Source organism: Terribacillus sp. 7520-G (assembly GCF_002271665.1).
Taxonomy (GTDB): domain Bacteria; phylum Bacillota; class Bacilli; order Bacillales; family Amphibacillaceae; genus Terribacillus.
Window position 1 is genome coordinate 1 of record NZ_NQFP01000007.1, and the last position, 113,954, is coordinate 113,954.

The 113,954-nt window shown below is 46.4% G+C and carries 120 protein-coding genes, 3 pseudogenes and 3 riboswitches (1 of these 126 running past the window's edge); of the genes and pseudogenes, 78 read left to right on the forward strand and 45 right to left on the reverse strand.

The genetic code is table 11. From position 1 onward, the window contains the following. Window positions 1-151: 151 nt before the first annotated feature. The 3 genes and pseudogenes from CHH53_RS02195 to CHH53_RS17850 form a co-directional block, all read right to left on the reverse strand. On the reverse strand, window positions 152-1,195 hold the full coding sequence (locus tag CHH53_RS02195; RefSeq protein WP_095214497.1) for a nitronate monooxygenase: 1,044 nt from the start codon (window positions 1,193-1,195) through the stop codon (window positions 152-154). Window positions 1,196-1,426: 231 nt separating this feature from the next. Further along, window positions 1,427-2,200: an arylamine N-acetyltransferase family protein gene (locus tag CHH53_RS02200; RefSeq protein WP_158221453.1), complete on the reverse strand. Its 774-nt coding sequence runs from the start codon at window positions 2,198-2,200 to the stop codon at window positions 1,427-1,429. Window positions 2,201-2,216: 16 nt separating this feature from the next. Continuing rightward, window positions 2,217-2,318: pseudogene (locus tag CHH53_RS17850) on the reverse strand (hypothetical protein); the annotation flags it as partial. Then, window positions 2,298-2,394: riboswitch (guanidine-I (ykkC/yxkD leader) on the forward strand. (Overlaps the previous pseudogene by 21 nt.) A 37-nt stretch (window positions 2,395-2,431) precedes the next feature. Here CHH53_RS17850 and CHH53_RS02205 point away from each other — a divergent pair. The 20 genes from CHH53_RS02205 to CHH53_RS02300 all read left to right on the forward strand — a co-directional run bounded on the left by CHH53_RS02205 (window position 2,432) and on the right by CHH53_RS02300 (window position 22,387). After that, window positions 2,432-2,767, forward strand: a complete 336-nt coding sequence (locus CHH53_RS02205) for a DMT family transporter (protein WP_095214499.1) — start codon at window positions 2,432-2,434, stop codon at window positions 2,765-2,767. After that, complete coding sequence (locus tag CHH53_RS02210; RefSeq protein WP_095214500.1) at window positions 2,767-3,081, forward strand: DMT family transporter; 315 nt, start codon at window positions 2,767-2,769, stop codon at window positions 3,079-3,081. The genes CHH53_RS02205 and CHH53_RS02210 overlap by 1 nt, the downstream gene beginning before the upstream one ends. A gap of 348 nt (window positions 3,082-3,429) precedes the next feature. Then, on the forward strand, window positions 3,430-3,723 hold the full coding sequence (locus CHH53_RS02215) for a WXG100 family type VII secretion target (RefSeq protein ID WP_095214501.1): 294 nt from the start codon (window positions 3,430-3,432) through the stop codon (window positions 3,721-3,723). A 158-nt stretch (window positions 3,724-3,881) separates the two neighbouring features. Then, window positions 3,882-7,418: a type VII secretion protein EsaA gene (gene esaA / locus CHH53_RS02220; RefSeq protein WP_095214502.1), complete on the forward strand. Its 3,537-nt coding sequence runs from the start codon at window positions 3,882-3,884 to the stop codon at window positions 7,416-7,418. Further along, on the forward strand, window positions 7,393-7,893 hold the full coding sequence (gene essA / locus CHH53_RS02225) for a type VII secretion protein EssA (RefSeq protein WP_158221454.1): 501 nt from the start codon (window positions 7,393-7,395) through the stop codon (window positions 7,891-7,893). Before esaA ends, essA begins: the two co-directional genes overlap by 26 nt. 10 nt (window positions 7,894-7,903) lie before the next feature. Then, window positions 7,904-8,158, forward strand: a complete 255-nt coding sequence (locus CHH53_RS02230; protein WP_095214504.1) for an EsaB/YukD family protein — start codon at window positions 7,904-7,906, stop codon at window positions 8,156-8,158. A 43-nt stretch (window positions 8,159-8,201) separates the two neighbouring features. After that, the gene (gene essB, locus CHH53_RS02235; protein WP_095214505.1) at window positions 8,202-9,446 is read left to right on the forward strand and encodes a type VII secretion protein EssB; all 1,245 of its coding nucleotides are present in this window, start codon (window positions 8,202-8,204) and stop codon (window positions 9,444-9,446) included. 45 nt (window positions 9,447-9,491) lie between these two features. Beyond that, window positions 9,492-13,925, forward strand: a complete 4,434-nt coding sequence (gene essC, locus CHH53_RS02240; protein WP_095214506.1) for a type VII secretion protein EssC — start codon at window positions 9,492-9,494, stop codon at window positions 13,923-13,925. 13 nt (window positions 13,926-13,938) lie between these two features. Continuing rightward, the gene (locus CHH53_RS02245) at window positions 13,939-14,358 is read left to right on the forward strand and encodes a YwqH-like family protein (RefSeq protein WP_095214507.1); all 420 of its coding nucleotides are present in this window, start codon (window positions 13,939-13,941) and stop codon (window positions 14,356-14,358) included. 4 nt (window positions 14,359-14,362) lie between these two features. Further along, window positions 14,363-14,632, forward strand: coding sequence for a TIGR04197 family type VII secretion effector (locus CHH53_RS02250; protein WP_095214508.1), 270 nt, complete (start codon window positions 14,363-14,365; stop codon window positions 14,630-14,632). Between the two features lie 42 nt (window positions 14,633-14,674). After that, on the forward strand, window positions 14,675-16,165 hold the full coding sequence (locus tag CHH53_RS02255) for a T7SS effector LXG polymorphic toxin (RefSeq protein WP_095214509.1): 1,491 nt from the start codon (window positions 14,675-14,677) through the stop codon (window positions 16,163-16,165). Between the two features lie 16 nt (window positions 16,166-16,181). Next, window positions 16,182-16,988: a hypothetical protein gene (locus CHH53_RS02260; RefSeq protein WP_095214510.1), complete on the forward strand. Its 807-nt coding sequence runs from the start codon at window positions 16,182-16,184 to the stop codon at window positions 16,986-16,988. Between the two features lie 21 nt (window positions 16,989-17,009). Further along, window positions 17,010-17,465 carry a DUF5085 family protein gene (locus CHH53_RS02265; RefSeq protein WP_095214511.1) on the forward strand — a complete coding sequence of 152 codons (456 nt, stop codon included), beginning with the start codon at window positions 17,010-17,012 and terminating at the stop codon, window positions 17,463-17,465. Then, the gene (locus CHH53_RS02270) at window positions 17,462-17,932 is read left to right on the forward strand and encodes a DUF5085 family protein (RefSeq protein WP_095214512.1); all 471 of its coding nucleotides are present in this window, start codon (window positions 17,462-17,464) and stop codon (window positions 17,930-17,932) included. Before CHH53_RS02265 ends, CHH53_RS02270 begins: the two co-directional genes overlap by 4 nt. Before the next feature lie 270 nt (window positions 17,933-18,202). Beyond that, the gene (locus tag CHH53_RS02275; RefSeq protein ID WP_095214513.1) at window positions 18,203-18,541 is read left to right on the forward strand and encodes a chorismate synthase; all 339 of its coding nucleotides are present in this window, start codon (window positions 18,203-18,205) and stop codon (window positions 18,539-18,541) included. Between the two features lie 3 nt (window positions 18,542-18,544). After that, complete coding sequence (locus tag CHH53_RS02280; RefSeq protein ID WP_095214514.1) at window positions 18,545-18,847, forward strand: hypothetical protein; 303 nt, start codon at window positions 18,545-18,547, stop codon at window positions 18,845-18,847. After that, window positions 18,844-19,551 (forward strand): DUF5081 family protein, encoded by a 708-nt coding sequence (locus CHH53_RS02285; RefSeq protein WP_095214515.1) that lies wholly within the window; start codon window positions 18,844-18,846, stop codon window positions 19,549-19,551. Before CHH53_RS02280 ends, CHH53_RS02285 begins: the two co-directional genes overlap by 4 nt. Next, entirely contained in the window at window positions 19,552-19,875 is a 324-nt protein-coding gene (locus tag CHH53_RS02290) for a hypothetical protein (RefSeq protein ID WP_095214516.1), read from the forward strand. A gap of 3 nt (window positions 19,876-19,878) precedes the next feature. Beyond that, window positions 19,879-21,822: a polymorphic toxin type 15 domain-containing protein gene (locus CHH53_RS17565; RefSeq protein WP_233134788.1), complete on the forward strand. Its 1,944-nt coding sequence runs from the start codon at window positions 19,879-19,881 to the stop codon at window positions 21,820-21,822. 19 nt (window positions 21,823-21,841) lie between these two features. Beyond that, window positions 21,842-22,387, forward strand: coding sequence for a T6SS immunity protein Tdi1 domain-containing protein (locus CHH53_RS02300; RefSeq protein WP_095214517.1), 546 nt, complete (start codon window positions 21,842-21,844; stop codon window positions 22,385-22,387). Between the two features lie 1,136 nt (window positions 22,388-23,523). Here CHH53_RS02300 and CHH53_RS02310 read toward each other — a convergent pair. The 7 genes from CHH53_RS02310 to CHH53_RS02340 form a co-directional block, all read right to left on the reverse strand. After that, on the reverse strand, window positions 23,524-24,186 hold the full coding sequence (locus tag CHH53_RS02310; RefSeq protein ID WP_095214518.1) for an SOS response-associated peptidase: 663 nt from the start codon (window positions 24,184-24,186) through the stop codon (window positions 23,524-23,526). A gap of 43 nt (window positions 24,187-24,229) precedes the next feature. After that, on the reverse strand, window positions 24,230-24,967 hold the full coding sequence (locus CHH53_RS02315) for an energy-coupling factor transporter transmembrane component T family protein (RefSeq protein WP_095214519.1): 738 nt from the start codon (window positions 24,965-24,967) through the stop codon (window positions 24,230-24,232). Further along, the gene (locus tag CHH53_RS02320) at window positions 24,960-26,567 is read right to left on the reverse strand and encodes an ABC transporter ATP-binding protein (protein ID WP_095214520.1); all 1,608 of its coding nucleotides are present in this window, start codon (window positions 26,565-26,567) and stop codon (window positions 24,960-24,962) included. The genes CHH53_RS02315 and CHH53_RS02320 overlap by 8 nt, the downstream gene beginning before the upstream one ends. Beyond that, on the reverse strand, window positions 26,564-27,142 hold the full coding sequence (locus CHH53_RS02325) for an ECF transporter S component (RefSeq protein WP_095214521.1): 579 nt from the start codon (window positions 27,140-27,142) through the stop codon (window positions 26,564-26,566). The genes CHH53_RS02320 and CHH53_RS02325 overlap by 4 nt, the downstream gene beginning before the upstream one ends. Further along, window positions 27,139-27,747 (reverse strand): YkoF family thiamine/hydroxymethylpyrimidine-binding protein, encoded by a 609-nt coding sequence (locus tag CHH53_RS02330; protein ID WP_369819852.1) that lies wholly within the window; start codon window positions 27,745-27,747, stop codon window positions 27,139-27,141. Before CHH53_RS02330 ends, CHH53_RS02325 begins: the two co-directional genes overlap by 4 nt. Window positions 27,748-27,828: 81 nt before the next feature. Beyond that, a riboswitch (TPP riboswitch) is annotated at window positions 27,829-27,933 on the reverse strand. Between the two features lie 115 nt (window positions 27,934-28,048). Then, window positions 28,049-28,273 (reverse strand): sulfurtransferase TusA family protein, encoded by a 225-nt coding sequence (locus CHH53_RS02335; RefSeq protein WP_095214522.1) that lies wholly within the window; start codon window positions 28,271-28,273, stop codon window positions 28,049-28,051. Window positions 28,274-28,287: 14 nt separating this feature from the next. Next, on the reverse strand, window positions 28,288-29,349 hold the full coding sequence (locus tag CHH53_RS02340; RefSeq protein ID WP_158221455.1) for a YeeE/YedE family protein: 1,062 nt from the start codon (window positions 29,347-29,349) through the stop codon (window positions 28,288-28,290). A 163-nt stretch (window positions 29,350-29,512) separates the two neighbouring features. Here CHH53_RS02340 and CHH53_RS02345 point away from each other — a divergent pair, with 163 nt between their 5' ends. The 4 genes and pseudogenes from CHH53_RS02345 (at window position 29,513) to CHH53_RS02360 (ending at window position 31,689) form a co-directional block, all read left to right on the forward strand. Beyond that, a complete protein-coding gene (locus CHH53_RS02345) occupies window positions 29,513-29,953 on the forward strand; it encodes an immunoglobulin-like domain-containing protein (protein WP_095214523.1) in 441 nt (146 codons plus the stop codon). Between the two features lie 79 nt (window positions 29,954-30,032). Then, a pseudogene (locus CHH53_RS02350) lies at window positions 30,033-30,140 on the forward strand (DUF2087 domain-containing protein); the annotation flags it as partial. Window positions 30,141-30,301: 161 nt separating this feature from the next. Further along, a complete protein-coding gene (locus tag CHH53_RS02355; protein ID WP_095214524.1) occupies window positions 30,302-30,835 on the forward strand; it encodes a GNAT family N-acetyltransferase in 534 nt (177 codons plus the stop codon). Between the two features lie 92 nt (window positions 30,836-30,927). Further along, the gene (locus CHH53_RS02360) at window positions 30,928-31,689 is read left to right on the forward strand and encodes an SDR family oxidoreductase (RefSeq protein ID WP_095214525.1); all 762 of its coding nucleotides are present in this window, start codon (window positions 30,928-30,930) and stop codon (window positions 31,687-31,689) included. 64 nt (window positions 31,690-31,753) lie between these two features. On the opposite strand, the gene CHH53_RS02365 is transcribed toward CHH53_RS02360, so the two are convergent. Both CHH53_RS02365 and CHH53_RS02370 read right to left on the reverse strand, forming a co-directional pair. Next, entirely contained in the window at window positions 31,754-33,097 is a 1,344-nt protein-coding gene (locus tag CHH53_RS02365) for a serine hydroxymethyltransferase (protein WP_095214526.1), read from the reverse strand. A gap of 146 nt (window positions 33,098-33,243) precedes the next feature. Beyond that, window positions 33,244-33,897, reverse strand: a complete 654-nt coding sequence (locus CHH53_RS02370) for a GntR family transcriptional regulator (protein ID WP_095214527.1) — start codon at window positions 33,895-33,897, stop codon at window positions 33,244-33,246. Window positions 33,898-34,111: 214 nt separating this feature from the next. On the opposite strand from CHH53_RS02370, the gene CHH53_RS02375 reads away from it, so the two are divergent. Next, window positions 34,112-35,815, forward strand: a complete 1,704-nt coding sequence (locus CHH53_RS02375) for a DNA-binding protein (protein ID WP_095214528.1) — start codon at window positions 34,112-34,114, stop codon at window positions 35,813-35,815. A 60-nt stretch (window positions 35,816-35,875) separates the two neighbouring features. Continuing rightward, the gene (locus CHH53_RS02380) at window positions 35,876-36,091 is read left to right on the forward strand and encodes a DUF6366 family protein (RefSeq protein WP_095214804.1); all 216 of its coding nucleotides are present in this window, start codon (window positions 35,876-35,878) and stop codon (window positions 36,089-36,091) included. Between the two features lie 112 nt (window positions 36,092-36,203). On the opposite strand, the gene CHH53_RS17855 is transcribed toward CHH53_RS02380, so the two are convergent. After that, window positions 36,204-36,305 carry a DUF2087 domain-containing protein gene (locus CHH53_RS17855; RefSeq protein ID WP_340082909.1) on the reverse strand — a complete coding sequence of 34 codons (102 nt, stop codon included), beginning with the start codon at window positions 36,303-36,305 and terminating at the stop codon, window positions 36,204-36,206. 29 nt (window positions 36,306-36,334) lie between these two features. Then, complete coding sequence (locus CHH53_RS02385) at window positions 36,335-36,703, reverse strand: ArsR/SmtB family transcription factor (RefSeq protein WP_340082199.1); 369 nt, start codon at window positions 36,701-36,703, stop codon at window positions 36,335-36,337. A 125-nt stretch (window positions 36,704-36,828) separates the two neighbouring features. On the opposite strand from CHH53_RS02385, the gene CHH53_RS02390 reads away from it, so the two are divergent. Then, window positions 36,829-37,710 carry a diacylglycerol/lipid kinase family protein gene (locus tag CHH53_RS02390; RefSeq protein ID WP_095214805.1) on the forward strand — a complete coding sequence of 294 codons (882 nt, stop codon included), beginning with the start codon at window positions 36,829-36,831 and terminating at the stop codon, window positions 37,708-37,710. Between the two features lie 15 nt (window positions 37,711-37,725). On the opposite strand, the gene CHH53_RS02395 is transcribed toward CHH53_RS02390, so the two are convergent. Beyond that, window positions 37,726-38,766: an LCP family protein gene (locus tag CHH53_RS02395; RefSeq protein WP_095214529.1), complete on the reverse strand. Its 1,041-nt coding sequence runs from the start codon at window positions 38,764-38,766 to the stop codon at window positions 37,726-37,728. Window positions 38,767-38,874: 108 nt separating this feature from the next. Here CHH53_RS02395 and CHH53_RS02400 point away from each other — a divergent pair, with 108 nt between their 5' ends. Both CHH53_RS02400 and CHH53_RS02405 read left to right on the forward strand, forming a co-directional pair. Beyond that, entirely contained in the window at window positions 38,875-39,231 is a 357-nt protein-coding gene (locus CHH53_RS02400) for a thioredoxin family protein (RefSeq protein ID WP_095214530.1), read from the forward strand. A gap of 94 nt (window positions 39,232-39,325) precedes the next feature. Continuing rightward, a complete protein-coding gene (locus CHH53_RS02405) occupies window positions 39,326-39,547 on the forward strand; it encodes a hypothetical protein (protein ID WP_095214531.1) in 222 nt (73 codons plus the stop codon). Here CHH53_RS02405 and CHH53_RS02410 read toward each other — a convergent pair. Further along, window positions 39,544-40,332 carry a serine/threonine protein kinase gene (locus tag CHH53_RS02410; protein WP_095214532.1) on the reverse strand — a complete coding sequence of 263 codons (789 nt, stop codon included), beginning with the start codon at window positions 40,330-40,332 and terminating at the stop codon, window positions 39,544-39,546. The genes CHH53_RS02405 and CHH53_RS02410 overlap by 4 nt on opposite strands. 126 nt (window positions 40,333-40,458) lie before the next feature. Between CHH53_RS02410 and CHH53_RS02415 the strand changes: the two genes are divergently transcribed. Beyond that, window positions 40,459-41,298, forward strand: a complete 840-nt coding sequence (locus CHH53_RS02415; RefSeq protein ID WP_095214533.1) for an SPFH domain-containing protein — start codon at window positions 40,459-40,461, stop codon at window positions 41,296-41,298. Between the two features lie 12 nt (window positions 41,299-41,310). After that, complete coding sequence (locus CHH53_RS02420; RefSeq protein WP_093726782.1) at window positions 41,311-41,475, forward strand: type II toxin-antitoxin system antitoxin; 165 nt, start codon at window positions 41,311-41,313, stop codon at window positions 41,473-41,475. Window positions 41,476-41,510: 35 nt separating this feature from the next. Here the strand turns inward: CHH53_RS02420 and ilvA are convergent, their stop codons facing one another. From ilvA to ilvD, 9 genes are all read right to left on the reverse strand, one after another. Next, the gene (gene ilvA / locus CHH53_RS02425; protein WP_233134791.1) at window positions 41,511-42,518 is read right to left on the reverse strand and encodes a threonine ammonia-lyase; all 1,008 of its coding nucleotides are present in this window, start codon (window positions 42,516-42,518) and stop codon (window positions 41,511-41,513) included. After that, on the reverse strand, window positions 42,515-43,099 hold the full coding sequence (gene leuD / locus CHH53_RS02430) for a 3-isopropylmalate dehydratase small subunit (protein ID WP_095214534.1): 585 nt from the start codon (window positions 43,097-43,099) through the stop codon (window positions 42,515-42,517). The genes ilvA and leuD overlap by 4 nt, the downstream gene beginning before the upstream one ends. Before the next feature lie 13 nt (window positions 43,100-43,112). Beyond that, window positions 43,113-44,528, reverse strand: coding sequence for a 3-isopropylmalate dehydratase large subunit (gene leuC / locus CHH53_RS02435; RefSeq protein ID WP_095214535.1), 1,416 nt, complete (start codon window positions 44,526-44,528; stop codon window positions 43,113-43,115). Window positions 44,529-44,546: 18 nt separating this feature from the next. After that, window positions 44,547-45,632: a 3-isopropylmalate dehydrogenase gene (leuB, locus tag CHH53_RS02440; protein WP_095214536.1), complete on the reverse strand. Its 1,086-nt coding sequence runs from the start codon at window positions 45,630-45,632 to the stop codon at window positions 44,547-44,549. 22 nt (window positions 45,633-45,654) lie between these two features. Beyond that, a complete protein-coding gene (locus CHH53_RS02445) occupies window positions 45,655-47,196 on the reverse strand; it encodes a 2-isopropylmalate synthase (protein WP_095214537.1) in 1,542 nt (513 codons plus the stop codon). Continuing rightward, a complete protein-coding gene (gene ilvC / locus CHH53_RS02450) occupies window positions 47,174-48,220 on the reverse strand; it encodes a ketol-acid reductoisomerase (RefSeq protein ID WP_095214538.1) in 1,047 nt (348 codons plus the stop codon). Before ilvC ends, CHH53_RS02445 begins: the two co-directional genes overlap by 23 nt. 23 nt (window positions 48,221-48,243) lie before the next feature. After that, window positions 48,244-48,768 carry an acetolactate synthase small subunit gene (gene ilvN, locus CHH53_RS02455; RefSeq protein WP_095214539.1) on the reverse strand — a complete coding sequence of 175 codons (525 nt, stop codon included), beginning with the start codon at window positions 48,766-48,768 and terminating at the stop codon, window positions 48,244-48,246. After that, window positions 48,765-50,498, reverse strand: a complete 1,734-nt coding sequence (gene ilvB, locus CHH53_RS02460) for a biosynthetic-type acetolactate synthase large subunit (protein ID WP_095214540.1) — start codon at window positions 50,496-50,498, stop codon at window positions 48,765-48,767. The genes ilvN and ilvB overlap by 4 nt, the downstream gene beginning before the upstream one ends. 327 nt (window positions 50,499-50,825) lie before the next feature. Further along, complete coding sequence (ilvD, locus tag CHH53_RS02465) at window positions 50,826-52,493, reverse strand: dihydroxy-acid dehydratase (protein ID WP_095214541.1); 1,668 nt, start codon at window positions 52,491-52,493, stop codon at window positions 50,826-50,828. Between the two features lie 534 nt (window positions 52,494-53,027). Between ilvD and CHH53_RS02470 the strand changes: the two genes are divergently transcribed. Next, window positions 53,028-54,821: a M3 family oligoendopeptidase gene (locus CHH53_RS02470; RefSeq protein WP_095214542.1), complete on the forward strand. Its 1,794-nt coding sequence runs from the start codon at window positions 53,028-53,030 to the stop codon at window positions 54,819-54,821. A 256-nt stretch (window positions 54,822-55,077) separates the two neighbouring features. Here the strand turns inward: CHH53_RS02470 and CHH53_RS17860 are convergent, their stop codons facing one another. Both CHH53_RS17860 and CHH53_RS02480 read right to left on the reverse strand, forming a co-directional pair. Further along, entirely contained in the window at window positions 55,078-55,359 is a 282-nt protein-coding gene (locus tag CHH53_RS17860; RefSeq protein WP_095214543.1) for a DUF2812 domain-containing protein, read from the reverse strand. A gap of 36 nt (window positions 55,360-55,395) precedes the next feature. After that, on the reverse strand, window positions 55,396-55,737 hold the full coding sequence (locus tag CHH53_RS02480) for a PadR family transcriptional regulator (protein WP_095214544.1): 342 nt from the start codon (window positions 55,735-55,737) through the stop codon (window positions 55,396-55,398). A 244-nt stretch (window positions 55,738-55,981) separates the two neighbouring features. On the opposite strand from CHH53_RS02480, the gene CHH53_RS02485 reads away from it, so the two are divergent. From CHH53_RS02485 to CHH53_RS17095, 5 genes are all read left to right on the forward strand, one after another. After that, window positions 55,982-56,731 (forward strand): DUF1385 domain-containing protein, encoded by a 750-nt coding sequence (locus tag CHH53_RS02485; RefSeq protein ID WP_095214545.1) that lies wholly within the window; start codon window positions 55,982-55,984, stop codon window positions 56,729-56,731. Window positions 56,732-56,906: 175 nt separating this feature from the next. Then, a complete protein-coding gene (locus tag CHH53_RS02490; RefSeq protein WP_095214546.1) occupies window positions 56,907-57,752 on the forward strand; it encodes an ABC transporter ATP-binding protein in 846 nt (281 codons plus the stop codon). Beyond that, the gene (locus CHH53_RS02495) at window positions 57,749-58,483 is read left to right on the forward strand and encodes an ABC transporter permease (RefSeq protein WP_095214547.1); all 735 of its coding nucleotides are present in this window, start codon (window positions 57,749-57,751) and stop codon (window positions 58,481-58,483) included. Before CHH53_RS02490 ends, CHH53_RS02495 begins: the two co-directional genes overlap by 4 nt. Before the next feature lie 8 nt (window positions 58,484-58,491). Then, entirely contained in the window at window positions 58,492-59,637 is a 1,146-nt protein-coding gene (locus tag CHH53_RS02500) for a sensor histidine kinase (RefSeq protein WP_095214548.1), read from the forward strand. Beyond that, entirely contained in the window at window positions 59,612-60,220 is a 609-nt protein-coding gene (locus tag CHH53_RS17095) for a response regulator transcription factor (RefSeq protein ID WP_158221457.1), read from the forward strand. The genes CHH53_RS02500 and CHH53_RS17095 overlap by 26 nt, the downstream gene beginning before the upstream one ends. A gap of 38 nt (window positions 60,221-60,258) precedes the next feature. On the opposite strand, the gene CHH53_RS02510 is transcribed toward CHH53_RS17095, so the two are convergent. After that, the gene (locus tag CHH53_RS02510) at window positions 60,259-61,635 is read right to left on the reverse strand and encodes a peptide MFS transporter (RefSeq protein WP_095214549.1); all 1,377 of its coding nucleotides are present in this window, start codon (window positions 61,633-61,635) and stop codon (window positions 60,259-60,261) included. Window positions 61,636-61,844: 209 nt separating this feature from the next. Then, window positions 61,845-61,944, forward strand: a riboswitch (TPP riboswitch). An 83-nt stretch (window positions 61,945-62,027) separates the two neighbouring features. Between CHH53_RS02510 and thiT the strand changes: the two genes are divergently transcribed. Then, window positions 62,028-62,594, forward strand: a complete 567-nt coding sequence (gene thiT / locus CHH53_RS02515; protein WP_095214550.1) for an energy-coupled thiamine transporter ThiT — start codon at window positions 62,028-62,030, stop codon at window positions 62,592-62,594. 37 nt (window positions 62,595-62,631) lie between these two features. On the opposite strand, the gene CHH53_RS02520 is transcribed toward thiT, so the two are convergent. Then, the gene (locus CHH53_RS02520; protein WP_095214551.1) at window positions 62,632-62,982 is read right to left on the reverse strand and encodes a YflT domain-containing protein; all 351 of its coding nucleotides are present in this window, start codon (window positions 62,980-62,982) and stop codon (window positions 62,632-62,634) included. 236 nt (window positions 62,983-63,218) lie between these two features. Between CHH53_RS02520 and CHH53_RS02525 the strand changes: the two genes are divergently transcribed. The 3 genes from CHH53_RS02525 to CHH53_RS02535 all read left to right on the forward strand — a co-directional run bounded on the left by CHH53_RS02525 (window position 63,219) and on the right by CHH53_RS02535 (window position 65,703). Then, entirely contained in the window at window positions 63,219-63,710 is a 492-nt protein-coding gene (locus CHH53_RS02525; RefSeq protein ID WP_095214552.1) for a class I SAM-dependent methyltransferase, read from the forward strand. A 133-nt stretch (window positions 63,711-63,843) separates the two neighbouring features. Continuing rightward, window positions 63,844-64,254, forward strand: a complete 411-nt coding sequence (locus CHH53_RS02530; protein WP_095214553.1) for a YwpF family protein — start codon at window positions 63,844-63,846, stop codon at window positions 64,252-64,254. An 84-nt stretch (window positions 64,255-64,338) separates the two neighbouring features. Next, window positions 64,339-65,703, forward strand: coding sequence for a TrkH family potassium uptake protein (locus CHH53_RS02535; protein ID WP_095214554.1), 1,365 nt, complete (start codon window positions 64,339-64,341; stop codon window positions 65,701-65,703). Window positions 65,704-65,751: 48 nt separating this feature from the next. Here CHH53_RS02535 and CHH53_RS17570 read toward each other — a convergent pair. Next, a pseudogene (locus CHH53_RS17570) lies at window positions 65,752-65,838 on the reverse strand (YjcZ family sporulation protein); the annotation flags it as partial. 372 nt (window positions 65,839-66,210) lie between these two features. On the opposite strand from CHH53_RS17570, the gene CHH53_RS02545 reads away from it, so the two are divergent. After that, window positions 66,211-66,429 carry a Spo0E family sporulation regulatory protein-aspartic acid phosphatase gene (locus tag CHH53_RS02545; protein ID WP_143594456.1) on the forward strand — a complete coding sequence of 73 codons (219 nt, stop codon included), beginning with the start codon at window positions 66,211-66,213 and terminating at the stop codon, window positions 66,427-66,429. 34 nt (window positions 66,430-66,463) lie between these two features. On the opposite strand, the gene CHH53_RS02550 is transcribed toward CHH53_RS02545, so the two are convergent. Further along, entirely contained in the window at window positions 66,464-67,624 is a 1,161-nt protein-coding gene (locus CHH53_RS02550; RefSeq protein ID WP_095214556.1) for an aminotransferase A, read from the reverse strand. Between the two features lie 110 nt (window positions 67,625-67,734). Here CHH53_RS02550 and CHH53_RS02555 point away from each other — a divergent pair, with 110 nt between their 5' ends. Next, window positions 67,735-67,872 (forward strand): FbpB family small basic protein, encoded by a 138-nt coding sequence (locus CHH53_RS02555; RefSeq protein WP_158221458.1) that lies wholly within the window; start codon window positions 67,735-67,737, stop codon window positions 67,870-67,872. Window positions 67,873-67,984: 112 nt separating this feature from the next. Then, window positions 67,985-68,260 carry a hypothetical protein gene (locus tag CHH53_RS02560; protein ID WP_095214558.1) on the forward strand — a complete coding sequence of 92 codons (276 nt, stop codon included), beginning with the start codon at window positions 67,985-67,987 and terminating at the stop codon, window positions 68,258-68,260. A 10-nt stretch (window positions 68,261-68,270) separates the two neighbouring features. Here CHH53_RS02560 and CHH53_RS02565 read toward each other — a convergent pair whose 3' ends face one another. From CHH53_RS02565 to trhA, 3 genes are all read right to left on the reverse strand, one after another. Then, window positions 68,271-68,744 (reverse strand): YkyB family protein, encoded by a 474-nt coding sequence (locus tag CHH53_RS02565; RefSeq protein WP_095214559.1) that lies wholly within the window; start codon window positions 68,742-68,744, stop codon window positions 68,271-68,273. A gap of 85 nt (window positions 68,745-68,829) precedes the next feature. Continuing rightward, window positions 68,830-69,690, reverse strand: coding sequence for a metallophosphoesterase (locus CHH53_RS02570; protein ID WP_158221459.1), 861 nt, complete (start codon window positions 69,688-69,690; stop codon window positions 68,830-68,832). A gap of 68 nt (window positions 69,691-69,758) precedes the next feature. Continuing rightward, window positions 69,759-70,379 carry a PAQR family membrane homeostasis protein TrhA gene (gene trhA, locus CHH53_RS02575; protein WP_095214807.1) on the reverse strand — a complete coding sequence of 207 codons (621 nt, stop codon included), beginning with the start codon at window positions 70,377-70,379 and terminating at the stop codon, window positions 69,759-69,761. 224 nt (window positions 70,380-70,603) lie between these two features. On the opposite strand from trhA, the gene cbpB reads away from it, so the two are divergent. From cbpB to CHH53_RS02590, 3 genes are all read left to right on the forward strand, one after another. Further along, the gene (gene cbpB, locus CHH53_RS02580; RefSeq protein WP_095214561.1) at window positions 70,604-71,077 is read left to right on the forward strand and encodes a cyclic-di-AMP-binding protein CbpB; all 474 of its coding nucleotides are present in this window, start codon (window positions 70,604-70,606) and stop codon (window positions 71,075-71,077) included. Window positions 71,078-71,181: 104 nt separating this feature from the next. Further along, window positions 71,182-71,895, forward strand: a complete 714-nt coding sequence (dapD, locus tag CHH53_RS02585; protein WP_198946016.1) for a 2,3,4,5-tetrahydropyridine-2,6-dicarboxylate N-acetyltransferase — start codon at window positions 71,182-71,184, stop codon at window positions 71,893-71,895. Window positions 71,896-71,953: 58 nt separating this feature from the next. Then, window positions 71,954-73,066: an N-acetyldiaminopimelate deacetylase gene (locus CHH53_RS02590; protein ID WP_095214562.1), complete on the forward strand. Its 1,113-nt coding sequence runs from the start codon at window positions 71,954-71,956 to the stop codon at window positions 73,064-73,066. A gap of 15 nt (window positions 73,067-73,081) precedes the next feature. Here the strand turns inward: CHH53_RS02590 and CHH53_RS02595 are convergent, their stop codons facing one another. Beyond that, window positions 73,082-73,936 (reverse strand): mechanosensitive ion channel family protein, encoded by an 855-nt coding sequence (locus CHH53_RS02595; protein ID WP_095214563.1) that lies wholly within the window; start codon window positions 73,934-73,936, stop codon window positions 73,082-73,084. Between the two features lie 125 nt (window positions 73,937-74,061). On the opposite strand from CHH53_RS02595, the gene CHH53_RS02600 reads away from it, so the two are divergent. From CHH53_RS02600 to CHH53_RS02640, 9 genes are all read left to right on the forward strand, one after another. Further along, on the forward strand, window positions 74,062-74,613 hold the full coding sequence (locus tag CHH53_RS02600; RefSeq protein WP_158221460.1) for a peroxiredoxin: 552 nt from the start codon (window positions 74,062-74,064) through the stop codon (window positions 74,611-74,613). Next, complete coding sequence (locus CHH53_RS02605) at window positions 74,610-75,041, forward strand: TlpA disulfide reductase family protein (protein WP_095214565.1); 432 nt, start codon at window positions 74,610-74,612, stop codon at window positions 75,039-75,041. Before CHH53_RS02600 ends, CHH53_RS02605 begins: the two co-directional genes overlap by 4 nt. A 65-nt stretch (window positions 75,042-75,106) precedes the next feature. Further along, window positions 75,107-76,276, forward strand: coding sequence for an alanyl-tRNA editing protein (locus tag CHH53_RS02610; protein ID WP_158221461.1), 1,170 nt, complete (start codon window positions 75,107-75,109; stop codon window positions 76,274-76,276). Window positions 76,277-76,398: 122 nt separating this feature from the next. Next, window positions 76,399-78,153: an ABC transporter ATP-binding protein gene (locus tag CHH53_RS02615; protein ID WP_095214567.1), complete on the forward strand. Its 1,755-nt coding sequence runs from the start codon at window positions 76,399-76,401 to the stop codon at window positions 78,151-78,153. Window positions 78,154-78,164: 11 nt separating this feature from the next. Beyond that, window positions 78,165-79,985: an ABC transporter ATP-binding protein gene (locus CHH53_RS02620; protein WP_095214568.1), complete on the forward strand. Its 1,821-nt coding sequence runs from the start codon at window positions 78,165-78,167 to the stop codon at window positions 79,983-79,985. Window positions 79,986-80,090: 105 nt separating this feature from the next. After that, window positions 80,091-81,446: a cytochrome ubiquinol oxidase subunit I gene (locus CHH53_RS02625; RefSeq protein ID WP_233134792.1), complete on the forward strand. Its 1,356-nt coding sequence runs from the start codon at window positions 80,091-80,093 to the stop codon at window positions 81,444-81,446. Continuing rightward, complete coding sequence (locus tag CHH53_RS02630) at window positions 81,443-82,456, forward strand: cytochrome d ubiquinol oxidase subunit II (RefSeq protein ID WP_095214569.1); 1,014 nt, start codon at window positions 81,443-81,445, stop codon at window positions 82,454-82,456. Before CHH53_RS02625 ends, CHH53_RS02630 begins: the two co-directional genes overlap by 4 nt. A 60-nt stretch (window positions 82,457-82,516) precedes the next feature. Next, a complete protein-coding gene (locus CHH53_RS02635; RefSeq protein WP_095214570.1) occupies window positions 82,517-83,179 on the forward strand; it encodes a potassium channel family protein in 663 nt (220 codons plus the stop codon). Between the two features lie 97 nt (window positions 83,180-83,276). Further along, a complete protein-coding gene (locus CHH53_RS02640) occupies window positions 83,277-85,001 on the forward strand; it encodes a pyruvate oxidase (protein ID WP_095214571.1) in 1,725 nt (574 codons plus the stop codon). A 31-nt stretch (window positions 85,002-85,032) separates the two neighbouring features. On the opposite strand, the gene rnjA is transcribed toward CHH53_RS02640, so the two are convergent. Together rnjA and CHH53_RS02650 are read right to left on the reverse strand one after the other, a co-directional pair. Beyond that, window positions 85,033-86,700 (reverse strand): ribonuclease J1, encoded by a 1,668-nt coding sequence (rnjA, locus tag CHH53_RS02645; protein ID WP_095214572.1) that lies wholly within the window; start codon window positions 86,698-86,700, stop codon window positions 85,033-85,035. Further along, window positions 86,697-86,909 (reverse strand): DNA-dependent RNA polymerase subunit epsilon, encoded by a 213-nt coding sequence (locus tag CHH53_RS02650; protein ID WP_095214573.1) that lies wholly within the window; start codon window positions 86,907-86,909, stop codon window positions 86,697-86,699. Before CHH53_RS02650 ends, rnjA begins: the two co-directional genes overlap by 4 nt. A gap of 463 nt (window positions 86,910-87,372) precedes the next feature. Between CHH53_RS02650 and CHH53_RS02655 the strand changes: the two genes are divergently transcribed. Next, complete coding sequence (locus tag CHH53_RS02655) at window positions 87,373-88,146, forward strand: Cof-type HAD-IIB family hydrolase (RefSeq protein ID WP_095214574.1); 774 nt, start codon at window positions 87,373-87,375, stop codon at window positions 88,144-88,146. Window positions 88,147-88,178: 32 nt separating this feature from the next. Here CHH53_RS02655 and def read toward each other — a convergent pair whose 3' ends face one another. After that, on the reverse strand, window positions 88,179-88,733 hold the full coding sequence (gene def, locus CHH53_RS02660; RefSeq protein ID WP_095214575.1) for a peptide deformylase: 555 nt from the start codon (window positions 88,731-88,733) through the stop codon (window positions 88,179-88,181). A 176-nt stretch (window positions 88,734-88,909) separates the two neighbouring features. On the opposite strand from def, the gene CHH53_RS02665 reads away from it, so the two are divergent. From CHH53_RS02665 to lpdA, 5 genes are all read left to right on the forward strand, one after another. Further along, entirely contained in the window at window positions 88,910-89,563 is a 654-nt protein-coding gene (locus CHH53_RS02665; protein WP_158221462.1) for a YkyA family protein, read from the forward strand. 401 nt (window positions 89,564-89,964) lie between these two features. Continuing rightward, the gene (pdhA, locus tag CHH53_RS02670) at window positions 89,965-91,008 is read left to right on the forward strand and encodes a pyruvate dehydrogenase (acetyl-transferring) E1 component subunit alpha (protein WP_198946018.1); all 1,044 of its coding nucleotides are present in this window, start codon (window positions 89,965-89,967) and stop codon (window positions 91,006-91,008) included. Between the two features lie 3 nt (window positions 91,009-91,011). Beyond that, window positions 91,012-91,989 carry an alpha-ketoacid dehydrogenase subunit beta gene (locus CHH53_RS02675; protein ID WP_095214578.1) on the forward strand — a complete coding sequence of 326 codons (978 nt, stop codon included), beginning with the start codon at window positions 91,012-91,014 and terminating at the stop codon, window positions 91,987-91,989. 24 nt (window positions 91,990-92,013) lie between these two features. Continuing rightward, the gene (locus tag CHH53_RS02680; RefSeq protein WP_095214579.1) at window positions 92,014-93,303 is read left to right on the forward strand and encodes a dihydrolipoamide acetyltransferase family protein; all 1,290 of its coding nucleotides are present in this window, start codon (window positions 92,014-92,016) and stop codon (window positions 93,301-93,303) included. Window positions 93,304-93,306: 3 nt separating this feature from the next. Further along, a complete protein-coding gene (gene lpdA, locus CHH53_RS02685; protein ID WP_095214580.1) occupies window positions 93,307-94,716 on the forward strand; it encodes a dihydrolipoyl dehydrogenase in 1,410 nt (469 codons plus the stop codon). A gap of 279 nt (window positions 94,717-94,995) precedes the next feature. Here the strand turns inward: lpdA and CHH53_RS02690 are convergent, their stop codons facing one another. Beyond that, window positions 94,996-96,564, reverse strand: coding sequence for a glycine betaine uptake BCCT transporter (locus tag CHH53_RS02690; protein WP_095214581.1), 1,569 nt, complete (start codon window positions 96,562-96,564; stop codon window positions 94,996-94,998). Between the two features lie 210 nt (window positions 96,565-96,774). Here CHH53_RS02690 and CHH53_RS02695 point away from each other — a divergent pair, with 210 nt between their 5' ends. Next, window positions 96,775-97,602 (forward strand): polysaccharide deacetylase family protein, encoded by an 828-nt coding sequence (locus CHH53_RS02695; protein WP_233134793.1) that lies wholly within the window; start codon window positions 96,775-96,777, stop codon window positions 97,600-97,602. A gap of 25 nt (window positions 97,603-97,627) precedes the next feature. On the opposite strand, the gene CHH53_RS02700 is transcribed toward CHH53_RS02695, so the two are convergent. After that, window positions 97,628-99,100 carry an aminotransferase class I/II-fold pyridoxal phosphate-dependent enzyme gene (locus CHH53_RS02700; RefSeq protein ID WP_095214582.1) on the reverse strand — a complete coding sequence of 491 codons (1,473 nt, stop codon included), beginning with the start codon at window positions 99,098-99,100 and terminating at the stop codon, window positions 97,628-97,630. A gap of 125 nt (window positions 99,101-99,225) precedes the next feature. Between CHH53_RS02700 and CHH53_RS02705 the strand changes: the two genes are divergently transcribed. Beyond that, window positions 99,226-99,495 (forward strand): UPF0223 family protein, encoded by a 270-nt coding sequence (locus CHH53_RS02705; RefSeq protein ID WP_095214583.1) that lies wholly within the window; start codon window positions 99,226-99,228, stop codon window positions 99,493-99,495. Window positions 99,496-99,535: 40 nt separating this feature from the next. Here CHH53_RS02705 and CHH53_RS02710 read toward each other — a convergent pair whose 3' ends face one another. Continuing rightward, complete coding sequence (locus CHH53_RS02710; protein ID WP_233134794.1) at window positions 99,536-100,162, reverse strand: YktB family protein; 627 nt, start codon at window positions 100,160-100,162, stop codon at window positions 99,536-99,538. A 139-nt stretch (window positions 100,163-100,301) separates the two neighbouring features. Here CHH53_RS02710 and CHH53_RS02715 point away from each other — a divergent pair, with 139 nt between their 5' ends. Both CHH53_RS02715 and CHH53_RS02720 read left to right on the forward strand, forming a co-directional pair. Next, window positions 100,302-100,490, forward strand: coding sequence for a hypothetical protein (locus CHH53_RS02715; RefSeq protein WP_095214585.1), 189 nt, complete (start codon window positions 100,302-100,304; stop codon window positions 100,488-100,490). A 40-nt stretch (window positions 100,491-100,530) separates the two neighbouring features. Further along, a complete protein-coding gene (locus CHH53_RS02720) occupies window positions 100,531-101,334 on the forward strand; it encodes an inositol monophosphatase family protein (RefSeq protein ID WP_369819853.1) in 804 nt (267 codons plus the stop codon). A gap of 26 nt (window positions 101,335-101,360) precedes the next feature. Here CHH53_RS02720 and CHH53_RS17250 read toward each other — a convergent pair whose 3' ends face one another. From CHH53_RS17250 to CHH53_RS02730, 3 genes are all read right to left on the reverse strand, one after another. Beyond that, on the reverse strand, window positions 101,361-101,525 hold the full coding sequence (locus CHH53_RS17250; RefSeq protein ID WP_158221463.1) for a DUF5325 family protein: 165 nt from the start codon (window positions 101,523-101,525) through the stop codon (window positions 101,361-101,363). A gap of 16 nt (window positions 101,526-101,541) precedes the next feature. Next, entirely contained in the window at window positions 101,542-101,745 is a 204-nt protein-coding gene (locus CHH53_RS02725; protein WP_095214587.1) for a YlaI family protein, read from the reverse strand. A gap of 118 nt (window positions 101,746-101,863) precedes the next feature. Continuing rightward, window positions 101,864-102,328, reverse strand: coding sequence for a hypothetical protein (locus CHH53_RS02730; RefSeq protein WP_095214588.1), 465 nt, complete (start codon window positions 102,326-102,328; stop codon window positions 101,864-101,866). Window positions 102,329-102,492: 164 nt separating this feature from the next. Here CHH53_RS02730 and CHH53_RS02735 point away from each other — a divergent pair, with 164 nt between their 5' ends. The 3 genes from CHH53_RS02735 to pyc all read left to right on the forward strand — a co-directional run bounded on the left by CHH53_RS02735 (window position 102,493) and on the right by pyc (window position 107,606). Then, window positions 102,493-102,783, forward strand: coding sequence for an Fpa/YlaN family protein (locus CHH53_RS02735; protein WP_038559874.1), 291 nt, complete (start codon window positions 102,493-102,495; stop codon window positions 102,781-102,783). 147 nt (window positions 102,784-102,930) lie between these two features. After that, a complete protein-coding gene (gene ftsW, locus CHH53_RS02740) occupies window positions 102,931-104,175 on the forward strand; it encodes a putative lipid II flippase FtsW (RefSeq protein WP_095214589.1) in 1,245 nt (414 codons plus the stop codon). Continuing rightward, a complete protein-coding gene (pyc, locus tag CHH53_RS02745) occupies window positions 104,163-107,606 on the forward strand; it encodes a pyruvate carboxylase (protein WP_095214590.1) in 3,444 nt (1,147 codons plus the stop codon). The genes ftsW and pyc overlap by 13 nt, the downstream gene beginning before the upstream one ends. Before the next feature lie 35 nt (window positions 107,607-107,641). Here pyc and CHH53_RS02750 read toward each other — a convergent pair whose 3' ends face one another. Further along, complete coding sequence (locus CHH53_RS02750; RefSeq protein WP_095214591.1) at window positions 107,642-108,547, reverse strand: COX15/CtaA family protein; 906 nt, start codon at window positions 108,545-108,547, stop codon at window positions 107,642-107,644. Window positions 108,548-108,819: 272 nt separating this feature from the next. On the opposite strand from CHH53_RS02750, the gene cyoE reads away from it, so the two are divergent. From cyoE to coaD, 9 genes are all read left to right on the forward strand, one after another. Next, window positions 108,820-109,746, forward strand: a complete 927-nt coding sequence (gene cyoE / locus CHH53_RS02755) for a heme o synthase (RefSeq protein WP_233134810.1) — start codon at window positions 108,820-108,822, stop codon at window positions 109,744-109,746. A 112-nt stretch (window positions 109,747-109,858) separates the two neighbouring features. Continuing rightward, complete coding sequence (locus tag CHH53_RS02760; RefSeq protein ID WP_158221464.1) at window positions 109,859-110,380, forward strand: GNAT family N-acetyltransferase; 522 nt, start codon at window positions 109,859-109,861, stop codon at window positions 110,378-110,380. Between the two features lie 81 nt (window positions 110,381-110,461). Continuing rightward, complete coding sequence (locus CHH53_RS02765) at window positions 110,462-111,487, forward strand: CAP domain-containing protein (RefSeq protein WP_095214594.1); 1,026 nt, start codon at window positions 110,462-110,464, stop codon at window positions 111,485-111,487. Window positions 111,488-111,587: 100 nt separating this feature from the next. Continuing rightward, complete coding sequence (gene ylbD / locus CHH53_RS02770) at window positions 111,588-111,986, forward strand: YlbD family protein (RefSeq protein ID WP_158221465.1); 399 nt, start codon at window positions 111,588-111,590, stop codon at window positions 111,984-111,986. A 14-nt stretch (window positions 111,987-112,000) separates the two neighbouring features. Further along, window positions 112,001-112,234, forward strand: a complete 234-nt coding sequence (locus CHH53_RS02775; RefSeq protein ID WP_095214596.1) for a YlbE-like family protein — start codon at window positions 112,001-112,003, stop codon at window positions 112,232-112,234. Window positions 112,235-112,284: 50 nt separating this feature from the next. After that, on the forward strand, window positions 112,285-112,722 hold the full coding sequence (locus CHH53_RS02780) for a YlbF/YmcA family competence regulator (protein ID WP_095214597.1): 438 nt from the start codon (window positions 112,285-112,287) through the stop codon (window positions 112,720-112,722). A 103-nt stretch (window positions 112,723-112,825) separates the two neighbouring features. Next, window positions 112,826-113,101, forward strand: coding sequence for a YlbG family protein (locus CHH53_RS02785; RefSeq protein WP_093726711.1), 276 nt, complete (start codon window positions 112,826-112,828; stop codon window positions 113,099-113,101). Between the two features lie 213 nt (window positions 113,102-113,314). Next, on the forward strand, window positions 113,315-113,884 hold the full coding sequence (gene rsmD / locus CHH53_RS02790) for a 16S rRNA (guanine(966)-N(2))-methyltransferase RsmD (protein WP_095214598.1): 570 nt from the start codon (window positions 113,315-113,317) through the stop codon (window positions 113,882-113,884). Further along, window positions 113,881-113,954, forward strand: the 5' portion of a protein-coding gene (coaD, locus tag CHH53_RS02795) for a pantetheine-phosphate adenylyltransferase (RefSeq protein WP_095214599.1). 400 nt of this gene lie beyond the right edge of the window; the window shows 74 of its 474 coding nt (coding positions 1-74); it begins with the start codon at window positions 113,881-113,883; its stop codon lies off the right edge, out of view. The genes rsmD and coaD overlap by 4 nt, the downstream gene beginning before the upstream one ends.

The following is a 113,954-nucleotide window of genomic DNA, read 5'->3' on the forward strand; positions in this document are numbered from 1 at the left end:
AAGTACTGGGGAATTAGTTATGTCCCAGCCTCTTTCTTTTTTTTAGAGCTTTGCCCCCCTCATAATTAAAACAATGCGTTCATCGAATGGATGGCTAAAGGATTGTAATTGCAGGCACCTTTTTATATAAGAAGCTGTCTATTTCTTCAACTTAAACTCTGATATTCTCCTGGCAAAGCTTATCTAAAAGTTCTTTTACGGAAGTTTCCTTATTTAGGGACCGAATGCCCTGGCCGGCCCATAATGACATTTGCTCCGGGTCATCCTCCAGAGCAGCTTGCTGTCGCATGGGCTTCGTGATTGTATTTTGATAAGGATAAGGGAGGACTCTTTGTTCATCAAGTTTCTTATCTTCCATCCAGTTATTCACAATGCCCCGGGCTTCTTTTCCCGAAAAAAGTTTGGTCAATCTTGTAGCGGTTTCCTTTTCTGCGAGTATTTTTTGTTTGTATGCAGGATGCGCATTGCTTTCGTGACAAGTCAAGAAAGCCGTCCCTACTTGTACACTCTTGGCACCCAATGTCAATGCTGCATTCACACCTCTATGGTCCGTGATTCCGCCAGCAGCAATGACTGGGATATTGATTGCATCTGCAGCCTGCGGAATCAAAGCCATTAAACCTATACCAGGATCGCCTTTCGTTTTTAAGAAGGCTCCCCGGTGCCCGCCAGCTTCACTACCTTGAAGCACAACAGCATCCATGCCGCATTCTTCCATCAAGATTGCTTCTTTGACCGATGAAGCTGTCCCGATCAAGCGGCAGCCAGCTTTTTTCAGCTCCTTGACAGCATCTTCAGGAGGAAGATCAAAAGTAAATGAACAATATTTGACCCCATTTTCCAGTATCAATTCAACTTTTGCATAAAAGTCATCCCATTCTTCCTGGATCCTTGTAAAAGGACTTGCTTTCTCACCTAGTGGAACATTCTGTTTCCATCGCAGTACATCTTCATCATGAGGAATTCCATTGTCGGATGGCACGAATAAATTAACCTGAAAAGAGCCCTCCGTCAGTTCAAACATTTCCTTGATCTGCTCTTCCAAGGTCCCGGGTGTAAGATATCCTGAAGCCAGGCTTCCTAATGCACCATAATTGGAAACAGCTGCTGCGAGACGCGGTTTGACAATGCCGCCAGCCATTGGCGCCTGAATGATAGGCTTTGTCAACGAGAACGCTTCCATGAAATCATTCATGCATAATCCCCTCCCATATAAGTTAAGAATTAAACTTCCCGAATTTCATTTTCAATTGAAACCGACAGCTTGACAATTCTTGTTTTGCCAAAAGAAATAGATGGGCTGGCATGTACTTGTTTTCATTATAACGCTTTTTCCTAGTTCGAGTGAAAGCTGTTCGGAACAATGTATATAGCAGTACGGAGGTGAAAGCCTCACCTAGATGGGCTTCCTGAACAGAGGCTGCATTTACAGCGGCCTCTCCATGTTAAATGTCGTTCGCAGCAGCTCGTAATATTCTTCTTCATCTATCTGTCGCTTCGAAGGGACGCCGTTTTGCCATTCTGTAAAGGAAGAAGGTGTCAGAACGTAAAGGCCTTCGTTGGTCCGTTTTGTGAGCAGCTTACCTTTGTTGAAAGGGGAATCGGGATGCGTCTCGATAATTTGCTGCATATGCTGCAGTTCTGCCAAATCGGTGATGGTATCGGCTGGTGAAAACCGATAACCTATGCGCCAATCCTCATCGCGATCCGCTAATTTCAGTTCCAGTATATAATTTTCCTCTGCACGCTCAATACGGAATTGTCCATTGGCAGTTTCCACGGCATTTCCTGCCAGTGGTACTGGGGATAAAGGTATATTCGCACCAAATCCAGCATCCACTATATATTTTTCGCCATCATGTTCCAGTAGTATCGTTGCATGGGTATTGCCTGTGATGCTCCAATCATTCCTTTTCTGGTCAAATATACAAGCAGACAGCAGCGTGACATCCCATCCGCCTTCTTTTAAATAATGATATAAAAGGGTGTTCAGTTCATAACAGACACCGCCTTCGCTTTGGATAAGTATTTTCTCCTGCAGTCCTTCTTTCGATAGATGACTTTGCCGCTGTTCGATGATCCGTAAGTTCTCAAACGGAATTTCCTGGGCAAATTTTTGCAGCAGGACCGGCAGCGTGCTGAATGAGGGGGCTTCATTCAGCTTGATGCGCCGCTGGAATAAGGTTTTGAATGTTTGCATTGTGATTCCTCCTGACTTAACCATTATAAATACTCCTATAATTAATTGCTTGCATCGTGTTTTTCCATCCTTTATAATGACCTGAGTGTAAATATGGGAAATAGTTTTCTAGGGTTCCGCAGCAGCTAGCTGGTCTGGTCCGAGAGAAAACGCACAGCATCGCTGTGACACGGAGGGACAAAAGCCTGGGAGATTGCTATCTCCCGGGCTTTTTTGATTGGAGGAATCAAGATGACAAAACAATGGCTCAGTGTCGTGCTGGCTGGTCTGATCGAAGTATTATGGGTCATCGGCTTAAAGCACGCAAATAATGCAATCGAATGGGCAGGGACGATCATTTGTATCCTGCTGAGCTTTTATTTGATGCTGCGGGCAAGCAAGCATATGCCTGTCGGTACGGTATATGCGGTATTCGTCGGCATCGGATCGACCGGAACGGTGATTGTGGATATGCTGTTCTTCGGTGAGCCGTTCAAGCTGGTCAAGGTATTATTGATTGCAGTTCTGCTGGCCGGTGTGATCGGGCTTAAGCTTGTGACCGGGAATAATCAGGAGGAGGGTGCCTGATGGCTTGGATTGTGCTGATTGTAGCTGGTTTGTTCGAAGTGCTGGGAGTCACGATGATCAATAAACTCAATGAGAAACCGAGTTTTGCGAATATAGCTTTGTTCATCCTCGGCTTTGCCGGGAGCTTCGGCTGTTTGTCCTACAGTATGTCCTACCTTCCGATGGGGACGGCTTATGCTATCTGGACCGGCATAGGAACTGCCGGAGGAGCAATCGTCGGAATGCTTTTCTTTCAGGAATCAAAGGATTGGAAGAGACTTGTTTGTATTGCGATGATACTTGCTTCGGCAGTAGGGTTGAAATTAATAGCTTAAGAGGAAAGGGGTGTGCGGATACACCTCTTTTTTGTATTTGAAATTGAATTTGCCAGCATATAATTTGATGAAAAAAATGTAAAATATCATTATTTGTCTTATTTCTCCATAAAACATCAAAATTCCAGTTTATAAGACTTTTATAATGGTTCGAAATCATTTCTTATTGCTGTATGGGGTTATAATCCTGGGCGGAATCAGGACTTAACGCTCAATTTCTGGTAATCATTTCATCCTCCGTTGACTTTGAATAGTGCTTTCTTTAGGATTTATTTGAGAAGGTACTGGGTATACATTTACTGGCAGTGCTACAACCTTCTGTAAAAAACTTAATTAGGAGCTGAGCAAATGGGACAAATTCGTATGACCCCGGAGCAGTTACAAGCCCATGCAAAAAAATATGGTAATAGTTCTTCACAGATCGATCACATTCTTTCTGAACTATCTGCATTGCAAGTGCAACTTCGTTCAGAGTGGGAAGGTAGAGCATTCGATCGCTTTGATGATCAATTCGTACAGCTGCAGCCAAAAGTCAAGGAGTTCTCACAGCTTATGCTTGATATCCAGCAGCAGCTTGAGAAAACAGCTCAGGCAGTACAAGAGCAAGACGAAGCACTATCACAAAACTTCGGATTCAGATAAGCATCCATCCGGCTGCTGTTTGACCGTCGCATTACACGACAGGGTGGGCTGCATGACGCATGCGTTATGTGGCCCGATTACTGTTCAAAAGAGCTAGGCAGTCACGCACGTAGGACGATATATTACGTAAACAGGAGACACCAGGAGTTGAGTGTATATTGAAGAAGTTCGATAAGAGATGGATATTATTTTTGGTACTGATCGTACTGCTGGCATCTGGATTGTCTTACTTAACTTTACATCAGGAAACGACCAAGACAGCTGAACAGCCCCAGACACAGAATATGTCAGTGGCACTTGTCAATGAAGACCAGGGAGCCACTTTGAATGGAACCGAACTGGCATTTGGGGATGCCTTTGTCAATTCTGTCAGTGAAAGTGATGACAATGAGTGGTTTGTCGTAAGTCGCGGAGTCGCGGAAAGCGGTTTGAAGAATAATACATACGATATGATGATCGTGATTCCTAACGACTTTTCGGAGAAATCGCTGAATATAACGGCGGAAGCACCGGAACAGGTCGTGCTGCAGTATAAGATCAATGCATCCGAGAATCCGCGTATGAAAGAACAGGCGGAGAAAACGGCAAGTGATATACTGAATGATTTTAATAGAAGGATCATCGATGTCTATTTCGCCAGCATCATAGGCAATCTGCAGAACGCGCAGGACAATATCGGTCAAATGGTCAACCGCCAAGCAGTATATACGAACGCTTATAACTCCGATATATTCCAGCCGTTGTCCGGATACACCGACCAATTCGGTATGGTAAGGGAAAATACCGAAGTATCCAAGGATAGTTTTACAAGCTTTGGGGAGTTATTGAATTCCTACGAGGAACAGCTTGCCGATGAAAGTCAATTGGGAGAAGACTTCGTCAGCAGCTTGGATGAAGTGATGAATATAAAGGAAGCAAATAATACGAATCTACTAAGCTTCCAGGATCAAATCAATCAATTCAGTCAGGGATTGACTGCAGGGGAAGTGGATCAGCGCCTGGATCAGCTGGTTTCAACGAATGAAGCAATCAACCGTCAGTTTGCTGCAGCCCAGCAAAATGCCGCCGATTCGATCATGCGCCAGCCGGCAACCCCTCTTAATACAACAAATATCTATTCTGGTTCCGTGTCCCTACAGCGACAGCTGCAGGATTCCTCTGAAAGAGTCGCTTCCCTTCAGCAGGATATTGATGCATATCTGACAGAAAGCAATGAAAAATTCCGGGCTAAAATCGAAGACAGAATCAGGAATACGATTGATAAAGAGTTGGCCGAAGACCAGAACTTGAACATCAACATGCTGTTCGAAGACCCCAATCAAGTCGCTCGGAACAGGATCAACCATGCAATCGGAAAACTGCCATCTTTGGAGATTGAGGACTTTCAGGATGTAGGATTACCGGAAAGTACTGTGGATGAGATCGGTAATGTCATTCGAATGACGAAAAAATATCAAAGTGATTTCAAGCCCGTGAATATTGATCGGGACCCCTCTCCGACGTTGAAAGATGAGTTTGAGAGATTGAATGAAAAACTGACCAAAGAAGGTGTCCAGGTAACGGATACTGTTCACATTCCTGAAAATAAAAAAGAAGGTCAGATTTTCCGTCTGGAAGTCCCGAAAGGCTTCTCTGTTGAATATTTGGGCATCCAGCTTCCTGGGGAAGAAGAACAAGGCTATACGGGATCCCTGGTGGACGGAGAAGTGAAACTGCCAGCAAACCGTGAAGGTGAATTCAAAGTCAGCCTTACATTGAAAAAGGATGAAGGAAGCTTTGATGTATATAAACCGATTGCGTGGAGCTGGACGTTAGAACAAAAGGATTTAGAAGATGTCGATAAACCAGATGAATTAGCTTATACACCTGCAGCAGGCAATCTGCTTGCAACCACACAAGTGAACAACGGCGATCAAGCACCTGAGGAAGGTAAAACGGAAGAAGAGCTTCCGGCAGAGGAAACACCATCAGACGGCGGGGGAACTTCGCCTGGGGGTGGAACTGAGCCGGATGAAAATGCAGAAACGCCAACTGATCCCCCGGCAGATGATCAAGAAGATAATCAGGGGGGGAATGATACGGAAAACCCTGATGATACGATGGAACCAGGCACGCCTGATGATTCCGCCGACCAGCCGGATGATGATAAGCCGGAAGAAGAAGAACCGGGTGAAGAAGAAAAACCTGAAGAGCCAGAGAAGCTTTATATCAAAGACCATACCATCCGGCACGAAATCAGTACGCCGGTGGAGGACTTGGATGATACGACAGAGACATTGATCCATACAGTGACCAATACCATTTCTGCCTATCAGGAACTAGGCTCGCAATATGAGAGCTACTTTGGCTTTGGTCTGCACAGTCTGCCTGATGATTTTGGTTCTGGCAACCTGAGGGATCTAGCTGACAAAGACTCCCTGTATTACCTGTTCAACAAAAAAGACATCAAGGACTTGCTCGCAGACTACATGACAAGCCAAATCACCGGCAGCGTAACGGAACAGCTTCGCACACCTGCAGAAGCATTCCGTCAGCAGGTTGGTAATTACCAAACAAAAGTACAGCAGGCCATTGCAGATGCTGATACACTGACCAGCCAGGTTGCCGCTGCAACGGAGCAAGCGGCTGTCTTGAATGAGAATGTGAGCCAGACATTGGAGGATGTCGCTGCTTGGCGTGAACAAGCACTTGGACTGCTGGCGGAGCAGGAAGAGATTCAGACAAATGCACAAGGTGAACAGGAAGCCGTGCTTACTTTGGGCAGCGAATTCCAGCCGCTGCTGACTTCGAGTCAGACGTTAGCCCAGCAAGCGCAAAGCAACACGGACACGGCTGATCAAGTCTATGAGACCTTCGAGAATATCGATACACAAGCAAGGGAAATCGAGCAGAGCGGCACTGACATAGTGAGTGATGCAGAACAGCTTGCTTCCAATCTGACAGACAAATTGTCCAATGATCAGGACTTCGCCGAGAACTTCACCGAAGTGCTGGCAAACAGCCGGGTTGGCGACAGGCAGAATGAGAATCTCTATGACTTCCTTTCCAATCCTGTTCAAACAAGCAATGAGGGTACGATTGCAGCGCAAGGTAAAACAATTTTCACACCTTACTATCTAGTGCTGATCAGTTTCATCGTCGTCCTCTTTACGTCTTATGTCATCTCAACCTTGCATATGAGACGCAAGCAAGACGACCAATTCGCAGCAGATACATCACTGATGATACAAAATGCCCCGATCACTGTCATCACAGCAGGTATCGGATTGCTGGAAGGTATCGTCATCGGGATCGTTTCGAGCTACTATTTGCCGATTGACGATCTGAATAAGCTGCAATTGACTGCTGTCATGGCCCTGCTCATCATGGCGATGCTGTTGGTGGCGACGTACTTGCTGCGGCAGGTGAAGATGATCGGTATGTTCATCCTGCTTGCGATTTTCAGTCTGTATCTGTTCTTTACAGATGCAATCGGGACAGCAAGCACAGCGTTCCCGACAATCGAGAAGTTTTCTCCTCTGCAGTACATGGAAACATTCATGCTTCGTATTGTAGAAGGCTCGGTCAACTACGTCGTTGCGATCTTTGTATTGGTAATCGCAGCTGCGGCAGGGGCCCTGGCCAACCTATTGGTGCTCAGCCAATCGGAAAAAGGAGTAGATAATGCCGATGACGACCAAACGGAAGTGGGTTGATTTGGCGTTCATATTCACCATCTTTCTGCTGATGCTTCTGCCTATCGAAGCATCAGCAGAAACTCATTCTGGTGAAGAGGAAAGTGAACGCGGTGGCCTTCAATTGCAAATCGACCGTATCCAAAAAGAAGATGTGAAAACAGATTTGAAGGAAACAGAAAAGGAAAAAGTGTTCCCGGGATTGTTCAATGGCGAAACGACAGATGAAATCCGGCAAAAAGCTGAAACGAAAAGGGAACAAGCAGAAGCTTTGCAGGATAGAGTCTTTACACTTGAACTCCATCAAAAATCCCCTTTGGAAGAAGTGCAGAAAACATTGTTCACTGCAGATTATGTCTCTGAAGCAGCGAACGGTCAAAATGAAGCAGATGAGCCTGAAAAGGATTCGGGAAATGGTGTATTAGTATTCCTGATCGGAATTGCACTTGCATTATGTATCGGCTTATATATGCTGATGCGAAAACTATTGGATTAGGAGAAGGACGATGGTCAATACGAAACATATCAATGTCACGATGGACTTTCAGCATATCTTCGGGGAAGGTTCTGTGTATGATTTGCGCATTCCCACTCAGCTGACGGTGAAGCAGCTGCTCCATCATGTGATGGATACATTGCATTTGGATCAAAGTGATACTTATTCGACGATTAAAATCATAACCAAGCACCTTGTCCTGGCGGATGATGACTACCTAAGAGACTATCCGGTGACAGATGGCGATATACTTGTAGTCTTGTAATCTATCAAGCCGTCTGTGCTAATTGTGAAGGAGCCAGCAAAACATGAATGAGAAAAAAATGGAATTGGATAATATTACATATACGCTGAAGCAGGAAAAGCAAGCAGTCCATATAACGCTTCCAGTATCACAAACCTCGGTGAAGGATATCCGGCAGCTGCACTTGATGCAACAGCCTTCCGACCTGTTTGCACCTATGGAGATACAGGAACAGGAGGATACTTTTGAATTCATCTATACCATCCATCCCGATCGTAAAAAGTGGTCCGACATCCAGAAGCTGCGCCAAAATGATAAGCTGCGCGTTTTGAGCAATATTGGCAAGCTGGAGCAATTCCTATCAAGTCGGATCACTTTTTTCCTTCATCCTGACAATCTCGTATTTGATGAGAACTTGATGCCGCAGGTGATCCATCGCGGTGTCCGTCATATCGCACCCCCATTCGATATGCAGTCAGAGACATTCCTTAAACAATATAAATGCATGTGCATCGCCATGTTTTCCAAGAAGTACACATTCGATCAGCTTTATCATGGCTCCCTGGAGAATGCGAATGAGTCCGATTTTGAGAAGGGCATCCAAAAGCTTGAATCGATCGAAGCATTGAGGCGCTTCCTTCTGGAAAATTACACAAAGGAACAGAATAAAACAGATAAGACGATGAGCTTTGTACCGGCGAAACGGTTCCGATTGTATAAGCGTTTGTCGATCATCATGATCACCCTCAGTGTTTTGCTTGCTGTCCCGCTCGTGTACTTTGCCCTGATCAAGGAACCATTCCAGGATAAGCAATTGGATGCCCATGGGGAGTTCCTGGCAGACAACTATAACAAAGTCATTTCGACATTGGCAGAAGAGGATCCGGAAAAGCTTCCGAGCCAGACAAAATATGCACTGGCGTATTCCTATATCCAGGTGGAAGCATTATCGGATGAGGAAAAAGAATCGATATTGAAGAATGTCACACTGAAAAGTGACCAGGATTACTTGCTTTATTGGATCTACAATGGACGTGGTGAATTGGATACTTCTTTGGATAAAGCCAAATATCTTGATGATCCGCAGCTGATCATTTACGGATTGATCAAGAAAATCGAACAAGTGAAAAACAATCCTGACCTTTCCGGGACGGATCGGGACAGTCAAGTGGAGGAGCTTCAAAATCAGCTGGATCAGTTGGTGGAGGAATATGATTTAGATCCTTTAGGTGAGGAATCCGATCAAGAATCAGCTTCAGGAGAACAGCAGAACGCAAAAGAAGAAAAAAATGACCAAGAAGAGAAATGATGTCTATCAGCGATGGATGGAGTGCACAGAGAGGAAGAAGGAAAGATGGCGCATAAAATACTGCTTGTAGCTTATAAAGATAAACTGCATAAATGCCATTTGCCGGAACGATCAGCTCAAAGGCTGACCATTGGGAGCAAGCGCAAAGATCAGGTGACTGTAAGCGGGCTGACAGCGGAATCAGTACTGGAATGGGATGGCCGGAGATTAACCTATGAGCAGGAAGAGATTCGCACTGCAAAGCAAATAGGGGAACTGCATCTTCATTTGCTTGACGCTGACAAAGCCAACGTGTTTGATATTGCCGGCCAGCAAACGATCACATTTGGCGCGGCTGCCTATGATGATATACGCAAAGCGGATTGGAATGCTGATTTCGTCCTTTTGCGGGATGAAGGAGAATCCGATTTCCGTTTGGATGTACGAAGCGGGAATGTCTACCATAACTATCAGCTCCTGAAAGATGACGCAGCGGTCGAGGACGGAGATATTTTATTTGCTGATGGTGTCTTGCTGACAGTATATGGAGATGCGATTGAAATCCTATCCGATGGGAAGATGGAAGCGTCATTCATGGAACTGATCGGCCAGGAGAAACCCTACGCAGGGGAGTATCCGGACTATCATCGTTCACCGCGTATCATTTACCGGGAACCGGAAGAGAAACGGACGATTGCAAAACCAGCCAGCAAACCAAGTAAACCGAGTGAGCAATTGGCGAGGAATATCGTACCGCCGCTTGTCATGATTGCGGCTTTGGTTGCAATTTCCCTGATTCAGCCGCGAGGGATTTTCATTATCGTAATGGTGCTCGCCACAATTGTGACGGTTATATTTTCGATCACGTCTTATGTGAAGAATGTACGGAAATACAAAGCGGATATGAAGCATAGGGAAGAAACGTACAAAAAATACCTGAAGCGTAAAACGAAGGAACTTTATCATGCGAGTGAGGAACAGAGACATGCGCTGCATTACCATTACCCTGATGTACAGAGGATATCGGAAATGGCAGCTGCCACGGAAGCGCGAATCTATGAAAAGACAATCTATCATCATGATTTCCTGAATTTCCGGACGGGATTGGGACGTGTGGACACCAGCTTCGAGATTTCATTCAACGAAGAGGAATTCACCCAGGATCAGGATGACTTGATGGATGAAGCGAGGCATTTGCTCGAGCAGTTCAAGGAATTGCATGATGTCCCGGTCGTCACTTCTTTAATGAAGGGACCTGTCGGATATATAGGACAGCGCAGGCTCGTGCTGGAACAGCTTCAGCTATTGGTCATGCAACTAGCATTATTCCACAGCTATCATGATCTGCAGTTCGTGACGATTTTCCCGGAAGAAGAGAAGGAAGAATGGGATTGGATGCGCTGGCTGCCGCATGCAAGTGTGCGTGATATCAACGTCCGCGGCTTCATCTATCATGAACGTTCGCGTGATCAGGTACTTCACAGCCTCTATCAAGTGCTGAAAGAGCGGAAGCTGCAGGTCGATGAAAAAAGCAATTCCAATGAGAAGATTTATTTCTCCCCTCATTACGTCGTGCTGATCACCGATGAGAAACTGATACTGGATCATACCATCATGGAATTCTTCAATGAAGATCCGAGCCAATATGGTGTATCGCTCGTCTTCGTCCAGGATGTCATGCGTGCATTGCCGGAGCATGTGAAGACTGTCATCGATATCCGTGACAGCAGCGACGGAAAGATCATCCTGGAAGAAGGGGAGCTCGTCAATAAAGCATTCCAGCCGGATCATTTCCCGAAGGATTTCGATAAAGAAACTGTTTCCCGGGCATTGGCACCGCTGAATCATTTGCAAAACCTGAAGAACTCCATCCCGGAACAAGTGACCTTCCTGGAAATGTACGGAGTGGAAAAAGTCGAAGAGCTGGCAATCCAAGCTCGCTGGCGCTCCAATGAGACATATAAGACACTCGCCGTGCCGCTTGGACTGCGGGGGAAAGAGGATATTGTCCAGCTTAACCTCCATGAGAAAGCGCATGGACCGCACGGATTGGTGGCGGGTACGACGGGATCCGGTAAATCGGAAATCATCCAATCCTATATTCTCTCGCTTGCGGTAAACTTCCATCCATATGAGGTGGCCTTCCTCCTGATCGATTATAAGGGCGGAGGTATGGCGAATCTGTTCCGCAGGCTTCCACATTTGATGGGGACGATCACCAACTTGGATCGTGCTCAATCAAAGCGGGCCTTGGCTTCCATTAAAGCGGAGCTGCAGAAACGGCAGCGTTTGTTCGGGGAGCATGATGTAAATCATATCAACCAATATCAGAAGCTGTTCAAGCAAGGAAAAGTGGAAGAACCAATGCCGCATTTATTCCTGATTTCGGATGAGTTCGCCGAATTGAAATCAGAGCAGCCTGATTTTATGAAGGAGCTTGTATCGACGGCTCGGATCGGCCGTTCATTGGGAATTCATTTGATCCTGGCAACACAGAAACCAAGCGGGGTTGTGGATGATCAAATCTGGTCTAACTCCAAATTCAAATTGGCATTGAAGGTGCAGAATGCCAGCGATTCGAATGAAATCATCAAAACACCTGATGCAGCGGAAATCACCCTGCCAGGCCGGGCGTATCTGCAAGTCGGGAACAATGAAATCTATGAATTGTTCCAAAGCGCATGGAGCGGCGCGGATTATGTACCGGACAAAAACAATGAAGATCATGTGGATCTTACTATTTACAGTATCAATGATTTAGGACAATACGATATTCTGACGGAAGATTTAAGCGGACTCGAGCAGAAGGAGTCCATCGAGAAGATACCATCAGAGCTTGACGCAATCATTGACCATATCGCCGATTACACGGAGGAGCAGCAGATCGAACCATTGGCACGTCCATGGCTGCCGCCCCTGCCGGAGAAGATTTATGGACCGGAACTGCATCCAGTGGCATTCCGGGATGCATGGAAAGAACCGAAAAAGCCTCTTGAGCCAATGATCGGCCTGCTCGACCAGCCGGAATTGCAGCAGCAAATCCCACTGACTTTGAACTTATCGAAGGACGGTCATATCGCCGTATTCTCAAGCCCAGGCTACGGCAAGTCCACGTTCCTGCAGACTGTCGTCATCGATTTGGTAAAGCAGCATAATCCAGAGCATTTGCATGTATACCTGCTTGATTTTGGCACGAACGGTCTGCTTCCATTGAAAAACCTGCCGCATGTGGCAGATACCTTCCTTATCGACCAGGTGGAAAAGGTGGGGAAACTAACCCGCATGCTTGCAGATGTCATGAGGCAGCGTAAACAAAAGCTTAGTCAATTTGGCGTAGCCAACATAGAGCTGTTCGAAAAAGCAAGCGGCGAAACAGTACCGAATATTTGCCTTGTGATCGATAACTATGAATCTGTCAGGGACAGTGATTTCAATGATGATTTCGAAAAAGTCATCACGCAGATTGCTCGTGAAGGTGCCAGCATCGGGATCCATCTGATCATCAGTGCCGGCCGTCAGAGTGCAATGCGAATGCCGCTGCTGTCCAATATCAAGACCCAAATCGCGCTGTACTTGATTGATTCCAACGAAGCAAGATCGATTGTCGGCCGGACCGACATCGAAATCGAAGAGATACCAGGGCGGGGCCTTATGAAAATCGAGGATCCGGCACTATTCCAGACAATGCTGCCTGAACACGGTCAGGAAGTATTGGAAATCCTCGATCGGATCCAAGATTTGGCCAATGATATGAATGAAGCGTGGGATGGTGATTATCCGGATGCCATCCCGATGATGCCAGAAGGCGTCGTCGACTTCCAGCAGTTCAAGGAGCAGCGCCGTACGAAACGGATCGTGGAAGAAAAGAAAGTACCGCTTGGACTGGATTTCGAGGAAGTATTGCCTGTTGCCTACAATCCGGCCCTATATGATCATTTGACTGTCATCAGCGATCGAAAGGACAGACTGGATCGCATGATCAACTCGGTGGCAAAGAATATGACCTTATTGAAAGATGTCTATCAAACCATGCTGATCGATACGGAGGATCAGGATTTTGCTGGTATCGGAAAAGATATGCATGCATACGTTTCCGACAGCATTGGAGTCGCCACGATAAAAAATGAAATCATCCACGAAATCAAGCAGCGCAACGCAGAAGGTATCACGGAACCTATGTGGCTTGTCCAGGTTGCGGATCTGCAGGACTTCACCGAACGTGCCGGACTCACACTCGAAGAAGCGACACTCATGATGGAACGGGGAGCCAAAGCCGGCATCTACTTCATTATTTGCAGTGTCTACAATTATCTTGGCACCAGCTACGAACAAGTACCGAAGTATCTGCGCAGCCAGGCCATCTTTGGCCTTGTCGGCATGCGCCTTGGCGATCAGGACCTCTTCAAGCAGCCATTCATCCGCCAGGAGAAATATCCTGAACCGTATGAATGCTATGTCGCGATGGATCACCAGCATGTGAAGGTGAAAATTCCGGAATAGGAGGAGCTTATCCTTGAGTAAGAATCTGAGCATTTTGCAATCACGTAAGCAATCCTTGCTAAATGGAATCAGTGATGCAAGAAGCCAAGCCAACAGATGGGGCGATAAAATTAATCGCCTCCAGGAGGCTTCTAACCTTCTTCAGGCAGATATTACTACACTCGAAGCAGATAAAAATAAAATTGACACGCACGAAATTGATAAAAAGCGCTGGAAGGGGAAAGAGGAAACTCGATTCTCTGACGCTTATGCAGAATACCAAGAACAAATACAGCTCTTTGTAAAAAAAACGAAGCAAGCAAAAGAAGCGATTGATGATGAAATAGTCCGCTGCGAAGCGAACCGTGCTAACTGTCTGGCAAGTGCAGAGAAGCTGTCTGTATCTTTGAGCAGTTTAGAAGGTCGGATAAAGCTGGAAATGAAGAAGGAGTGAGTTTATGGGGAAAGAAGTAGCAATTAATATGGAAGTTTTCGAGACCAATGTCAGCAGTCTGAAAGCTTCGGCGGAAGCATTGCTTTTTAGCCAGCATAAAAGTTATATCCTTGAAAAAACAAATATTTCCCCTTTTACGAAAGATCTAGAACAAATGGTCAAAGCTATTGAACTTTTGGATAAATATAAGACATTACTTGCCCAGGATATCCAAACATTGAAAGAGGTAGGAGAAACAATACGGGACACTGACGAGCAGCTAGGAAAGAAATGATACAACCGTCCGCTGAATAAATTGTTCAGGGAGGATTGATTAATGGGAAATAAAGTGGACATGCGTGAGGTTAGCCGCTTTTCCGAGGACTTAGCCAATATTTCAAGTAATATTACAGAGGTTCTGGAGCGAATAAATTCAGATATCGACAAAATTACAAAGATGGATTCCTTTAGGGGGAGAACAGCTGCTAATGCAAAAAGTTATTTTACCAATGTACATGGACTGACTATAAAATTGTTTCAGGATTTATGGGAAGAATTAGAGGTGAATCTAACCAATCATATAGAGACTTTTGCTACTGTCGTGGATACAGATAAAGCTGCTATCATTGAGAATGATTATCTGGTAGAAACTTGTCAAGAAGTAGACACTCAACATGCTAAACTGGAAACAAGTGAATCTTCCATCCATAAAACAATTGACGGAATTCTGGATATTTGTAATGTGGATAAACCACAGCTTAAGGAAGCGACCACCCAGAAAGAAAAGTCGGAAGAGGTTGTAAAGACTATAAATGATAACCTGGAAAGTTATCATTCCTCAAACTATGGAGACATCGATAATTTAGCTAAAGTGATCGATCAAATAGGTAACGCAATGACGGAGGCGGGGAAGAAATCCGGGACTGATCGTTTTGAAACTGGCGCTGATTCATCATTAGCTAATGTCATGGCTGCTCTAAACAAGGCAACCACAAATATTACCTATATCAAGGATGCTGTATCTGGATATACAACCAATAAGCCTGTAATGCAGGCGGCAAAAGATTTAGGATTAACAGTATCGCGATCAGTTGATAAAACTACGGGCAAACCAATTTACCGTATCTATGCTTCAGAAGAAGCTTTAAAAAAGCTAGGGGTAGAACCGGATTATCATGCGAGGCAGCAACTGAAACATAAAAAGTCCGGTATAGCAAAAAAGCACTGGAGTTATGACACGAGAGTAAAGTATAAACAGAAAGCAACGTTAATGTATTATGATAAAAAAACAGGTAAGCATATATGGTCTACTACAGGTAAGCCTGTGGTGGAGAAATATCCATCGCTTAATGGTTGGAAAAAGAAAGCATCCTTCGGAGAAAAATTTGAATCCTTTAAACAAGACTGGAGTAATGGATTTAAAGGCGGGATAAAAGATACTTTTAATGTAAAATCATTAGTGAGTGATTTGGATGATACTGCTAAAGGTATGTCAAAGACAGCCGGAAAAGCAATAGCACCTCTGGGAGTCGGTCTTGGTTACTACAGTAATTATAATGATGCTAAGAAAGATGGTCTAAAAGGAACCGAGGCGCATGTAAGAGCTGCAGAAGATACTGCTATAGACACTGCCATAAGTACTGGTGTTCAAGCTGCATTTACAGCTGCAGGTACTGCGTTTATCCCAATTCCAGGTGTCGGGACTGCGATAGGGGTAGGTCTTGGAGTTGTAGCAAACTGGGCTATTAGCAAGGAATGGAAAAAAGGAAAATCTCTAACCGGGATGGTTAAGGATGGTTTTCATAAATTTAAAGGGTGGTTTAAGTAGCAGGAGGTAAGTAAATATGGGAAGACGAAATTTAGAGGAGATGGACTTCTGGGCTCTAAGAAATTCACTTGAAACACGTCAAAGTATATCATCTCTTGGAGCCGTACTGATTGTCTCAATCTTTCTTAATGCTATATTATTTTTGCTTGTGTACGTCGTAGTATTCGAATACTCTATCTATCCAAATAAAGAGGACATTTACAAGGCGCATCTATACATAACAATTGTATTAAGTCTTTTTGGGTTGGTTTTTGGATTGCCGTTCTTCTATAAACGTTACGAAAAGATTCAATATTTCATTTCTATAATTGTTTCTCAAAATTTGTTTGGGGCTTTTCCGCTTTTATTTGCGTTGTTTGCATTTGGGAATGTATACGGGATTTCACAAAATAATTTACTTATGATAACTAGATTGGCTTTGTTTGCTGGAGGGTTAGTTTTTGTAGTAACTAGCGTTCGTTTATTTCTACTTCTAAAGCGAGGAGAATACAGAGCTGATAGCCGTAAAGACAAAGTGAGAAAGAAGTGGGAAGATTTCGTCAGAGGTCATTTACCTGTCTTTATAGCTATAGGTGTTGGTGCAGTATTTATAATTCAATACTTATTCAGGATTATTCCTATAGCGAATTTCGATATCTTCATTATGGGGACGCTCTGTATCCTTATCTATATGACAATGCTATTTGTACTGCCAGAGCAGCTGGTAATTTTATATTGTAAGATTCGTTATGAAAGCTTTAATCACAATCGTAAAGGGAATTTAAAACCATTCGGATTTAAAACCCCAAAAAAGAAGAAAAAGAAGGCATATAAGATTAGGTAAGAAAATTAGGGGGACATTCATGTGACTATTGAAGCGAAACAACTCTATTTTTCAAATGTATTAATATATAAAAATACCATGTTGCGTGAAGACTGGCAAGAAGGCGTTGTGATAATGGAGAACTTTACCTTGAACGAAGATATCTATCGGAATGGTCCAGTTTTCTTTTCAGTTAAACCAGTGGAAAATGAACCTAAGTTTGGCTTGTTCGAATATTTTCTCCCAATTAATGAATGGGTGGAACTAGAGGAACATCCGAATTTTAGATTTGAGCCGGAATTTAAAGTGGAAGAGGCATTAGTCTTACGCCAGGCTTCAGAAGAATTAGATTTTCAAACTGCATACACCAAAGTTAAGGATTATGCAATTTCAGCAGGTATAGAATTGGAAGACACATATTATTGCTTTTTACTAGAAGTATATGAGGACATTATCATTGATGTCTATGTACCTATAAAGCGGGGCGATTCCAATTGATATCGAATCACAAGGTTGCCTATCGTAATGTAGCTTCTAAATATTATGCTTTCCATCCTGATGAAATCGATAAAGCTATTGACGATTTTAGAATGATATTGGAAGGAAGCGGGCTGCATTTGTCTGGTAACATGTTTTTCTCTATTATTAGTGATCCTCAGAGCGAAATTATGACAGCAGAGATTTTCTTAACAGTTAAAGAAGATACAATAAAAGGTCTAGTCGATCCAAAAGAAGATGTTAGATTTCGCAGTTATTTCACTTTAAGCCCAATGGTAATGACGAGAATAATGGAGAATTTCAATTATGAATCTCAAAAGAGATATTGGGATTTGATCGGCTATTTACAAGTGAATCGGTTAGAGCAGGATACACCAGTATTTATTGAATACAAGACAAGTATGTCTGGCGTTACTTATGTGGAGATGAGTGTTGGTTACAGAACACATATAGGAAAGGGAATTTAGTTAAATACAGTCATAAATATTGCAGTTTGAGAGACTGGTTTGGCAATACGCTGAAGCACTTGATTATAGCTTGCGATGGGAAGATGGTAGCAACTACTGATAGTTGCTGTGGTTTCATAGTATAACGCAGTATGTATGTAATTATAAGAGCGGTTGTCTGATGATTAATGCGACTGGAATAACGTAGGTTTTGTGTAAAAAGACATTGCTCAATTATTCGATCAGTTGAAAAAAGCACCTGCCTGATAGCAAAGTGAGGAGTGAGTAAAAGTGTTGGAATGGCTCTTCGGTACAGAAAATGAGCGTAAACGGGATGAATATCTCAAGCTATACAATAAGCTGGAGGACTTAAAGGCAGAGCACGACAAGCTGATAAAAGAAGCAGAGTCCTCCTTCTCCTCCTATAAAAGCAGTATGCCTTGTGTGGCGGAGGATGCGATGCCGTTCAATGATTTTCTTCCAGCGCAGGAACGGCTGGATGCAAAGTTCTCGGATTATATCGATAAGGAGATGGATTATCGGAGCAAGCTGGTGAGTGCCAGCAATCAGGCGTACGATCGCTATTTGTATTACAAGCGCAAAGCGATCGAAGAAGCAAAGGAGGATTGAGCGATGGCAGAGGATGTAGTGATCGATCAGGAGGGATGGAGCTCCGCCAAAGATGCTGCGGCTAAGCTCAAGGAATCATTGGATAATACGTATGCCAAGAGCGAGGAACTGCTGGCGCTGGTGCAGGGTTCGAACTGGAAGGGAAAATCACGTGACAGTTTCCTGGCCTATTTGGAGCTGCTCATCCAATATCATGCGGATTTGAAGGATGCAGCCAACCTGCAGAAGAAAGCGCTGGATAATCTGGAAGATTATAAGGCTGACTTTTCCAATCATAAATCGGTCAGGGAAGTGAAAAGTCTATGAGCCAGCAGGAAAATGACAGTTTTCATGTGACGGAATTATATTTGCTTGCCGCGGCTTTTGACGCAGAAGCCTTATTCGGTTTGCCTGATAAGAAAATCTATCAGCTTCAAGGAGAAGAGCCTTGGTCCAAAGCGCATGAACAGCTCATCCAAAAAGGAATCTTCACAGAGGAAGGCAAGCTGACAAAAGATGGTGCCGTCATCATCAAAACCTTGTATCAATACTTTTTCAGTCAGAAGTATGTACGAATCAATAATTTGATGTTTGCCTTCCGGGAAAAAGAAGCGGATGAGGTAATCATTCTGGCGGAGACGGAAGAAGGGACTTCCTATAGACTATATGTCATGGCAAAACCGCTCGTGCTGAAGCTTCTCGGTGAGAGGATGCCTCTTATGAATCGGGAGCCGCTTGAAGGAGAAAAGAACTTCCTGCAAAGAGAGCTGCTGCCTGAAGAGAAGGAAGCAGTCAATCAATTGAAAGCAGGCAGTGACATGGTCAATATCGAGCTGTTCCATCCGCGGGTGAAACCGCAGATCGCCCGTAATCCAAACTATTATCAGCAATGGCTTGTACTCACTTATGCTGGCAAACTGATCATGATTGATACGTATCAGAAGCAATACTACCAAGCGAGCCAATATTGGTTCTTGAAGCTTTTATTCGATGCTCTCGACTTTCCGTATCGACAGAAGGAGGTAAGGTGATTGCATACTTCACAAGGCAGTTCCGCAAGCAGTATCATGATCGATCCGACGGAGATCACAAACATATACAAGACGCTGCTTGCCATCATGACGGAATTGGAATCGAATGCTCTCCCGGCTATCGAAAAAATCAAAGATACGAATTTCTACAAAGCGGGGAAAGCCATGGAAGCCATGGAAGCCTATCCGGACGCCAATGAGAAATTCATGGAATTACAGGATCACTATGCTCGTATTTCCACATTGGTTATCCATACACTCGAGAAGATGATTGAAACCGACGAAGCAATCGCGGCAAAAATCATCGAAGCATTGGAGGTATAGCGATTGGATGTAAATTATCGAAGTAAGCAATGGGAGAATACGAGAGAAAGTATCCGAAGCTTCATTGAATTGGGTGCCTGGGGAAAAGGCGGCATCGATACGATGAAGGATGTCACCAAGAATTTGGAGAAGGCCAGTGACGCTGTAGATAAGTATGACCCCGATGGTGTCGTTTCCTTCTCGTATACAAGCGACAAAGATAAGTACCAGCGGCTCTATGAGGACTATCTTGTGCTGGAGAAATTCAGCGCAGACGTTGGGACCATCGTCGAAGACACGATCGATCAGCCTTTTTATGAAGATATCGATGAATTTGTCCAAACGGTCCGGGATGCCTCCATTTCCAACTATACAACCAAAAATCACATCGGCGCGGTCGAGGTGAAAAGCATGCCATATGGATATGGGGCATATTCGACTTATGAAACGGAGAAAACGGAAATCTCCATCGATGATATTCTTAGCGGAGATAATTATTACGCCGATCAGATCAAAGCTGAATTTGAAAAGTGGAAGGTCGAAAATCCAGATGAGGATATCAGCGAAGAAGACTATCGGACAGCTGCGGTCAACACGCGGGCATTCGAATATGAATCGATTGAAGACGACCAGTTCACGAAGGAATTCTGGATTAATATGGCCGCTCTCGTCGTCACTGTCGCTGTCACCGTAGTATGTCCTCCAGCCGGTGCCGTATTGGGAGCTGCCTATGCCAGTGTGGAATTGGGCAGTGCCATCTCCGGAAAGGACTGGGCATCCGGCCGGGAGCTTGACACATCTGAACGAGTGACACGCGGTATACTGGCACCATTGGATATCATCCCGGTGAACCGGGCAGTGACAAGCTTCAGCGGAAGCGCCCGAACAGGCAGTAAACTGCTGGGCAAAGCCGACGCTATAACACTGAATACAGGCAATCCAGGCACCCAAGGAATGAAAAACCTTGCAGATGATTTAAAACAGTTGAAAACTTCTTCAGAGACGAATAAGCTGGATGTAAGAGTGAAAAGTGATAACGTTGAAGAAACCGGTAAAGTCATTGAATTCCCTATCCAGGATACAACCAAGGTAGATACATCCGCTTCAAAAAACATCGGAGCTTCAGGAAATAATGTAGTAAATCTACAGGAAGTAGCGGAACAAAAAGCAAAAGAACGTATCCGCAATAGCCAATTGGCAGCCCGGGAGCAAGACAAAGTCCTGGAACTGCAAAAGGCAGCCGGAGCAGAGAATCTATCATTCAGCCACGGTAATATCGCCGGCAGCGTAAGTCCCATCATGATGAGAAATAGCGTAACAACCGTCAACAGCGTAGGGCCAGTGAAAGGATCTGCGGATGCAGGGCAGGTAAGCGGTGGCAATGTAGGGAGAGTGCATCCTGGAGGGACGAAGACTTCTGGGGTGGATGGAAGTGCTGTTAAGGGTACGGGTAATGTAAGAGGTTTAGATGATGTACCTAGAATAAAAGAAATTGAAGTTAATTTTAAAAGAAATGTTAAACATGATTCCGAAGAGTTTGCAAGACAATTGAAAGATCAAGAAAAAGGTATGAATGAACTTACAGTTGATGAGTATCTGAAAAATAGAGACAGATATATTGCTGAAGGTAGAGCAATAGAAGGAAATGCAGCTCAAAAAATGGCTAGACAAGAAGCACTTAAAGATAAAATTGCTGAACTGCGAAAACAAGGACTTTCCAGAGCAGAGGCGACAAAGCAAGCTTCAGAATGGCTGGAAACAAAAGCAGCACTTCATAATCCAGATCAAATAGCTGGAGGAAGAACAGACATTATTGGAGGTATGGGGGATAAAAGAGTAAATTCCTCGATAGGTTCACAATGGAAATATAGAATTGATGTTGTTGATGAGCAAATTAGGGAAATGGCGAAGAATATGTCATCTGAGCAGCTAAAGAATACTTATTTAAATGTGAAATTAACTCAATAATTAAAGGAGGGTATGTTAATTGGAAACTATATTTAGCGATTTTATAAAACATGAAACAGTTGATGATGATATTATTTTAAAATATAAGGATAAACTACCTGAAGAATTAATAGAAACATGGAAAAAATATGGTTTTGGTACTTTCGTAAATGACTTTTTAAAAGTTATTAATCCAGACGATTATTTAGATATTTTAGAGAGAAGTTATCTAAGGTATGAGCAGGCCATTCCTATTTTTACAACCGCAATGGGTGATATTATAGTATGGGAAAAAGATAAGTATGTAAATTTATTAAACTTTAGGAAAGGATATGTTAATGTTGTTTCATCCGGATTTGATTTCTTTTTTGATGACTTAAAAGATAATGATTTTATGAACGATGAATTAATGTGGCAGCCTTATCCTGAAGCGATTAGTAAATACAGTGCCCCTAACTATGATGAGTGTTTTGGATACACCCCTCTATTAGGTTTAGGTGGCGCGGAAAAAGTTGAGAACCTAAAGAAAGTAAAATTGAAGGAACATATTCTTATTATTACTGAATTTATGGGACCAGTGCAGTAATGTTCAAGACTATGTTAACTAAAAGCACTTGATTGCCTTATTAGGCAACAAGTGCTTTTATTTTTTGTTAGAAATTTAAACTTTGTATGACATTGATGATGCTTAATTGAAATTCATAACTCATAAAGATTGTACCATCATGAAGCATTGTTTTAACACTTTGAGGAACGGAATAAGAACGAGAAATAGGCGAGATGACATTTCACATGGCAGAGATAGTTATGATATGGAATTGCTGACAAACTAATAACGAGATTGACAAAGCTCGTGGCGATAAACAATAAGGTAACATGAAAGAGAGTTCTTATATTGCTTGTGCTTATAAATTTTGGGTTGTATTTTTCCTAGAGACGGTCTTATAATACTCGCTATTCGCTAAAAAGCGTTACGAAAATTAAAATTTATGTAACGGGAGGGTGAAAACTTGAACGTTATTGGGTATATACGAGTTTGAACACAAGGACAAGCAAAAGATGGATATAGCCTTGAAATATCAAGAAGATGAAATTAAAACGTACTGTAAGAAACAAGGCTGGAACTTGATACACATTCAATGGCTAAATGGAGTTATTAGACCAATATCAACGGCTTGTAATTGCCCTTAAATTAACGAAGAGAAGAAACAAGAAGCAAAGGAAGGTGGCTATGCAGGAGGAAGGGCACCTTTTGGTTACACGAAGCAAAAGGGTAATAAAGAATTAAAAATACATAACCAACATGCAGAAGTAGTGAAACGTTTATTTCAACTGAAGCAAGATAATAGAGATTGGTCACTTTCTAGGTTAGCAGAAGCCTTAAGTGAGGAAGGTTATCGAACCACGTATGGCAAACTATAAGAGTTTTAAGAAAAAAGATTTTATTTTGCGGGAATGCTCTAGACAAATAAAGTACCTTCAAGATTGAAAAAGAACCATTTTTACTGAAATAAGATCTGGAGGTGTTTTTTCTATGGGGATAAGAGTGAGTTATCCGTTAGAAATGAAACAGAAAAGGGTTGAGACGCATTAATGGCATTGTTCTAAAATGAGGAAGGTTATCTGGCAACATGAGTGAAAGATTTACGAAAATAACCATATGAAAAGCACCCCCAATTTTAGCTAAAGTCTGATAGGGGTGCAGTTTCATACATGCTCCTTTCACAATGGATTAATCAATTCCTCCCTATTATTCCTCGGTGAATTCACCAGCGTTGATACTGGATATGCTGTCAATTCCTCTGTATAAGGCTCCAGCAATGACTGCAATTTGTCTGGGTCATGTTCATGCCGGTCAAGCCACATGCCTTGAGCGTTGGCTGGCAGGATGACTGGCATGCGGTGATGGATCTGCTGCATGAAGCTATTGGCTTTGGTTGTGATGATGGTGCAGGTGAAGACATTGCTGCCATCCTCATCCTGCCATTTTTCCCAAAGGCCGGCGAATGCAAAGGGAGTTTTGTCTTTACGCTGGATGCGCATGGGCTGTTTTTTGCCGTCTTCGGTTTTCCATTCATAGAAGCTGTCAGCTGGTATTAGACAACGCTGGTGCTGGAAGGCTTTTTTGAAGCTGCGTTTTTCCAACAGTGTTTCGGCTCTGGCGTTGATCATTTTGCTGCCGATTTTCTTGTCGGGTGCCCATGGCGGAATCAGTCCCCAGCGCAGGCTTCCCAGCCGTCGATTCTTTCCGTCGTGGATGATGGCGGCAATCTGCTGGGTAGGTGCGATATTATAGCTGGGCTCTAGCGCTTCCATTTCAGAGACTGCGTCATATGTACGCAGGAGCTCTTCCCAGGGAGTGAGCAAGGTGAATCTGCCGCACATGGTCATCTCTCCTTTTTTTCATCCAGTATAACCCTTCTGCTTGTTACTGAAACGATCCAGAAACAACGATACAGAGAAGGAGGGCTCCCAACATGACGATGGCAAATGCCCAATCGGTCCAGCGTACGTGATAGGAGCGGTAAAATGTACGGTCCCTCTCGCCTGTGAAACCTTTGGATTCCATGGCAACGGCTGTACGCTCGGCTTTGCGGATGGCGCTGGCCAGCAGCGGGAGGGTGTATTGTTTGTACCTGGTAAAACGGCTGGTCTTGGTTCTGGCGCCTCGGATGAGATGGGCTGAACGGATTGTCGATAGCTCATCCTTTAATAATGGCAGGAAGCGATAGCCGGCCAGAATACCGTACGCAAGCTTGGGTGAAACACGACATTGCTGGATCAGGCTCAAGATGAATGCCACTTTGTCTGTAGTCAGGACGAAAAGCAGGGACAGCGTGGCATAGCTGAATACGCGGATGGCCAATGCGAGTGCATCCTGTACCGTTTCCTTCGGCAAATCCCAGAACAGGAACTGCTGGGTGATGGCTGGATTTTCTGGTGTCTTTGCAAACAGCAGTGTGGAAACCAGCATGCCAAGCGCGAATAATGTGAAGGGGAGCAGATAAAGAAGATATTTCTTTATCTGTACCCTCCCGAACAGCAATGTAACAGCGATTGTCCAGCCAATATACAGAAGGAGTGCGATCGGATCAAAAAGGAAAGCGATGATGATCGCTGCAAGCGTCACGGTTCCAGCTTTGACGCTTGGGTTGATGTTATGCATAAAGGCTCGCCTCCTGTTTGCGCTTTCGATAAGCTTCTCTGGCAGGGAGGGAGAGTCCATAGTCGGTCAGATTGGCCGTGGACCAAATGGTCCCTGGCTTGTCATCCTGTACGATGCTGCCTTGCTCGACAATCAAAACGCGTGTGGCATAACGATCGACCAGCTCCATATCGTGTGTAATCATGACAATGGTGCAGCCGCGCTGGTGATGTTTGCAGATCAGATCCATCAGCACGTCGGTCGTATGGCTGTCCTGGCCGAATGTAGGTTCATCAAGGACAAGCAGCTGTGGTTCCTGGACAAGCATCGTCGCCACGCTGAGCCGTCTTTTTTGCCCCTGGCTCAAGGCGAAAGGATGCCTGTCAGCTTGTGCAGCTAATTGAATTTCCTCCAGGATATCCTGGATTCTTCCCTCGTTTATCTCCTGGCCAAAGGCAATTTCTCCCCAGACAGAGTCGGTGAGGAACTGGTGCTCTGGATTTTGGAACACATAGCCTATTTGCCGGTAAAGCTCATCCGTTTTCCAGCGGCTGAGTCTTTTGCCGAGAAATTCGACTGTTCCGTCATTGGGTTTGAGCAGACCGGTCAGCAGTTTGGAAAGAAGCGTCTTGCCGCTGCCGTTTTTTCCTGTGATTGCCAGGAATTCACCCTGCTGGATGTCGAGGGACGGGATGTTCAGCAAGACTTTTTCTTGATGTTGAAAAACAGCATTTTCCATACGGATGAGTTTATCCCTGGATTGTATTGTTTCCGCTGCTGATGCCTGGAACTGCAAACCATCGGGAAGCAGGTTGATCGTAAGCGGCCAAGGCTTCGGAAGCTGTGCTTGCTTGGCGAGGCGAACAGCTTCGGGCAGCCAAATGCCGCGCCGCCCCAGTTCCTCATCATAAAGATTGATGGCATCATCCAGTGCACCATCGAAGAATAGGGTGCCGTCACGATCTAATAATAAAGCACGATTGACGATCGGCAGCCAGTAATCGATATTATGTTCGATGATCAGGAGCGTGATATCCTGTTGTTCCTGTAAACGGCGGATAGTTTGCACAAGATCTTTACTCGCAGCCGGATCCAGATTGGCCGTCGGCTCATCGAGAATGAGCAATTTAGGCTGGAGCGCCAGCACTGCTGCCAATGCCACCTTTTGTTTCTGTCCGCCGGAAAGGGTATGAATCCGGTCCTTTCGCCTGTGCTGTAAACCGACAAGATGGAGGACACGATCAATTTCTGCATCCATCATTCCTGCAGGCAGCTTCTTATTTTCCAGCCCGAAGGCAATTTCATCCTCCACCGTCAGCATGCAAAATTGAGTTTCGGGATCTTGGAATACAGTCCCGACCTCCAAATTGATTTTCCCGCTTTTGTAATCCTCGATATTCGTACCGGCAAAGAAGATGTCACCGCTCATTTCCCCGTCGAGCTCTTTCGGATATAAACCATTCAGGCAATAGGTGAGTGTGCTTTTCCCGGAACCGCTTGGTCCAAGAAGGAGCATGCTGTCACCTTCCAGCATCCTAAAGCTCAACTTGGATAAAGTGGGGCTGCTTTCTTCCGCGAAGGCAACGGTCAGCTGGTCGACTTCCAGAATCGGCTTTTTCATCCTGCTTTTCGCTGGCGATGCATTTTGCCGAGCGGGAAGCTCGTCAACGTTCCTGTTTTAGCCAGCGCCTCACTGATAGCTTTACCGATCAGGCCGCTAATGACAGCGCCGCTGATGATCCGTACTATCAACATAAGCGCAACATAGGAAGGATCAAGCGCGGCAAAGCCTCCGCGGAAGTATCCCCAGATGAAGCTTGTGATGGCGGCGCCCACGCCGGCACCCATCAATACGAACACATGATAAGAACGATAGCGTGTCATGGCAAATACAGCTTCTGAACCAAGTCCCTGCACGATAGCCGTAAGGATGACGATTGGACCGGCACTGCTGCCGATCAGCACCTCGACGATGCCGGCAATCGTTTCCGAAACAAGGGCGACACCAGGTTTTTGGATGATATAGGCAGCCACGATGGAGACAAGGAACCAGACTCCAAAGATGATATCGGTCCCGATCGGTCCGACAAGCCCCATCATCACCACGTTGACAGGCAGGAATAATAGATACACAATACCGAATACGACAGCAAGCGCAGCCATGACGACAATATCCTTCATCCGCCAGCTTTTCATTTGATCACATCCTTGGCAGAAGGACTGTTAGCTGACATGGTGACCGTCATGACGGTATGGGAAGATCCGGAGCTCTCCGTTTCGGTGAATACATGCTCCAATCCTTCAAAAACATCAACGGCATTGCCATCAAGCCGGGTGGAATAATGAGACTTGGATACAGCGATACCGTGAGAGCGCATATTCTCGATCTGGCTGTAGATGGTGTCCATATAATTGCCGCCGCCTAATGGATAGAGCGAGAATTTGGATGCGGTATCCAGCTTCATGCCTCCCGTGGTCGGAAGGTTGAGCTTGACCTCGTCTTCGGCCATATAGACATCTCCTGCAGAATCACCAGGACAGCCGATCGAGTAAGTGCCATTGAACACGACATGCTCACCGTCTTTGGCTGCTGCCAAAAATATAGCAGAGGTGACATCGAATACATGCGGAATCCTTCCGCGCACAAGCGTTGTCACATCATCCGTCTCGATCCATACTTTTGAGGTATCGACGGCTTCCAATGCCTCCAAAATGATTTCCTTGAATCTGTCCGCCATCGGGTAAACCGAAAAGCTGCAGCCTGCGATTCTGCTTGTTCCGCATTGATTTTGCATTTCCATAAAGAATCCTCCTGATTTTTTGCAAATAAAAAAGCGACGGCACCATAGGGCGCAGTCGCAGAATATACACAAAAGAATAGGACCATTCTGGCTGCACTTCCCCACGCTGGTATTATCCAGATCGAGTTCAAAGGGTCAGAATCACATGATTCCTCTCAGCCGTTGCCAGCTCCCCCAGTGCGTCGCTCGTTATGCAATTGATAGGTTAATAGTAAAAAAAGAAAAACGATTTGTAAAGGGTTTCTTGTTGGACCATCTGATTTTTTGTTGTGCATCAGTCGATGATGATAATCTTGACAAGCTATTTCTTTTTGATCGTTATTGTCCAAGCGGCCTCACCCAATTGCTCATATGCAGTTACTTCATGACCTGCTTCGGCAGCCCATCTGGGAATGGATTCGGTTCCCTGGGTGCAATCGAATTGCACCTCCAGCTCATCGCCGGAATGCAGGTCTTTTATGGCTTCCTTTGCTTCCACTAATGGGAAGGGGCAGACCATTCCCATTACTTCCAATGTTTTCTTCATTTGAATACACTCCTTTATGCTGGTATTGCATGTGTTGATTGTCTGGTTTTCTTACGCGGCCGTACATAGACAAAGTAAGAAGCTGTCCATGTTCCTAAAATCATGAATGCCAACGAAATCCATCCTTGCCACGTCATCATGGCAGTCATCACAAGACCGTTGCCGATCGAACAGCCGCCCGCTAAGGCTGCACCGAAGCCCATCATGATTCCGCCGCTGAAGCTTTGGATGGTTGTTTTCACATCAGGCAGCCTGAACCGGAATTCACCGCTCATTTTTGCTGCGAACAAAGATCCTATGAAGATGCCAAGCACAAGGAAGACACCCCAGTTGATGAAGCTCCATTCCCCTGTCACTAAAAATTGAAGGATATTTGCAGAAGGCGTCGTGATGCCCAAACCTGAGATGCGTCCGGCAGCAACACTCAATGGCCAAGCCAGGATAGCAATGAGCCCGATGAGAATTGCCGTTATGAAAGGATGCCAGCGCTTCTCGAATAGAATATGTGCCAGACCAGTTCTTTTTGGCTTCAAACCAGGAATCTTTACTTGTGGTTTGCGCAGCGTACGATAAACGATCAACCCGACTATCACAGTGAATAAGCCGATCAATATCCAATTGTTCACCCCGAAAGTTGCGGCGATGGAGTTATTCTCCAGCTGTACTTCTTTTACCGTTGTGTCCAAGGGCAGCAATGCACCAGACTTCATCATGGCAGCTGTAAGCATATAACCTGCCAGTGCAATCCAGCTGCCGATCAGACCTTCCCCGGCACGATACCAAGTGCCTGTTGCACAGCCGCCAGCAAAAACAATACCGATACCAAAGATGAAAGAACCGATGATTACCGCAATGATGGGCAGTGTACCTGCACTGAATTCAAAAACTCCCAAACTGATCAATGTATAAACGCCGATACTTTGAATGGCAATTGCAATCAGCAGGGCATAAAACATCCGGTTATCTTTCGCTAAATACATATCGCGAAAGCCGCCTGTCAAACAAAAACGGCCCCGCTGCATGACAAAGCCAAGCAGGGCTCCGCATAACAAGCCTGTTAAGATCATTTGGATCATCGAAACACCCCTTCTTAACCCGAGTATTCTTATAAGTTTTTATGATAATGCTTCCCTCCCTCAGAATCAACCCCTAATTTTGGTTTATTCTGAATTTGACGAGTGATGGTTATTTTTGCTAAGTGAAAATTGTGATAAAGTTGGTCAAAAGGGGGTAGTTGGGGTGAAGCGATTCATTTTGCTGTTCTTGCTGTTGGTTTTGTTCGGATGCGCAAGAGAGCTGGAACCGAGTCGATATGGAAATGGCATAAGCGGAACGAATCCGTCCATATCACTTGAGATAAAAGACAGCACCATTGCTGCTCCTATTGAAATACCTTACGTAGTTATGAATGAAAGTGATTTAACCTTGGCGGAGGGACGGGATTTTGTGATAGAAAAATATGATGACGCACAACAAAAATGGTTTCAAGTTCCTTTTAAAAGGGATAGTGCAGTCCAATCGGATGGCTGGATCATTGAGCCCGGTACCAATAGCGAAGGATCCATTGAAACGGACCTCCTTGATCACAGATTCACCGAGGGTGATTACCGGCTGATAAAGGAGCTTTCATCAGATGGGAAGGGAATAGTTGTATATGATGAATTCACCGTCGGGAATTAAGTTACCGAACAAGGAAGGATCAGCATATTTCGTGGGATGATAAGACAGCCATCCAAGAAGCTCTGGAAGGCAGTTTCATGATGATTATGCCACCATGAGGAGGGAATGGATCGTGCATCGGTTCATGCGGAGGGAAAACAATGTGTATGAACTGCATCCTGAAGCAGTGCGGCCAATCATTTTCTAATGCACGAAAAGATCTTCTTGCAGCTTGGCTGAGATCCTCTTTTTCATCATATCGACATTATTTAGCAGTGCGGTGTCATACTAAACATCAGAAGACAGCTTTCCAACAAAGAATATCCTTTCCGGCTATGTAAATGGCTGCTGAGAAGAAGGTGGGCAAACGTGAACAAAGCGAATAAGGCATCCATTGAGTCAGCTACATCAATGGATTTGCATTCCATACAAACATTATTTGATGAAAGCAATGCGGAACTCCAAAAAAGCGGGATATTTCAATGGGATGAAAACTATCCCAACCTGACTTACTTTAAAGAAAAAATTGAAGCCAAGGAATTATATGTACTGAAAAGAGAGGAACGAGTCCTGGGAGCGGTTGTATTGAATGAATGGGAATCCCCGGAATGGGAGAGAGTGGATTGGCGCAGCAAAAAAGGCAGCAATTTAATTCTCCACACTTTTTGTATACATCCTGAGGCACAAGGGAAAGGATATGGAGGAAAAATACTGCAATTCGCCGAGGAAACGGCATTGAAACAAGGGTATGCCGGTATTCGCTTGGACACCTTTTCCAAGAACCGAAATGCATTGGGTTTTTACGAGAAAAAAGGCTATGTAAAAGTTGGGAAGATTATATTCGAATCCAAGCCGGTGAATAATCAGTTGTATTTCTGTTTTGACAAGATATTTGCCGACTAAGATTTACTGTAAGACGGATTATTTGATGACTGAATTGTATCTAGGATAAAATAAATAGGCTTATCAAGGATATATGGGAAAGAGGGACGGATATGAATTTGTCAGGAAATACAGTATTGATCACGGGCGGAGCTTCCGGGATCGGTTTTGCTTTTGCGGAAAGGTTCATCAAAGCTGGCAGCAAGGTGATCGTTTGCGGACGCCGGGAAGCAAAACTCCAGGAAGCAAAGGAAAAGTATCCGGATCTTATCACACGCGTGGCGGATGTTTCATCGGAAACAGATCGCATCGAGCTGTTCGATTGGGTGACAGAAAACCATCCAGAGGTGAATGTACTTGTAAATAATGCGGGAATCCAGCAGCGCTATAATATTCTGACAGCTGATGCGAAAGATAACTGGAGTTATTTCAATCAAGAAATAACAGCGAATATCGAGGCGCCGATGCATCTTGCCATGCTGTTTGCGCCATATTTCGCAAAGAAAGATGCTGCAGCTATCATTAATGTCACTTCCGGCTTAGGATTTACGCCAATGGCGATCGCACCGATTTATTCGGCTACCAAAGCAGCAATGCACTCCTTTACGGTCAGCATCAGACACCAGCTCTCCGACACTTCTGTCCAAGTAATCGAGGTGGCGCCTCCAGCAGTGAATACGGATCTGGGCGGCGTAGGGCTGCACACATTCGGAACCCCGGTGGATGAGTTTGCCGATGCGATATTTGAACAAATGGAAGCAGGCAGCTTGGAAATGGGCTACGCCCGATCCGAAAAAGCCAGGAAAATGACCAGGGAAGAAATCGATGAAGCTGTCGCTGGTATGTACGAGAATATGAAGGGCTCGATTCAATAAAGCGAAAGAAGGACCCTATGGTGAACAGTCATGTTCACCATAGGGTCCTTTTATCATGCAGCCATCAATCAAAGCAATAATGGATTTTCTGGTATGGTTTACGGAATTCAATGACCTCTTTCCGGATTTTTTCCGGTGTTTTTTTATCCTCCAATACAGCTAAAATGAAATCTGCGATTGTGTCCATATCTTTTTCTTTCATCCCTAATCTGGTCACTTCAGTCGTCCCGATGCGCAAACCGCTTGGATAATCCCAATCCTCAGGCCGGTCAGTCGGAATGAGGTTTTTATTTGTAATGATATTCGCTTGTCCGAGTTTTTTGGCGATGTCCAGTCCGTTTCCAAAAGCACGGACATCGGCAATGACCTGATGTGTGCGGGTGAAGCCTTTATGGGCTCCGAGCATCGTCAGCCCTCGTTCCTGGAGGGCAGTCCCCAAGGCTTGTGCATTTTTGACAATTTGTGCCATATATTCTTCGCCAAAAGCAAGGAATTCTGCTGCCGCTGCGGCTAATGCAGCCACTCGATTCACTTGATGTGTTGCAGCCAAAGCCGGGAAGATGGCATCTGTTACCGATTTATTGATTTCTGGATCATTCCATACGATGATGCCGCTTTGCGGTCCGCTGAATGTTTTACCGGCAGAGCCAGTCATGATCACAGCACCTTCCCGAAGTGGATCCTGGAATTGTCCGCCGCCGATCAGGCCGAGCTGATGCGCACCATCAAAGAATATTTTTCCGCCCCATTCTGCCACGATGGCGGACATTTCTTTCAAAGGGAAGGGAAATAATGTCATGGATGCTCCGAGTGCCACGAGTTTGGGTTTGATTTCACGTGCTTTTGCTTTGAAAGCATCCAAATCAACTGTCAATTCTGCGGGATCCATCGGAACATCATGAATATTCAAGCCGCGTATACCCGCAGGACCGTCGTTACGATTGCTGGAGTGACCGCCTGTTGGTTGCGGGATCGTCATGATGTCATCACCAGGCTTGGTCAATGCTGTGTAAACTGTCAGGTTGCCAAGCATACTTGCGACAAGTCGGTGATCTGCATAATTTGATTTGAAAACTTTTTTCAGCAATTCCACACAGAGCGATTCAATTTCGTCGATATGAGTGGTTCCGGCAAACCAGCGCTGGGTGGGGCCGATATGGCCCTCAGCAGCTCGGGTGCCAGCTTCTGATGCCAGAAGGTTTCTGACTGTGGGGCTTGTCGGTGCCTCGGGAGCAAGAAGGTTAAGACATTCCTCTCCGCGCCAGATGGCATTTCGCTGTACTGCATGGATGACTTCCTGCTGCATGAGACGGGGAGAGGCGCAATTGTTGAGTATATCACGTGCCCTTTGCAGAACGGATGGATCATGTACCTCATGCTGCTGAACCTGTTCACTGATCGTAACCATGAAATAACCCCTTTCTTTAAAACCTAAAACCAATATATCAATTTGGTGGTTTTGTGTCATCATAGCATGGAATAAGCTGCCGTACTATTAGTTTGTAAGAAAAATTACCAATTAAATGCAAAAAAGCTGCTTTGAGGAAAGCAGCTTTAACTGGAGGTGTCGCTGGTAAGCTGACTGGATAAACTCAGCCAGTTTTGTTTCAGTAATCCTGGAAGATCGCTTTTATCCTTTTCGATCGACTGGATGATAGCATGATGCTGTTTTACCGAATTCATGCCATCGAATGCATTGAACTTCAAAAGTTCCAGCCGCCTGATCTTAGGCATCAGCCGCTCCAGCGCTACCATAATCTCTGGATTACGGGATGCTCTGAGAATCACTTCATGGAATCGATCGTCCAGCTGGATCGCCTCCAATCGCTTTTCTTCTTTAATGGCAGATTCAAAATCGGCATTTATTTTCCGCATATGTACAGCATGTTCTTCCGTCAAATGGGGAACTGCCAGGCGGGCTGCCAGCTCGTGGAGGGAGGCCACGACGGTGAAAGCATCCTTGGCTTGCCGTTTGTCTACCAGGCTGACCTTTGTTTCAGAACCAGGGGAAGAAATGATTAAACCTTCATCCTCCAATCGTTTGAATGCTTCTCTGACAGGGGTTCTGCTGACACCGAATTCTTCTGCCAATAGCTTGTCATTCACGCGCTCACCAGGCTCCAGTTCCAAATTGATGATTGCGTTTCTTAGTTGCTGATACACTTGATCACGTAAAGATATGCGAGGGATTTGATTTATACTTTTCATAAAATCAATATATCACATTTGAGAGCGATGAACAGAGTGGCGTTTTGTCCTTGTCCATATAAAATTCGATTCAGCCGGCAAGGACTTAAGAACTTCCCTGCTTTCATTTGACTTATTATGCTTCAGCCATTTTACGAATACATTATTTGATATATGTGAAACATTTCTGTCTTCTATACCGTATAAGCGGTATGACTTCAAAAGGAGGAACAGGATGATTTTTCTTATTGCATTAGCCAGTCTTACGGGCTTTATCCTGATCGCTTTAGCGGATTTGGCAGCTGGAGGGGGAAGGGCAAAGCTTAAGCAATACTTAGCTGCAGGCATTGCAGCTTACCTTGTACTGCTCATCACTATCTATTTCGTTTTACCAGCATTCATCATTCAAAATATCCTATGGCTGAACGCAATCGGTATATTTTTCGCTGCGTTTGGGCTCCTGGCCGGCAAACAAGCCGAAAAGAAAAAGAGGAATGCAGGCATTTCGCTTGCGGGCGTACTATTAGCGTTGCTTGTTATCGGGGCGGTCGTTTGTGTGATTGCCAATTTTGCTGTGTATCAGTCGACATATGATCATGTCGTCAAATCGAGTGAGGAAGAAGCCAAGCCGCTGGATGAGGACAAGACACCCATCGCAATTGCGCCCAGCTCGGTCCGGAACAAGATGAATAAGAAAATGAGTGTCGTGCCGGATACCCAGCTTTATCATCTCGGCAGCCTTCAGACGCAGACGGTGGGCGGAACGAATGAATATATCGCTCCAGTTGAATTCGATGGGTTTTTTAAATGGCTGAAAGGCGGGGAAACAACGGGGTACTTTGTCATTGATGCGACCGATCTCGGCGCGCAGCCAGAGTTTGTCGAAGATGAATTATCCTATGTGCCGTCGGCCTATTTTCATAAGGATCTGAAGCGTATCATCTATTCTCGTTATCCTGCCTATATCCAGGAAGGAGAGGCACGGCTGGAGGTCGATGAAGAAGGAAAGGCATGGTACGTCCAGACTGTTTACCAGCCGAAATTATTCACTCGAAAGGCGAATGGTGACGATATCCAGGTCGTCGTGGTCAATCCGTATAATGGAGAGTCTGATATATATGACGCCGACCAGGCTCCTGATTTCATCGAGAACACGATTTCACCAGAAATGGCAAGCAAGCTGAACACATATTACGGAGAGTACAGCGGCGGATTCTGGAATCGTCATTTCGGGAAAGCAGGTGTGAAAATACCGAATGATAATGGCACGGAGCACGGTGTCACAGCTGTTTTTGCCGAGGACGGCAGTATCCAGTACTTCACTGACTTCAAATCACCGAAGGAGAATATCGACTCTGCGCTTGGTTATTCGATGGTCGATGGCCGTACCGGGGAAGTGACATTCTACGGCGGGGAGAAGAACAATGGCATCATGGACTCTTCGGGAGCTGTCGAAGTCGTCGAAAAAGAATATCCCGAAAAGAAATGGGAAGGGAAGATGCCTGTTCTGTACAATATCGATGGCAATCCGACCTGGGTGATCAGTGTGCTCGATTCCAATGGGATCTTCAAGCAGTATGCGTATGTGCGCGCGAATGATTCCGACTATGTCGTCTTCGGCGATGATGCAAAAAGCACATTGGAAGCGTATCGGCTGCAGCTCGCAGCAGATATAAGTACTGCCGAATCGACTGGGGATGCACCGATGCAGCAAGTGAGCGGGGTAGTGAATCGAATTTATATTTCCGGAAATGATGCCGGGGCGAAAACGGTCCAGTTCCTGCTGAAAGATCAGGATGTCATCTACAGTATCAACTCAACCGATGCACCGTACGCAATCTTCCTGAAGGAAGGCGACAAAGTAAGCTTTGAAGCTGCGGTGCAAGACGGGGCAAAAGCAGCCACAATCGAACAAATATCCATTGAGGGATTGGATTGAATGATAGAAGCCAGCTTTCATCACGAAAGCTGGCTTTGTTCAAAGAAAAGGGGCGCTGGTATGAGTAAAGAAACAGAAACTCCGGAAATATGGAGAGAAAGATTGAGGCAAGAAGAAGTGAAACAGAATCCAGCTGGCAATGTGAGCGATGCATTCAATAAGAATGAAAATGGCAATCTCGCTGATTTGGTCGGCGGCTTGGGCTGGAAAGTGACAGGAATCAGCCTGATTGTATTGATGGTTTTTACGGCGGCATTATTATTCCTGAAAACTTGAAATATATCTAATTGATGCTGGAAAAGAAGCTGCTTTAAAAAGAGGCTGGCCACATTTCTTCCAGATTGAGCTGATACTTAATGCCGTCGCGCTATAAGAAATGATGCATGATTCATTCACGGCGGATGGTTGCATGATCATCATGATATTGCTGGATGTAAGCATGCAGTTCTTGCTCTTCATAGATATGATGTCTTTTAAGGTGCTGGATCATATAAGCCAGGACCACTGCTCTTTTTTCTGCTATGCTGGCAATTGTGTCAGCTTACCGTCCGAGATGAAAAAGTTTTTGACTGGCTCCAGCTTTTCTTCTGTATTGATCTGGTAGCTTGGATGGATTCTTTCCTTCCCGAGATGGAGGATGCTGGCTGCAAGTTTTTCCAGACGCTGTTCGTCCAAGTGAAAATAGATAGTATTGCCATCCCTGTGCTGAAAGACAATGCCATCCTCCCGCAGCTTTGTCATGTGCTGCGTTATAGTGGGGGTTTTTAAGCCAGGCTTATGTGCGATTGCCTGCCCATGAAGCGGGCCTCGCTTCAATAAGGCAATGATTCGCATTCGTGTGGCATCACCTACAGCTTTATGGAATCGGACTAATTTATCGAGCTGCATCTTTTCATCTCCTTTTTGGTTCAATTACTATCTAATTAGATTGACGTCAAATATATTTTGGTTTCGTTCGTTCCGGTCTTGGGTATAAAAAAGAAAAAAGGAAAGAGGCGGAAACTGTGCGGGCGATGCTCATCATCAATCCTTCCTCGGGGAAGGAAAAGGCAATGCAGTACGAGGAACAAGCAGTGGCGTTACTTGGAAAGCGGCATGAGCAAGTGGTGATAAAGTACACGGAAAAAGAAGGAGATGCGACCGAATTCGCTGCAGCTGCTTGTGATGGTACATATCAGACACTGCTGGCAATGGGCGGTGATGGGACAATCAATGAATGCATCAATGGCTTGGCTGAAAAAAGTCAAAAGCCCGACTTTGCTTTTGTTCCGCTTGGCACTGTGAATGATTTTGCCCGTGCCTTGAACATTCCTCGTAAGCCTGAACAGGCACTGGCTTTACTGGAGGAGTATCATACGAAAGCAGTCGATGTTGGCAAATTGGGAAATAGATATTTTATGAACGTACTTGCTGTGGGGGTGATTGCGGAAGCTGTGTATGATGTCACACCAGAAGAGAAAAGCAAGTATGGTCATTTTGCGTATTTGATGGAGGGGGCCAAGGCGTTCCGTGATAAAACTCCTTTTGGTATTCGAATCCATTCTGATGAAAAAGAAGTCTATGGCGGCAAAGCTTATATGCTGCTGGTTGCGCTGACTAATTCCGTCGCAGGTCTCGAGAAGTTTGCGGATCTGGCGGAAGTGGATGACCATCTATTCCATGTCTTCATTCTGGAGGAGTTATCCATTCCGAAGGCGGTCAAGCTGATACCTGACATCATTAAAGGGAATCTGGCATCCAATGAGCAAGTGGCTTATTTTCAATTAAGTAACATCAGCGTCGCTTCCGATACAGAGCTTGTCGTCAATATCGATGGAGATGAAGGGGAGCCGCTGCCTTTTACAGCCGAAGTCTTGCCGGGGGAAATAAATGTCATCGTACCAAAGGAGGTATGAAAAAACCTCACCTTGTCAAGGTGAGGTTGTCGTAGTTGAGCTTGAAGCATCGAGGGCAGGGAGCTCCAGCTGGTCACGCAATTCCTGTGTGGCATTGGCCAATGACGTTGGATCGGGAAGGAAAGCATAGGCATTATAGCCGGGGACGATTCCGTTGCCGCCTTGCCCTTCCAATTTCAGGCTTTCGATCGTCAAATCATTGTTTACGCCATAGGAAATGAAACTCTTCATCTCATCGAATGTCATATTCGTCGTCATGTTATTGCCGACAGCGTCGAGAAGGCTTGAATATTTAAGGACAGAGCTCATATCCGTCGCTTTATCCATCATCGCTTCGATGATCTGCTGCTGACGATCATTGCGGGCAAAGTCACTATCCTGTTTTCTTGTCCGGGCCAGGGCCAGGGCTTCTTCCCCGTTCAATGTCTGGACACCGGGCTGTAAGTGGATGGCGCCTTTTTCATCCTTGGAGTTCATTTCCTTCAATTCATATGGCACATCGACTGTGATACCGCCCAAAGCTTCGACTACGCTGATGAAAGCCTCGAAATTCACATCGATATAATAATCAACCGGCACTTGAAGGAGTTCTTCCACTGCTTCGGCAGTGGCAGTAGGGCCGCCATTGTATGAACCGTTGATTTTTGTATTGCGTTCCAAATAAGGTACATAGGTGTACGTGTCACGCGGGATGCTCAGCATCTTGATGCTTTTATCATCTTTATTGAAAGTGGCAAGAATCATCGTATCGGATCGTTTGCCGATATTATCCTGTTCCCGTTTGGCACTGGAATCGGATCCGATGAAGAGGACACTGACGCTATCTTTTGCAGGATCTACTGCACTGTCACGCAGCGTGGATTTTTCCCGGCCATCGTCCACGAAGGAATCATCGGCCAAATTCCCGGCTTTTACATAAAGATAACCAGCATATGCTGCCGGAATGAGAATCAAAAGTAAAACAATCAGAAATATATTGCGGATGATGCGCTTCTTGCGGGATTTCTTCCGCTTTTTCCGTGAGCGGCGCATCTCCTTTCTTTCATCATTTGGCATGTATGTGTTTCTCCTTTAATCTGCTAATCTGGAATTTTGTCAAAATATGTTTGGATATCCCCGAATCCTACTATATCATATCATTCGCCAACTGGGGTATCATTCTATATGATGGAGAAAAGAACCAAAAAGAAGCAGGTGATACGAGTGAAGCTGCAAAGCATCGAGGCCGCAGAAGAATTCATCAATGGCAATGGACTTGCAGTCTTGTTCATCTCCTCGCCGGGGTGCAGTGTTTGTGAAGCTTTGCTGCCTCGTATGGAGGAAATGCTGCAAAAGTATCCAAATGTACAGCTTGGATATATCGATGCTGGCGAGGTGCAGGAAGTGACAGGCAGATTCCTGGCATTCGGCGCCCCGACTATTTTGGTATTCGACGAGGGGAAGGAACAGATCAGGGAAGGCAGATTTATCCGGATGGAGGATTTCGAAGCAAAACTGGAGAAGCTCATTTCATTTCACTGACAAATTATTAAGACTTTGTAAAGAAACATACTTTCTGCAACGAAGATGATATGATTTTCGTAAATGGACTAGTTCCTTTCCGGGAGGTAAATCTATGTTCAAAAAATTCATCCGTAAAATAACAGAATCCGGCGGCGGCAGCAGTCATCGCCGTGGCAGAAGATATGACTCCAGCGGCTATCGAGGCCGCCGTTATGATTCCAGCGGCCATCGCGGCAGAAGGCATTATGGCTCGAGCGGCAGCAGTGGATATGGCCGTAATCGCTATGGCGGCAGCAGCCGTTACAAGCGCCGGGGATACGGAAGCAGCAGTTAATCTGCTGCTTCTTTTGCTTTTTCCAGCGCATCGATTGCTTCCGAGGTGGAACGAAATGGTTCCCGGATGCCCAATAACCTTTCAAGAACATGTCTGCATGCATTTGATAAAGTAAGCTCTTCCGTCCATGGAAGGGCTTTTTGATTGGTTTTCTCAAAGGTTGTGTATAGAAGATAAAGCAGAATATCCCCTAAATCGAACAGATCCTGCTCCAGACGATTTTGTTCAGCCGTGGTCCTTGGGCCGCAGAACTGCCTGGCCAGCCCAAAGTCGATCAGCGAGGCATGTCCATCTGCCAGCATGACATTTGGGATACGGATGTCACCGTGGTAAATGCGGCGATCATGCAAATAGGCAGCAATGCTTGCTATATCGATGGTCAGCTCAAGTGCCTCTTTTTCACGATATTGTTTTTTTGTATCGAATATGTGCTGTTCCAGATTCTCGCCAGCAACGAAATCCATGACAAAAAAGTAGCCGTCATCCGTGTGGAAAAAGGAGGAAGAAGCTGGAATGGAAGGATGATCCAATTCTTTTAGCAATTCGTATTCCTGCTGGAACATGCGGAAGTATTTCTTTCGTTTCTGTCGGCTGCGGCGAAGCTGTTTCACGGTACATGTTTGCTGCTGCACGATATCTTCGCAAAGATAAGTCGTTCCGTAGCTGCCGGAGCCGAGTTTGCGGATGACGCGGTATCTTTCGGCAATGGAAGCTCCTTGAGGATATGTTTTATCGACAAGATAGCGGTGCAGCAGGCGAAAAGGTCTGAAAGCGTGATAGAACATGTAAAAACCCCGTTCTTTTTTATTTTCAGTATATAGGCTTGTCTGCGTGTTGCAAAGTCTGTTGTCAGAATATATAATAATATTAAAGTGATATCACTTTAATATAAAAATGTAGGAGTGACGTGTATGAAAGAAAAACAAGCAGCTGCCTTGAATGGGTTCCTAGGTGTACTGATCATCCTCATATGTGCTGGTGCAGGTGTATTCAGTTTGGTGCAGCAGGCGATCATCCCGGCTATCCTGTTGTTCATGGTTGCTGTACTGCTGGTAACCGGCGTCGTCATTGTACCCCCTAATCAAGCCTACGTCGTGACATTCTTCGGGAAGTATGTCGGTACAATCCGAGCCAATGGTTTGTTCCTGACTATTCCACTTACAACCAGACAGCGGATCACATTGCGTATCCGCAACTTCAATTCCAAGACACTTAAAGTGAATGACGTAGAAGGTAATCCGATTGAAATCGCTGCAGTGATTGTGTATCGTGTAATTGATACAGCGAAAGCGGCATTCAACGTGGATGATTACGAAGAATTTGTTGCTATCCAAAGCGAGACTGCCGTCCGGCATATCGCTTCCAACTATCCCTACGATAATTTCACTGAAACGGGCATCTCCCTGCGCGAGAATGGGGATGAAATCACTGGTAAGCTGCAAGCGGAACTGGAAGCACGCCTGAATGAAGCGGGAGTGGAAGTGATGGAAGCACGATTCACTCATTTGGCATATTCAACCGAAATTGCCCAGGCAATGCTGCAGCGCCAGCAGGCTGCTGCGATTATCGCAGCTCGTAAGATGATTGTCCAAGGGGCGGTCGGTATGTCGATGGATGCTGTTGAAGCTTTGAATGATGGCGAACTGGAGCTGGATCCGGAGCGTAAGGCGCAGATGGTGAACAATTTGATGGTGGCCATTGTTTCCGACCGCGGGACACAGCCCGTCGTAAACAATGGATCACTGTATTAAAGCAGGGGTGTTATGGCGAAGAAAAAGAGTTTTCCGTTGCGTATCAACCAGGAAATCTATGATATGGTACAGAAATGGGCAGACGATGACTTTCGCAGTGTGAATGCTCAGATTGAATATTTGCTTCGCGAACAGCTGAAGCAAGCTGGCAGACTGAAGCCGGAAAAAGAAAAATAGAGCAGGAGGCATCATGCTTCCTGCTCTTTCTTTTTTTATGCCATGCTGTTGGCGGGGAGATGCATTGTGAGTTCATGCAGCCCAGACAGCTTTTGAAGATCGAAGTTCCCACCGCTGATGACGATACCGCAATGCTTGGACTGTATACGCTGATGATGGCGCATCAAGGCTGCAAAGGCAGCAGCGCCGGCTCCTTCTGCAAGTGTTTTGTGCCGCTCGAGCAGCTGCAGGATGGCAGCTGCGATATCATGCTCCGAAACAGTGACGACATCATCCACATATTGTTGGATCAATGGCATCGTTACCTTGCCCGGCTCCTTGACGGCAATGCCCTCCGCGATGGTCGTGCAAGTTAAGGATGGTATCAGATGTTTGTGGAATGCATGATAAGTTGCACAGGCTGCCTCCGTCTGCACACCGATTATCCGGATGGAAGGCTTGATTTGCTTGGCGGCAAAAGCGATACCGCTGATGAGCCCGCCGCCTCCGATCGGAACGATGATGCAGTCGAGATTTGGCTGATCTGCCAGCATTTCCACTGCGATTGTACCCTGTCCGGCGATGATATCCACATCATCGAAAGGATGGATGAAGGTGGCTCCTGTTTGCTCCTGCTCTTTTTGGGCGGCGAGTAGCGCTTCCTGGAAGGTTTCGCCTGCCAGCTCGACTTTTGCACCATAGTTCCTTGTTGCTTCCACCTTCGGCTTCGGTGTATGGATCGGCATATAGATTTTAGCTGTGATGCCGCGTTTTGCAGCTGCTAAAGCAACGCCTTGCGCATGGTTGCCTGCAGAAGCCGCGATGACACCTCGTTTAGCGTCATTTTCCTTCATACTGCCGATCTTGAAGCAGGCACCTCGAACTTTGAATGCGCCTGATTTCTGTTCGTTCTCCATCTTCATATAAATGTTCCTGTCCAAGAGCCTGTCAAGCGTCGTGGAGGTCCTGATCGGTGTATGATGTACCAAATCCTTCAAAAAGTCTGCAGCTGCTTGTATTTTTTTCTGACTTAAGCAATCCCCAAAGCCTTCACGCTCCTTCAATTATGTGTCTGTTCAAATTGTGCTATCTGATCGGCATAGGTCAAGGTGATGCCGATCTCGTCCAGTCCATTCAATAGCATATGCTTATTATATGCAGGAATGTCAAAGACTGCCTGGAACCCCAGCCCATCATAGACTTTCTGTTTTTCTAAATCTATCGTGAGGATAAATTTATCCTGTTCTGCCTGTTTGAGCAGGTAGTTTACTTTTTCCTCGGATAGTTTGATGGCCAGTATGCCATTCTTGGTCGTATTATTATAAAAGATATCTGCAAAGCTAGGTGCGATGATCACTTTAAAACCATAATCCAATAGCGCCCAAGGAGCATGTTCGCGGGAAGATCCGCAGCCGAAATTATCACCGGCAATCAAAACGGACGCTCCTTTGTATTTCGGATGATTCAATGTAAAGTCCTGCCGTGGCTGGCCTTTCTCATCAAATCGCCAATTATAGAAAAGAAATTGTCCGAAACCAGATCTCTCTATCCGTTTCAGGAATTGCTTCGGTATGATTTGGTCCGTGTCGACATTGCGCTTTGGAAGCAGGTAGACAAGTCCATTATGTGTATGGATCGGTTCCATTTTCCATCCCTCCTTAGACAGTTGGTGCCGCAATTTGCCGGACATCGACAAATCTTCCTTCGATAGCTGCCGCTGCCGCCATTTCCGGGCTGGCCAAATGGGTGCGGGCACCGGTACCTTGCCGCCCCTCGAAATTCCGGTTCGAAGTCGAAGCGCAGCGCTCGCCTGCCGGCACGACATCATCATTCATTGCCAGGCACATACTGCAGCCTGCATCCCGCCATTCGAAGCCTGCGTCCTTGAAAACCTTATCCAGCCCTTCCTGCTCCGCCTGCATCTTGACAGTGAAGGAACCTGGAACGACCATGGCGCGGACTGCAGGGTGAACCTTTCTTCCCCGGATGACACTTGCTGCCTTGCGCAGATCCGTGATGCGTGAATTTGTACAGGAGCCGATGAAAACATGCTGGATTTCGATGGAAGTCAGCTGCTGGTTCGGCTCCAATCCCATATATGCCAGTGCTTGCTCGACAGCTGCCCGTTCGTCCTCATCCTCGATGAGTGCCGGGTCCGGCACATTTGCCGATATCGGCAGACACATACCTGGGTTCGTCCCCCAAGTCACCTGCGGTTCGATTTCTGATGCATCCAAATGCACCGTATGGTCATAGACTGCACCTTCATCGGTGGCAAGCTGCCGCCATTCGGAAACGGCTGCTTCGAAAGCAGGGCCCTCCGGGGCGTATCTCCTGCCGCGAAGGTATTCGAATGTCGTTTCATCCGGACTTATCAAGCCGGCTCGCGCCCCTGCTTCAATCGACATATTGCAGATTGTCATCCGTTCCTCCATCGACAGGTTCCGAATGGCTTCACCGGTGTATTCGAGTACATAGCCGGTGCCGAATTTGACGCCGAATTTACCGATGATAGCCAAAATCAGATCCTTGGCTGTCACGCCGGTTCCAAGGGTGCCTTCGATGTGCACATTCAGCGTCTTCGGTTTATTTTGCCAAAGTGTCTGGGTCGCAAGGACATGCTCCACTTCACTTGTACCGATGCCAAAGGCCAAGGCACCGAAGGCTCCGTGGGTGGAGGTGTGGCTGTCGCCGCAGACGATTGTTTTGCCAGGCTGTGTAAGTCCGAGCTGCGGGCCGATGACATGCACGATACCTTGATCCGGATGGTCGATATCGGCTAGACGGATGCCGAACTCAGCACAATTGGACCTTAGTGTTTCCATCTGTTTACGCGCAACCTCATCCCGGATCACCGACCTATGTATCGTCGGTACGTTATGATCGACAGTTGCAAATGTCCGCTCCGGCTGCCGCACTTTCCGGCCTGCCAGGCGCAGCCCCTCAAAGGCTTGGGGGGAGGTCACTTCATGCACAAGATGCAAGTCGATATACATGAGGTCCGGCTTATCAGGCTCCTGTACAACGGTGTGTTTTTCCCATATCTTTTCGATGATCGTCTTCGGTTTCTCCATTGTTCTCAAGTCCTTTCCTTACGAACTTACTTTTGCTGTCATCAGCTGATCGATGACAAGGGAGGTCATTTTTTCTGTACCGACGATTGTTTCCGGATTCCCTTGCATATCCTGGGTTCCGTATCCGCTTTCGAGCACTTCATCCACAGCTTTCTCCACGGCCTTTGCTTCTTTTTCCATGCCGAAGGAGTAGCGAAGGAGCATCGCTGCCGAGAGGATGGTGCCAAGCGGATTGGCAATATCCTTACCGGCTATATCCGGAGCGGAGCCATGGACTGGCTCGTAAAGGCCAAGTGTATCCTCCCGTAAGCTGGCTGAAGGGAGGAGGCCGAGTGATCCAGTGAGTACGGATGCTTCATCGCTCAGGATATCGCCGAAAAGGTTTTCGGTGACGATGACATCAAAGTAGGTTGGATTGGTAATGAGTTTCATGGCAGTTGAGTCAACAAGCATATGCTCCACGGTCACTTCGGGATAATCCTTGCTCTTTTCATCGACGATTTCCCGCCATAGCTTGCTGGATTCCAGTACATTCGCCTTGTCGACGGAAGCGAGACGTTTATTCCGAAGCATGGCACTTTGGAAACCGGTTTCGACTATCCGCTCCATCTCATACCTTTCATAATGAAGGGTGTCGACAACCGTCTGCCCTTCGTTGCGGCGTTCGCTCGGGGTCCCGAAATATAGCCCGCCTGTCAGTTCCCTTACAATCAATAAATCGCTTCCTGCGACGATTTCCTGCTTGAGCGGAGAGCTGGCAAGCAGAGAGGGGAAGGTTTTGACAGGACGCAGGTTTGCAAAGAGGCCTAAGCCCTTGCGCAGCTGCAGCAGTCCTTTTTCCGGCCGCAGATGAGGAGGATGCCGGTCCCATTTGGGTCCTCCCACGGCTCCGAGTAAAATGGCATCCGCTCCTTGACAAGCCTGGAGTGTATCTGCAGGCAGCGGTTCCCCGCATGAATCAATGGCAGCGCCGCCGATATTTTTTTCATCGAAAGTAAAAGTGTGGGAGAAAATGTCGGCAACCCGCAGCAGGACAGAAGCAGCTGCCTCTGTCACAGAAGGCCCGATGCCATCTCCCGGTAGCAGTACGATTTTCTTTTGCATGATCAGCACTCTCCAGGTCAGATTAGATTAAAGCTTGCACTTTTCTCAGCGTTGCAGCACGCAAAGCGCGGTTGACACCGTTGACAAAGGCATGGCTGGAAGCTTTCAAGACATCATTTGCCGTGCCGCGGCCGGTATAGTCTTCGCCGTCGACTTGCAATTGAACATGGACTTCGGCAAGCGCATCTTCTCCTTTGCCGACTGAATGGATACGGTAGTCCATCAATGTCACTTCTTCATCGATCAAGGCTGCCAATGTATTGTAAATAGCTTCCACGGTTCCATGCCCCGTGCGTGCGGTCTCCTTGATCCCTTGCTCAGGTGTCTGCAAGGCAATGGTAGCTGTCGGCAAATTTTGCGGTCCCATCGTCACTTGAAGGGCTTTCACTTCATATATCTTCACAGGGTCATGCTTTGTCTGGATGTCCAGTGCGATGGTGAAAAGGTCCTCATCCGTTACTTCTTTCTTTTTATCTGTCAGACGCTTGAAGCGGTCAAAAGCTTCCTGCAGCTGTGTCTCATCAAGCATGAATCCAATTTCTGCGACTCTCGTATTGAACGCATGCCGTCCGGAATGTTTACCGAGTACCAGATTGGTAGCATTCATCCCTACAAGTGCGGGCGTAATGATTTCATACGTTTTGGCATGCTTCAGCATCCCGTCTTGATGGATGCCGGATTCATGGGCGAATGCATGGTCTCCGACAATTGCTTTATTGCCTGGCACTGTCATCCCCGTCAATTTGCTGATCAAGCTGCTCGTTCGTTTGATTTCATGCAGGACGAGGCGGGAGGAGTGCTGATATGCATCTTTCCGGATATGAAGGGCAACCGCTATCTCTTCAAGTGCGGCATTGCCGGCACGTTCGCCGATACCGTTTACCGTGCCTTCGATTTGAGTCGCACCGCTTTCGATTGCTGCTATGCTGTTGGCGACTGCCATTCCCAAATCATCATGGCAATGTGCGGACAGATCTGCTTTTTCTATATTTCGAACGTGTTCCTTCATATAAGCAAACATTTTCCCATACTCGGCCGGGGCAGCATAACCTACAGTGTCAGGCAGATTCACGACTGTGGCACCAGCATCGATGACGGCCTCTGTGACTCGTGCCAAAAAAGGCAGCTCCGATCTGGAGGCATCCTCTGCTGAAAATTGGACGATCGGAAATCGTTTCTTGGCATAAGTGACCATGTCGACAGCCGTCTGCAGTACTTCCTCCGGTGTTTTTTTCAGCTTGTATTCCATATGGATAGGGGAGGTGGCCAAAAATACATGGAGTCGTGGCTGCTCCGCATCCTTCAATGCTTCCCAGGCGATATCGATATCGCTTTTCTTTGCCCGTGCCAATGCCGTGACAGCTGTCGTCTTGATTGTCCGGGCAATTTCCTGGACAGCGAGGAAATCGCCCTCGGAGGAAGCGGGGAAGCCCGCTTCCAATACATCCATTCCGAGGCGTTCCAGCTGACGGGCGATCTCAAGCTTTTCCAGTTTGTTCAGGTTGACTCCTGGAGTCTGTTCACCATCCCGAAGCGTTGTATCAAAAAATTTTATTTGAGCCATGGACAATCACTTCCTCAGCGGATTGTTTTTTCTTTCCTTGTTTGACGAATGGCATCAATTCACGGAGCTCACGGCCGATTGTTTCGATCTGATGGTTTGTTTCCTTCGCATTGATTGCGTTGAATTGCGGGCGGTTGGCTTGGTTTTCCAAGATCCAGCCTTTGGCGAATGTCCCGTCTTGGATATCTTCCAATACTTCTTTCATACGGGCTTTCGTTTCATCATTGACAACCCGCGGTCCCGAAACGAAGTCACCCCACTGTGCTGTATCAGAGATGCTGTAGCGCATGCCCTCCAAACCGTCCTCATACATGAGGTCGACGATCAGTTTCAATTCATGCAGACATTCGAAGTAAGCAACCTCCGGCTGATAGCCAGCCTCTGTCAATGTTTCAAAGCCCGCTTTGACAAGACTGGTAAGCCCGCCGCAAAGGACAGCCTGCTCCCCGAACAAATCTGTTTCGGTTTCTTCCTGGAATGTCGTCTCCAAGATGCCGGCACGGCCTGCTCCGATGCCTTTCGCATAAGCAAGTGCTGTTTCTTTCGCTGTCCCGGTCACGTCTTGGTAGATACCGTATAGGGCAGGTACACCGGCTCCTTCCGTGTAAGTACGGCGAACAAGATGGCCCGGTCCTTTTGGAGCGACCAGGAATACATCCACATCCGATGGAGGTGTGATTTGATTGAAATGAACGTTGAAGCCATGGGCAAATACCAGGGCATTCCCGCTCTCCAGGTTTTGCTCGATGCTTTCCTTATAGATGGCGGGCTGAAGTTCATCCGGTACAAGCATCATGATGATATCCGCGGCTTGAGCTGCCTCCGATGCAGATCGCACATCATGTCCATCCTCGGCTGCCTGATTCCAGGATTTACCTTGACGAACGCCGACCACCACATCGAATCCGCTTTCCTTCAAATTCTGTGCATGGGCATGACCTTGGGAACCATAACCGATCACCGCGATTTTCTTTCCTCTCAAAACCTCTTCTTGAATATCATTGTGATAGATGACTTTTGCCATTGTTCATTCATTCCTCTCCATGTTTAATTGGTTATAAGTGAATACGTGTTTCCATCCGCAGCTTGCGGCTGATGCCCACGCAGGAAGGCCGTGACTCCGGTTCTTGTCAATTCCTTGATACCATATGGACGGACCAGCTCGAGGAAAGCCTCGATCTTATCCGTGTCGCCTGTTACTTGAATGATCATGCTGTCCTTGCTGATATCGACCGCACTTGCACGGAAAGGAGCAATGATGCTTTGGAGCTCATTCCGGCTGGCAGGTGGGCACACGACTTTCACCAGTGCCAGCTCCCGGGCGACAATGGCGTTATCGGTGATATCGGCTACCTTCAGGACGTCAATTTGCTTGTGAAGCTGCTTTGTGAGCTGTTCCAGCTTCTGCATGTCTTCCACTTCGACGACGAATGTCATCCGGCTGACTTGCTCCACTTCTGTCTTGCCGACAGAGATACTATCGATATTGAATTGCCTTTTTTGCATCAGACCGGTTATCCGGTTCAGTACGCCGCTTCTATTCTGGACAGTGGCGGTAATGATTCGCTTCATCGACTCACTCCAATCATTTCATGCAGTCCTTTTCCGGGTGCTATCATCGGGAATACATTTTCCTGCCGCAGTACTCGGCAGTCGATCACGACGGCTTCGTCTGATTGAAGCATGGAGGGGAGAGCTGCAATAAGCTGCTCCTGTGTCTCCAGACGGATACCCTTGATGCTGTAGCTATCCGCCAGCTTGATAAAATCAGGCTGGATATCAAGCAGTGATTCAGAGTATCGCTCTTGATAGAAGAATTCCTGCCATTGCCTTACCATACCAAGGCTTTGGTTATTGACTATCAAGACCTTGACCGGGAGCTTCCTTTCCTGCAGCACGGAAAGCTCCTGCATCGTCATCTGGAATCCGCCATCGCCGACCACGCTGATGACTGTACTGTCGGGACTTGCCAGCTGGGCTCCGATGGCAGCAGGGAAACCGAATCCCATTGTTCCCAGTCCGCCGGATGTCACCCAGCGATTTGGCTGATCGAATCCGTAATATTGCGCTGCCCACATTTGGTGCTGTCCGACGTCCGTCGTGATGATGGCATTTCCTTTTGTTGCCTTGTGGACAGCTTCCATCACCCATTGCGGTATGAGTTCCTGCGCCGGGTTATTGTACCAAAGCGGGAATTCTTCCTTGTATTGCTGCAAATGATCGCGCCAGGACTGAATGTCTGGTATTTCGGCTTCTGCTGCTTGAAGTGCCTGCAGCGCTGCTTTTGCATCCGCCACCACAGGGATGGCCGTAGGGATGATTTTGCCTATTTCCGCCGGATCGATATCGATATGTGCAATCGTTGCCTGCGGGGCAAAATGCTCCAGGTTGCCAGTAAGCCTGTCATCGAATCGGGCACCGATATTGATCAGCAGGTCGCATTCATACAGGGCGCGGTTTGCGGCATATGTCCCATGCATCCCTGCCATGCCGAGAAACTGATCATCGCTGGCCGGAAAGCAACCGAGGCCAAGCAGGGTGGAGGCGACGGGCAGCTGGAACCGTTTGGCAAAGGCATGGATTTCTTCGGATGCCTTGGCATGCAGGATACCTGCCCCTGTTAAAAGAACCGGGCGTTTTGCGTGTACAATCGCTTGGGTAAGCTTTGTGATTTGGTTGCTGTTGGGCTTCGTTGTCGGCTGATAGCCTGGAAGGTGGATGTCACCCACGTCAGCAGAAGAGGCATAAGCCTCACCGGAGATATCTTTCGGGATATCAATCACAACAGGTCCCGGCCGCCCGGTTGTGGCGATATAAAATGCTTCCTTGATGATCCGGGGCATATCCTCCTGCCGTTGGACTTGATAATTATGCTTGGTGATCGGAGTGGTGATGCCAATCACATCCGATTCCTGAAATGCATCGGTACCGATGACGCTCCTGCCGACTTGACCTGTGAATACGACAAGGGGAAGGGAGTCCATCATGGCATCGGCGATTCCGGTGATAAGATTCGTTGCACCAGGTCCTGATGTTGCGATGACGACCCCGGGCTTTCCGGAGACGCGGGCATAACCTTCGGCAGCGTGGATGGCTCCTTGTTCATGTCGGGTCAAGATATGCTGGAACCGTGGTTCTGCCCGATACAAAGCATCATAAATCGGAAGCACGGCCCCTCCCGGATAGCCAAAAATCGTATCGACTCCAGCCGCCTGCAATGCCTCGACGAACAGATCTGCACCTGTTTTGGGAGCTTTGGCTGCAGGCTTTCTTTCCTGTACGGCTTGTGCCTTCACCTTCATGTTTTATCCCTCCAGTAGTTTTTGATATATAAAAAAGCCTTTTTTCTCCATTCAAGCAATTCAGCAAGAAATGGGGAAAAAAGACTTTGCTTTTCTCGGTACCACCCAAGTTCACAGCTCCCTTACGGTAAGCTGCCTCATGGAGCCGATCAATATCAGCTCCGTTTTGATAACAGGTGCCGTACACCTGGCTCAGCCTACTGATTGTTATATTTTCAGCTCAGCGCTCAGGGAGGAGAGATGACGGATTATATTGCCGGGATTCCAGCATCCCCGGCTCTCTGTGAATATAATGCCTCCGTCACTATGGTCCCGTCTTCGTGTTGGTTATATTTTCATCACACCGCCAGTGTTGGCGGATGTAACAAGCTTTGCGTACTTCGCCAGGTAGCCAGATTTGATTTTTGGCTCCGGCTGTTTCCAATTTTGGCGGCGTGTTTCAAGGACAGCTTCATCGACGAGTAATTCAATGCTGCGTGTTTCCAAGTCGATGAGGATAGGATCGCCATTTTCCACGAAAGCGATCGGCCCGCCCTCGGCAGCTTCGGGGGAGATATGACCCACCGAGATACCTCGAGTGGCACCCGAGAAGCGGCCGTCTGTGATGAGGGCAACCTCTTTTGCCAAGCCGCGGCCGGCAATGGCGGAAGTAGGGGAAAGCATCTCCGGCATCCCTGGGCCGCCTTTTGGACCTTCATAGCGTATGACAACGACATGGCCGGCCTGCACAGTCCCATTGGTGATTCCTTCCTGCGCCTCGTCCTGTGAATTAAAGACGATCGCCTCCCCGAGAAATTTCTTGATGGAAGGATCCACAGCCCCGACCTTGATCACACTGCCGTCCGGTGCCAGATTGCCGTACAGGACACTCAGTCCGCCGACAGGGCTATATGGATTATCCAGCGGGCGGATGACCTCTTTATTCAAGATTTCGGAGTCTTCCACATTCTCGGCTATCGTCTTACCGGTAATGGTAATCCGCTCCTTATGAAGAAGTCCGTCGATTTTGCAGAGCTCGTTGATGATTGCGCTGACCCCTCCGGCCAGGTGGACGTCGTGCATGGAATAATCGGATGCAGGACTGATTTTGGATAGGTAAGGAACCTTTTCGGCAATTTTATTGATATCTGCCAGATTGTATTCAATGCCGGCTTCATGAGCGATCGCGATTGTATGGAGGACGGTATTTGTCGACCCGCCCATGGCCATATCCAAGGCAAAAGCATTATCAAAGGTTTCTTTCGTCAAGATATCGCGTGGACGAATATCTTCTTTGACAAGTCGGATCAAATGCCGGGCTGCTTCATAAATCAGCTCATGACGCTCGTCGGATGTAGCGAGCAGTGTCCCATTTCCAGGCACTGTCATGCCGAGCATTTCCATCAAACTGTTCATCGAATTTGCAGTGAACATTCCCGAGCAAGATCCGCAAGTCGGACAAGCCAGTGTTTCGATCGTCGCCAATTCCTGTTCGGTCATTGTACCGTTTTGCACGGCGCCTACGCCTTCAAACATGGACACAAGGCTCAGCGGCTTGCCATCAGGACTAATCCCGGCTTCCATCGGTCCTCCCGAAACAAAGACGGAAGGTACGTTCGTCCTGGCTGCTGCCATCAGCATGCCGGGTGTTATCTTATCGCAATTCGGTATATAGAAGACGCCATCGAACCAGTGCGCTTGTATGACGGTCTCGGCGCTGTCGGCAATGATCTCCCTGCTTGGCAAGCTGTAACGCATGCCGATATGGCCCATGGCAATCCCGTCATCCACTCCGATTGTATTGAATTCGAAAGGAATCCCGCCTGCTTGGCGGATCGCATCTTTTACTACTTCGGCAAATTTGTTCAGATGCATGTGTCCTGGAATGATATCGATGTAAGAGTTGCATACACCAATGAATGGTTTTCCCAAATCTGATGTCTTTACCCCGGTCGCATGAAGCAAACTGCGGTGCGGAGCTCGGTCAATCCCTGTTTTGATCATGTCACTGCGCATGGAATCAAAACACCTCCCAGCTGCAAAAGTTCTCTTTTTCTTTATGTTTTTGAATGCGAAAAACAAATGGATTAAATAATTAGAAAATTCATTTATTTGATTGATTGTCAGTTATCATAACGCCTAACCAAAGCTAGGTCAACAGCTAATTGGATAAATTTTCAGATTCTTTAAATCATTCAAACTAATTGAAAGCGTTACCAATACGCTGGTATTGGGGATTGTTTGTTAGATAATCTGGCAAAAAACTTTTTTATAGCCCTTGCTTTCAACGAAATATCCATTTGGATATATATGGGAATATTTTAGGGATAAAGATCAGACAATGTATCATCCCGGCAAAACGCATTCTCATCGCATCCTAAGCAGGTTGGAAACATATTGATTTGAAGGAGGCATGGGTCGACAGGTTCTTTAGGATGGGATTGATTGTGCCCTGAATTTCAATTGTGACGAAAAATATCGAACACTAAAACTTTTCAGTCAATATGGCGAAGCGTATAATAGAAAAGGTAGTTCAAGGGAGGTATACATATGACAAATAAATATGGACAAACATGGAATCTGGATGTGATTTTTCCTGGAGGAAGCAATTCTCCTGCGCTGGCAGAATATGCAGGGAAAGCAGAACAAGCCTTAAGTGAATGGAAGCAGGCTCTTGAATCCTTCCAGGTTCCCGAGCAAGGGGAGGATACGGAGGGCTTGGTGCGTATCCTGAAGAAATGGGAATCATCGGCAAAACACGTATTTGAGGTCGTTGCATTCGTCGAGTGCCTGGTGGCACAGGATGTGACGGATAAGAAAGCAAAGCAATGGTCCGGGAAGAAAGATGAACTGGTGGCGGCTTACAGCGGTACGCTTACCGGTGTCGATAGAGTCATTACACAAGTGCCGCAGCAGACATGGGAGCAGCTGCTTGAGCAGCCTGAATTGATCAATTATGCGTTCATCCTGGATGAGCGCAAAAAAGAGGCAGCACAGAAGCTGGATCCTGAGCAGGAAGTACTGCTCAATGATTTGGCCATTGATGGCTACCATGGCTGGGGAAGCATGTATGACACGATTGTCGGCAGCATCCAAGTACCATTGACAATCGATGGGGAGGAAAAATATTATTCCGTCGGCCAAGCCGCCAATAAACTTGATGCCGCTGACAGGAAAGTCCGTCAGCACGTGTTTTCCAGAATGCAGGAAGCATGGACAGGGAAGGAAGACTTCTTTGCTGAAACGCTCAACCATCTGGCTGGCTTCCGTCTGCAGACATACAAACACCGTAAATGGGACAACGTGCTGAAAGAACCGCTGGCTTATAACCGCATGTCCCAGGAAACTCTGGATGCTATGTGGGAAGCAATCACGGATGAGAAGGATGCCTTCGTAAAATATTTGCAGCGCAAAGCGGAGATTTTAGGCTTGGAAAAACTGAGCTGGTATGATATCGATGCGCCGCTCTCCTCTGCAACGAAACATGTTTCTTATGATGAAGCTGCGGATTTCATCGTCAAGCATTTCCGCACATATAGCAGCCAGATGGCTGATTTCTCACAGCAAGCATTCGAGAAGCGCTGGATCGAAGCGGAAGACCGTAATAGCAAACGTCCTGGCGGCTTCTGTACCAGCTTCCCGGACAAAAAAGAAAGCCGTATCTTCATGACATTCAGCGGAACTGCTTCCAATGTATCGACGCTTGCCCATGAACTGGGCCATGCTTACCATAGCTATGCGATGAACGATGTGGAACAGCTGAATCAGGAGTATGCGATGAACGTAGCAGAGACAGCTTCCACTTTGGCGGAACTGATCGTTTCGGATGCTGCGGTAAAAGAAGCTGAAACGAAGGAAGAAAAAATCGCATTGATCGAGGAAAAAATTCAGCGCAGTATCGCTTTCTTCATGAATATCCATGCCCGATTCCTATTCGAGACAAGATTTTATGAAGAACGCAAAAACGGGCTCGTATCGGCAGCTCGCCTGCGTGAGTTGATGGTGGAAGCTCAGAAAGAAGCTTATAATGATCAGCTTGATGAATATGATCCGACATTCTGGGCGTCCAAATTGCATTTCTACGCAACAGACGTACCATTCTATAATTTCCCGTATACATTCGGTTACTTGTTCAGTACGGGTATCTATGCAAAAGCTGCCGAGAATCCGGCAGACTTTGAACGCTCCTACAATGCTTTGCTGAAGGATACTGGTCGAATGACGGTGGAAGACTTGGCAATGAAGCATTTACAGGAGGATTTGACCCGGAAGGCATTCTGGCTGAAAGCTATAGAGGTATGCAAGCGGGATATCGAGGAATTCTTAAGATTGACTGCAGAGTGATAGTGGGCAGATTGCAGAGGAATTGTTTTTCTCTGCAATCTTTTTGTCTGTAAGATAGAAAAAAGCGGTTCCTCTGCTTAACCAAAGCAGGAAGAACCGCTTTTTCTATTCTGTTAAATTTGAAATCTTTTGGCTGATTTTGAAAATACATAGAAATATCAAGGACAATGATGTAACTGACATATCCAATGCTAGTGAATTTTTTAGAATAGCCATACAGGAGGAGTGTCATCCGGGCTGCAATAACAGCAGGCCGCTATATTTTTTCGATTTGATATTCACGCTCTGTGTCAATTTCAGCAGTTTGCCCCGGAGATTCTTCCGTTCGGATATAATGCCAATCACCGTACCTGGTGACATACTCCCAGCCTGCATCCTGAAAAATCGTCTTGTATTCATGGAGATCATCATCGCGCGTGGCTTTATCATCCAGTCTGTAAATATTAGGAATCAGACTCGATTTTCTCGAAGGTATAGAATATTTTATACCCGGCATTTCTTTGCCATGGCATCCGGCCATCTTTTTCCCTGCCATCATGTCAGACGAAAAAGAGCTTGGGTGTTCTTTTTGCAGTCATAGATCCTCCACCTCGATACTTTCAACCTTTTGCCGACTTATCTCAACCAAGTATTGCAGTCGATTCCACTCGGACTTCACAACCTGTTTTCCCAGTTCGGTAAGTACATAGCTTTTTCTTCGTTCTCCGTCTTCACCGGTTTTAGCGATGATTTTTTGTTTTTCCAATTTACTCAATGCCCCATATAAAGTTCCTGGACCCAATTTCACATCGCCTTTGCTCATCTCTTCTACTTTTTGCATGATGCCATATCCATGAAGAGGGGTGGTGAGGGAAAGCAATATATAGAAAGTTGTATGTGTAAGCGGCAAGTATTGCGTTGGTGAGGCTTTTTTCATTCGGTTACCTCCAATCAGCTGTTTCATGTTTGTCGGATATGCTGTTGCGAGTTCCTATTATAGCATATCAGAAACAGCTCATTTTTTAACAATGGACAGATCAGGGATTGAAAATTGGAGCAAGAAGGATTAATATATCGGAGTGAGATATATCGTTAAACGATATAACGATATGCGATATAAATGACTTCGACTTAAGGAGAGAATCGTTATCAAAATAAATGAGTTATCAGTCAATGGCGGCATGGCACATGGTGATGCTGTCTCCTTTTACGGGAAAAACTATCAATCTCGCGCGACAAGAAATAAAAATGGTGAGATAAGTGTTGAGGTGAAACGGCTTAAATCATTACCGCATTGGTTAAATCATATGCTTCTGATTCCAGGACTCAGAGGTTTCGCCGATACCATCTATGGCTTCTATATGAAGTGGTGGGTAGGCCTTCTATTCCTCCTTGCCCCGATTGCAATGAATTATCGTATTCAGGCAGTATTCGACTTCTTCACTTCTCAATCAGGAGATGCTGAGGCGGGCTTTATTTCCGGAATGCTTATTGGTTTGATCATGATGACAATTATCATCAAAGTGACGCCCGTCAGCAAATATCATGCTGCCGAACATATTGTCCATAACCTGTATCTGCAGGGCCGGCCGCTTCATGCAGAAGAAGGGAAAAAGACCTCCCGCATTCATGAATGGTGCGGGACGGGATGCATGTTTTTACTCATGGCGTACACGGTGATCATGGTATTCATTCCATTTCCATCCTGGCTGAAGATCATGCTGTGGTTTCCTTTCTATGGAGAAGTGATGATGAATGAAAACAAGTACTTCCGATTGCTTGTCATGCCATTCAAATGGATTACATACGCATCTCAATTCCTGACAACATCAAAACCGAAGGAAGAACATATAGAGGTTTCCCTAAAAGCGTTCCAAAGCTTGTTGGAGAAAGAAGAGGAGGCATTGCTGAAATCAAATACAATTGCTTGATGGCAAAACATGCTGTGACGGGGGATTCTGGAAAAAGATGGGCTTCATTTTGAGGAAGTATCCCATCTTTTTTCATGGAGTGGACGATATGATGACAAATGTCAGCTTTCTTCATGACATTCCTTTCTTACTTGCTGCGTTTTGACTTGATATCTTGTTAGCAGGAGGTGGTTTTATGCTGATGCTGCATCATATAGGTAAATCATTTCATGGACAGTCGGTTCTTAGAGATATTACGTTTCGAATGTCGGAGGGAGAGAGCATCCTCTTGCTCGGTGCCAATGGAGCTGGTAAATCCACTTTGATTAAGATCATTTTAAGGATGCTGCAACAAGATCATGGCGAGATGGAATGGTCGGGGACCCGGCCGCGGATTGGTTATGTACCGCAGTCACCCTCCATTATGGGGAATTTGACAATCAGGCAATTTATTTCTTATGTACTTTCCTTGCATGGCAAACGATCACAAATCAGCACTGTTTTGAAAGATGCCGGTTTGGATGAAAAAAGTAAGATGCTGGCAGAAAATTTAAGTACAGGCCAGATGAAGCGGCTGTTGTTCCGATTAGCTATAGCTGCAAAGCCAAAGCTGCTCATCATGGATGAACCGACAGCTGGAATGGATTTGGAAGCCAAGCGTCTGTTTCGCCGGCAATTGTCAGCGATACGTGCTGATGGAATCGGCATATTGGTTACGACGCATATTCCATCGGAAGCAGAAGAGCTTACCGATCGATTGCTGTATCTGGAAAGCGGTGTGATAAGGGTGGATCGGGCCATTGAGGATATCAGGCGGCTTAGGCAGTCGATAAGCTTCCGTACAGATTCCAAGGATGAAAAGCTGTTATTCTCCCTGGGATACACGCTGCGGGACGGGGTATTCCAGAAGCTGACAGATGACGCAGATAAGGAACTGCAATTGCTTATCCAAAGGAATATCCAACTGAAGCAGCTGGAAATCAAAGGCGAGACGCTAAAAAGGTATGTGGAAGGGTTGAATAGGAAGGGGGCTGGCCTATGAAGTCTATTATCCTGACAACGGGCATGGAGTTACAGCGTATGATAAAAGATAGATATTTCCTATTTTTTTCTTTGCTGATGCCCTTCATTTTTTATAGTTTATTTACTTATATGAATAGAGGCGTAACGATCAGCGGAATGGATTTTGATTATTTTTTCCTGATCTCCATGACCTGTTATAGCTTGGTTGTGACTTCTGTGCAAACATTCGGTATCCAGATTATGTATGACCGCAAGCAAACCTGGATGGACTATCTTTTTACACATCCTGTCACAGTCTCACAGTACTTCGTTGCGCGCATCTTTACCCAACTCTTGCTCCATACATTCATTGTCACAGTATTCTTCCTTGCCGTAAATGCCTGGAAGCGATTTGACCGCCCTGTCGGGGAATGGATGATGACAAGTGTCTGGCTGCTGGCTGGCTCGATTCTATTTCTGGCGATTGGTGTCTTGATTGCACAATCCAAGAAAATACAGACAGCATCCGCAATAGCGAATATTGTGGTATTAGGGCTGGCCATTTTGGGAGGGCTTTGGATGCCTCTGGAAACATTCCCGGCATGGGTGCAGATATTCGGGAAGTGGCTGCCCTCCTACCAGTATGCATTTGGTGCATGGAGCATTGCATCCGGTGAGGGTATTGAAATTTCCAATATCATCATTCTGGTTTGTTATTTTTTGGTATGCTTTATAGGAGCAATGTCGCTGCACTACAGACAAAGGAGGTGAGTGTATAGATGAAAAAATTCCGCTTATTTCCGAAAGAGGAAGGCTATATACCGCATCTTTGGCTGCTGTATTTCTATTATTCATGTGTGAATCTATTTTTTCTGGAAGGTTTATGTTTTTGGCTTACTTTGCTTATACTGCTTGCTGTGTTTATCTGCTATCGGGAGATGTATTGGCGGCCTGAAAGAACGTTTGCTGCTTCCATGGTCATGATATTGCTAATCTCTTTTCTCGTTTTCCTCGTATCCGTATCTTATTTTTATATACTTTTATATGCAATGAGCATGTTATATGGAGTGAAGAAGTCATGGCAATTCTGGTCGGGTTATGCGGCAATCAATAGTGTGACAGCAGGCTTGCTGCTTGTAGATAGGATTGGTTTGACGAATCTGAATTGGGGGTATATATTGCCTGGTATTTTGATTGCCTTAATCGCTCCTGCCGCCTGGAAGGCACAGGAGACATGGAATCATAAATGGGAAGCAGTCAACCAGGAGTTATCCGAGGCGAACAATCGAGTAGAAGAATTAATCAAAGAAAGGGAACGGGATCGAATCGCCCGGGATTTGCATGATACAGTCGGGCAGACATTATCCACCATCTCGGTGAAAAGTGATATTTCGAAGAAGTTTGTATATCAGGATCAAGAGCGGGCGGAACAGGAATTACATGATATTCAGCTGCTGGCCAGATCCCTGCTCCGGGAGATGCGGGAAATCGTTAGTGATATGCGGCTGGTATCCTTACAGGAGGAATTGGAGGCAGCTCAATCCAGACTGGAGGAGGCGGGAATCGATTTTGAATTGGAACAGCATTTGCCTCCGATGAAGGATGGTTCGAAGGAAACTCTGCTTGCTTATATTGTCAAAGAAGCTGTCACAAATGTCATCCGTCATAGCCGCGCTACATTCTGTAAGATGCGCCTCATTCCGTCCGGAAGCGAACTCCAATTGGAAGTGGAGGACAACGGGATCTTTGATGGCAGGGAATGGCAAGAAGGAAATGGTGTGGATGGTATAAGGAAAAGAGTGAGGCTGATGAAGGGGAAAGTTCATTTCAAAAAAAGGCAGGATGGTGGATTGCATGTGACAATAAATGTACCGCTGCAAACCGAAGGGGGAACTGGGCATGATTCATATGCTGTTGGCGGATGATCAGAACATGCTTCGGGGTGCGATGGCAACGATGCTAGATTTAGAGGAAGATTTCTTTGTTGCTTGTCAGGCGGCTACCGGCGAGGAGGTTTTGCATGCGCTTCAAACCAAAACATATGATCTGCTGATTCTTGATATCGAGATGCCGAAATATAGCGGATTGGAAGTCGTGAAATGGTTGCGGGAAAATAACCGCCCCGAAAAGGTGCTGATGCTGACGACCTTTTCCACTGCTGCTTATGTCAAGGAAGCTATGAAGATGACCGTCGAGGGGTATCTCCTGAAGGATACGCCGAGTGATCAGCTTGCACATGCGGTAAGGGACATTGCCTATCATGGGCGCACCGTGATAAGTCCCGAGATAACGTATCAATTCGTACAGGGAATGGATACCCCGTTAAGTGAGCGTGAACAGCAAATCCTCCAGCTGGCGGAAAAAGGATACTCCACCAAACAAATAGCTGCAGAACTATTTTTATCGCCGGGTACAATCAGAAACTATTTCTCGGAGCTGATGGATAAGCTGGGTGCCCAGAATCGTTCACAAGCAGTTTACATAGCGAAGGAAAGGGAATACATATAAAAAACACAGCTCCTAAAAAGGAACTGTGTTTTTATGGATCAGTCTCTGGCATCAAGCATGGACTGCAGCTTTTTGGAAACCGCCAGCAGGATGATACCAACTATGATAGCTGCGGCACCGATTACACTGAATATCTCCAGATAACCGAGAGTTGCTGTCAATGCAGCAAGCTGTCCGCCGATGATATTGGCAATACCGGATGCTGCCATCCAGACACCCATCAATAGGGAAGCTATCTTAATAGGCGCTACTTTACTTACCATGGATAGTCCTACCGGAGATAGGCAAAGCTCACCTATAGTATGGAATAGATAAGTAAAGATGATGAATAAAATATTAGCTTTGTGCATTATATCCGTTTCATCACTGCCTGTATACAGTACTGCTGGAACCAGAATCATGAAACCTAATCCCAGGAGAATCATACCGAGGGACATTTTTGTCGTTGTTCGCAAATCTCCGCGTTTTGATTTGCTTAGTTTCAACCAGATTGCGGATATGATCGGAGCAAGGATGACAATGAATAGCGGGTTGACAGATTGGAACCAGGAAACCGGTATCGTATAGCCGCCAATATTCCGATCGATGAAATCCCTTGTATAAAGTGTCAGGGAAGTGCCTGCTTGTTCAAAACCAGCCCAGAAGAAGATAACAAAGACAAATAGAATCAGTACAGCGCCAGTACGTTTCTTTTCTGCTTTTGTCATTTTTGCTGCTGGAACACTTTTCGCGGCGACTTCAGTACGAGCAGGTTTTGTTCCGATATTACCTAAGTAACGTTTACCCAACAAGCTGAAAATCAACTGACCGATGATCATTCCGATGGAAGAAGCCAGGAATGCCCATTTAAAGCCAAAGTGTTCAATACCATCAGCGTCTACAGAGTGGAATAGATCTTCTGCAAGGAAACCAGCGATCAATGGGGAGAAGAATGCCCCCAGGTTGATTCCCATATAGAATATTGTGAAAGCAGCGTCTTTCCGTTTGTCTCTTGGGTCATATAGTTCACCTACATAGGTTGAAATATTCGGTTTGAAGAAACCATTACCGATGATCAAGAAAAGAATCCCGATATATAGACCCAATTGGCTGTTGAATAGAAATATTGTGAAATCTCCGATCGCCATTGTGATACCGCCGATCGTGATTGCTGTACGCAGACCAATATATTTGTCTGTCAGATAGCCGCCGATGATAGGCGTGAAATAAATGACTCCTCCGTATAAACTGTAAATGAAAGCAGCATGCTGTGTGCTCATTCCCAAGCCGCCGCTTATCACTGCGGCAGTCAAGTAAAGCATCAAGACAGAGCGCATTCCATAATAGCTATACCTTTCCCACAATTCCGTGAAGAAGAGAAGATACAATCCCTTTGGATGCTTCTTCCCCTGTGGGATTGTAGCTGGTGTATCCATTTTTAATCCTCCCTTTTTAAAGAACATTGTCCATTATACGTCATAGTTTTTCTCGAATTCAAACAATTTCGTTATATGAAGTAAAAGTAATAAAATTGCTAAAATTAGCACTTGGGTAAAATTTCATATATAGGAAATTTCAATAATAGTTGCTAGCGCTATCATTTTTCTATATAATAGATAGACAACAGAAAACAAATCGGAACCAAAAAGCCTGCAGGGGGAGCCATTCCGGCTGAGATGGACATATGTCCAGACCCTTTGAACCTGTGAGTTAGCACTCGCGTAGGGATGTAGCTTCTTTGATGGGGAAACAATGCGTAAGGGCCATCGGAAGGATCTCCCTGCGGCATTGTTTTTTTGTTGCATTTTTTTAGTAGGGGAGAAGCAATATGCAATCAAGAGGCAAGGTTTTATTTTTAGTGGAGGTGGCAATATTCGCCGCGCTCGCATTCGTACTGGACTTATTTTCATTTAAAGCATGGGCACAGGGAGGCAGTATCTCCTTGCAGATGGTCCCGATATTTTTGATGGCGTTTCGCTGGGGATGGAAAGGAGGACTTGCAACCGGGTTGATTACCGGGCTGCTTCAATTAGTCACCAACCCCTATATCATACATGTTGTCCAAGGTTTTTTGGATTATCCTTTGGCCTTCACTTTAGTTGGTCTGGCAGCTGTGACGGCTGGATCAGCTCGTAAAGCGGCAAAAGATAATAACCGAACCAAGCTTGTTGGATTCCTGATCATTGGAACACTGATTGGAAGTATTGGACGGTTCGCTTCACATTTTGTAGGCGGGATGGTCTTTTTCGGATCAGCAGCCGCTCCCGGGCAGAGTGTATGGGCATATTCACTTATATATAATGGCTCCTACTTGCTGCCGAGCTTCATCGCGAGTATCATAGTCATCCTCATTCTGGTTTTGGCCCAGCCGAAATTCATTTTGCCAAAGAAATGATAAACAGGCACTGTTCATCGGAACAGTGCCTGTTCATTTAAATAAGCAAGCCTTCGACATTTTCCGTTTCGGTGACAATCAAGAAGATTTTCCCTTCATCCAGATCCTCCTCGAAATCCTCGGCTTCTTCTTGGGAAAAGCCGATTTCCTTCAGTTTGGTACGGAGCTCATCCCCAGGTTTACTGAACATGCTCCCGACCGCACTTTTGGCACCCATCTCGGATAGGCCGATTGTATTGGCATCCACTTTGCTGGATACACGCTTTGTTCTGTCGTCATCATGTGACAAGACATAAATATTATCTTTGTTTACACCTTTTGTACTCAGCTGCTGAATGTCTTCCTGAAGCTTTTCGTCGTTTGTATACTCTTTCAGATAGGGTTTCATGTTCATCTCTCCTTTATGTTGATCTTGTATGGAATATCTACCCGCTCAGCAAATACTGAAACAATTTTGGTTTGATCATACGAAATCAGAGATAGAGATGACTTAGGTTATGATTGGTGGGTTGAGAACCGATCGAGGATAGAAATTATGAATCCGTGAAAGCCTAGGGAAGATACGTTTAGTTTCGTATGGTATAGGCAATACAGAACTAATCGATTGTAAAAGGAGAGAGCTGTATGGTGAATAAGACAACAGAAGTTTCAGCAGCAGAGGTGCTGGAGCTCCTGGAAATAGAGGGCGGAGAAAAAGTGATCGTCTTTGGTGCTGGTAACGGGGAGCTGGTTATACCGATTGCCCATAAAACGAAGGATCGTGTGACTGCCCTTGAAGAAGATGAAGCTTTATTGGAGGAATTATCGCTCCGTGCAGAGGAAGAGACACTATCGAATATCGATCGGATGCCGAGCGGAGTGGGCAGACTGAATTTTCCGGATGCATCCTTCCAGCGCGGGCTGGCAGCGTTTGTATTGGACAATACGGATGATCTCGAGTTAGCTGTTCAGGAGATATACAGAATCACCATCGAAAAGGGCATTGTTGTTGCACTTGGTTTCAGCAAGGATCAGAGTGCCGGCTTGCTTACCGATAAATTGTCGAAGGCAGGGTTTGACGTGACGGCAGGGGATCTGAATGAGGAAGTATATTATGTAAAAGCATTCAAAGCATGAGAAAACCGCCGGAAGGGCGGTTTTTCTTGCGCATTGGCACATATATTCTTAGGAAACATCCCCTATCCAATACATACGAAAAGCATTAAGATAGAGAAAAGATATAACTGGTTACATAAAAGGAGTGGGAGCAGTGAAAACATTCAAATTGGTGGAATTAACCTTATATTCAACGGATCAAGGATCGATGGAAGGGAAGGAAATGAAACTATCGGAGGGCTTGATCATCAATAAGGAGGAGGATAACGAATGGGTATTGGAAGCAGTCCTTGGCAAAGAGGATTTGGAGGTCGTACAGACATTATCTGAGGACCGCAAAGTCCTGCTTGCGGAAGTAAGGATCACAAAACCTGAGAATCGGCTGGCCTTGTTTTTGATACAAGTATTGGAGGTCAATGATTTAGGGGATGAAGGAAATGTAATCATGCGGGGCAGACTTGCAAGGGAAGACCGGCTGGATTTGCTTACTGCAATCAAAAAGCTTCGCAAGGATGGGCTGGAAGAGGGAGAAATCCTCTCAAGCGGAATCGGCAGAGCTGAGTAAGCAGTTCTGAAAAAGAGCTATTCTCCTTATACCATACCTGCTATAATAGATTACATTTGAAAGATGCAACGAAGGAGTTCATGTATGCGTACCTATGACCCGCGTTGGCGATGGCTCAACAATATTTCGCCAACAAGACTGATCATTCTTTTTTATTTTACGGCAGTTGTTATTTCTACCTGCTTATTGGCCTTGCCAGTAGCTCATAAAGAAGGAATGGATATCTCCTTCGTGGATGTACTTTTTACATCTGTCAGTGCCATCAGTGTGACTGGGCTTGCCTCTGTTCCCATACAAGAATATTTCAACACGACTGGAATCATACTGATTGCGTTCACGATGCAGCTCGGCGGAATAGGTGTCATGACGCTTGGCACCTTCGTCTGGCTATTGTTCGGAAAGAAAATCGGCTTTAAGGAACGCCGTCTCATCATGGCGGATCAGAACCAAATGTCGTTCCGCGGAGCGGTCAGTCTCATGCGGCAGATCCTGGTCGTTGTTTTATCGATAGAATTGATCGGATTCCTTGTTTTGGGAACCTATTACCTGCAGTATTTCCCTACAGCAGGTGAAGCATATTTTCAAGGGCTATTCGCCTCCATCAGTGCAACGACCAATGGAGGCTTCGATATAACGGGGCAGTCACTCATCCCTTTTCAGCATGATTATTTCGTACAGTTCGTACATATGCTTTTGATCATTCTCGGTGCAATCGGCTTTCCGGTGCTTATCGAGGTGAAGCAGTACATCTTTGCTTCCAAGGAAGAGCGCAGCTTTATTCGTTTTTCCTTATTCACGAAGCTGACAACCATAACTTTCATGGTGCTTATTATTGCTGGTGCAATTATCATAGCATTGCTTGACTCCAGGAATTTCTTTGTCGGGAAATCCTGGCATGAGACTTTGTTTTACTCCCTGTTCCAATCAGTGACCACAAGGAGCGGAGGGCTTGCAACAATGGATATTGCGGACTTGACTGAACAAAATCAGTTGTTCATGTCTGCGCTGATGTTCGTTGGCGCTTCTCCGAGCAGTGCAGGGGGCGGTATCCGGACCACTACCTTGGCATTGGTTGTCATCGCGCTGTACCACTTTGCCAGGGGGAATAAGCAGATCACGGTCCTTCGCCGGGAAATCCACCCGGAAGATTTATTCAAAGCAATCAATGTGACTATTTTCGGGATGATCCTGGTATTCGTATCTGCTGTCATCCTTGCTTCGATCGAACCTTTCTCGCTCACCGAAGTGCTATTCGAAGTATGCAGTGCGTTTGGTACAGTCGGCTTAAGCCTGGGCATCACGGCTGATTTGAGTGATGCAAGCAAGATTGTCCTGATGCTGCTCATGTTCCTGGGGCGTGTGGGTATCCTGACATTCCTGTATTCCCTGCACCGTAATTCCCAAGCAGCCAACTTCCATTATCCAAAGGAACGAATCATCATCGGATAAAAATTGCAAAGACGGCATCCGGAAAGGATGCCGTCTTTTGTTTGGTTATTAGCAGTAGAATGCTGCACCAACAATAATCAACAAGATGAAAAGTACGACGATCAAAGCAAAGCCGTTGCCACCGCCGTAGCCGCCGACATTACCGCCTTCATAACCGCAACCTCCGCCGAAACCGCCGAAGCCACCGTATCCGTAACCCATTCTGTTTCACCTCCTAAAGCTTACACCTTACTATATGGTGCAGCTGAGGAAGGCGTATGGTCGTTTGCCCATTTTTCAATATGATTTCCTTAAGTGCTGAATGGGGCCGGACTGTGACAAATGACTGGCTGGCCTAAGAAAATGGAAGTGATTTGCTTCGCCAGCTATTGACGAATGATAGGAGAGAAGGAGGATGTCTGTCGAGTATATATGTAAAAAGTGTGAAAAGTGGTTGATAAACTTTACTTTCATTCGATCTTTTGGCATGATAAGTAATGGAAAAGATTTGTAACTATAGAAGGAATAATGGTGATCAAATTGATATTGCCTGAACACGCCAGATATTGCCTGCAGCACTCCAATAAACTAATCAATTTAAATAGGCTGACGCAGCAGATTGAAGTACTGCGTGAGCAGATGGCAGAAGTAGCATTCGAAAAAGGGTTCACAAGCAGTGAATCGATAGCGAAAAGCCAGGAATTGGACAAGCTGCTGAATCTATATGAAGCAAAAAGAAAGATATAAAAAGGACAGGTGCCAAAAAGACCTGTCCTTTTTATTATGCCAATGCATTGGAATCGAGGAAGCGTTCCAGCCTGTCCATTCCTTCCTCTAGCTGCTCCATACTGTATGCATACGATAACCGCATATATCCTTCCCCATATTCAGAAAATGCATCTCCAGGCACGATTGCAAGTCCAGCCTGTTCAACCAGTGCCAATCCCAGCTCCAATGATGTCATCTTCTTGATTGGGAACTTCGGAAATATATAGAACGCTCCGTTTGGTTTCTCTACAGCAAGCCCCATCTTCGAAAGTCGCTCCAGACAATAATCCCTGCGTACGCGGTAGGCTTCACGCATTTCGACGGGATCTTCCAAACCGTTCGTAAGTGCTTCGATTGCAGCGTACTGGCTGATGGAGGTGGCACAAGTAGCATTATATTGATGTACTTTGAGCATATGGTCGCTCAGCCATGCAGGTGCCAATGTAAAGCCTATTCGCCAGCCGGTCATCGAATGGGATTTGCTCAGACCGTTAATGATTATCGTCTTGTCCCTTACCTGCGGGAAGCGGGCAATCGAGACGTGGGCTTCATCATAGGTCAGCTCGCTGTATATTTCATCCGATAGGATGAAAATATCCTTTTCAGCAAGAAAGTCTGCCATCACCTTCAACTCATCATAGGTAAGTGTGACACCTGTCGGATTGGAAGGGTATGGCAGGATGATGCATTTTGTCTTCGGCGTAATATATTGCTCCAAGATGGATTGTGTCAGCTTGAATCCATTGGAAGAGGTATCTGCCAGAACGGGGATGCCGCCTGCCAGTGAGATGAGCGGTTCGTAGCCTGGATAGACTGGACCAGGTAAAATCACTTCATCACCAGGCTCAAGGATGGTGCGCAATGTGATATCGATTGCTTGCGATGCTCCGACAGTGACGATGATTTCATCCTCTGCCCGATAGGCGGGGGCATATTTCGAATAAAAATCACTGATGGCACTCCGCAAGGTCATCAGCCCTGCATTCGGTGTGTATGTTGTCTGATTTGACTGAATCGCTTCGATCCCGGCTTCTTTGACATGAAGCGGAGTCGGGAAGTCGGGCTGGCCGATCGTCAGACTGATCATATCTTTTTTATCTGCCACCAAGTTGTAAAAACGGCGAATGCCGGAAATCTGTATGTTTTTAACATGCGAATTGATAAGCTGTTCCATATTATGTACCTCCATTTACATATTTTCTTAACATAATGTTCAAACAATTTTGATTATAACGTGATAGTATTGGGAATAGCTAAAGGAAAATATTTAGGAGGCTAATGCAAATGAGACCCCGTAAGCTTTCTTTAGAGGAATTGATCACGCAAAACAAAAATGAGTTATTGCAGGATGACCAGGCGATGCTTCGGATCGAAGAATCCTTGGATGATAAGTACGGCATCCAGTCTGATCATTTGGAATGACCATTGATACATTATACCATAGTGCAAGATTACAAGGAATCCCGTCAAGGCGGGGTTCCTTTTCTGTTTAAATCGATGAATTTTAGCAGAAACTGATAAGGGAGGGATGACAATGATGATTGTACCGGTGATGGGGCTGTTGGCTGTATTGTCCATATTTGCAGTGATTTTCTTTTGTATTCGCTGGCTGGTTAATAAGCAATGGTATTCGATTTTGGCTGTAATCACAGTACATGTCCTATTGGTGTATTTGTCTGGGTTTGACTGGCTGTGGTGGGAGTCTTCAAAAAACAAGGTCCTTTTGGTGATGACGTTGATTTGCAGCATGCTCATTTTCGTTAAATTAAGTGTATTCGTAGGTAATAAAAAGAAAAAGCGTACAGTTTAGGGTCAGTCCCTTAGCTGCGCCGCTTTTTCTTGTCGGGCCAGGTGAACTGACCGAGTGAGGATGGCGTATAGAATGCCGATCTTTTAATGGATGGCTGCTGTTTTGTCCTGGTATCCTGCTGCGGTAAATCCAAATAGCCGGAAAGGATCCGCTTTGCCTGGGATAGGGATAGATTCGGCTTCGGATTCCGAAAAGTCTTGTCCAATTCTCCCAGATGCGGGAGTATCTTGAAATCTTCCTTTGCAGCTGGGATATGAAAGTAATAGTCTGCTATTTGTACCAGCACGGTGGAGTGCTGTCTGCTGAGTTTTGGGTGTTCAGAGAAATGCAAACCGATTTTTTTTGCTTTGTTCTGCTCCAGCAGCTTTGCTACAGCTTGTTTTTTCAGTTGATACAAGTGGCTTGGATCAGGAGCTGTCTTCGCGTGCCGATTCACAACGAACAACGCTTTTGCGATATCCTCTAATGTCCAGTTCACTTTCATTCGAGTAACCTCCTAGTGCAGGAATAGACCCTATCGGAGAATGGTACTATCGTACAAAAAAGAAGTACGATTGGCAAGCTCTTTTTTAGTTGATTTCCACATCTTTCGGTCCGTGCTGCAAGGAAATGACGGATATTTCCGGCGGGCAGGCGAAACGGATGGGCATTCTTGTCGTACCGACCCCTCTCGAGACGAAAACATGCAGGGGCCTGGAGCCGACTTCATAATAGCTGTCCACGTAGCGCCTGCCATAAGGAGGGACAATCACTTCCCCGTAAAACGGAATCCGGACCTGGCCGCCATGTGAGTGGCCTGACAGCTGGACATCCACTGGCAGATGTTTTACGTTCTCGGCCAAATCTGGTTCATGCGCCAATAATATAGTAAAAGAATCTTCATCGCTATGCTTGGTGGCAGCATGCAAATTCGGTGAACTGCGTATGATATCATCAATGCCAGCCAGCACGATATGCTCCTGTTCGCGCTTCAATAATGCAGCGGTATTATGCAGGGGGGTGAATCCTCCGGCTTTCATATATTTCGCAACGATTGCATCGCTTTCGTCGCGGTAATCATGATTCCCAAATATCCAAAACTTCCCTAATGGAGCTTGGAGTGCAGTCAGGCAATCGACGATTTCCTGCTTCCATTTCAGCCGAATGGGCCGATCGGCAAAATCACCGGTGAACACAATGACGTCTGCCTGCTGAGCCTGTATATGACGCACTAAGCGTCTGAGTTTTCTGATGGAGTAATGATAACCTAAATGCAGATCACTGAACTGGACGATCTTCAGTCCGTGAAAGGCCTTGGGGAGCCGTTCACTGGTCAGTGTATATGATTTCGTCACCAGTTTGGCCGGCTCGATATACCGTGCATATGTATACCCGATGCCGGCCCCGGCTAAAATCGTCCCTGCTGCTGCTGAAATCCAAGTCTTCTTCATGAATGCACCTTCTTTTTCGTAATAAAGGCACTCTTCCCCTATACAATGGGGAGAATGCCTTTTTTTCATTAGATGAGGAATAGGATGGCGAAGAAATGAAACGCCGATCCCGCCAGTACGAATAGATGCCAAACCGCATGATGGTATGGAATCCTGCGCCAAACATAGAACACAGCGCCTATTGTATAGAAAAGGCCGCCGATGATAAGATACAGGATTGTCTGCTGCGGCAAAACTGCCAGCATCTGTTCCCATACCAAAACGATCATCCAGCCCATCAAGACATAAAAGACTGTCGACATGATCAGGAATTTTTTCACGAAGAAAATCTTGAAGATGATTCCCGCAAGAGCGATTCCCCAAACAATGCCAAAGATCGTCCATCCAAGCGAGCCTCTGAGGCTGATCAGCAATAAGGGTGTATAGGTACCTGCTATGAAGAGGTAGATGGCTGCGTGATCGAAAATCTGGAAAACATCCTTCACTTTCCCCTCGGGCAATGCATGGACGATTGTCGAAGAGAGATACATAAGCAGCATTGTCGTCCCATAGATCGCTACGGAGACAATGACCCAGGGATCTTTCGTGAAGCTTGCCAAGGCGAGCGCAACAGCAAGCGCCGCGATACTGAGCAATGCACCGAAGCCATGGGTGATGGAGTGGGCTGCTTCTTCTTTTTTCGTGAACATGTAAGTTTCCAATTAATTACCTCATTTCTGCTTTGTTTCAGTATACTGCTTTTTCTAGCTTTACACCATAAAAACGGAGTCAATCCTGGAAATATTTTATGGTGCAGATGCCCAAATGTGACAGCTTGCGGACATTGTCGAAATTGGTAGCCTATAGCGGTATATGGTAAACTGGAAAAGGTGATTGACCTCCTTCTACTGCCGCTGACAAAAGGAGAGATCGAATGGCAAAATTAGAGTTGCAGGAACTCACCGGAATGACGGTGGAGGACTTGATGATCGAGTCTGAAAAAGTCGCTCATGTCCAAACGAATAACCCGCTGGAGCACGCTTTGCTTGTGCTGGTCAAATCAGGTTATTCTGTCATTCCCGTACTTGATCATACGTACAGGTTGAAAGGCATGATTTCAAAGACAGCAATCCTGAATGAAGTACTCGGCATGGAAAGGTTCGAAATGGAGAAGCTATCCGATCTGAAGGTGTCGGAAACGATGCTGACGGATGTGCCGGTGTTGAAGAAATCCGATAGCTTCCTGACAGCACTGAAGGCTGTCGTGAATCAAGCTTTCCTATGCGTGCTCGATGATGAGGGATATTTCGAAGGTATCCTGACTCGGCGGGCGATCCTCAAAAAGATGAACAGGTACTTGCATGAACAAGTGCATTATCATCCGGCCGCCGATAAGACCAATGTCTGAGCATATAAGTACAGGCAGCAGGAAAGCATGTCCGAAAATGCTTGTTGATTAGTAAAAGTTTTGATAAAGTAATCCCATACGTTGTTACATAGGAGGCAATAACCGTGAAAATGATGGACGCAAATGAAATCATCTCTTTCATTTCGAATAGTAAAAAATCTACACCAGTCAAAGTATACGTCAAAGGAAGTGGCCTGGACACGCTGACTTACCCAGAGAGTGTAAAAGCTTTCCCTGAAGCGAACACAGCAGTTCTATTCGGCGAATGGAGCGAATTGGAAGGCTTTTTGAAAGATACTGCAGCAATCGAGGATTATGTCATCGAGAATGACCGCCGTAATTCTGCGATTCCGCTCTTGGATATGAAAGGAGTCAATGCCCGCATCGAGCCAGGCGCAGTCATCCGTGATCAAGTTGAAATCGGTGATGGCGCAGTCATCATGATGGGTGCTTCCATCAATATCGGCTCTGTCATCGGTGAAGGTACGATGATCGATATGAACGTCGTAATGGGCGGTCGTGCGACTGTTGGCAAGAACTGCCACATCGGTGCCGGAACTGTCTTGGCGGGTGTCATCGAGCCGCCATCCGCTAAACCAGTCGTAATCGAGGATGATGTTGTCATCGGTGCGAATGTTGTAGTATTGGAAGGCGTCACAGTAGGTAAAGGAGCAATCGTCGCCGCTGGCGCGATTGTAACGGAAGATGTAGCTCCAAACACACTCGTTGGCGGAACACCAGCACGTGTACTGAAAGAAATCGATGACCAGACAAAATCCAAGACAGAGATTCGTCAGGAACTTCGTAAATTGAACTAAAAGGAAAAGGAGCAGCTGCTGCTCCTTTTTTTATTATCAGATAAAAGCAGGTGATTGTATGGAAGATATATTGATCAAAATCAGGCGGGATTTGCATCGCATACCAGAGCTAGGCTTCCAGGAAGAAAAAACGCAGGCCTATTTGCTGGAATATATCCGCAATCTCCCGCAAGAGCACTTGGATATCAAATTGTGGCGGACTGGCATCATCGTCAGGGTTGCTGGTTCAGTCGGCTCAAAAACGATTGCCTACAGGACCGATATCGATGGATTGCCGATCACGGAAGCCACTGGATTGCCATATGAGTCAGAGCATAAAGGTCGTATGCATGCCTGCGGTCATGATTTGCATATGACCATCGCTTTAGGTGCATTGACGGCTTGTGCCAAGGACCAGCCTGCACAAAACATCGTTTTCATTTTCCAGCCTGCAGAGGAAGGGCCGGGTGGTGCTTTGCCTCTTATGCAGAGCGGTATTTTAAAAGAATGGTGGCCGGATGAAATATTCGCGCTCCATATCGCCCCTGAGCTGCCTGTCGGTACGGTTTCCTCCAGGGCAGGCTTATTGTTCGCCAATACGAGTGAGCTGTTCATCGATTTCAAGGGCAAAGGCGGACATGCTGCATATCCGCATTTGACACGGGATATGGTCGTGGCAGCCAGTACCTTTGTAACGAATATACAAGGAATCGTCGCCCGGAACTTGGACCCGCTGCAAAGTGCCGTCATCACGATCGGGAAGATGGAAAGCGGCTTCGTTCAAAATACGATTGCAGAAACTGCTCGCTTGGAGGGGACGATCCGGACGATGGATCCCGGCGCCATTGCTTTGATCAAACAGCATATCGAGCAGCAGGCAAGGGGATTTGAAATCAGCCATGATTGTGAAATCAGCATCGATTACGGATCCAATTATTATCAAGTTTTCAATGACAGCGACAAGGTCGAAGCATTCCGAAATGCATTGGATAAGACATCTTTGACATTTAAAGAAGCCTCTCCTGCAATGACTGGAGAAGACTTCGGCTATATGCTGAAGGAAATACCGGGATTTATGTTCTGGTTAGGGGTAGACTCGCCGTATGGTCTGCATCACAGCAAGCTGCAGCCGGATGAACAGGCACTATCTTACGGAGTCGAAGCGGTTTCTGCTTATATCGATCAAGCATGATAAAAGGCGCAAAGCTTATTGCTTTGCGCCTTCTGCTGTCCGCTGAAGAAAAACTTGATGTGGATAAGGGATCTCGATGCCTTCTCTGTCGAAGGCCTCCTTGATTGCTTTCTTCATATCACGTTCTGCCCCGTACTGTTCATTATTGGCGGTATGACCGATGATCCGCAAGGTGACCTCCGAAGCTCCCAGTGCTTCGACGCCGATGACATCAGGTCCTTCTCGGAAGCGTTCGTCTTCCTTGAATGTGTCACATATTTCCTGCAGGACGCTCAGTGCGTGATCGATGTCATCTTCATAGCTGATGCCGATATCGACCATCGCCCGCATATTGCCGCGGGAGTGGTTGCTGATGCCGTTGATATTTCGGTTCGGGATGAAATTCAGTGTGCCATCGAAGCTGCGCACCTGTGTCGTCCGCAAACCTACTTCCTCCACCACACCGTTGTATCCAGACGTCGTTACAACATCGCCGACTTCGATTTGACGCTCCAGAAGGATGAAGAATCCAGTCACAATATCACTTACCAGACCTTGGGCACCGAATCCGATGGCAAGACCGATGATACCTGCACCTGCAATCAGCGGGCCGATCTGGATATGGAAGGTACCGAAAACTATGACAATCAAAAGGAATATCAAGGTGTACCCGTATGTATTGATCAGCAGCTTCTCGAGCGTTTTCATTCTGCTTGTCGAAATGCGCTGTTTGCTGCTTGCTTTACTCAAGCTGGAGCTGATCAGTTTTTTCCCGATGGCTCGAAGGATGAAGTACCCGATGATGATCAACAGCAGCTGCAGGCCGATTGATATGGTTTTTTCAATCAAGCCATCATAGTTTAATTGTAGTCCGTCTGTCAGAAAGTTCATAGCCTGTCTCCTTTTTTGAATTGTTGCTCATAGGATGATACCCTCATGGATCGTTGATGAAACGTCCTGTAACAAATGACGCGGTTAAGCATATAGTGACACAGTATAAAAGGAGGGGAAAGCCCGTGATCGGCAGTGTTGCACCGCAGTTTGAGCTGCCAGCTGTCTTGCCTGATGGAAAAACGGCTGTAGTCAGCATGAAGCAAAGCGTTGATGCGAAGAAATGGCTGGTGCTCTTTTTTTATCCTCGTGATTTCAGTACAGTATGTCCCACTGAATTGAATGACTTAGCAGATCGGATCGATGAAGTGCGGGAATTGGATGCCGAGGTAGTTGCAATTTCCACTGATAGTATCCAATCCCATGCTGATTGGCAGCAAGTACCGCGCGAGCATAATGGGATCCAGCACATCAGTTTTCCGCTGGCCTCTGATTTCACAGGTGACGTATCCCAAGCCTACGGTGTACTGGATGGCCAAAGCTATACATCTATGCGATCCACCATAATCGTAAATCCTCAGGGTGAAATTTGTTATTATTTGATGCATGCCGATTTGGTGGGGCGGGATACATCTGAGCTGCTGCGCGTCTTGGAAGCATTGCAGACTGGAGAAGCTTGCGGCGTAAATTGGCAGCCGGGTGATGAGCTGCTATCGAAGGAGGATGTCTCATCGTGATACCTCAATTACCGGATATGATCGACCAGCAGGCGGCAAATTGGCTTTATCCGCCAGATGCAAAAGCCGGAGGACGTCCGCTCATCGTTTATTTTTGGTCTGTAAGCTGTGCTGTATGTAAGGAGAAACTTCCTCTGTTCCTGGAGTTTGCAGAATATGAAGGCCGATTCTTCGATATCTTATTGGTCCATGTTCCTCGCTCGGCAGCGGATCTGGATAAGCAATTGATCGACGATTATGTGTTTGAAAATAGGATCGGGCTTCCTGTCTATCTCGATCAAAGACACCAAATGAAGAATATATTCAGGGTCCAGAAGCTGCCTAGCATCGTTTTACTGGACAGGAATGGCAGGATCCGTCATAAACAATCCGGCGGAAACCTCACGACATTGCTCTTCAATCAGCTTGATGGATTAAAATACAGCTAGCATGCTTCCTGCACATACATGATTCATGATAAGCTTGCTCTATCAGATAGTAAAGGATGATCGATATGAGCAAGCTGCTATACAGGGAAGACGCATTCTGCAAAGCTTGGCAGACAGAAATAGACGATACATATGAAAAGGATGGGCTTTATTTTGTTTCCCTGAAGGAAACAGCATTTTATCCAGGAGGCGGGGGACAGCCCGCTGATCAAGGGACAATTGCTGGATTGGAAGTAAAAACGGTGGAAAGCAAAGATGGTGTACCGTATTACGGACTGGAAACAAGACCAGAAGGTATGGTCGACTGCAGCATTGATTGGGAGCACCGATTCGATTTGATGCAGCAGCATACTGGACAGCATCTGCTTTCTGCTGCTTTTCGTCTGGTATCCGGAAGAGGGACGGTTGGATTTCACCTTGGGAAAGAGGATGTCACAATCGACTTGCCGGGCGATAGGCTGACGGAGGATGAACTGGCCTCTGTCGAACAGAAGGTCAATGAGCTTATTTATGATGATCGGAAGATATCAAATTATTATGTGACTGCCGCTGAGCTCGCCGAGTTGCCCGTCGTCAAGCAGCCGACCGTCACGGAAGATGTAAGAATCGTTGAAATAGATGGAGTGGAATACAACCCTTGCGGCGGAACGCATGTTGCCTCCACTGGTCAAATCGGAATGATCAAAATCCTTAAAACAGAGAAGCAAAAGCAAGGGCAGCGTATCTATTTCCAATGCGGGAAGCGTGCTTTGGAAACCACCAGGGAGATGTTCGCCATCATGGATCAAGTCGCCGCGCAATTCCAGACGGGCAGCAAGGATGTCCTGACACGGATCAAGAAGCAATCAACGGATCTCCAATCAGCTGTCAAAAAGGCAGAAGAGCTGGAAAGACAGCTGGAAGTATTGGAGTTGCGCGAGCTTGCTCAAACGGAAACGAGCGTGATTGCCCGTTCCTATCAAGGGAAAAATGTCAAAGCACTGCAGCGCATGGCAGTCACGCTGCTGGAGGCTGGCAAGCAATTTGTCATCCTCTCGGACCTTGATGAACAGAAGCTGGTCGTATCCCATGAACTTGAAGGTTTCCACTGCGGGAATTTGTTCCGTGAGTCCCTGCCCGAATTTGGAGGGAAGGGCGGCGGCAGCGCCCAGACTGCCCAAGCGAGCTTTCAAAAAAGAGAGGATATGGAACGCTATATACACTTCCTGCAGGAGCATTACCAAAGCATCGTATAAACGATGCTTTTTTCTATGTGATGAATTCAAACTTTTTTAAATTATCGTTAATTTCCCTCTGGTAAATTAGTTCGGAACCCGATATATTAGAACATGCGACTATCCGTGGAGGGGGAAAGGTTTTGGATATATTCAAGAAATTGAAGGAGTTTTATTGGCCTTATCGACGCAACTTCTACTTATCGCTTTTATTCATTGCAGTGGTGACGGCCATTACGGTCGTCTATCCGATCATTTTGCAGATCACGATCGATGATGTTGTCCTTGGGAATCAGTACGGGCTTATTCCGATCATCTCGGCTGGATTCCTCCTATTGATGCTTTTAAAGGGTGCAGCGAATTTCCTTCAGCAATATCTTGGGGATTTATTCGGGGTTCAGACCGTATTCAAGATGAGAAACAGCCTGTACCAGAAATTGCAGCGCCTGAGCTTCACGTATTATGATAATGCGCGCACAGGCGATTTGATGTCCCGATTGACCGCGGATGTCGAAGGAATCCGTTTTTTCCTCTCTGCAGGAATAGGCCAATTCCTGCGGGTTGTATTGCTGATTGTGATCAGTCTGGCTGTCATGTTCGCATACTCCGTACCGCTTGCGCTTGTCACGATGGTTTCCATGCCCTTTCTTGCTGTTGTGGTCTATCGCTTCGATAAGCGTGTCCATCCTGCTTTCCGCAATATCAGGACATCACTCGGTGTACTCAATACGCGTGTGCAGGAAAATATCAGCGGGATGAATACAGTCAAATCTTTAGCCAGAGAAGAATTCGAAATTGACCGTTTTACTGCTGACAATTCCACTTACCGAGATAACTACATTTTCACTTCAAAAGTATGGGCGAAGTTTTTCCCGCTCATGGAGCTGATCGGAAATATTTGCATGGTCCTCCTCATTTCCTATGGAGGGTATCTGGTCATTTCCGGAAAGCTGGAGCTAGGTGCGCTCGTTGCTTTCTTCAGCCTTGTTTCCTATATACTAGGGCCGCTTGCGAACCTTGGTTTCATCATCAATATGTTTTCCCAGGCCAAAGCTTCCGGAGAAAGGCTGCTGGAAATCCTGGAGGCAAAGGAAGATATCGGACAGCTGGAGCACCCGATCGGCATAAAGCGAATCAGCGGTCACGTAACGTTTGATCAAGTTACCCTCCAATATGTGAAGGATGACGATATGGCTTTGAAGAATATCAGTTTCGATGCCCCTCCAGGGAAAATCATCGGGCTTGTCGGAGGGACTGGTTCGGGTAAGACGAGTATCACACAGCTGATCACCCGTTTTTATGAACCTACTGCAGGGAGTGTCCATATAGATGGAAGGCCTGTGCAAGATTATGATTTAAGGATTCTGAGGCAGCACATCGGCTTCGTCCTGCAGGAGGCATTCCTCTTTTCGACGACAATCAAAGAGAATATTGCATATGGGAATCCTGATGGAGTCAGTTTCGAGCAAATCGTTGATGCAGCCAAGCGTGCACAAGCACATGATTTCATCATGGAGCTGCCTGATCAATACGATACGATGCTTGGCGAACGCGGAATGGGCCTGTCCGGAGGGCAGAAGCAGAGAATAGCGATTGCCAGGGCGCTGCTGATCGATCCGAGCATCCTGATTTTGGATGACGCTACAAGTGCTGTCGATATGCAGACGGAAGTGAAGATTCAGCAGGCATTGAAAGAAGTGATGAAAAATCGCACAACCTTTATCATTGCCCATCGTATATCGTCTGTAAAGCATGCAGATGAAATCCTTGTGCTTGATGATGGCGAGATCGCCGAACGGGGAACCCATGAGTTTCTGCTGCAAAATGGCGGCTTATACCAGCGTATCTACGAAATCCAGTATCAAGATCAAAACGCGATCATGCGATCGGCACAGTAAGGAGGAAGCCCATGGAAAATCTGCAATACAAAAAGCAACGCCATACGAATAGATTTCATTATTCCCAGGACCAAGTGATGGAAAAGCCGTTCGACTGGGGACAAATCAGAAGGCTGCTCGGGTTTATGAAGCCCTACAGCAGGAAGCTGCTGCCGGGGTCGATCGCTGCGATGCTGCTGTCTACGATCATCAGGCTGATCATACCGATTTTGATCGGTAAGGTGGCGATTGATATGGCCATAGCATCCGGGGACACGCAATTCCTCATTTATTTGGTAGCGGGGATCGGCGCTTTATATGTGCTGAACTATGTGGCAAATATACTGCGGATCAAATGGGTCAACGTCCTTGGACAGCATGTTATTTATGATCTGCGGAAGACGCTTTTCCGTCATATCCAGCATCTGTCGCATCGCTTTTTTGATACGCGGTCCGCTGGTTCGATTCTTGTACGGATACTTAATGATATCAACTCCTTGCAGGAGCTTTTCACGAATGGAATCATCAATCTGCTGACTGATTCCATCATGCTGATCGGCATCATCGGGATATTGTTCTTCTTAAGTCCAAAATTGGCCATTGCAGTACTGGTCATCCTGCCGCTCATGTTCTTCATTTCCACAAAGCTGCGGCAAAGCATCAGGCGTTCCTGGCAGCAGGTCAGGATGCAGAAATCCCGCATGAATTCACATCTGAATGAAGCCATCCAGGGGATCCGTGTGACGCAGTCTTACGCCCAGGAGCCGGAGAACACGGATTATTTCGAAGCGTTGAATCGGGATAACTTCGAAAGTGAGCGGATCGCCACCAAAAAGAGTGCGTATTTCGGTCCGTTCGTAGAGATGAGTAATGCAATCGGGACAGTCATTCTCATTGCCTATGGTGCACATTTGATTTTAACGAATCAAATCGAGATCGGGACATTCGTTACCTTCGCCTTCTTCTTGGGCATGTTTTGGGAACCGATTTCGCGATTGGGGCAGATTTATAATCAGCTGCTCGTCGCGATGGCTTCCTCGGAGCGTATCTTCGAGTTCCTGGATGAAGAACCGAATGTGGAAACTCGAGAGGATGCAAAGGCATTGCCGGACATGGAAGGTGATATCCGCTTTGAAGAGGTTGTGTTCGCTTATGATAAGGATCGGATTGCGCTGCATGAAATCGATTTGCATATCAAGGCAGGACAGACGGTCGCGCTTGTCGGCCATACGGGCTCGGGAAAATCGACCATTGCCAATCTGATCAGCCGTTTCTATGACCCCACTGCAGGCAGTGTGAGGATTGATGGAGAGGATTTGCGTGATGTAAGACTCGAAGATATCAGACGGCAGATCAGTGTCGTCTTGCAGGATACATTCATTTTCTCAGGGACCATCATGGAGAATATCCGCTTTGGCAATCCTGAAGCAACGGACGAACAAGTGATGGAGGCAGCACGGGCTGTCGGGGCGGATGATTTTATCCGCCGTTTGGCAGATGGCTATGATACAGAGGTGGAGGAGCGTGGAAACATCCTCTCGGCAGGAGAGAGGCAGCTGCTGTCCTTTGCCCGGACCATGCTGGCTGATCCCCGGATCATCATCCTTGATGAAGCGACTGCCAGCATCGATACGGAAACGGAGCTGAAAATTCAGCATGCATTGCAGACCTTATTGAAAGGGCGCACAGCCATCATGATTGCCCATCGCCTATCCACGATCAGGGAAGCGGATAATATCATCGTATTGGAACATGGACGTATCTTGGAGCAGGGCAGTCATGAGGTGTTGATGAATGGGAGAGGCAAGTATTTCGAACTGGTAAAGACTCAATTCCAGTCTGACGGAAAATGACAAAGAGCGTATCTCACCGGAGATACGCTCTTTGTTTTGGGTAGTTTTCATTTCTTTGGGCATAACAAGAGAAGCGATTATCTTTACAGAAAGCAGGGATACATTTTGTTCGCTTATGATAGTGTAATTTTAGCGCGGATGCTCACCTCTATGACGCTCGTTTTCCATATCATCTTTGCGACAATAGGTGCGGGAGTTCCATTATTGATATGCGCTGCGGAATATGTCGGTATCCGCAAGCGGGATCCCAAATATGTATTGCTGGCAAGGAGATGGACAAGAGGCTATGTCATCATCGTTGCAGTCGGCGTTGTCACCGGAACTGCGATCGGTCTGCAGCTGTTTTTATTGTGGCCGACCTTCATGCAGATTGCCGGCCATGTAATCGGATTGCCGTTATTCATGGAAACCTTCGCCTTCTTCTTTGAAGCTATTTTTCTTGGGGCCTATATCTATACCTGGGATCGATTCAAGGGCAGGTATACACATTGGTATCTTTCGCTTCCGGTTGTGATAGGCGGGGGGATGAGTGCTGTTTTCATCACCACTGTAAACGCCTTTATGAATACACCGCAAGGCTTTACCTTGGAAGGGCGCACCATCACGTCGGTGGAACCGATAATGGCGATGCTCAATCCCGCGACGCCTTCAAAGGTGTTCCATGTACTGACTTCTTCCTATATGACATCCGGAGCCATACTTGCCGCCATCACGGCATTTTTCATCCTGAAATACGGTAACAATGCGTATTACAAGAAAGCGTTGAAGCTTACCATGATCATGACGCTGATTTTTTCCATTTTCACCGCGATTGCAGGTGATGCTTCGGCTAAATTTTTGGCAAGCTATCAGCCGGAAAAACTAGCGGCAGCGGAGTGGCATTTCGAGACCGAAAAAGGAGCGGATTTGATTCTGTTCGGCAGGCTTACGGAGGATAACGAAATCCAGGGTGCCATCCATCTGCCCAAGCTGTTAAGCTTTTTATCTTTCGGTGATTTCAACAGTGAGGTCACTGGTCTGGATAAAGTCGATGAAGACCTCATACCGCCGCTGTGGATTCATTATATGTTTGATTTAATGGTTTGCTTCGGAGCTTTTGGGATATTGATCAGCATGCTTTTTATCGTATTTATGTTCTGGAAGAAACGGGATCAATATAATAAGTGGCTATTAAGGGCGATTGTAGTGAATGCACCGCTTGCCATGCTGGCGATTGAATTTGGATGGATTTATGCAGAGGTGGGACGCCAGCCCTGGATTCTGCGGGGGTATATGCGTGTTGCGGAAGGAGCCATCTCTTCCCCATATGTCCATTATGTATTTGCGGCGTTTTTGGTCCTCTACGTACTGCTGGGTACATTCGTGACGCTTGTGCTCGTCAGACTCTATAAAAAGAATCCGATCCAGAAAGAGTGGGAAATGCGTTTTCCCGATACGTTATTTGGAGGTGATCAAAAATGAATTACGAAATACTGGGATTATCGGCACTATGGTTTTTCCTGTTCGCGTATTTGATTATCGCATCCATTGATTTCGGGGCAGGCTTTTTCGCTTATTATGCAATGCAGACGAAAAAAGATCATATCCTAAATCGATTGATCGCCAGATACCTATCACCCGTGTGGGAGATCACGAATGTATTCTTCATCTTCTTCTTCTACGGTCTGGCCTTCTTCTTTCCGGATGCAGGGTATTATTACGGGTCTGCGATGCTGATACCGGGTTCGATCATTTTATTATTGATTGGCATACGGGGTTCTTTTTACGCCTTTGAGAATTATGGATCGAGGAAAAGTAAATTATATACCTTCCTGTATGGAGCCAGCGGATTATTCATTCCCGCAGCGATCGCCACTGGTTTGACGATATCCGAGGGAGGGTTCATACGCCACGAAAATGGCAGCGTTTATTTACGCCATCAAGAATTGCTGACCAACCCTTTCTCTTGGGCGGTTGTATTTTTGGCTGTTGTCTCTGTCCTATATATCAGCGCTCATTTTTTGACGTATTATGCGAATAAAGCCGGTGATGAGCCTGCCCGCAAATTGCTTCGTTCTTATGCGCTATTCTGGGCTGCTCCACAAATCATTGCAAGCTTGACAGCGTTCATATTCATCAGCAGGCAGAATCCAGAGCATTATGACAACATGCTCGATCTCTGGTGGTTGTTCGGGATTTCTGTGCTGTTCTTCCTGATCGGCATTTATCTGGTCTATAGAGAAAGGAATTATGGTCTGTCGTTCATTTGTGTCATGCTGCAGTTTTTCTTTGCGCTATTGGGATATGGCATCGGCCATATGCCCTACTTGCTGTACAATGAAATCCAGGTAACGGCAGATGCAACATTGCCGGCGATGGGAATCGCGCTGCTGATTGCATTTGCCGGTGGTCTTCTCATGCTGATTCCTTCTTTGATCCTTGTGATGCGGATGTTCTTGTTCGATGCGGAGTATGTAAAAGGAAAGAAGTGATACAACCTTTACTCTTTGTGATAGACTAGGATTAGTTTATGAAATAGTGGAGGAAGTAAGATGAAGAGAGAATTTGCTGTAATCGGACTGGGCCGCTTCGGCGGGAGTATTTGCATGGAACTTAGCCGGGAAGGATATAATGTACTGGCAATCGATATTGAAGAAGACAAAGTGAATGAGTTCCGCAATATCGCTTCCCATGCAGTCATTGCCGATACCACGGATGAACAGGTACTGAAAGAATTGGGTATCCGGAATATCGAGCATGTGATTGTCGCCATCGGGGAAAACATTCAAGCCAGTATCCTGACGACACTCATGCTGAAGGAGCTTGGCATCAAGAAAATAACCGTCAAAGCTCAAAATGATTACCATGAAAAGGTTCTGAGCAAGATAGGGGCAGATCACATTGTCCATCCCGAACGTGATATGGGAAGACGGATTGCCCATAAAATTGTCAGCAATAACATCCTTGATTACTTGGAACTTAGTGATGAACATAGTATCGTGGAGGTACAGGCCGGAAGGAAAATGGCTGGCCGATCTCTCATAGAACTTGATATCCGCGCAGCATATGGCTGTAACGTCGTAGCCATCAAGCAGGCAAATGAAATCAATGTAAGTCCTTCGCCGGATGAGGAACTCGGTGCAGAGGATATATTGATTGTCATTGGTGCAGACCGTGATTTGGCACGTTTTGAACGTGCCATTGCCGAGGATTGAACCATTAACCCAAACAGATTCAGACTGTTTGGGTTTTTTTATGTATCAAAAAGGTTACATACAAAAGGAGGATAATTCAGAAACGGGAGATGATATCATGTTCGAAAGAAGAACGGGAGAAGTATTGGCAGATCAGCTGCTTGAATGGAGTGTCGATCATGTGTACGGTATACCCGGTGATTCCGTCAATGAGTTCATCAGCGACTTACATAAGAAGGAGGATGAGTTGAAGTTCATCCAGGTCCGCCATGAAGAGGCTGGTGCACTCGCAGCCGCTGCATATGCCAAGCTGACCGGAAAACTTGGGGTCTGTCTGTCGATTGCAGGGCCGGGAGCGGTCCATTTGCTGAATGGTTTGTATGATGCACGGGAAGACAAGGCGCCAGTCCTGGCCATCGTCGGACAAGTGCCGAGCAACGAGCTAGGTACAGGAGCTTTCCAGGAAGTGAAGCTTGAACAGATGTTCGAGGATGTCGCTGCCTTCAATGAAAGGGCGGAATCCTTCGAGCAGCTGCCGGATCTTCTTAATCAAGCGATCCGGGAAGCATATGCCAATTCCGGGGTAAGCGTCTTGGTCGTATCGGATGATTTGTTTGCCCAGAAGCATCCAGGGAAACCTGGCAAGACTTCAGCCAACTATGCCAGACCTCGAATTGCTCCTGCCAAGCAGGATCTTCAAGAAGCAGTCAAATTGATCGACCAGGCAAAAAAACCGATCATCCTGGCTGGTAAAGGAGCAAAGCATGCGCGTACGGAGCTGATGGCATTTGCGGAGCATATTAAATCCCCGATCATTCTCAGTCTGCTTGGCAAGGGTATCATCCCGGATCATCACAGCTATAATCTGGGACAGCATGGGCAGATCGGGACAACACCTTCCTATGAAGCGATAAATGAAGCGGATTTGCTGCTGCTTGTAGGAACCAGTTTTCCATATCGATCATTCCTGCCGGATGATTTGCCGGCAATCCAGATAGATATCAAGGCAAGCGCAATCGGAAGTATCTATCCAGTGGAAGCCGGATTACCGGGGGATAGCAAGGAATTGCTCCAGGAACTGATACAAATGACGGATGAGAAGCTGGACACATCTTATATCGAAAAGTATCAAGAAAAGATGAGGGAATGGCATACACAGCTGCAAATACAAAAGAAAAGGGAGGAATCACCGATACAGCCTCCGCAGATAATGTATGCCCTGGAGAACAATATGGATAAGGATGCCGTCATTTCCTGCGATGTAGGAAATGTCACGGTTTGGACGACAAGATATCTGCCTTTGACCCAGCAGGACTTTGTCGTATCCGGACGTCTGGCAACGATGGGCTGCGGGCTGCCTGGTGCCATCGCGGCCAAGCTGGCCTATCCTGGAAAGCAGGCGATTGCCATTTGCGGGGATGGTGGTTTCAGTATGAATATGCAGGATTTTGTCACAGCGGTGAAGTACGATTTACCAGTGAAAGTAATCGTGCTGAATAATAGTCAGCTTGGTTTGATTAAATTCGAGCAAGCAACAATCGGGACCCCCAACTATGGTATCGATATGGGGGAAATGAACTTCGCTCAATTCGGTCAATCATGCGGCGGTGAAGGCTATCGTGTTGAAAAGTTCGAGGATCTGGAAACGAGCATCAAGCAAGCGTTCCTTTCTGATAAACCAGCCATTATCGATGTGGTGATCGAGGATATGGCTCCGCTGCCAGGAAAGATATCCTACCAGCAAGCAGTGAAATACACAGAATATCTGATCAAGGAATTTTTCTCTACTGGTAAAATAGAGCTTCCGGATATGAAAGAGTCTGTCAAACGTCTCTTGAAATAAGAAAAGCCTGAGCGCATGCTCAGGCTTCATTTTATACTTCCATGATGATCGGGAGCACCATCGGACGGCGTTTTGTTTTTTCGAACAGGAACGGCGCGATGGTATCCGTGATTTCATTTTTGATTTCGGACCATTGTGTCGTTTTTCTTTCCATTACTTTATTCAAATGAGCCGAAACAATCTTCTGTGCTTCATTGATGAGGTCTTCAGACTCACGCATATAGACGAAGCCGCGGGAAATGATATCCGGGCCGGAAGCAATTCTGAATTCCTTCATATTGATGCTGACGACGACGATGACAAGTCCTTCTTCGGACAGGATGCGGCGGTCGCGCAATACGATATTCCCGATATCACCGATACCGCTGCCGTCCACATAGATGGAGCCGGAAGGGATCTTGCCGGCAATCGCAGCACTATCCTTACCCAATGCCAGTACATCACCGTTATCCATGATGAATGATTGTTCCTCATCAATACCGCAAAGCTTACCAAGTTTCATATGCTCGACCAGCATGCGATATTCGCCGTGAATCGGCATGAAGTATTTCGGATTCATCAAGCGAAGCATGAGCTTCTGTTCTTCCTGGCTGCCGTGACCGGAAGTGTGGATATTGTTCAAGGCGCCATGAATGACGTCTGCTCCAGCACGATACAGCATGTTGATGATACGGCTTACGCTGACTGTATTCCCTGGAATCGGGGAAGACGAGAACACGACTGTGTCACCAGGCTGGATCTGAATCTGGCGGTGTGTACCATTAGCGATCCGGGACAGGGCAGCCATTGGTTCACCCTGGGATCCGGTACATAGGATGACAACCTCATTCGCCGGCAGGCGGTTGATCTGATGCGAATCGATGAATGTATCCTTCGGTGCATTGATGAAGCCAAGTTCTATCCCCAAATTGATGTTCGTTTCCATGCTTCTGCCGAAAATGGCAACTTTACGGCCTGTTTTCACTGCTGATTCAACTACTTGCTGCAATCGGTGGATATTGGAAGCGAAAGTAGCGAAAATCAAGCGGCCGTCGACACGTCTGAAAATATCGCTGATACTTTCACCGACAACACGTTCAGACATGGTGAATCCTGGTACCTCACTATTTGTTGAGTCGGAAAGTAAGCAAAGTACGCCTTCTTTGCCGATTTCAGCCATTTTCGCTATGTCAGCTGGCTGTCCGACTGGAGTGAAATCGAATTTGAAGTCACCGGTATGCACGATATTGCCAGGAGGGGTCTTGACGACGATACCGAATGATTCCGGAATACTGTGTGTAGTACGGAAGAAGCTTACGGAAGTCTTTCTGAATTTGATGATGTCATCTTCCCCGTAAATATTGAGCTTGGCGTTACGCAAGAGGCCATGCTCATCCAGTTTGTTTTTGATCATACCCATAGCGAGCTTTCCGGCATAAATCGGGATATTGACTTCTTTCAAGAGGTAAGGTACGCCGCCGATGTGGTCTTCGTGACCGTGTGTGATGAACAAGCCTTTGACTTTGTCCTGGTTCTGCACGATATAAGTGAAATCAGGAATCACATAATCGATACCAAGAAGCTCGTCCTCCGGGAATTTGATCCCTGCATCGATGATGATGATCTCATCCTGGAATTGGACACCATACATGTTTTTGCCGATTTCTCCGAGTCCGCCAATGGCAAAAACAGCTGTCTGGTCATTTTTTACGAATTTCATTTCGCTTGCTCCAGTTTGAAGTCTTCAGATTGTTTTTCATATGCAAGATGTGCCTCATCGAGCGGCTGGATGAACTCGATGTTGATGTCACGTTCTGCCAATGCTTTCCGTACCTGTCTTACGTTTTCCGCTTCCATGTACAAGCTTTTGGTGCGCTCGCGTACAGGAATTTCGGAAGGGTTTTCCTGATAAAATACTTTAAATACCATATCTATCTCTCCTATTCTCATGGTTGACAATTACTTTTATATCCATAACGAACGGAGCAAGTCTGTATGAAACCGAATTGCTGGCGTATTGCTATTCAGTTAGATCTTGTCCGCACGTAGTAGGCACTCGTCGTTTTTGGCCAAATAAATCTTTCCACCGTTTCTTTAACTTTTCCTTCAAACGCTTGAGCACACGAAGCAACTCCTTTCGTTTTCGCAGAAAAGCAAGAAAAAACGTTTACCGGTCCAATCCCTCTTACCTACAGTATAGTATGAAAACGCTAAGATGAAAACTAAAACACAGCATACTTTCAAAAAAACTGCCGATAAAAGGAAGGGATGGTTGTTTTCTCTTGGGATTCATGTAAAGATATTTTTCGACGAACCTGCATAACTTATACTCGATTATAAGAAGTGGAGAGGAAAGATGCAAGGGCAGGAAAGACTAGGAGGAGGATGTACAATGGGGAAAAGTATCGTATTCCTGGATATCGATGGCACGATCCTGAATACAAAAGGTGAAATACCGCAGGCAACAAAGGATGCCGTCCAGGCGTTAAAGGATAATGGTCATTACGTGGCGATAGCGACAGGAAGGGCACCATTCATGTTTGAGGATATCCGCAAGGAACTCGACATTACTTCTTTTGTCAGCTATAACGGTCAATATGTCGTCTTTGAAGGGGAAGTGATCCATCGCAATCCGATTGAAAGGCAGCATTTGCTGCATCTGTATGATGAAGCGTCCGAAAAAGGGCATGCCATGGTATTCATGGGAGATACGATCATGAAGGCATCGGAGACTGACAACAGTTTTGTCCGGGACAGCCTGGCATCCCTGGGATTTACATATCCGGAAATCGATAAGGACTACTTCCATCACGAACCGATCTACCAATCACTCCTATTTTGTGAGGAAGAGGAGGAGCAAGCTTATTCCGACCATCATGAGCATGTCCGTTTCATCCGGTGGCATCCGCTTTCCTGTGACGTCCTGCCTGCTGATGGCTCCAAAAAAATCGGTGTGACGAAATTGCTGGAAGCTGCAGACATTCCCGTACATGCAGCTTATGCGTGCGGAGATGGATTGAATGACTTGGAAATGATTGAATTCGCAGGCACTGGGATTGTAATGGGGAATGCCGTGCCTGAATTGAAGGAGCTGGCCGACATCCAGACAGCCCATGTGGATGAAGATGGTCTTGCACTTGGTCTGAAGAAGGCTGGATTGATATAAATAAAATGCGCACTCGTCTCGAGTGCGCATTTTTATAGTTCTATCGGTTTGGAATTATCCGGCTGTGCGAAAGGATCCTCCTTGTTGATGCGATCGTAGAACATCGTTCCGTTCAAGTGGTCGATTTCATGCTGGAAGACGACTGCAGCATAGCCTTTCAGCCGTAATTTGACCTCCTTGCCCTCCAATGTGACCGCCTTGACTGTGATGCGGGCATATCTTGGTACATAGCCAGGTATTTCGCGATCAACGGATAGGCAGCCCTCACCGCTCATCAGATACGTATTTTCGACAGAATGACTGACGATTTTAGGATTGAAAAGGCCATATTCATAAAAAGTCCCGTTCGGATCTTCGAAATAGACCGCAATCATGCGTTTGGATATGCCGATTTGCGGTGCAGCCAGGCCAACGCCAGGGCGCAGGTCGTATTTTGCCGCTATTTTCTCGTCCTGACTATTCTTCAAATACTCGAGCATCTCTTTCAATGTTTGTTTATCTTCTTCCGATGCAGGCAATTCCACTTCTTCTGCAACTTGTTCGAGAATCGGATTGCCTTCGCGGATGATATCATCCATGGTAATCATGCTGATCACTCCTTGCGCTGTTACTTTTCCGTTCCTTAGTGTATCACAAGAATGTTTATATGACACCAGAATCAATCTGCAGATTTGTTTATCGCACTTTCACGTTTTTGGGGTTTGTTATACAATGTAGGGGAATACATAGAAGCTGTGGGAAACATGGCAGAGGAGGATACGTTTTGCGCAAGTTAGGAATAGGCCTGCTCCTGATGGGGAGCGCCGTGGGACTCACTGCGTGCAACAATGCGTCACCGGAGGAACAGGTATACAATCATTTGGAGGAGGCCATATCCCTTGAATCTGGATATGTCGAACAGCAGGATTCTCTGACGGATCTGGAAAAGAAAGAACAGGATCTATACAATGAGATTCTGCAGTATGGCGAGGATGAGCTGGATCAGATCAAGAGCAAATCAAAGGAAGCGATCGATTTGATCAGACAGCGCAAGGATGCCCTTGCCAAGGAAAAAGAAAGCTTGGATGAAGCGGAAGCAGAATTCAAAAAGATCGACTCCATCATCGATGACCTGGAAAGTGACGGCGCCAAAGAAAAGGCACAGACACTCTATGATACAATGGAAGCCAGATACAATGCCTATGATCGGCTCCACGACGCGTATACAAAAGCCTTGGATGAAGATAACGCCTTATATGAAATGTTCCAGCAAGACGATATCACCCAGGATGAATTGACGAGCCAAATCGAAAAGATCAATGCGGGTTATGATGATATCAAAGCAGCCAATGAAGAATTCAATAAGCATACAGAAGCATTCAATGAACAAAAACAGCAGTTTTATGAAGCTGCTGGCCTGAATGTGGAAAATGGATGAACTGAAACCCTTTTCTCGGAATGAGAGAAGGGTTTTAGATTTTACTGATACAGTGTTAAAATATTGTGTAGTACAGATGTCAAACCGAGAATTGTGAAGATTTCCTTAATACCGTTTTCATAAATAATCAGCAATATCCAATCTAAGATGTTGACGTTTTCCGGCAAGATAAGCTAAACTATAACAGGACATGAATTGTATCACTTTTCGTTATCATGATTTATGTAACAGTTTTGTGTACTTTTGTTGTAACCGGTTAAACGAGGGGATGCACCGAGTACAGTAAACTATTGTGGTACTTCCTGTGTTTTTGGAAAGGCTATTACAGTAAATATAGTTCTAGGAAGGATAGGTGACTAGCTTTGAAACGTACGCTAGAAGGTATTGAAGAACAGTTTGAAATGTTTCAAATCCTTAACGAAAATGGCGAAGTCGTAAACGAAGAAGCTTTGCCGGATTTGTCAGATGAAGAATTGAAGGAATTAATGCACAGAATGGTATATACGCGCATCCTTGATCAGCGTTCCATTGCATTGAATAGACAAGGTAGACTAGGTTTCTACGCACCAACAGCAGGTCAGGAAGCTTCCCAGCTTGGTACGCACTTCGCTTTGGAGAAAGAAGACTTCATCCTGCCTGGATATCGTGATGTACCGCAGCTGATCTGGCACGGTCTTCCTCTTTATCAGGCATTCCTATTTTCCCGTGGACACTTCCATGGAAACCAATTCCCTGAAGGTGTCAACGCATTGAGCCCGCAAATCATCATCGGTGCACAATATACACAAGCTGCTGGCGTGGCACTTGGCATGAAACGCCGCGGTAAAAAATCCGTAGCGATTACTTATACTGGCGATGGCGGTACGTCACAAGGTGACTTCTACGAAGGCATGAACTTCGCAGGGGCATATGATGCACCGGCTATCTTCATTGTTCAGAATAACCAATTCGCAATCTCTGTACCTCGCGAGAAACAGACAAAAGCGAAAACACTTGCTCAGAAAGCTGTGGCAGTAGGTATCCCTGGCGTCGTGGTTGATGGCATGGATGTCCTTGCAGTTTATGCAGCTACGAAAGAAGCTCGCGAACGCGCGATCAACGGCGAAGGCCCGACATTGATCGAAACACTTACTTACCGTTACGGCCCGCACACAATGGCTGGTGACGACCCGACTCGCTACCGTACCGAAGATATGGATTCCGAGTGGGAAAAACAGGATCCATTGGTTCGTTTCCGCAAGTACTTGGAAGCTAAAGGCCTATGGTCCGAAGAAGAAGAAAACAAAGTGATCGAGCAAGCGAAAGAAGAAATCAAAGCTGCGATCAAAGAGGCGGATAACTATCCGAAAATGAAAGTATCCGACTTGATCAACAATATGTACGAAGTCCTTCCTTCTAACCTTGAAGAACAATTGGAAGTGTACAAAGAAAAGGAGTCGAAGTAAGTCATGGCACAAATGACAATGATCCAAGCAATCACTGATGCTCTCCGTACGGAACTGAAGAATGACGAAAACGTTATGATCTTCGGGGAAGACGTTGGTAAAAACGGCGGTGTATTCCGTGCGACTGAAGGTTTGCAAGCTGAATTCGGCGAAGAGCGTGTATTCGATACACCGCTTGCTGAGTCTGCAATCGGCGGTATGGCTGTAGGTCTTGCGATCGAAGGCTTCCGTCCGGTACCGGAAATCCAATTCTTTGGTTTCGTTTACGAAGTAATGGACGCAATCAGCGGACAATTGGCTCGTTTGCGTTATCGTTCCGGCGGCACGCAAAGTGCTCCTGTAACAATCCGTGCGCCATTCGGCGGCGGTGTACACACTCCTGAATTGCATGCGGATTCCCTTGAAGGCCTCATGGCACAGCAGCCTGGTCTTAAAGTGGTCATCCCTTCCAATCCTTATGATGCAAAAGGTCTTTTGATCTCTGCGATCCGCGATAACGATCCGGTCATCTACCTTGAGCACATGAAACTTTACCGTTCCTTCCGTGAAGAGGTACCTGAAGAGGAATACACTGTGGAAATCGGCAAAGCAGCTGTAAAACGGGAAGGTACTGATGTGACACTCATCGCTTACGGTGCCATGGTACAGGCTTCCATGAAAGCAGCTGAAGAACTTGAGAAAAACAACGTATCTGCCGAAGTGATCGACTTGCGCACAGTGAGCCCGATCGACCTTGATACAGTACTTGCTTCTGTCAAGAAAACCGGCCGTGTGGTAGTTGTACAAGAAGCACAGCGTCAAGCTGGTATCGCAGCTCACTTGATTTCCGAGATCCAAGAGCGCGCTATCCTGCATCTTGAAGCTCCAGTAATGCGTGTAACTGCACCGGATACAGTCTTTGCTTTCTCACAAGCTGAAGAAGTATGGCTTCCAAACCATAACGACATCGTAGAAAAAGCGAACGAAGTAATCAATTTCTAATAGCAAAATCAGGAGGTAATTATTTTGGCTTTCGAATTCAAAATGCCGGATATCGGTGAAGGTATTCACGAAGGTGAAATCGTAAAATGGTTCGTCAAAGAAGGCGACACAGTAGCAGAGGACGACGTGCTTTGTGAAGTCCAAAACGATAAAGCAGTAGTTGAAATCCCATCTCCTTATGATGGTACAGTAAGCAAGATTTCCGTTGCTGAAGGTGAAGTCGCAGTCGTTGGTGATACACTTATCACATTCGACGGTGAAGGTGGCGAAGCTGAAGGCGGAAATGCTCCGGCTCCAGCTGAACAGGAACAGACTTCCGTTCAAGCAAATGCGACAGAGTCCAATGAGACTGTTGAAAAAGTCAAGGAAGAGGGCCCTAAAGCTGAAGCTCCTTCAGGCGATCTTGTCATCGCGATGCCTTCCGTACGTAAATATGCACGCGAGCAAGGCGTAGATATCAAACAAGTTTCCGGTTCCGGCAAAGGCGGCCGCGTGCTTGCTGAAGATATCGACAGCTTCAAAAACGGCGGCGCTGCTAAAGCTCCACAAGCTGAAGCTGCTCAGGAAACTGCTGCTGAACAAAAATCTGCTCCGGTTGTTTCTGGTGATGAATTCCCTGAATCCAGAGAGAAAATGAGCGGTATCCGTCGCGCGATCGCTAAAGCGATGGTTACTTCCAAAACAACAGCTCCTCACGTTACATTGATGGATGAAGTGGATGTAACTGAGCTTGTTGCTCATCGCAAGAAATTCAAAGCTGTCGCAGCTGAAAAAGAAATCAAGCTTACGTATCTTCCATACGTTGCCAAAGCGCTTGTTTCTGTATTGAAAAACTTCCCGATCTTGAACTCTTCCATCGATGATGCGACAGATGAGATCGTCACAAAACACTATTACAACATCGGTATCGCAGCAGATACTGAAAAAGGTCTTCTTGTACCAGTTGTAAAAAATGCGGATCGCAAATCCATCTTCGCTATTTCCCAGGAAATCAACGAGCTTGCTGTAAAAGCACGTGATGGTAAACTTGCTCCGAACGAAATGAAAGGTGCTTCCAGCACTATCTCTAACATCGGTTCTGCAGGCGGTCAGTGGTTCACTCCGGTAATCAACTACCCTGAAGCAGCTATCCTTGGTGTTGGGCGCATCGCTGAAAAAGCGGTCGTTAAAGATGGTGAGATCGTTGCAGCTCCAGTACTTGCACTTTCTCTAAGCTTCGACCACAGAATCGTTGACGGTGCGACTGCTCAAACAGCGATGAACCACTTGAAACGTCTATTGGCTGATCCACAACTAATCATGATGGAGGGATAAGAAATGGTAGTAGGAGACTTTCCGATCGAATTAGACACTCTTGTGGTAGGTGCGGGACCCGGCGGCTATGTAGCTGCCATCCGCGCTGCACAAGAAGGTCAAAAAGTAACTGTAGTTGAAAAAGGAAACCTTGGCGGTGTGTGCTTGAACGTAGGATGCATTCCTTCCAAAGCATTGATCCAAGCAGGTCACAAAGCGGAATATGCACATGGCGATGCTGATCTTGGTATCTCCACTGAAGGTGCAAAAGTGGACTTCTCCAAAGTGCAAGACTGGAAAGCTAGTGTTGTAAACAAGCTGACTTCCGGTGTCGGCGGTCTATTAAAAGGTAACAAAGTAGATGTTGTCAAAGGTGAAGTTTACTTCGTTGACAAAAATACAGTGAAAGTAATGGATGAGAAAACTTCCCAAACCTATACTTTCAACAACTGTATCATTGCAACAGGTTCTACACCGATCGAACTTCCTGCTTTCAAATACTCCGATCGCGTCCTGGATTCAACTGGTGCCCTTAACCTGAAAGAAATTCCTAAGAAACTTGTCGTCATCGGCGGCGGTTACGTAGGAATCGAGCTTGGTACTGCTTACGCTAACTTCGGTACGGAAGTAACAGTCCTTGAAGGTATGAAAGATATCCTTAGCGGTTTCGAGAAACAAATGACAAGCCTTGTTTCTAAGAGACTGAAGAAAAAAGGCGTGAACGTAGTCACAGAAGCAATGGCTAAAGGCGTTGAAGAATCTGCTGACGGTGTCAAAGTGACATACGAAGCAAAAGGTAAAGAAGAAACCATCGAAGCTGATTATGTCCTTGTGACTGTAGGTCGCCGTCCGAACACTTCCGAACTTGGTTTGGAAGAAGTGGGCATCAAGATGACTGACCGCGGTCTTATCGAAATCGATGAGCAATGCCGCACAAACATCGAAAACATCTATGCAATCGGTGATATCGTTGCAGGTCCTCCGCTTGCGCACAAGGCTTCTTACGAAGGTAAGATCGCTGCGGAAGCAATCAGCGGTAAACCATCTGCGATCGATTACAATGGCATTCCGATGGTAGTCTTCTCTGAGCCTGAACTTGCATCTGTCGGTCATACAGAACAGTCTGCCAAAGATGCCGGCTACAAAGTAAAAGCTGCTAAGTTCCCGTTCGCTGCAAACGGACGTGCGCTATCTCTTAACGACAGTGATGGTTTCATGAAACTTATCACTCGTGAAGAAGACGGTGTCATCCTTGGTGCTCAAATCGCTGGTCCTAACGCGAGCGATATGATTGCTGAGCTTGGTCTTGCGGTTGAATCCGGAATCACAGCTGAAGATATTGCACTTACAATCCATGCTCACCCATCTCTTGGTGAAATCACTATGGAAGCTGCTGAAGTTGCAATCGGTTCTCCGATCCATATCGTAAGATAATTGGAAAAAGAGTCTATCCCCGACGGATAGGCTCTTTTTTTATTTTTCCATACATCATATCAATCTCCGGATCCTTGTCAGTTTTCTGAGTAAATGAGGAGTATGAGCCGAGTACAGCGATATAATCGGTTTGCGGAAAGCGTTCTGAGTAGTTTTAGTACTGCATTCTTGGAATGAACGGCTGCGGTATTCCTTCCGATTTCATAAACGCTGTCTCGGACTTTGAGGATGCCAGCCTGCTTTCGCTGAACCATCCTGCAAAAGAAAGGACAGGAGATATTAATCTCCTGTCCTTTGTGTCTGCTTATTCTTCTTGTCAATTAAATTAAGACGTTTTACTTCCTGTTTCAAAGTCTTGATGAGTGAAAATACAACGAGAATCATGATGATCGCAAATGGGAAAGCTGCTATGATGGAAGCTGTCTGGAGTGCTCCAAGACCATCCTCTCCGCCAACCCATAACAAGATGGTGGCAGTTGCTGATTGAACCAATCCCCAGATCAATTTGAGCGTTTTGGAGGGATTCAAATCTCCATTGGTCGTTTGCATGCCTAGGACGAATGTCGCTGAATCCGCAGAAGTGATGAAAAATGTCGCGATAAGCAGCAGTGCCAAAATGGAGAGAATCATTCCTCCTGGAAGATGCGACAGCATGGCGAACAATCCTACTTCTTCACCAAGTGATGAAATGTCGCTGAACAGGTCGATATTCTGGAAATACTCCATATTGATGCTTGTAGATCCAAATACAGCGAACCAGATTGCACCGAAGATGGTCGGTACCAGCAGTACACCAGTCACAAATTCCCTTATCGTACGGCCGCGTGATACCCTGGCGATGAAGGTTGCGACAAAAGGAGCCCATGCAATCCACCAAGACCAATAAAATAATGTCCAATCCCCAATCCATGAATTGTCTGCATCATATGGCGTCAGACGAAAACTCCATTCCGGAAGGTGCTGGACATATTGTCCCAATGATGTAACGAGTGAATCAAGAATGAAATTGGTGGGACCAAGCAAAAGTACGGCAAGCATCAGCAGCACGGCGAATATTATGTTGGCGTTACTAAGGATTTTTATCCCTTTGTCCAAGCCGGCTAGTGCTGATCCGATAAAGAGTACCGTCACGACCACGATGATGAGCAGTTCGGTCGTGAAGGTTGGTTCGATCCCTTCGAATAAATACGATATTCCCCCGCTGATTTGGATTGCTCCAAGGCCCAGCGAAGTAGCAACACCAAAAATGGTAGCGAATACAGCAATTACATCGACGATTTTTCCAAGGGGGCCATAAATCCTTTTCCCGAATACCGGTTCCAGAATTGCACTTATCACTCCCCCGCTGGATTGTTTGCGGAAGGTAAAGTAGGCAATTGCCAGCGCAAGGGTGGCGTAAATAGCCCATGGGTGCAATCCCCAGTGGAAGAAGCTGTAAGAGATGGCGGTCGTGCCAGCTTCAGCTGTTCTGGCTTCGTCGACCACGGTTGGAGGGGAATTAAAGTGGTTGAGAGGTTCCGATGCTCCCCAGAATACAAGACCGATCCCCATACCGGCGCTGAATAGCATCGCAAACCAGGATATATAGCTATACTCCGGTTCGTCATCTGGTTTTCCGAGCGTGATTTTTCCATACTTCGAAAAAATCAGGAAGAAGGCGAAGCCTAACAGCAAGGTGGCCGTCAGCAGATAAAACCAGCCAAATCGGTCGATTAGGAAGGTTTGAATGACATTCGTTACATTTGCAGTATTTCCATTCGGCAGGATGGATTGTGGAATGCTTCCCCAAATAAGAAAAGCAACCACAATACCAATTCCCCACCAAAATACACTAGTCGTTTTTTTCATAAATAAATCCTTTCTGCTTTAAAGTTTGAAAAATGCTGCATGAATGATTATTATAACAATCTCTACTTCAGCTTCCTACCCGTTCTGCCAAATTCATAAACCTTAACCTGCATATTTCTCCCGGACTCGACATATTTTGACGTTTTTGCATTACAAGTCCAAAACTTTCCACTATAATGGCAGTAATATGTCAAAATGGAGGGTTTTACAGTGAAGCAATTTTTATTATTTCCAATGCTCCTATGCTTATCCGGTGTATTGATCAGCGGCTGTGCAAGTTCGGAGCAAGCAGGGAATGAGGCTGAACAGACCGAAACAAGGGCGAGTACTTCAGTTGATCAAGAACAAGCTCCTGAAAAGGAGCAGACTGAGGAAGCACAGGAAAACAAGCAAGAAGAGCACCAGGAGGCACAATATAAGGTGTCGGAAGTATCTTCCATTGTTCCGCTTGACGATGCCGAACCACAGGTCGCGCTTTTGACCTTCGATGACGCTCCGGATAAGCATGCACTTGAGATAGCGAAATCATTGAAGGAAGCCGATGCACCGGCAATCTTCTTTGTGAATGGTCATTTCCTGACGACGGATGATGCGAAAGATACATTGAAAAAAATACATGACATGGGATTTGCGGTCGGAAACCATACATACAGTCATGCCAATCTAAATGACCTGACGGAAGAAGAGATAAAAGAGGAGATTCTTGAAGTGGATGAGCAGGTAGAGGAAATCACAGGGGAGAAGCCTGCGTTTTTCCGAGCGCCATTCGGTGAAAATACGGATTACAGCAGACAGCTGGCAGAAGATGAGGGGATGACAGTGATGAACTGGACCTATGGTTATGATTGGGAAAGCCAATACCAGAACAGTGCAGCTTTGGCTGATATCATGGTCAATACTGAATTGTTGGGTAATGGCGCCAATTTGCTTATGCATGATCGGGAATGGACAGCCAGTGCCATACCAGACATCGTAAATGGACTGAGGGCAAAGGGATATCAGCTTGTCGATCCGGACACAATAGAGCGGCCATCATAAAAAAACTCCCCGTTCGGGGAGTTTTTCATTGAAAGGCACGATGTTCTTTGATGACGCGAATATATTCTATCGACTCATCCATCAATCCCTGGACCGGCAATCCTGCATCCAGATTTCTTCTGATATAGCTGATGTTATCAGGACTGATGATTTCACCTGGAATGAAGATGGGGATTCCTGGCGGATAGACCATGATGGACTCAGCGCTGATCCGTCCCTCTGCTTCTGCAAGCGGAATGGCTTCGGTGTCAGCATAAAAAGCATCGCGCGGACTTAAAGACAAGACCGGTATTTCAGGAACGGACACTTCCAATTCCGCGGACGAGATATCTGCTTGGTGAAGATCTGCCAAATCTGCCAGTGCATCCACGAGCTGCCGGATCTCATTTTCTGTATCAGCAGGTGTAATCAAGAACAGCAGGTTATACAAGTCGGAAAGCTCGACCTCGATATTTTTTTCCTTCCGCAGCCAGCGTTCTGCGTCACTTCCTGATATACCGAGCTGTTTCACCGATACCAGCAGTTTGGTCCGATCCATGGCGAATGCTGCTTCTGAGCCCAAGATTTCTTCCCCTGCACAATACAGACCGTCTATGTCATTTATTTGCTTTCGGGCGTCATTTGCCAGCCTGATGGCATGGGCGTTCATTTCCCGCCCTTTGGTGGCAAGCTGCCGGCGCGCAGCATCGAGGGATGCCAGCAGGATGTAAGAAGTACTCGTGGAAGTGAGCATGGAAAGCACCGTTTGTACTTGTTCATGCCGCACCAACCCCTCACGCAAATTCAAAATCGAGCTCTGTGTCAAAGAACCGCCAAGCTTATGCACACTGGTAGCGGCAAGATCTGCCCCTGCAGCCATCGCCGAAACAGGCATGTCATCATGAAAATGAATGTGGACGCCGTGTGCTTCATCGACGAGGACAGGCACTTGAAAACGATGGGATATATCGACGATACGGGCTAAATCGGCAGCCACCCCGAAATATGTCGGATTGATGACTAGTACAGCTTTTGCATCCGGATTCGCCTCCAAAGCCTTCTCAACAGCTTCTGGCGTGATACCGTGTGAAATGCCCAACTTGTGATCCAGCTGAGGATGTACAAAAACAGGAATGGCGCCGGAAAAGATGAGCGCACTTGTCACGGATTTATGGACGTTTCGGGGGACGATGATCTTATCTCCCGGTTTGCATACACTCATGACCATAGCCATGATCGGTGTGCTTGTACCTTGGACGGAAAAGAATGTGTAATCCGCTCCGAAGGCTTTGGCTGCAAGCTGCTGTGCTTCTTGGATCATACCATGAGGGTGATGCAAGTCATCCAGTGGTTCTATATTTATCAAATCGACGGAAAGGGCATTCTCACCTATGAATGCTGAGAATTCCTGATCCATTCCCTTTCCGGTTTTATGTCCTGGGATATGGAACTGTAATGGTTTGTTGGCAGCATGCCTGCGCAAACCATCGAACAGTGGTGCTTGTTCTTGTGAAAACATCTTAGCTGACACCTCTTTACATGTTAAAAACAAAAGAATTATAGCAAAACTGCTTCCGGATTGCTAGCATCGCATGGAAAGTTATTTTCGTGTTACACTATTATCCAGGGAAAAGGAGGGATAGGATGAATTACAGCTATCCAATAGATGAAACTTGGACAAAAGAGGAAATCATTGATGTCGTGAATTTCTTTTCTTTGGTGGAACGTACGTATGAAGAGGGCATCCTTCGGGAGGACCTGCTGCTGGCATACGAACGTTTCAAACAGATTGTACCTTCCAAATCGGAAGAAAAGCAGCTGGACGCTAGATTTGAGAAAGACTCCGGCTACTCCAGCTATAGAGCGGTGAAAAAAGCAAGGGCAGCAGCCTCAGGTGAAAAAATTAAAATGTAAATAGAATCCCCCTTCCTTAAATCGGGAGGGGGATTCCGTGTTATACAGGTTCAAACGCAGCTTGCTCGTACAAGATGGCTGTATGCTTCAGTACGTCCTTGCATACTTTAAGGAATGCTTCCTTCGAAGCAAGCGCTGGGTCCTCAGGCTGCAAATGGACGCCGCAGACAAGCTCTGCTTTTTTGACATGCTGCAAGCGGTCTGCAATCTTGTCGAAAAGCTCTTCGGATATAGGGGAAGCATCCGGCTTCATGTGATCCATCGACCAGACATAGTGGGAAGGGATGGAATCCAAAATCTGTTCCTTCGCTTCCGTCATTTTACGTCCGGCAGTTTCCTTCAATGGGCTTTCGTAAATAAGTGCAAATTGGACGAATACATGTGTACCCCAAAGCCCGATTTGGAAGTGAGGCAGTTTCTTATAGCCGCGTTTACTGGAAGCAAGGGCGGACCATGTATCTTTTGGGGGGTTCTTCGTACGGCGTGCATGCTTTGCGACATGGACGTACATATCATGATCTGTCACTTGCTCCGCATAAGGCGCAAGCTCTGCAGCGAGCATTTCCAATTTCGGGGACAAGCGGCTGCGGAGCACTTCCATTCTTTCTTCCAATCCATCTATTGAAAAAACGTCGAAATCTTCTTTCGTGAATAATGCGGTCATCATTGTCACTCCTTGCAGAAATCTCCCTTCATCATACCTGTCCAAAAAGTAAATTGCAAGCAAGGAAAGGTTTACAAACCGCGCTGCAGTGGTAAAAAGAAACAACTTCACAGATTGGAATCAAAGGATGGGAGGGGCGAAGATGCGTGATGTGATGGAGGCTTTAAGGAAAAGGGAAGCAGAGGAAAAGGTGCCTGCCATACGTCTGGAAATCGATTATTATCTTGTGACACTGCATGATGCCATGCAGGAAGATGATGACAAGGCAGTTCGGGAAACGAAGGAGAAGCTTCGGTTGCTGAGTGAGCAATTGAATCGGTTCGAATCCTGAGCATATTTGTGATAAGCTAGTGGAAAGAATGGGGGACCACATGATGGAGCAATCAATGAAGCATACATTGCATAAGCAAGCACAGCAGTGGGTACTGGAAGCGGGGCGGCTTATCAAAGGGAAGATGGATGAACCATTGGAGATCATGACAAAGTCAAGCCCGAAAGATCTTGTGACAAAGATGGACAAGGCAGTGGAATCCTTCTTTTTGGAGAAAATCCGGGAAAACTACCCATCACACAAAGTGTTGGGGGAGGAAGGCATCGGCGAGGCTGTATCCGAAACGAAAGGAACAGTCTGGATAATCGATCCAATTGACGGTACGATGAATTTCGTCCATCAGAAAACCAATTTTGCCATATCGGTAGGGATCATACATGACGGTATAGCGGAAATCGGGATAGTTTACAATGTGATGGAGGATACGCTTTATCATGCGAAACGAGGAGAAGGAGCTTACAAGGATGATGTCAAGCTGCCCATGCTCCCGGAAAAGACGATCGATCAATCCATCATCGAGCTGAATCACTTCTGGCTCTGTCCTAATCGACGTGTGAATGAGGAAAAGCTGCAGCAGCTCATTTATCGTGCAATGGGCTCTCGTGCTTATGGATCGGCAGCATTGGAGCTTGCCTTCCTTGCTGAAGGGATAACGGATGCTTATTTGACCTTCAGTCTTCAGCCATGGGATTACGCAGGCGGTTTCGTGCTTCTGCAGGAAGTGGGAGGCAAGCTGACTGATGCAGCCGGCGAGCCGGTCGACTTCCTTAATCGGACAACGATAGTTGCAGCCAACAGCAGCATCCATCGGGAATTGATCGAGGATTATATTGAATTGAAATGAAAAAAGACGGGAAATCCCGTCTTTTTTTACTGCCCTTTTCGTTTTGCGAAGATTCCGGCCCCCATGATGAAGAATCCGGCAATGATCGCGAAAGTCATCCAGCCGTAATTTTGGTAGCTGATTGTCACACCTGCGGCTACGAAGCAGGCAATCACCAATATGGCGGTCAACAAAGCCAATCCTTTTGACATCGTCTCACCTCATTTATCAAATTAAAGGTTCATCCGTCTTCTTTTCCCGGTACAGATTGAAATTACCGGTCGCTTTTCGTTCCTTCGTCCGCTGGGAGATGCGATCCGAGCATTCGCTGCATAGATGCATCGTATTACGGCGGTTCCGCAATTTCTTTGCGTGCGGACTTCCATCATCTATTTCTTCTACTTTATCGCAGAGTACACATTGCACACGCATGCTATCACCTCAAAGAGTATAATACTTTTCCAGTTTACCATACGATGAGCCAATGTGCGTATGCTGCCGACAGACTCTACCAGTCATATCCGCCCGGGGAAGTTCCTATACCGAAAGCTCAGCAGATCTTTATCTGCCGGATGGCCTTGATCGGATCTTCTTTCCTGCTTGGCAGGTAGCAGTGGGCAGGACCGGATTCTTTGATGCTGCGACCATCTATGGCAAATAGGAACAGACTGGCCTCAAGCTCGTCCAAAGGAACGATTTCCTCCCCGTTTTCTGTCACGAATACGGCATGCGTGGCATCATCCTGTATGCCGGCCGTGGAGAGAAAATCAGCGATGGGCATGACATAGCTGTTCTCCAATGCCTGTTTTCTCTCTTCTCTTGTAAGGCTTTTATTGATTGGGGGCTTCATCTTTTGCTGATAGACAGAGCGGTCCCAATGCTTTTCTTCGGCGGCGGGAACTGGCTCGATTTCTTTAAAAGCGTTTTCAAAAAGGATTTTGCGATCATCGAAAATCCAGACTGATGGATCGAGAGTTAGCGGGAAATCCACTTTCCCTGTCAAGGTGATTACCATATAAACGACACTTCCTTTTCCAGAGTATCTATAGATATAGCTTAACATAAAGAATGTGACAAGTGACAATGATTCGACAAAATTAATAGGTGGACGTGTCTTGCAATTTACCAGGACTACCGCTAGAATTGTAAAGAAGAAGTCTGTTTAACGGAGGGATAATATTGATATCTGAGATCACCGTTAGTAATCAAGAGAAAGCATATGCCCTTCTTTTGGCGGATGCTGATAAAATACTTAAATTAATCAAAGTACAGATGGACAATTTGACGATGCCGCAGTGTCCGCTATATGAAGAAGTACTCGATACACAAATGTTTGGTTTGTCACGTGAAATAGATTTTGCAATTCGATTGAACCTTGTGAAAGAAGAGGATGGAAAAGAGCTTCTTGAAAACTTGGAAAGGCAGTTGAATGTGCTGCATGAAGCGGCACAGCGGTCTATGCGTCCGTAACAGGACCGGCAGGCCGTCTGCAATTGTACGGGCATCCCATATGAAAGATGAAACCCCATTGCCCTTTAATTTGGCGGGGTTTTTTTATTATTCTATGAATCTGGCGGATTAAGAAGTTCGTAAAATACATACTATGGGAGCTTTAAGATGAAAAAAAGATTGCGTAATTTCGATTTTACTTTACTATTCACACCATTGCTGCTGACAGCTTTCGGAGCCGTGATGGTTTACAGTGCAAGCTATACAGTTGCGGTTGTCAAGTTCGGCGAACCAGCTACTGCATTCTTTGTCAGGACCTTGATTTGGATATGTTTGGCACTGCCTGTCTTTGCCTTTTTCTGCCTTGTGCCCTATCAAAAATTCCAGAAATGGATCAAGCCGATCATGGTCATCATCATCATCATGCTTGTGGGCGTCTTGTTCACGGGCAAGGTGAATGGATCAAGGTCCTGGTTCAATCTTGGGTTCTTCAGCCTGCAGCCTGCAGAGCTGGCGAAAGTTGGTATGATCATTTATCTGGCGGCAGTTTACGCCAAAAAACAGAAATATCTGCATAGCTTTTCAAAAGGTGTCCTGCCGCCTTTGATTGTATTGGGGATGGTATTAGGCTTGATCGTCATCCAGCCTGATGTAGGCTCTGCATCGATTGTATTCCTGATTTCCTGCTCGATCATCCTTAGTGCGGGGATACGGTTCAAGCATTTGTCTATCCTGATATTGGCTGGTGTTGTATTGATATTGGCTGTATTGCCCCACATGGTCAATGAAGAACGGATTTCCCGTTTTACAGGTGCCTATCAGCCATTCGATGAGGAGCATGTACAGGATGACGGGTTTCAATTGGTCCAATCTTATCTTGCAATCGGCAATGGCGGCATTTTCGGCGATGGGCTGGGACAGGGAGTCCAGAAGCTGGGTTATTTGCCGGAACCGCATACGGATTTCATCATGGCCGTCATAGCCGAAGAGCTGGGATTCATCGGTGTGGCCGCTGTTTTGGCTATGCTGGCGATCATCGTGTTGCGCGGCTTCTACATTGCCAAGCAATGCCGTGACAGCTTCGGTTCTTTATTGGCAATAGGCATTTCGTCGATGGTGGGGATCCAGACTTTCATCAACCTGGGTGCAATCACCGGTCTATTGCCAATTACAGGTGTGACACTGCCATTTGTCAGTTACGGCGGTACATCCTTGATGATTTTATTCGCTTCGATGGGTATTCTGAATAATATTGCAAGGCATGTACGTTCACAAGAACTGCTCGTGACAGAGAGTACCTTCACGCAGGACAAGCGGGGCAGACGTCCCTCCAATCGACAGAGGATCCGCACCACTAGTACAACTACACAAACAAGGGGAAAGACTAGAGGAGGAGAACGATGGACGAACTAAGGGGAATCAATAAGGTACTGGTAGCAAACAGAGGTGAAATTGCGATCCGTGTATTCCGGGCTTGTGTCGAGCTTGGGATACAGACGGTCGCGATTTATTCAAAGGAGGACAAATCTTCCAGTCACCGCTTCAAAGCGGATGAAGCATATTTGGTGGGCGAAGGCAAGAAGCCGATCGATGCCTATCTTGATATCGAGAATATTCTAGAAATTGCAAAAACTTCCGGTGCAGATGCCATCCATCCGGGTTATGGATTCCTATCGGAAAACATTCATTTTGCCAGACGCTGTGAAGAGGAAGGCATAATCTTCATTGGTCCGCGCAGTGAACAGCTTGATATGTTCGGGGATAAAGTGAAAGCAAGACAGCAAGCCCTGCTTGCGGAAATACCGGTAATCCCCGGAAGTGACGGACCGATCAAAGGCCTGGATGAAGCGAAAGCATTCACCGACAGCCATGGCTATCCAATCATCATCAAAGCTTCCTTGGGCGGCGGAGGCCGCGGCATGCGTGTCGTTCGATCTGCCGGGGAGCTGGCTGAAGCGTACGAGCGAGCGAAATCAGAAGCGAAAGCTGCGTTCGGCAGTGATGAAGTATACGTGGAAAAATTAATCGAAAATCCGAAGCACATCGAAGTGCAGATCCTAGGGGACAATGCGGGGAATGTCATCCATTTGTTCGAGCGTGACTGTTCGATACAGCGAAGACATCAAAAAGTGATCGAAGTAGCTCCGAGTGTCGGACTTCCTGAAACGCTTCGGGCCGATATTTGTGATGCGGCAGTCAAATTAATGAAAAATGTTTCCTATTTGAATGCTGGGACAGTCGAATTCCTTGTGGCAGATGATAAGTTCTACTTCATCGAAGTGAATCCGCGTGTGCAAGTGGAACATACAATCACCGAATTGGTCACCGGCGTGGATATCGTTCAAACGCAGCTGCTTCTGGCACAGGGGTACAGCCTGTCGGATGAACGCCTTAACATTCCCCCGCAATCTGAGATCAAAACGAATGGCTATGCAATCCAGGCTCGTGTCACAACGGAGGACCCGCTTAATAACTTTATGCCCGATACAGGTAAAATCATGGCTTATCGCTCCGGCGGTGGATTCGGTGTCCGTCTGGATGGCGGAAATGCCTTCCAGGGTTCCGTCATCAGTTCCTACTATGATTCCCTGCTGGTAAAGGTATCGACTTGGGCCGCGGACTACAGACAAGCAGCTTACAAGATGGAAAGGAACCTGCGGGAGTTCAGGATTCGCGGTATCAAGACCAACATACCGTTCCTTGAAAATGTCATCCTGCATGAAAAATTCCTGTCAGCTGACTATACGACTAACTTCATTGATGAAACACCTGAATTATTCGTTTTCCCTAAACGGCAGGATAGAGGAACGAAGATGCTTCAGTATATTGGCTATACAACCGTGAATGGGTTCGATGGCAGCGGTAAAGTCGAAAAGCCTGATTTTCCGAAACCGAGGATTCCTAAGCTTGACAAAGGGCTCGAATATCAAAATGGTACGAAACAAATCCTGGATGCCCATGGTCCTGAAGGGCTGGCAAACTGGCTGAAGGAACAGGAAGAGGTATTGCTGACGGATACTACTTTCCGCGATGCACACCAATCACTGCTTGCAACTCGTGTCCGGACAAAAGATCTATTGGCGATTGCCGAACCGACTTCCAAGCTATTGCCTAACTTATTCTCAGTCGAGATGTGGGGAGGAGCGACCTTCGATGTCGCTTATCGATTCCTGAAGGAAGATCCTTGGGAGAGGCTGGCCAAACTTCGGGACAGAATGCCGAATGTATTATTCCAGATGCTACTCCGTGCAAGCAATGCAGTCGGTTATAAGAATTATCCGGACAACGTCGTGGAGAAGTTTATCAAAGAAAGCGCAGAAGCCGGTATCGACGTATATCGTATCTTCGACAGCTTGAACTGGATTGAAAATATGAAGCCGGCAATCGAAGCCGTGCGCAATCAAAACAAGGTGGCAGAAGCTGCGCTTTGCTACAGCGGAGATATCCTCGATCCATCCCGGACGAAATACGATCTTGCATATTATACGAAGATGGCGAAGGAGCTGGAAGCGGCCGGTGCCCACATCATCGGGATCAAGGATATGGCAGGTCTCCTTAAACCGCAGGCTGCCTATGACCTTGTCAGTGCTTTGAAGGATGCCGTATCGCTGCCGATTCATTTGCACACGCATGATACAAGCGGAAATGGCGTACTGACATATGTGAAGGCCGTAGAAGCTGGTGTGGATGTAGTCGATGTTGCAGCAGGTTCCATGGCGGGTCTGACTTCTCAGCCGAGTGCCAGCACATTTTATCACGCCATGCAGGGGATGGAGCGCCGACCATCCATCAATGTCGGGAATTATGATGAACTCGGATTATATTGGGAAGATGTGCGCAATCAATACAGTGACTTCGAGAGCGGCATGAAAGCCCCGCATGCAGAAGTCTATTTGCATGAAATGCCGGGCGGTCAATACAGCAATCTGCTGCAGCAGGCGAATGCGGTCGGGCTGGGCGATCGTTGGGACGAAGTGAAAGTCATGTACAGAAGGGTGAATGACTTATTCGGGGATGTCATCAAAGTAACGCCATCCTCCAAGGTGGTCGGCGATATGGCATTATTCATGGTGCAAAACGACTTGGATGAAAATAGTGTCATTGAAAAAGGAGCTTCACTCGATTTCCCGGACTCTGTAATCGAATTCGCGCAAGGCTATCTTGGACAGCCATATGGCGGGTTCCCGAAAGAGCTGCAGAAGGTGATCGTGAAGGATCGGGAAGTGATTACAGCCCGCCCTGGTGAATTGCTTCCGCCAGTGGATTTTGATCAGCTGCGGAGTGAGCTCCAGGAAAAGATGGTGGATGAAGCTACCGAGCAGGATATCGTGGCATATTCCCTCTATCCGAAGGTGTTCGAAACGTATGCGGCATTCAAGGAAGCCTATGGAGATCTATCCGTTCTGACTACACCGACATTCTTCTATGGCATGAAGCTGGATGAAGAAATCGAAGTGGAAATCGAACCAGGGAAAACCTTGATCGTCAAGCTGGTCGCAATAGGCGAGGCCGGTCCGGATGCAATGCGGACGATATACTTTGAGTTCAATGGACAGCCTCGTGAGGTGCTTGTGCGTGATGAACAGGTGCAGGCAACAGTCAAAACGACACCGAAAGCGGATAAACAGAACAAGAAACATATCGGTGCAACGATGCCTGGAACTGTCATCAGGGCGTTGGTAGCTGCTGGTGAGCAAGTGCAAAAAGGGCAGCAGCTGCTCGTCACGGAGGCAATGAAGATGGAAACGACGGTGCAGGCGCCATTCGATGGAACCATCAAAGATGTCCATGTAAAGGATGGAGAGCCAATTCAAGTCGGAGATCTGCTTTTGGAATTTGAATAAAGGAAAATCCACTGCCGACACGGCAGTGGATTTTTTTATTCCTTTTCATATTTCGCGCTGCGGAAGGACAGCATGATATAATACGTCATTATTCCGAAGTAGACGCTGATGATCAAAGAATGGAGCAGGGCTACAAATAGATTCATACCGGTGAAAATGACAAGCACACCGGCTATTGCTTGTGCTGCCAAGAGACAGAAGCTGATGATCCAGCCTTTGGACATCACTGCATGCTCTTTGTAACGGCGGATCACTTGCACCATGATGATGAAGGACCAGACAAGCGCCAGCATGGCAGCGCCGCGATGGAGCATCTGTACCATCTGTGCCGTGCTTAACCCAAAGAGACCTGGATCAGAGTTGGAACAGAGCGGGAAGTCCCCGCATACAAGACTGGCATTCATATGCCGTACAAGGGCTCCGGTATAGACGACGAGATAAATGAAAATGGTATGCAGATAAAATTGGATCCGCATTCCTTTTCTGATCACAAGTGCGCGCGCATCAAACTTCTTGTCCACTTCGAAAACCAAAAGGGTAAGCAGCAGGACAGAAGCGAAAGAAATCAGCGAAATGCCGAAATGAAGTGCCAGCACGGTGTCCGATTGCTGCCAAACAACTGCTGCAGCACCGATCAGTGCTTGGAGAATCAGAAAGAATACAGCCACTACGGACAGGAATTTCACTTCGCGGATGTGTCCGATTTTTCGCCATGCGAGGATTGCAAGCAAGATGATGACGACGCCCATTGCCGAAGAAACGAAACGATGGGCGGATTCAATGACCAATTCCGGTGTGATATTGGTCAAAGCCCCTTCACATAATGGCCAGCTCTGTCCGCATCCATCTTCGGATCCCGTTTTGGTGACCAGGGCGCCGCCCAATAGGACGAACAGCATCCCCACACTGCCGATCACCGATAAGAATTTCAATAATTTCATGTATGAACACCTCTTATACAGACTTTAAGCAATGATAAAAATAATCATGCCTATCGTAACACGAAAGGGCTTTTAAAATAGAAGAATTTCTTGTCAATTTTATGACCTGTGACCGTCTATTTTAGCAATAAGCTGTAAAGACTGGAGTTAGTTCAGCAAATTGTCATAAACCGTTTCATTTGAAGAAGTCTGACGTGTTACAATGTAAAAAGTGTGATAGAATACAAGAATTATGTGTAACCAAGCAGAAAGGATGTGCTGGTGTGGAAAAAATCGAATCAACTTCTTCACAAGTGTTGAATGGCGCCGAACAGGCTGATTCTGCCACTAGTCTTTGGACAGACTTTAAAGCACTTATAAAAACAGGTATTATAAATTCGAATCTATTGACCGCTTTCGGTGGTTTCTGGCTCGCACTTTATATGACAAATGAGCAATTTGTCGACCATATCCCCGCATTTATTTACATGATGATCGGCAGCGGGCTGGTCATTGCAGGCGGTTGTGTCATCAATAACTATTATGATCGTGACATTGATCATATCATGCAGAGGACGAAGAAACGGCCGACTGTAACAGGTACCATCCCTCTTTCTGTCGTACTTACGATGGGGATCGGCTTCACGGTCCTCGGTGTGGTATTCCTTTTCCTTACAACATGGCAAGCAGCACTAATCGGCATGTTCGGCTGGTTTGCTTATGTAGTGCTTTATACGATGTGGTCCAAGCGCCGCTACACAATCAATACTGCGATCGGAAGCTTTTCCGGCGCGGTTCCGCCGCTGATCGGTTATGCCGCCATCGATGGAAGCTTGAGCACAGAGGCTTGGATCGTTTTCGCCATCATGTTCATCTGGCAGACACCGCATTTCTTGGCCTTGGCCATGAGAAAAGCGGAAGATTACAAGGCTGCGAATATACCGATGCTGCCATCGGTTTATGGCTTCGGAATCACGAAACGTCAGATTGTCGTTTACACAGCATGTTTGCTTCCGCTGCCATTTTACTTAACAACGCTAGGAACCGTGTTCGTCGCCATTGCCAGCGTATTGAATGTTGGGTGGCTTGCGATCGGCATTGCTGGATTCTTCATGAAAGATGACTTGAAATGGGCTACATGGATGTTTGTCTACAGCCTGAATTACTTGATGATTTTCTTTATCGCGCTTGTAGTATTTACAACTCCTGCGATATTCTGATCCTATTGCGAAGATGCTTCCTTTATAAGGAGGTGTCTTTTTTTGTGTTTATGGAGATGGAAATTACGGGAATAGAATGGTAAATGTGCTTTTTTGGAGAGAGGGAAATGGAATGGATATGGAAACACCGCGCTTGAATTTGAAAGCTATGACACTGGAAATGGGGAAGCAGCTCGTTCGCTACCCGGTCACCTTCTTCTATGAGCAGGGTATATCGTATGTGACCGATTGGCCGACGAATGCTTTGAAAGCAGAGCTGCCCTTTTATTTAGAGGAAATGGAAACTGGGCTGATAAAATCCGGATTCGGACCGTGGATCCTGCATACAAAATACAAGAAGGAAATGGTCGGGCATATCATGGTTAAACAACCGGTATATGACACGATGCAAGCGGAGCTGCATTTCCATATTCGCAAGGAGATGTCAGGAAAAAGGTATGAGGATGAAGCAATCGTGGGCATTTGCGATTGGCTTTTGCAGCATGGCATCGAAACGATCCATGCCTTCTGTAAACCGGAGGAAGCAGATAAGCAGCAAGTTTTGACAAGATGCGGCTTCCGGAAGCTTGGTGAGATTGACGGTTTGGTCCAGTTCAGGACATACGGTCACCTGCTGCCAGCAGATGGTATGTGAAGCTTGTCGAAGGAGTCGGCTATCTCTGGATTGGGATTTATATTATAATAGGGGGCAACTGATGGAAAGGGGGCAGGATGCTTGAAGAGCTTGCGAATTGTGTTATTGCTTCTCGTAGTGGGGGCGGGTGTTCTGTTCTTTTGGAATAAAGATGATTATCTTGGCCCAGCCCAGGATGCAAGACAGAAAAATACTGAGAATGCGCAAAAAGCAGAAGCTGCCCAGAAGCCGAACGGCGATATGGAACGGTGGATCAACCAGGAACCGGAAACATTAAAAGAGGATCAAGGCGAACCGGATAGAATTGACAAATCCTCTTACGGCTATGATTGGTATATATATGATAAAGGCGATGCCTATGCCCAGTATGGCGTAAAGGATGATCGCATCATCACTGCCTTCGCAGTCGGCGAAGCATCGCTTGCCAAAACAGAAATCGGCGCAAGCCGTGAGGAAGTGGAAGAGGATTATCCTCTTGAGGAAGAGGTATCTTTTCGTTATGGAAGCAATCGGTACACATTCAAGCTAAAGGAGAAGGATCAGCAGATCCAGCCGCTTGCCCAAATCGGGGATGGGCTGTTCGCCCAATTTTACTTTGATACCTTCGATGATGAACTTACGGCAGTCCGTGTGCTGACTGACGAACAGCTGATCTTGGAACGGCCATACGATGTGACCTATACAGGCGGGCTGCCTGAGCAGCCGCAGCTTTCCGACGATGATTGGCAGCAAGTGCAGGATGGGATGGAGCAGCAAATCATCGATATAACCAATGTCTTGCGTGCACATTTCGATGTCCCGCCATTGAAATGGAATGACGAAGTTGCGGCGGTTGCCCTCGGTCATAGTGAGGATATGCAAAAACAGCAGTATTTCTCACATGTGACGCCGAATGGCGAGGAGCTGGGTGACAGACTGGCAGATGGTCAAGTGCGTTTCCAAAGTGCGGGGGAGAATATTGCCGCTGGCTATACAGATGCCCCGGCAGCAATGATCGGCTGGCTGAACAGCGAGGGTCACCGAAAAACGATGCTTGATGCAACATATGAAGAACTTGGGGTGGGTGTGTATCGTTATTACTATACCCAGAACTTCCTCTTGCAATGACCGGGTTTCCGTTAAAGGATCCCGGTCATTTGTGTCATTGCACCTGTTTTTTCATATATTGGGCAGAGAGGGTCATATTCAGGTTAGGAGATGAATGGCAATGTCAGATACGAATTTGCATCCTTCGATCCAGGCATTCAGACAATTCGTCCAACAGCATCCAAAGCTGATCCGTGAGGTCAGGCAAAATCAGACAGGATGGCAGCCTTACTATGAAAAGTGGGTATTGTTGGGTGAGGAGGATCCAAGCTGGCAGGCATATAAAGAAAACGAAGAACAGACAGGGAGAGCGGATACAGAGTCACAGGAAGCAGGCAAAGAGATGTTCAATAAGGTGATGGGCATGGCAAATCAATTCGATTTGCAGAAACTGCAGGGTCATATCCATCAGCTGAATGGTGCACTGGATAATATCAAGCAATTGATAGCCCAATATCAAGGAGTCAAGCAGCAGCTGCCGGCAAAGAAGCAGGCACCCACATTTTTCCACAGGGACTAAAGGGAGGTTGAATGATGCGGCAGGAAATATATCAAAGGCTGCAGCATCGGGAGGAATTGCTCCGTTTTGTCAGGCTTCATCCGATATGGTATCGTACACTCGCCCGTGATCCGGACGCATTCGCCGAGCTGGAAAAACAGGCGAAGCATTTCTACGGCAGAACGGTACCACAGCGCATCGGACAATTCGGGGAGCAGCTGAGCATGGTCAATATGCTGATACAAATGGCGAGGGCGATGCGGGATTAAACACTTTTCATTTCCCTATTATTTGGTATGATAGTAGGGGAGGTGGTTCTATGTTTGCAACTATGGAATTCGTTGAACTATTGGAGAAATCTGAGCGATTGGGGCAGATGATTCGTGAATCAGATGTCATGGCAGCATATAGCTCCGCGCAAGCCAAGCTCTACCAGGATAGTGAGACGAAAGCTAAAATCGACGCATTCACAGCAATAAAGGAACAATATGAAGAAGTGCAGCGATTCGGCCGATACCACCCTGATTACAGCTTCATCATGAAGGAAATCCGCAGCAAGAAGCGTGAGATGGATATGGATGCCAACGTTGCGGCCTTTAAGATAGCAGAACGGAATCTGCAAAAACTGCTTGATGATATTAGTGCCAAACTCGCTGTAACAGTGAGCGAGAATGTCAAGGCACCGCGGGCAGGGGCAGCTTGGAAGGACTCCGGCTGCGGCTGCGGAAGCGGCGGCGCCTGCGGGTGTGCTTCCTGACATTATCCGGCAAGCTTTTTAGCTTGCCGGTTTTTTTGTGTTGCTCCGAGGGGCCAGGCTTTGCTACACTAAGAAAAAAGCTGTAAAGCGAGGAACATCATTTATGTTGACAAAACGGCAGGGAATCGTCGTATGGTTCCAGCATATGAAAAATATCAAGCAGCTGAAGCGGCACGGACATTTGGTTTTCGTATCCAAGAAGCAGAAGTATGCAATGATTTATGTGAATATGGAGGAGGCCGAAGAGAAGGAAGCGGCATTGCAAAGACTGCCGTTCGTTTCCAGGACTGCCCTGAGCTATCGTCCATTCGTTCGTACCGATTTCGAGAATGCGAAACAGGATAAAGCGAAAGAATACGATTATAAGATCGGGATATAAAAAAAGCCTGCAGGGAAATGCCCTGCAGGCGCCTTTGTTTCCAGTGAAAACAACAGGCAAAGGGAGAGGAGAAACCGGAGGAAGAGCTTATGGGGAAACGTAAGTCTTCTCCGTGTTCATGAAGCAGCTATTAGCGTGATAGCCGCTTCAATAGTACAGTATGGTCCGGTTCAGGAAGGAATATACATCGTTTTTTTGAAGGAGTGTAATGTGATGCGAGTTATTGCAGGGGAGCATAAAGGAAGGGCATTGAAGGCTGTGCCGAACCAGCTTACAAGACCGACGACGGACAAAGTGAAGGAAAGCCTGTTCTCAGTGCTTGGTCCTTTTTTTGATGGAGGGGAATGCCTTGATTTGTTTGCAGGGAGCGGCGGACTGGGCATCGAGGCATTGAGCAGGGGAATGACACATTGTATTTTTGTCGATAAGCAAGGCAAAGCCGTCGAAACGATCAAGCAGAATCTGACTGCACTAAGGCTGACACATCAGGCGGAAGTTTATCGGAACGATGCTCTGCGCGCACTGAAGGCCGTCGCGAAAAGGGAAAAACGATTCAGCCTGATTTTTTTGGATCCGCCTTATCAAAAGATGTCATACGAGGACTTGCTCGAGCGAATCAGCGAAGCTGGCATACTACAGCCACATGGCCGCATTGTCTGTGAACACGATGCCAAGAAGGAGCTGCCAGAGTTCATCGCTGGATTGCAAGCAGTGAAAAGGGATGTCTATGGAAATACAACTGCAATTACGATCTATCAAGTTGCGCGGGAGGATGAGCAATGACGATTGCAATGTACCCAGGATCCTTTGATCCGGTAACCAATGGCCATGTCGATATCATTCAGCGGGCGGC

What these genes read in the sequence shown, in the direction of transcription:
- CHH53_RS02195 (WP_095214497.1), bottom strand. Translation starts at nt 1,195, where the DNA reads ATGAATGATTTCATGGAAGCGTTCTCGTTGACAAAGCCTATCATTCAG.
- CHH53_RS02200 (WP_158221453.1), bottom strand. Translation starts at nt 2,200, where the DNA reads ATGCAAACATTCAAAACCTTATTCCAGCGGCGCATCAAGCTGAATGAA.
- CHH53_RS02205 (WP_095214499.1), top strand. Translation starts at nt 2,432, where the DNA reads ATGACAAAACAATGGCTCAGTGTCGTGCTGGCTGGTCTGATCGAAGTA.
- CHH53_RS02210 (WP_095214500.1), top strand. Translation starts at nt 2,767, where the DNA reads ATGGCTTGGATTGTGCTGATTGTAGCTGGTTTGTTCGAAGTGCTGGGA.
- CHH53_RS02215 (WP_095214501.1), top strand. Translation starts at nt 3,430, where the DNA reads ATGGGACAAATTCGTATGACCCCGGAGCAGTTACAAGCCCATGCAAAA.
- essA (WP_158221454.1), top strand. Translation starts at nt 7,393, where the DNA reads ATGACGACCAAACGGAAGTGGGTTGATTTGGCGTTCATATTCACCATC.
- CHH53_RS02230 (WP_095214504.1), top strand. Translation starts at nt 7,904, where the DNA reads ATGGTCAATACGAAACATATCAATGTCACGATGGACTTTCAGCATATC.
- essB (WP_095214505.1), top strand. Translation starts at nt 8,202, where the DNA reads ATGAATGAGAAAAAAATGGAATTGGATAATATTACATATACGCTGAAG.
- essC (WP_095214506.1), top strand. Translation starts at nt 9,492, where the DNA reads ATGGCGCATAAAATACTGCTTGTAGCTTATAAAGATAAACTGCATAAA.
- CHH53_RS02250 (WP_095214508.1), top strand. Translation starts at nt 14,363, where the DNA reads ATGGGGAAAGAAGTAGCAATTAATATGGAAGTTTTCGAGACCAATGTC.
- CHH53_RS02255 (WP_095214509.1), top strand. Translation starts at nt 14,675, where the DNA reads ATGGGAAATAAAGTGGACATGCGTGAGGTTAGCCGCTTTTCCGAGGAC.
- CHH53_RS02260 (WP_095214510.1), top strand. Translation starts at nt 16,182, where the DNA reads ATGGGAAGACGAAATTTAGAGGAGATGGACTTCTGGGCTCTAAGAAAT.
- CHH53_RS02280 (WP_095214514.1), top strand. Translation starts at nt 18,545, where the DNA reads ATGGCAGAGGATGTAGTGATCGATCAGGAGGGATGGAGCTCCGCCAAA.
- CHH53_RS02285 (WP_095214515.1), top strand. Translation starts at nt 18,844, where the DNA reads ATGAGCCAGCAGGAAAATGACAGTTTTCATGTGACGGAATTATATTTG.
- CHH53_RS02310 (WP_095214518.1), bottom strand. Translation starts at nt 24,186, where the DNA reads ATGTGCGGCAGATTCACCTTGCTCACTCCCTGGGAAGAGCTCCTGCGT.
- CHH53_RS02315 (WP_095214519.1), bottom strand. Translation starts at nt 24,967, where the DNA reads ATGCATAACATCAACCCAAGCGTCAAAGCTGGAACCGTGACGCTTGCA.
- CHH53_RS02320 (WP_095214520.1), bottom strand. Translation starts at nt 26,567, where the DNA reads ATGAAAAAGCCGATTCTGGAAGTCGACCAGCTGACCGTTGCCTTCGCG.
- CHH53_RS02325 (WP_095214521.1), bottom strand. Translation starts at nt 27,142, where the DNA reads ATGAAAAGCTGGCGGATGAAGGATATTGTCGTCATGGCTGCGCTTGCT.
- CHH53_RS02330 (WP_369819852.1), bottom strand. Translation starts at nt 27,747, where the DNA reads ATGGAAATGCAAAATCAATGCGGAACAAGCAGAATCGCAGGCTGCAGC.
- CHH53_RS02335 (WP_095214522.1), bottom strand. Translation starts at nt 28,273, where the DNA reads ATGAAGAAAACATTGGAAGTAATGGGAATGGTCTGCCCCTTCCCATTA.
- CHH53_RS02340 (WP_158221455.1), bottom strand. Translation starts at nt 29,349, where the DNA reads ATGATCCAAATGATCTTAACAGGCTTGTTATGCGGAGCCCTGCTTGGC.
- CHH53_RS02360 (WP_095214525.1), top strand. Translation starts at nt 30,928, where the DNA reads ATGAATTTGTCAGGAAATACAGTATTGATCACGGGCGGAGCTTCCGGG.
- CHH53_RS02365 (WP_095214526.1), bottom strand. Translation starts at nt 33,097, where the DNA reads ATGGTTACGATCAGTGAACAGGTTCAGCAGCATGAGGTACATGATCCA.
- CHH53_RS02370 (WP_095214527.1), bottom strand. Translation starts at nt 33,897, where the DNA reads ATGAAAAGTATAAATCAAATCCCTCGCATATCTTTACGTGATCAAGTG.
- CHH53_RS02375 (WP_095214528.1), top strand. Translation starts at nt 34,112, where the DNA reads ATGATTTTTCTTATTGCATTAGCCAGTCTTACGGGCTTTATCCTGATC.
- CHH53_RS02380 (WP_095214804.1), top strand. Translation starts at nt 35,876, where the DNA reads ATGAGTAAAGAAACAGAAACTCCGGAAATATGGAGAGAAAGATTGAGG.
- CHH53_RS17855 (WP_340082909.1), bottom strand. Translation starts at nt 36,305, where the DNA reads ATGATCCAGCACCTTAAAAGACATCATATCTATGAAGAGCAAGAACTG.
- CHH53_RS02385 (WP_340082199.1), bottom strand. Translation starts at nt 36,703, where the DNA reads ATGCAGCTCGATAAATTAGTCCGATTCCATAAAGCTGTAGGTGATGCC.
- CHH53_RS02390 (WP_095214805.1), top strand. Translation starts at nt 36,829, where the DNA reads ATGCTCATCATCAATCCTTCCTCGGGGAAGGAAAAGGCAATGCAGTAC.
- CHH53_RS02395 (WP_095214529.1), bottom strand. Translation starts at nt 38,766, where the DNA reads ATGCCAAATGATGAAAGAAAGGAGATGCGCCGCTCACGGAAAAAGCGG.
- CHH53_RS02400 (WP_095214530.1), top strand. Translation starts at nt 38,875, where the DNA reads ATGATGGAGAAAAGAACCAAAAAGAAGCAGGTGATACGAGTGAAGCTG.
- CHH53_RS02405 (WP_095214531.1), top strand. Translation starts at nt 39,326, where the DNA reads ATGTTCAAAAAATTCATCCGTAAAATAACAGAATCCGGCGGCGGCAGC.
- CHH53_RS02410 (WP_095214532.1), bottom strand. Translation starts at nt 40,332, where the DNA reads ATGTTCTATCACGCTTTCAGACCTTTTCGCCTGCTGCACCGCTATCTT.
- CHH53_RS02415 (WP_095214533.1), top strand. Translation starts at nt 40,459, where the DNA reads ATGAAAGAAAAACAAGCAGCTGCCTTGAATGGGTTCCTAGGTGTACTG.
- CHH53_RS02420 (WP_093726782.1), top strand. Translation starts at nt 41,311, where the DNA reads ATGGCGAAGAAAAAGAGTTTTCCGTTGCGTATCAACCAGGAAATCTAT.
- leuD (WP_095214534.1), bottom strand. Translation starts at nt 43,099, where the DNA reads ATGGAACCGATCCATACACATAATGGACTTGTCTACCTGCTTCCAAAG.
- leuC (WP_095214535.1), bottom strand. Translation starts at nt 44,528, where the DNA reads ATGGAGAAACCGAAGACGATCATCGAAAAGATATGGGAAAAACACACC.
- leuB (WP_095214536.1), bottom strand. Translation starts at nt 45,632, where the DNA reads ATGCAAAAGAAAATCGTACTGCTACCGGGAGATGGCATCGGGCCTTCT.
- CHH53_RS02445 (WP_095214537.1), bottom strand. Translation starts at nt 47,196, where the DNA reads ATGGCTCAAATAAAATTTTTTGATACAACGCTTCGGGATGGTGAACAG.
- ilvC (WP_095214538.1), bottom strand. Translation starts at nt 48,220, where the DNA reads ATGGCAAAAGTCATCTATCACAATGATATTCAAGAAGAGGTTTTGAGA.
- ilvN (WP_095214539.1), bottom strand. Translation starts at nt 48,768, where the DNA reads ATGAAGCGAATCATTACCGCCACTGTCCAGAATAGAAGCGGCGTACTG.
- ilvB (WP_095214540.1), bottom strand. Translation starts at nt 50,498, where the DNA reads ATGAAGGTGAAGGCACAAGCCGTACAGGAAAGAAAGCCTGCAGCCAAA.
- ilvD (WP_095214541.1), bottom strand. Translation starts at nt 52,493, where the DNA reads ATGCGCAGTGACATGATCAAAACAGGGATTGACCGAGCTCCGCACCGC.
- CHH53_RS02470 (WP_095214542.1), top strand. Translation starts at nt 53,028, where the DNA reads ATGACAAATAAATATGGACAAACATGGAATCTGGATGTGATTTTTCCT.
- CHH53_RS17860 (WP_095214543.1), bottom strand. Translation starts at nt 55,359, where the DNA reads ATGATGGCAGGGAAAAAGATGGCCGGATGCCATGGCAAAGAAATGCCG.
- CHH53_RS02480 (WP_095214544.1), bottom strand. Translation starts at nt 55,737, where the DNA reads ATGAAAAAAGCCTCACCAACGCAATACTTGCCGCTTACACATACAACT.
- CHH53_RS02485 (WP_095214545.1), top strand. Translation starts at nt 55,982, where the DNA reads ATGGCACATGGTGATGCTGTCTCCTTTTACGGGAAAAACTATCAATCT.
- CHH53_RS02490 (WP_095214546.1), top strand. Translation starts at nt 56,907, where the DNA reads ATGCTGATGCTGCATCATATAGGTAAATCATTTCATGGACAGTCGGTT.
- CHH53_RS02495 (WP_095214547.1), top strand. Translation starts at nt 57,749, where the DNA reads ATGAAGTCTATTATCCTGACAACGGGCATGGAGTTACAGCGTATGATA.
- CHH53_RS02500 (WP_095214548.1), top strand. Translation starts at nt 58,492, where the DNA reads ATGAAAAAATTCCGCTTATTTCCGAAAGAGGAAGGCTATATACCGCAT.
- CHH53_RS17095 (WP_158221457.1), top strand. Translation starts at nt 59,612, where the DNA reads ATGATTCATATGCTGTTGGCGGATGATCAGAACATGCTTCGGGGTGCG.
- CHH53_RS02510 (WP_095214549.1), bottom strand. Translation starts at nt 61,635, where the DNA reads ATGGATACACCAGCTACAATCCCACAGGGGAAGAAGCATCCAAAGGGA.
- thiT (WP_095214550.1), top strand. Translation starts at nt 62,028, where the DNA reads ATGCAATCAAGAGGCAAGGTTTTATTTTTAGTGGAGGTGGCAATATTC.
- CHH53_RS02520 (WP_095214551.1), bottom strand. Translation starts at nt 62,982, where the DNA reads ATGAAACCCTATCTGAAAGAGTATACAAACGACGAAAAGCTTCAGGAA.
- CHH53_RS02525 (WP_095214552.1), top strand. Translation starts at nt 63,219, where the DNA reads ATGGTGAATAAGACAACAGAAGTTTCAGCAGCAGAGGTGCTGGAGCTC.
- CHH53_RS02535 (WP_095214554.1), top strand. Translation starts at nt 64,339, where the DNA reads ATGCGTACCTATGACCCGCGTTGGCGATGGCTCAACAATATTTCGCCA.
- CHH53_RS02545 (WP_143594456.1), top strand. Translation starts at nt 66,211, where the DNA reads ATGGTGATCAAATTGATATTGCCTGAACACGCCAGATATTGCCTGCAG.
- CHH53_RS02550 (WP_095214556.1), bottom strand. Translation starts at nt 67,624, where the DNA reads ATGGAACAGCTTATCAATTCGCATGTTAAAAACATACAGATTTCCGGC.
- CHH53_RS02555 (WP_158221458.1), top strand. Translation starts at nt 67,735, where the DNA reads ATGAGACCCCGTAAGCTTTCTTTAGAGGAATTGATCACGCAAAACAAA.
- CHH53_RS02560 (WP_095214558.1), top strand. Translation starts at nt 67,985, where the DNA reads ATGATGATTGTACCGGTGATGGGGCTGTTGGCTGTATTGTCCATATTT.
- CHH53_RS02565 (WP_095214559.1), bottom strand. Translation starts at nt 68,744, where the DNA reads ATGAAAGTGAACTGGACATTAGAGGATATCGCAAAAGCGTTGTTCGTT.
- CHH53_RS02570 (WP_158221459.1), bottom strand. Translation starts at nt 69,690, where the DNA reads ATGAAGAAGACTTGGATTTCAGCAGCAGCAGGGACGATTTTAGCCGGG.
- trhA (WP_095214807.1), bottom strand. Translation starts at nt 70,379, where the DNA reads ATGTTCACGAAAAAAGAAGAAGCAGCCCACTCCATCACCCATGGCTTC.
- cbpB (WP_095214561.1), top strand. Translation starts at nt 70,604, where the DNA reads ATGGCAAAATTAGAGTTGCAGGAACTCACCGGAATGACGGTGGAGGAC.
- CHH53_RS02590 (WP_095214562.1), top strand. Translation starts at nt 71,954, where the DNA reads ATGGAAGATATATTGATCAAAATCAGGCGGGATTTGCATCGCATACCA.
- CHH53_RS02595 (WP_095214563.1), bottom strand. Translation starts at nt 73,936, where the DNA reads ATGAACTTTCTGACAGACGGACTACAATTAAACTATGATGGCTTGATT.
- CHH53_RS02610 (WP_158221461.1), top strand. Translation starts at nt 75,107, where the DNA reads ATGAGCAAGCTGCTATACAGGGAAGACGCATTCTGCAAAGCTTGGCAG.
- CHH53_RS02620 (WP_095214568.1), top strand. Translation starts at nt 78,165, where the DNA reads ATGGAAAATCTGCAATACAAAAAGCAACGCCATACGAATAGATTTCAT.
- CHH53_RS02630 (WP_095214569.1), top strand. Translation starts at nt 81,443, where the DNA reads ATGAATTACGAAATACTGGGATTATCGGCACTATGGTTTTTCCTGTTC.
- CHH53_RS02635 (WP_095214570.1), top strand. Translation starts at nt 82,517, where the DNA reads ATGAAGAGAGAATTTGCTGTAATCGGACTGGGCCGCTTCGGCGGGAGT.
- CHH53_RS02640 (WP_095214571.1), top strand. Translation starts at nt 83,277, where the DNA reads ATGTTCGAAAGAAGAACGGGAGAAGTATTGGCAGATCAGCTGCTTGAA.
- rnjA (WP_095214572.1), bottom strand. Translation starts at nt 86,700, where the DNA reads ATGAAATTCGTAAAAAATGACCAGACAGCTGTTTTTGCCATTGGCGGA.
- CHH53_RS02650 (WP_095214573.1), bottom strand. Translation starts at nt 86,909, where the DNA reads ATGGTATTTAAAGTATTTTATCAGGAAAACCCTTCCGAAATTCCTGTA.
- CHH53_RS02655 (WP_095214574.1), top strand. Translation starts at nt 87,373, where the DNA reads ATGGGGAAAAGTATCGTATTCCTGGATATCGATGGCACGATCCTGAAT.
- def (WP_095214575.1), bottom strand. Translation starts at nt 88,733, where the DNA reads ATGATTACCATGGATGATATCATCCGCGAAGGCAATCCGATTCTCGAA.
- pdhA (WP_198946018.1), top strand. Translation starts at nt 89,965, where the DNA reads ATGTTTCAAATCCTTAACGAAAATGGCGAAGTCGTAAACGAAGAAGCT.
- CHH53_RS02675 (WP_095214578.1), top strand. Translation starts at nt 91,012, where the DNA reads ATGGCACAAATGACAATGATCCAAGCAATCACTGATGCTCTCCGTACG.
- lpdA (WP_095214580.1), top strand. Translation starts at nt 93,307, where the DNA reads ATGGTAGTAGGAGACTTTCCGATCGAATTAGACACTCTTGTGGTAGGT.
- CHH53_RS02690 (WP_095214581.1), bottom strand. Translation starts at nt 96,564, where the DNA reads ATGAAAAAAACGACTAGTGTATTTTGGTGGGGAATTGGTATTGTGGTT.
- CHH53_RS02700 (WP_095214582.1), bottom strand. Translation starts at nt 99,100, where the DNA reads ATGTTTTCACAAGAACAAGCACCACTGTTCGATGGTTTGCGCAGGCAT.
- CHH53_RS02705 (WP_095214583.1), top strand. Translation starts at nt 99,226, where the DNA reads ATGAATTACAGCTATCCAATAGATGAAACTTGGACAAAAGAGGAAATC.
- CHH53_RS02710 (WP_233134794.1), bottom strand. Translation starts at nt 100,162, where the DNA reads ATGATGACCGCATTATTCACGAAAGAAGATTTCGACGTTTTTTCAATA.
- CHH53_RS02715 (WP_095214585.1), top strand. Translation starts at nt 100,302, where the DNA reads ATGCGTGATGTGATGGAGGCTTTAAGGAAAAGGGAAGCAGAGGAAAAG.
- CHH53_RS02720 (WP_369819853.1), top strand. Translation starts at nt 100,531, where the DNA reads ATGATGGAGCAATCAATGAAGCATACATTGCATAAGCAAGCACAGCAG.
- CHH53_RS17250 (WP_158221463.1), bottom strand. Translation starts at nt 101,525, where the DNA reads ATGTCAAAAGGATTGGCTTTGTTGACCGCCATATTGGTGATTGCCTGC.
- CHH53_RS02725 (WP_095214587.1), bottom strand. Translation starts at nt 101,745, where the DNA reads ATGCGTGTGCAATGTGTACTCTGCGATAAAGTAGAAGAAATAGATGAT.
- CHH53_RS02730 (WP_095214588.1), bottom strand. Translation starts at nt 102,328, where the DNA reads ATGGTAATCACCTTGACAGGGAAAGTGGATTTCCCGCTAACTCTCGAT.
- ftsW (WP_095214589.1), top strand. Translation starts at nt 102,931, where the DNA reads ATGAAAAAAAGATTGCGTAATTTCGATTTTACTTTACTATTCACACCA.
- pyc (WP_095214590.1), top strand. Translation starts at nt 104,163, where the DNA reads ATGGACGAACTAAGGGGAATCAATAAGGTACTGGTAGCAAACAGAGGT.
- CHH53_RS02750 (WP_095214591.1), bottom strand. Translation starts at nt 108,547, where the DNA reads ATGAAATTATTGAAATTCTTATCGGTGATCGGCAGTGTGGGGATGCTG.
- CHH53_RS02760 (WP_158221464.1), top strand. Translation starts at nt 109,859, where the DNA reads ATGGATATGGAAACACCGCGCTTGAATTTGAAAGCTATGACACTGGAA.
- ylbD (WP_158221465.1), top strand. Translation starts at nt 111,588, where the DNA reads ATGTCAGATACGAATTTGCATCCTTCGATCCAGGCATTCAGACAATTC.
- CHH53_RS02775 (WP_095214596.1), top strand. Translation starts at nt 112,001, where the DNA reads ATGCGGCAGGAAATATATCAAAGGCTGCAGCATCGGGAGGAATTGCTC.
- CHH53_RS02780 (WP_095214597.1), top strand. Translation starts at nt 112,285, where the DNA reads ATGTTTGCAACTATGGAATTCGTTGAACTATTGGAGAAATCTGAGCGA.
- CHH53_RS02785 (WP_093726711.1), top strand. Translation starts at nt 112,826, where the DNA reads ATGTTGACAAAACGGCAGGGAATCGTCGTATGGTTCCAGCATATGAAA.
- rsmD (WP_095214598.1), top strand. Translation starts at nt 113,315, where the DNA reads ATGCGAGTTATTGCAGGGGAGCATAAAGGAAGGGCATTGAAGGCTGTG.